The organism is Pseudomonas sp. LB-090624 (assembly GCF_003205205.1).
GTDB lineage: Bacteria > Pseudomonadota > Gammaproteobacteria > Pseudomonadales > Pseudomonadaceae > Aquipseudomonas.
In genome coordinates, this window is sequence record NZ_QJRL01000020.1 from 1 (window position 1) to 104,828 (window position 104,828).

The window sequence follows — 104,828 nt, forward strand, 5'->3', positions numbered from 1 at the left end:
GCTATCGTCAGTCAGGCGCACACAACAACAAAACGCTCCGGCGCCCGCGCAGCCGTGCCTGCCCTGTTGCATGCATGCCGTCGCAGGCCAAGCCCATGGGGCCGGACCAGACTGTCAGGGACCTACTTAATGACAAGCAGCACCTATGCCGAGGCGCCTGCCGCGCCGGTGAACTCACCTGCCCGGGTAGCCACTGCCAGCTTCATCGGCACCGCCATCGAGTTCTACGATTTCTACGTCTACGCCACCGCCGCCGCCCTGGTGATCGGCCCGGTGTTCTTCCCGTCCGGGTCGGGTACCGCACAGATGCTAGCGGCCTTCCTTACCTTTGGTATCGCCTTCCTCGCCCGGCCGCTGGGCTCGGCGTTGTTCGGCCACTTTGGCGACCGTATCGGTCGCAAGTCGACCCTTGTCGCTTCGCTGCTGCTGATGGGCGTGTCCACCACCGCCATTGGCGTACTGCCGGGCTATGACAGCATTGGCGTATGGGCCCCGATCATTCTTTGCCTGTTGCGCTTCGGCCAAGGCCTGGGCCTGGGCGGCGAGTGGGGCGGCGCGGCGCTGCTGGCCACCGAAAACGCGCCGGAAGGCAAGCGCGCCTGGTTCGGCATGTTCCCGCAGTTGGGCCCTTCGATTGGCTTTTTGGCGGCCAACGGCCTGTTCCTGACCCTGGCCATGACATTGAGCGACGAGCAGTTCCGCGACTGGGGCTGGCGTATTCCCTTCCTGCTCAGTGCTGCGCTGGTACTGGTGGGGCTGTATGTGCGCCTGAAACTTGAAGAAAGCCCGGTGTTCGCCAAGGCGGTCGCCCGCCAGGAACGAGTGAAAATGCCAGTGGTTGACCTGTTCGCCAAGCACTGGCGCCCTACCCTGCTGGGCGCTGCGGCGATGGTGGTGTGCTATGCGCTGTTCTACATCTCGACGGTATTCTCGCTGAGTTACGGCGTGACCACACTGGGCTACAGCCGCGAGACGTTCCTTGGCCTGCTGTGCTTCGCGGTGGTGTTCATGGCCTTGGCCACGCCGCTGTCGGCCTGGCTCAGCGACCGTTACGGGCGCAAACCGGTGCTGATCGTCGGTGGTCTGCTGGCGGTGGCTTCGGGCTTCGCCATGGAGCCGCTGCTGACCTCGGGCTCGACCGCTGGCGTGGCGCTGTTCTTGGCCATCGAGCTGTTCCTGATGGGCGTGACTTTTGCGCCGATGGGGGCATTGCTGCCAGAGCTGTTCCCGACTCACGTGCGTTACACCGGTGCCTCTGCGGCGTATAACCTGGGCGGCATCGTTGGCGCCTCGGCAGCACCGTTCTTTGCCCAGAAGCTGGTGAGCATGGGTGGGCTGAGCTGGGTGGGGGGTTATGTGTCGGCGGCGGCGGTGATCAGCCTGATTGCTGTGCTGTGCCTGAAAGAGACACGCAATACCACGCTGTAAACCACTGGGGCCGCTTTGCGGCCCCAGCACTATCGGATCAGAACTCGACCTTGACCGCCTGCGCTGCACGAGTCGCCTTGGCCCGCGCCAGTTCGACCGACTCGTCACGCGCCAGGCACACGCCCATGCGGCGGGTACCGTTGATTTCCGGCTTGCCGAACAGGCGGATGGCTGTATCCGGCTCGCTCAGCGCCGCACCGAGGTTGGCGAAGCGGGTCTGTTGCGACTGCCCTTCTGGCAGGATCACGGCCGAAGCGGACGGCCCGAACTGGCGCACCACCGGGATCGGCAGGCCAAGAATGGCGCGGGCATGCAGGGCAAACTGCGACAGGTCCTGGGAAATCAGGGTCACCAGACCTGTGTCATGCGGGCGCGGCGACACTTCGCTGAACCACACCTGGTCGCCCTTGACGAACAACTCTACGCCAAACAGGCCGCGACCGCCCAAGGCATCGGTGACCGCCTTGGCCACGCGCTGCGACTCGGCCAGCGCCTTCGGGCTCATGGCCTGTGGCTGCCACGACTCCTGATAGTCGCCCTTTTCCTGGCGGTGGCCAACCGGCTCGAGGAACGTGGTGCCGCCAACGTGACGCACAGTCAGCAGGGTGATTTCGTACTCGAAGTCGATGAAACCCTCGACGATCACCCGGCCCTTGCCGGCGCGGCCGCCTTCCTGGGCATAGTCCCACGCCTTCTGCAGGTCGGCATCGCTGCGCAGCAGGCTCTGGCCCTTGCCCGACGAGCTCATTACCGGCTTGACCACACACGGGTAGCCGACATCGGCCACGCCCTTGGCGAAGTCTTCGTAAGTGTCGGCAAAGTGGTAGGGCGAGGTTGGTAGCTCAAGCTCCTCGGCGGCCAGACGGCGGATGCCTTCGCGGTTCATGGTCAGCTGAGTGGCGCGGGCAGTCGGTACCACGTTGAAGCCTTCGTTTTCCAGCTCGACCAGGGTGGCCGTGGCGATGGCTTCGATTTCCGGAACGATATAGTGCGGCTTCTCGGCCTCGATCACGGCACGCAGGGCCACGCCATCGAGCATGTTGACCACATGGCTGCGGTGCGCAACCTGCATGGCCGGGGCATTGGCGTAGCGGTCGACGGCGATCACCTCGACGCCCAGGCGCTGCAGCTCGATCACCACTTCCTTGCCCAGCTCGCCACAGCCGCACAGCAGTACACGGGTCGCGCTGGGCGACAAGGGGGTTCCGATTCGGGTCATTTCAGGTCCTCGAAGGCATCCGGGGCCGCGCCAGGCTTGGCGCGGCCCGCTGAAAAAGGACCGCTATTCTACACCATCAACCGGCCACGGCGGCCCGCCGGGCGCGAAATGCCATGGCTAGCCACACGGCGGTGACGCCTGCAAACTTCGAGGCCATGGCGGTGCCGATCACCACTGGGGTCAGTGCGCCGATCATGCCAAAGAAGATGAAGGTATCCACCGGAATGCTCAGCGCCGAGCTCAGCCACAGGCGATCGCGCAGCGGCCGGCGGGTAATGCTGAACACCAGCCAGTCTATAAGCTCGGAAATGAAGAACGCGGTGGCACTGGCCAGGGCGATGGCCGGCTCCGAGGTGACATAGGACAGCACCAACGCCACCAGCATGGCAACCAGGGCACCATGGCCGAAACGGGTCTGGACCATGTCGCGCAGGATGAACACCAGGCCGCCCCAGGCGGACCAGATGATGTCCAGGTGCGGGGCGCTGGAAAAGGCGTAGTTGATCAGCACTACGCTGCTGATATAGGCAATCAGATAGAACATGGCGGGTAGTCTGTGGGCAAGCCGTACAGATTACCGCTGGGCCGTTCGCGGGTAAACCCGCTCCCACAGGGGACAACCCGGCCTAAAGGATCAGGCCGGCCTCTACTGCCCGTTCATGGCAACGCTTGAGCACCGCCCGGCGCTCATCGTTGTCCATCCGCCCCCAGCGGCCAATCTCGGCCACGGTACGCTGGCAGCCGGTGCAGATATCCTGCTCGTCCAGCGCGCAAATGCTCACGCATGGCGATGCCACCGGCCGCTCTGCTACATCACTCATCATCAACCACCAACTCTTGGGCATAACGCTGGGCATTGTGCACGTAATGTGCAGCGCTGGCTTCCAGCATGCGTTTCTGCTGCTCGGTCAGCTCGCGCACCACCTTGCCGGGCGAGCCCATCACTAGCGAACCGTCGGGGATTTCCTTGCCTTCGGCAATCAGCGCGTTGGCGCCGATGATGCAGTGCTTGCCGATACGCGCGCCATTGAGGATCACCGCATTGATACCAACCAGGCTGTAGTCGCCCACCTCGCAGCCATGCAACATGGCGTTGTGACCTACCGTTACCCCCTTGCCCAGGGTCAGCGGCGAGCCCATGTCGGTATGCATGACCGTGCCATCCTGCACGTTGCTGCCTTCGCCGATGTCGATCAGCTCATTGTCCCCGCGCAGCACCGCGCCAAACCACACGCTGGCATTGGCCTGCAGGCGCACATTGCCGATCAGTGTGGCGTTCGGTGCGGCCCAACTGGTGGGGTGGCTCTCGACCCGCAGGTCGCCCAGGCGGTATTTCATGCTTGCTCCTCAGGCTGCGACGCAGAAGGCGGGGTTGGCCCCGCTCATTTCTCGATGTAACGCTCAGGGGGTTGGTGCAGGCTGATGCCAGCATCGAACAGCAGGTTGACCAACTCAACGATCATGATCGCCGACAACCCCCAGATCTTGTATTCGCCATAGCGATAACTGGGCACATACCAACTGCGCCCCTGGTAATCGATACGATGGGTATGATCACGCGGGTCCTGGCGGAAGAATTCCAGCGGCACGGTGAATACTGCCGCGATTTCGGCGTCGTTGGCGCGGTATTCGACGAAGTCGGGGATAACCCCGACGAATGGCGTCACTTTCAGGCCATGCAGCGAAATGAGTGGGCTGAGCGGGCCGATCACCTCGACCAGGCCAGGCGGCAGGCCGATTTCCTCCTCGGCCTCGCGCAGGGCAGTGAATATCAGGTCCGGGTCTTCCGGGTCACGGCGACCACCGGGAAAAGCCACTTCGCCACCGTGGGTGGACAGCCCTTTGGCACGCAAGGTCAACACCAGTTCGGGCGCTTCGCTGCGGGTAATGGGCAAGAGGACCGCCGCTTCAGGGAACCGTCGGTCGGTTTCCAGTGACGCGGGTTGGTGATTGCTCATTCGGCGAAGTAGCTCGTCCAGCATTGCGCACGCTCGTATCCAAGGCCTGCCTTGCATGATGCACCAAAGCCGCCAAGCACCCAAGCCCCTGCGCTTGCGGCAACCCTGCGGCCGCGCCAAGATAGCCCTGAACAAAAGGAGCGCCACATGAAATTCTGCAGCGCGTGCGGCCAGCCGGTCACCCAGCGGATCCCCGAAGGCGACAGCCGCCTGCGGTATGTTTGCGAGTCTTGCCAGACCATTCACTACCAGAACCCCAACATCGTCGCCGGTGTGCTGCCTACCTGGGGTAGCCAGGTGCTGCTGTGCCGCCGCGCCATCGAGCCACGCCGCGGTTTCTGGACACTGCCCGCCGGGTTCATGGAGAACGGCGAAACGCTCGACCAGGCAGCCCGTCGCGAAACCGTCGAGGAAGCCTGCGCCCGTGTCGGGCAAGCCAGCCTGTACCAGCTGTTCGATCTGCCGCACATCAACCAGGTGCACGTGTTCTTCCGCGCCGAACTGGCGGACCTGGACTTCGCCGTGGGTATCGAAAGCCTGGAAGTGCGATTGTTCGAGGAACATGAGATACCGTGGGGCGAGCTGGCTTTCCGCACGGTCGCGCGCACACTAGAATGCTACTATCGCGACCGCATCGGGCAGCACTACCCCATAGGCCATGAATACCTGCCGCCGATGACCGTTTCGCCCAACACCTAAAAGCCTTCAGGGATACCGTTACATGCGCTGGTTGCTAGCCCTTTTCTGCCTTTGCGTTACCTCGGTGTCCCAGGCGGCCTTCACCGAGACCATCGTCCGCAAGCCCGTGCCGGCAGCGCAAACCCAGTCGCCTTCACAGCAGGCTATGCAGCCGTTGATCGACAAGGTACTGGTGATCAAGTCCGAGCGCCGCCTGCAGCTGATCAGCCGTGGCGAGCCACTGAAAACCTACCGTATCTCGCTGGGCAAGCAGCCCAAGGGCGCCAAGGAGCGCGAGGGCGACAAGAAGACCCCAGAGGGGTTGTACTGGCTCGACTGGCGCAAACAGAGCGACCGTTTCAACTTGGCCATGCACATCAACTACCCCAACATCAGCGATGCGGCCCGGGCTACCCGCGAAGGGGTGAGTGCCGGCAGCATGATCATGATCCACGGCACGCCGATCAACGATGAATACCCGGAGTGGTACTTCCATACCCTGGACTGGACGGACGGGTGCATTGCCATGCGCAACCGCGACATGCAGGAAGTGTGGGACCTGGTGCGGGACGGGACACTGATCGAGATTCGGCCTTGATATAGAGCGTTGCAACAGACTTTGTAGGAAACGTCCCTCACCATTGCGAGAACCCGCCTGACAGCCGCTTAAGCCGCATCCTGCATCCAGGGGAGTGCCTGTTTTTTTAGCATCCACGCAGACAAGTACGTAATCCGTACCTATTTGCGGGGTGCTTCATGCCGTACCCGATTCGCCACATCGCCGGTTGGCTGTTGGCCTGCTGCCTGCCGGGGATACAGCCCATTCTCCCGGCGCAGGCTGCCGACCCGGCCAGCCAGCAACTGCGCGATCAACAGCAAGACCTGCGGCAACTGGAGCAGCAGCAACGGCTGGAGCGCTGGCAGCGCGAACCCTCCCCAACCGAAAGCGTCGACACCGCCGCCCCGACTGCGCCCGACGCCCGCTGCTGGGGCATCGAAGGCGTGCGCGTGGCAGGCAACCACCAGCTTGCGACCCCACTGCTGGCGTCCACCCTGGGCAGGCTGCCCCCTACCTGCGTGGGCATCACCGACATCAACCAGCTGCTCAAGGCCATTACCCAGCGTTACGTGCAAGCGGGCTACCCCACGAGCCGGCCGTACCTGCGGCAACCGCCACAGGATGGTGCGCCGCTGGACATCATCGTGGTCGAAGGCTTCGTCGAATCCATCGAACTGGCGGGCCCCGACCTGCCTCTGTCACTGTCCGGCGCCTTTCCCGGCCTGCTCGGGCAACCGCTGTACCTGCCAGACCTGGAACAAGGCCTCGACCAGCTCAACCGCCTGCGCGCCTACGACCTGAGCGCCGACTTGTCGCCGGGCGAGCTGCAGGGCGGCACCCGGGTCGTGCTGCAGCCGCGTAAGGTGGCTTCACGCTGGCACCTCGACAGCCGCCTCGACAACCGCGGCAGCGACCTGACCGGTCGCCATCGCCTGACCCTGGGCCTCGGCCTGGACAGCCCACTGTCGCTAAACGATGACTTGCGCCTGTCGCTGACCAGCACCGTGTTCGACGCCCCCGGCCAAAGCCAAGGTCTCTCGCTGTACTACAGCATCCCCTACGGTGCCTGGACCTTCGCCCTCAGCGCCAGCCAGCTGCGCTACCAGGCCCCCCTGCCCCACAGCGACAAGGCCGCCGACGGCACCAGCAGCTACCAGGGCCTGAGCGTCGAGCGGGTACTCTGGCGCAACCAGCAAGGCATGCTCAGCGCCAGCGTGCGGCTGGACCGCAAGCAACTGATCAACCGCAGCGCGGGTGCCGTCGTGGTCCAGCAGAGCCCGACCCTGGCCTCGGTGGAAGCCGGTATCAACCTGCTGTGGCTCGACGGTGGCTTATGGAATGGCTACTTCGGCGTCGCCCAAGGCGTCGACGCTTTCGGCGCCGACCGCTCGCCACTGGGGGCAGAACGCCTGCGCCCGGACTTTCGCAAGTACCGCGCCAACCTGCTGCACCTGCGCCAGGGCCCAGCCCCTGACCCTTGGCGCTGGCAGAGCGAACTGGGCCTGCAGTACAGCAGCGACCCGCTGCCGGCCGTCGAGCAATTGCTGGTCAGTGACGATTCGACCGTGCGTGGTTTTCGCCTGCGCACCTACTCCGGCGCCAGCAGCGCCGTGTGGCGCAACACCCTTAGCCAGCCGCTACCTCCGACCTGGAATCAACCGTTGCAGGTACGCCCCTACGTCGGCCTTGACCTGGGCTGGACCCGTACTGCCCACGGCAAGCCATCGCAGCGCTTGGCCGGGGCCGCTGCCGGGGTCGAACTGAGCCTGCCCGGTAGCCGCCTGCGCCTCGATTACCAACGCGCCCTGTACACCAGTGACCTGCCCCGCCCGCAGCTGGAGCCCGGCTTCTGGGTGATGGAGTGGACCCTGAGCATTTGATTCACCCACAACAAAGAGAACGAGAACATGCAGACACTCTCGCAGTCACCGTCCATCCGCCCGGATACCTTGCGCTGGGCCATCTTCCTCGCCCTGCTGGGGTCCAGCACCGCAATCGCCCAAGGCGGCCTGGAAGCCACCAGCGGCCCAGGCGGCACGCCCATCATCAACAACGGCCACGGGGTACCCGTGATCGACATCGTGCCACCCAACGCCAGCGGGCTGTCGCACAACCAGTTCCTCGACTACAACGTCGGCAGGCCCGGCGTGGTGCTGAACAATGCCATCCAGGCCGGGCAGTCGGAGCTGGCTGGTGCCCTGGCGGCCAACCCGCAGTTCCAGGGCCAGGCCGCCTCGACCATCCTCAACGAGGTGATTAGCCGCAACGCCTCGCTGATCGAAGGGCCGCAAGAAATCTTCGGCCGACCGGCAGACTACATCCTGGCCAACCCCAACGGCATCACCCTCAACGGCGGCAGCTTCATCAACACCACCCGCGCCGGCTTCGTGGTGGGCACCCCAGAGTTGGAAGCGCAGCAACTCAAGTACCTCGACACGCTCAATGCCAGCGGCACTCTGCAGGTACTTGAGCGCGGCCAGAACAATTCCCAGGGAGCCCTTGAGCTGATCGCGCCGCGCGTGGACAGCAAAGGCCTGCTCATGGCCGGCAAGGCACTCGACATCACCGTCGGCCGCAACCGCATCGACCGCACCAGCGACGAAATTGTCGAACACTTGCCCGGCACTCCTTCGAGCATCGACGCGAGCCTGTTCGGCGCAATGCGCGCCGGGCGTATCCGTGTACTAAGCACTGGCGAAGGTGCCGGCGTGCGCGTCGGGGCTTCACAGGTGCTGGGCACCGAAGGCATCGACATCCAGTCTGCCGGGGCCCTGCATGTCAGCGGCAAGGTCGACAACCCCGCCGAATTGCGCAGCGAGAGCGGTGCACTGGCCCTCACAGCAGCCACTGAACTGACGCTCGGCACCGTCGATGGCAAGGCCTCAAGCATCACCGTGAAAGCCGGCAAGAAGCTGACCCTGGACGCCGATACCCGCGAGCACATCGCACAGGAGCGGGACAGCTGGAGCAAGAAGTTCCTGTTCATCACCAACGAAACCTACAGCCGCGACCGCACGACCACCGAGCGCCAACAACGCGGCACGCATTTGCAGGGCACCGGTGATATTCGGCTGCAAGCAGGTGCCGACATGCAGCTCAAGGCGGCCGAGATCAAGACCGAGGGTACGCTGACACTCGACAGCGGCGCCAACCTGGACATTGTCGCGGGCATAGACAACCAACGCATCGAAGAGCAGATACGCCACCGCAAGAACTTGTGGCGCGGGGACAGCGATAGCGAACAGTACAAGGAGACGGCACAAGGCAGCCGGCTCGACGCCCAGGAGATGGTCGTCAAGACCAATGCGACCCTCAACGTACAAGGCAGCACCCTGCACAGTCGCGGCGACCTGACCATCGATGCCAAGCAGGCAGACATCGGCACTACCGCCTTGCAAGAGAAGGCCACCCGGCGCAACTACCGTGGCGACCTGGTATCCGGCACCTTCTTCGGCGACCGCAAGGGCAACGACACCGATGGCCAAACTGTCTCCGGCAGCAGTGTCACCAGCGTTGGCAAGCTCACCGTCACAGCCGATCAGGTCGCCATCAAAGGCAGTACCTTGCACGGCCAGCGGGACGCGGTGCTCTACAGCACGAAAGGGTCGCTGGCCATCGAGGCAGACCACGGCAGCAGCACCTCCACCGAGCGCACGAGTGACAGCAAGTTGTTCGGCCTGATCGGCAAGCAACGCGAAAGTACGGACCGCGAACAGCAGGTGCTGGTCAGCGACGTCAGCTCGGCCACCAACCTGCGTTTGGCCAGCGCCGAAGAAATGCGCATCCACGGTGCCAAGGTCGCTGCTGGCGGGCATCTGCAGGTCGAGGCCAAGGGCGACCTGCAGATTGCCAGCACGCAAGTGGTCGAAGCACGCGAAACCCGCGAACAGCAGCGCGGCTTCACCGCCAGTGCCAGGCAAACCCAGGAAGCCGAGGATGGTAAGCCAGAGTCACGCCAGTATGCGGCCGGCGTTGCGTATGAGGTGGCCACCAGCACTGCCGAGCAACGGACCACCAGCCAGGTCGCCAGTGAGCTCAAGGGCGCATCGGTGGGCCTGAGCAGCGGGGCTCGGTTAGAGGTCAACGGCGCCTCGGTGAAGGCCAGCGCAGGCGACCTCGACGTGCAGGCGCAGCAGGTGACGCTGGGCGCTACCCGTAACGACCGCGACACCAGCACCAGTGCCACCCAGAGTGGTGGCGGGCTGACCGTGACGGGCGGCATCGACCGGCTCGGTAGCCTGTTCGAAGGCCACCACAACCGCGAGGTGACGCACGAACGCGACAGCAACGTGCAGCGCAGCGAATTACAGGCTAGCGGCGACCTCAAGCTGCACAGCGAACACCTGGTGACCGAAGCGGCGCGCGTAAATGCCGGCAACGCCCTGCAATTGACCGCCAAAAGCATCGACAACCGCGCCGTGCTGGATACCCGGGAACGTGAACAACAGCGTAACGACTGGGCTGGCAGCCTGGGCGCCAGTGTCGAGTACCGTGACCTGACCCGCCCGATCGAACGCCTGGTACTGGGCGAGGAAGCCCCACGCTTCCAGCAAGCCTCACCTGAAGACGCCATGGCGCCGCCCAGCGTGGGTGCCGACATGACCGTGGAGCATCTCAAGCGCCTGGAAAACCAGCGCCGTGGTTTTGCCCAGGTCAGTGAGTTGTCCGGGGCCTCGGTCGAGGTCAAGGCAGACACCATTGCCGACCAAGGTACGGCCTGGCGGGCCAGCGCCGGGACCTTGCAGGTCGCGGCGCAGCAACACCAGATGCAGGCCGCCGCGAATACCCAGGAAAGTACCGTGCAACGCCTGGCCTATGGTGGCGACGCGCGCCTGGATACCAGCACCGGCGAGGACCTGAATGTACGCGCTGCCGGCAAAGGCGGCTCGCTGAACAAACAGGACAACGCCAGCACCGCCGTACCCGGCAGCCTGTATGGGCAACAGGGCATCCAGGTACAGCTGGGCAGCGATGGGCGTTACGAAGGGGCACGCATCAATGGCGGCGACGGTAGCGTGGTCATGCACAGCGCCGGTTCGCTGGCGTTACCACAGGCAACCGATCATGCCGGACAGCAGTCGGGGCAGCTTGAGGGCAATGCCTGGGTTAAAGTCGGCAACCGCCCGGGCAGCACTGGGGTCGACGGCCGTGGCTACCTCGACCACGACCAGAAGCAGAGCAGGCAGAGCAACGCACAGGTGGCCCAGATCGACGCCAAGGGCCAGGTAGAATTGACCAGCGGAGGCGACCTGTCACTAGAAGGCACCCGCATTGGCAGCCTCCAGGAGAAAGTCGCCGAAATCCAGGTGCAAAGCGGCGGCCGGCTGCTGGTCAAGCCGGCCAGCAACACCCAGCAAGCCACGGGTGCGAGCCTGGGCGGCGGCCTGGAGCTGGCGGCCAAAGCCGGCAGTACCAAGGGCGGTGCCATTGGCGGCCACTTCAGCAAAGGCAAGCAGGACGAAGATACCCGCCAGTCGTTAGATACCCAGTTTGCCAGCACTGGCAAGCTCACCTTGAGCAGCAGCGCCCGCGAGGATATCGCCCTGCACCTCGAAGGCCTGCAGGCCTCCGCCGAACGGATAGCCCTGGACGCGACGAGCGGGGGGATGCTGGTGAAGGCTTCCTCCAACCAGGAACGTCGCGACAACCTCGACATCAGCGCCGGGGCCGGTTTCGACATGGCCAAGGGAGCGCTCGACACTCGCGGCCTGCATGGCCGCCTCAAGGTGGAGCTAGACAAACGCGACAACCTTACCTGGAACGCCAGCAACCTGCGCGCCGACAGCATCGACCTGCAAAGCCGCGGCGATACCCTCATTGAAGGTGCCACCCTCGAAGCCGGGCATATTGGCGGTACGATCGATGGCGACCTGCGCATCGCCAGCCTCAAAGACAGCGTCGACAGCCTGAGCGTGAAAGGCGATGCCCGGCTGAGCCAGGAGAAAAACCCACAGGGCTACATCAACGCGGCCACCGCAGTGGCCCGCCCCTTGGGGAGCAAGGTCGAGCAAAAGGCGGGCTCCGCCCTGGGCAAGGCAGACCCTGGGTTGTCGCCAACCTTCAGCCTCGACGTATCGCACGTACAGCGCGACAGCGTGGGCCGGCAAGCCACCTTGAAAGGCAGCGACGGAATCGACCTGCAAGTCGGTGGTAGCGCCCATCTGCTGGCCGCACGCTTGCAGTCTGCCAAGGGTAACGTGGCGCTCGACGCCCACTCGGTGGCCCAGGAAACCCTAAGCGGCAATGACTATCGTCGGGACGTGTCGCTCGATGCGTCCAATTCACCGGTAGACCTGGGCACCGCTATTGCCGAAATGGCCAAGGGCAAAGGTGCGGCAGACGGGGAAAATGCGCTGGACCTGGGGTTCTTGAGGACCAGCGGGCACAGCCGTAGCGAGCAGTGGGCGTCGAGTGTGAGTAAGAGAAAGGACTGATCCAGACGCCGCGTCCCAGCAGGAGCGCCCTTGCCTACCAGCGAAGGTCTCGCTGCCCGCTCAGCGCCTGCGGCCCTAGCCACTGCACCCCGCGCAGCAATGGTGTCAGCGCTGCCTCCGGCTGCAGCGCAAACGCCACCTGTGCCCGGTTCCCTGGCAGGTCGGCATCCAGGGCCAGTTGATGCTGGCCCTGCTGCACCAGTTGCCCGCGCAGGCGCCAGCCGCTGTGGCAGTCCATTTCCAGCCACCCCTGCCCCAGGCCAAGTGACCAGGGCTTGCTCAGGGCCAGGTCGGTAACCGTGACACGGCCTTCACTGGAGCGGCATTCACGCCCTGCCCCCTGTACCCGCAGTGTCCCTTGCCACTGCCCCGCCAGCCGGTAGTCCGTCAGTACTGTCGCCTGAGCGCCCACGGCTGAGGCCTCCAGTCGCCAACGCCATGGCCAGCCTTCGGCTCGCAACTGCCAGGCCTGGCCCTGAAAGCCCAGCTGCGCATTTGCCTGTAAGCGCCAAGGCTGCAGCGTCCAACGCAATGGCCCCACGGGACCCAACTGTTGCGCCTGGCCTTGCCAAAGGCTGCCAATGACATCGCGCGCTGGCAGGCCGAACGCACGTGCCACCCAATCGGCCGGAAGCTCGACCAGCAGCGTCAGCACGAATACCAGCACACTCCACGCCATCCCCCGGCGGCTCATGGCTGCACCACCAGATCGAAGCGCAAGCCCTTACCCCCCTGCTCCAGCCCCCATTCCAGCGGCTTCGCGCCTTCTGCACGCAGGCTCTGCAACCAACCTTGCAGCACGCGCTCATCAGCCACCTGTCCACCCAATTGCCAAGCCTTGCCCTGCGCATCGACTTCGTCCAGTTCGATCTGCCGCGCCTGGGCCGACTGGCGTAGCCGCTCCAGATTCAGCCCCGGGCCGCCTTGCAGGCTGGCGGCCTGTTCGGCAAGCACGCGCCACTGGCTGAGCTCGCGCCATTGGGTGAGGCCTGCGCGCAGGGCCAGGAAGGCCAGCAACAGGGCGATGATTGCCCAGGCGAGCGTCAGGCGGTGGCGCTGTAACCCATCGCGGTTCATGAAGCGGCCCCCAGGTCGAAGATCACTTGGCCCGCTTGAACCTGCACCGTGGTGCCTGCCGCGGTCGCCATGTCCTGCCATGGCGGCGTGCTGCCCTCGCCTTCAAGGCGCACATGCCAACGTTGGCCATCAAACCGCACCGCTCGCAGCTGCCAGCCGGGGTTGTCCCGCAGCCAGGCCTGCAGGCGGGTTTGCAGATCCTCCAGCTGACGCGTGCGCAACTGCTGTTGCAGTTCGCTTTCGCGCAAGCGCCTGAGAACCTGTGCGGCATGCCGTGGGCTGGCCTGCTCGCCGGTCACGGCAATGACCTGGCTACGCCACAGATGCGCCTGGCGCCATTGCTGGCTCAACCACACACCGCCCCATACCGTAGCCAGCACCAGGCAAACTGCGAGCAGGCGTTGATGCTGCCGGGAGACCACCGGCAACGTGCGCCTGTTGCGGGCGCGCTCGAACAGACCTGGCATTGAATCGAGCGCTGCCAAGGTACTTGGCCAGTCGCCGCTCAACGGCAGCTTTGTCAATGCTGCCAAGGGTTGCGGCAGTAAGCTACCCAGCGCCACCGGCCAGGCCAGCCAGTGCTCCTGCCCGTCCTCGAGCACGCCTTTGAACAGGGTCATGGCGGGCGGGCGCTGCCAATGCCAGGCACTACCCGCCGACGGCGCAGGCAGCAGCTGCAGCTGCGCCCAACAACGCTCGACCTGCACGCCCCATGCGGCACATTGCGCGTGCCATGCAGCCAGTTGCTCACGGGCCACCACCAATAGCCGAAGGTGGCCAGGTTCACGCGCCAGGCAGGCGCAAGCCACTTCGTTGATGGGCTGCAACAAACGGTCTTCGAGCAACAACGGCCACTCCTCGCGCTTGAGCCCGGGCGGGGCCTGGACACGGAAATGGCTGCAGGCTTCGGCAGGCAGGATCAATGCAGCACGCGCCAGCAGGTTGGCCGGCGGCTGGCCCTGGCCCTCGCCTTGCACGATGCCACCGTCGACCAGCGCCCACTGCCAGACCGGGCCCGGGCGCAGCAACAGCCACGGAAGTGCTGGCGTACGTCGCCGCCATTCAAACTTCATGAGCGCCCCCACGGGAGGGCGAAAGTGCAGACATAGGGTGCTCCATCACGCTGCAGCTCCAGGCGCACGCCACGCCCCGGGTGCGCTGGTTGGTCAGAAGGCCAGGCCAGCCAGCGGCCACCCTGGTAATACAGGACATTCATGGCGCTGACCCGGTCGAGCCGATCGCGCAGTACCCAACGGGGGGCAGCGGCGGCGTACAGGTCGGCCGAGCTTTCCAGCATCAGGCGCTGCTCGCGGGCCTCGAAACGCAGACGCTGGCGTTGCAGGCGCGCACCACCTTCGGCTTCTGGCAGGCCGGTGCTGGCGACCCACAGCAACTGGTTGCTGGCGGGTTGCCAGTCCAGCCAGTGGCTGGCCAGCGGCAGGCGCTGGTCGTAGATGCGGCGCAGTACCGGGCTGTCGAGGCGGCGCTCCAGGGCCAGGCAAAAGTCCAGGACCGAGGTGTGCTGTGGGGTGGCTTGCAGGCGCTCGCGGACCTTGAGCCAGCCATTGACCAGCGCGGCGAGCATGATGCCGAGTATGGCGGTCAGGGCCAGGGCGACCATCAGTTCGATCAGGGTCAGGCCGGTTTGGCGGTGTTTGGTGGGCTGGCCTCTGCGCTGCTGATGGAAATGGACCTCTGCGGAAGCGGGCGTGCCCGCGCCCACAGGGACGCTGAAGGCTTCATGATTTCTGTGAATCATGGGCGCTCCAGAAACACGGTGTACTGGCCCAGCGGCGAGCGCTGGTCGCGGTCGGCGAACAACAGTAGTTCGCCACGGCGCAAGTCGCGTACGCCGGTACGGCGCAGTTGCAGCTGCCAGTGGCACAACTGGCCGCCCTGGCTGAGCTCACCAGCTGTTTGGTTTTGAGCCGGCCAGTACTGCTCGACGGCAAAGCGGGTTTGCAGTTCGCGCGCGCACAGCAGGCCAAGGCGATGCTGTTGCACATTGCCCTGCACGGCCAAGCGCTGGCGCAGCACCTGGCTGGTGATCACCGCCAGCACGGCAGCGATGGCCAGGGCTACGGTCACCTCCAGCAGGGTGAAGCCACGCTGTGCTTGCTTCATGGCACCACCCGCATGCCATCGGCGCGATTCCAGGCCCATTGCTGGCTGCCATCGGCCCAGTGCCAGCGCACGCTACCCGCCTGCGCCCAGCCATGCGGCGTGAACAGCACGCGCGGTTGAGAGCTGGCCGGCCAGTCCGGGTGCAGGTCCTTTGGCCAATCGCCGAGCGAGACCGCTTCGACCACCCAGGCATTGCCCTCGCGGCGGACGAACTCCGGGCGTTGGCCATTCCAGCGCAGCCCGCGCAATTGCCCGGCATGCCGGGCCAGCGCGGCCTGCCCGCGGACCTCGGCCGCCAGCCGTTGCAGGGCCTGCTCGACACTGGCCTGGCCGTTGCCGAGGCCGGCCACCGCCAGCCCGGTCATCAGCCCGGCAATGGCCAGTACCACCAGCAGTTCGATCAGGCTGAAACCGCGCTGACGCTGCACCGTTACAGCTCCCAGTTACCCAGGTCGGCATCCTGGCCTTCACCACCCGGCAGGCCATCGGCACCCAGCGAGTACACATCGACCCGGCCATGCTCACCGGGCATGCGGTACTGGTACGGGGTACCCCACGGGTCTTGCGGCAGGCGGCGCACGTAGCCGTCGCTGCGCCAGGCCCGTGGCAGCGGCTCCTGCGCAGGCTTTTTCACCAGCGCGGCCAGGCCCTGTTCGCTGCTGGGGAAGCGCAGGTTGTCCAGACGGTACATGTCCAGCGCCTGCTCCAACGTGGCCAGGTCGGCCATCACCTTCTGCTTCATGGCCTTGTCCTGGTTGCCCAGCACGCTGGGCGCGACCACGGCGATCAGCAGGCCGATGATGAAGATCACCACCATGATTTCCATGAGGGTGAAACCGCGCTGGCGGTTGCGTCGATGCTGCATGGCAATACTCCTTGTCTTCACAGTTGCAGGCCCTGGTTGAGTTGCATGATGGGCAACAGCACCGCCAGCACGATGAACAGCACCACGGCGCCCATCACCAGGATCATCAGGGGTTCGAAAAGCGCCATGGCGGTATCCACCTGGCGGGCAAAGCCACGCTCCTGGTCGTCGGCCACGCGCTCGAGCATGTCGGCCAGGGTGCCGCTGGCCTCGCCACTGCCGACCATGTTCACCAGCAGCGGCGGGAATTGCTGGCTGGCATCCAGTGCACGGTGCAGGCTGGTACCGCCCTGCACCTGCTGACGCACCTGCTCCATGGCCTGACGGATACGCCGGTTACCCACGGTTTCAGTGGCCACCTGCAAGGCTTCGAGCAGCGCCACGCCGCTGCCGCTCAGAATCGCCAGGCTGCGCGCCAGGCGCGCGCTTTCAAGCACCTGCAGCAGGCTGCCAATGCGCGGCAGGCGCAGCAGCCACTGGTCGCGGCGCAGGCACCAGTGCGGCTTGCGCAGCAGCCAGCCGCCCAGTACGCCGAGCAACAACACCAACCCCAGCAACCAGGGCCCGGCGTGCACCAGCCCCTGGCTCAGGCCGATCAGCAACGAGGTGATCAGCGGCAGGCTTTGCCCGGCGTGGGCGAATTGCTCGGTGAGTTTGGGCACGACGAACGTCATCAGGCCAATCACCACTGCCAGCGATACGCCCATCAGCACAGTGGGGTAGATCAGCGCGGTGCGGGCCTTGTGTTGTTGGCGTTGCACCTGCTCCAGGTGATCGGCCAGGCGGGTCAACACCTGGGCGAGGCGCCCGGAACGCTCGCCGGCTTCGACCAGCGCGCAGTACAGGCCGCTGAACGGTGCGCCCTGGCGGGCCAGGCTGCGAGCCAGGCCGAGGCCTTCGCCCAGTGAGCCGCGCAGGGCCACCAGCACACTGTGCAAGGCAGGCTGACGCAGTTGTCGCTCAAGGGTGGCGAGGGCATCCACCAAGGGGATGCCGGCCCCGGTCAGGGTGGCCAGTTGGCGGGTCAGCTCGCACAGCTGGGCACGGCTCAGGCGCTGTCGCCGGGGCTGGCGGCTGCCAGCTTCGTGGCGCTGCAGCTGGCGGGCGAACAGGCCCTGTTCGCGCAACAGCTGGCGGGCATGGCGTTCGCTGTCGGCCTGCAGGCTGGCCTTGTGGGGCTTGCCGGCGAGGTCGACAGCCTGGTAGCGATAGGTCGGCATGGCTTAGCCCTGCACCACGCGCAGCACTTCGGCCAGGCTGGTCTCGCCACGCGCCAGGCAATCGCTGGCCATCGCCACCAGGCTCTGCCTGCGCCCGGCCAGGTGGTCTTGCATGGCCAACTCGCTGGCGCCGTCGTACAGCAGGCCGATCAAGCCGGCATCCAGTTCGATGAACTCGTAAAGGCCCAGGCGCCCGACGTAACCGCTGCCCTGGCACTGCTCGCAGCCGACGGCATGGTAGCTGCTACCCAGCGCCGCCAGTTCGGGCCACAGCTGCCGCTCGGCAGGTTGCAACGGCTGCGCCACGGCACACCTGCACAAGCGTCGTACCAGGCGCTGGGCCAGCACGCCGCGCAGGCACGAGGCGATCAGGAACGGTTCGATGCCCATGTCGCGCAGGCGGGTCACTGCGCCCACGGCGCTGTTGGTGTGCAAGGTAGACAGCACAAGGTGGCCGGTGAGGCTGGCCTGCACGGCAATCTGTGCAGTTTCCTGGTCGCGGATTTCACCGAGCATGATCACGTCCGGGTCCTGCCGCAGGATGGCGCGCAGGCCGCTGGCGAAGGTCAGCCCGGCGCGGGGGTTGATGGCGGTCTGGCCAATGCCAGCGATGGCGTACTCCACTGGGTCCTCGACAGTGAGGATGTTGCGGCTGCCATCGTTGAGGCTGTTGAGGCTGGCGTACAAGGTCGTGGTCTTGCCCGAACCGGTCGGGCCGGTGGACAGCACGATGCCGTTGGGGCGTGCCAGGCAACCGCGCAGGCCCTGCAATACCGCTGCCGGCATACCCAGGTTGGCCAGCGTCAGCAGGCTGGCCTGTTTGTCGAGCACGCGCATCACCACCCGCTCGCCATGAATGCCGGGCAGGGTCGAGACCCGCACGTCCACTTCACGGCCTGCCGCACGCAAGGTGATGCGGCCATCCTGCGGTTGGCGTTTTTCAGCGATATCCAGGCGCGCCATGACCTTGATCCGCGAAACCAGCATGGCTGACAGCGCCCGCGGCGGGCGCAACACTTCGCGCAGGTGGCCATCGACCCGCAGGCGCACCACCAGGCTCTGCTCGAAGGTTTCGATATGAATGTCCGAGGCGCGCAGGCGCAGGGCCTGGCCGAAAAGGCCGTTTATCAGGCGGATCACCGGGGCTTCGTCGTCGCTTTCAAGCAGGTCTTCGATGCGCGGCATCTCGCTCATCAGGCTATCCAGGTCGACCTGGTCGCCGATGCCTTCGATCAGCGCTTCGGTGGCGGCATCACCGGCCTGGTACAGCTGGCCGAGGCGCTCGTCGAACACCCCAGGTTCCAGGTATTCCAGGACACTCGGCTGGCCATGCACACGCAGCAGCTCCTGCAACTGGGCACTGTCGGCGTCGGGGCGCAGCCACAGCTGCCAGCCCTGCGCTGCCGGGGCCATGGCCACCCCGCTCTGGCGGGCCAAACGATAAGGCAGCATCACCAGTTACCGCCTTCCAGGCGCGCCCGGCTCGCAGGAAACACCTGCAGCAACCGCTTGCCGTCGGCCAGGTCCGGCAGTTGCAGCGGCGTGGTCTGCTGCAAGGTACGGTACTTGTCTTCGCTGAGCCCAGCCAGGCTTGGCCCATCGCGCAGGATGCGCGGGCGGATGAACACCATCAGGTTCTGCTTGGTGTTCTTGCTGGCGTCGGAGCGGAACAGCCGGCCCAGGTACGGAATATCCCCGAGCAACGGCACGCGCTGGTTGCTGGTGCTGAGCTCATCGCTGATGAGCCCCCCCAGGATGACCAGGCCGTTATCCTCGACCATGACTTTGGTCTTGATCTCGCGCTTGTTGGTAATCACGTCGCTGGCAGCGCTGGATTCGGCAATCGACGACACTTCCTGGACGATATCCAGGCGCACGCTGTTATCGACGTTGATCTGCGGCTTGATGCGCAACTTCACCCCGACTTCCTTGCGTTCGATGGTCTGGTACGGGTTGGCGTTGTTCTGCGTCACGGAACCGGTGACGAAGGGCACTTCCTGGCCAACCAGGATCGATGCCTCGGCATTGTCCAGGGTCAGCAAGGTGGGCGTGGACAGCAGGTTGAAGCCGCTTTTGCCCTTCAGCGCGTTCACCAGCATGGCGAAGTTGAAACCACCGCCGAAATGACCGATGCCTGCAGTAGCGCCTGCGGTGCTAGACAGCAGGTCGCCTAGCGCTTCGCTATCACCGCTGGCAGCCGCCCCGGCGATGTTGGCGATGTTCACCCCATTGCTGCCAAAGTTGACGATGCCGGCACCGAACTTCTCGTCAGCGAACAGCCACTGCACGCCCAGCTCCTGGGCGCTGCTGTCCGACACCTCGGCAATGATCGCCTCCACCACCACCTGGGCACGACGGATATCCAACTGCTCGACGATGGCGCGGTAGGCCGCCAGCTCGCTGTCGGGCCCGACCATGACTACCGCGTTGGTGCCTTCTTCGTACTCCAGGCGGATACCGGAATCACTGGCAACCGGCAGCGCCTGCTCTTTGCCCTGGCCTTCGGCACCCGCATTCGCCGCGCCGTCGCTGGGCACCGCACCCTCCTGACTGAGGCCGCGCAGCACTTTCACCACTTCGCCAGCATTGGCGTGACGCAAGTAGATGACCTGGGTACTGCTGCCGGCGGCCTCGCTGGGGCGCTCCAACTGGCGAAGCAGGCTGGCGATACGCTCAAGATTGCTTCGCCAGTCGGTGACGACCAGCTGGTGCGCTGCCGGATAGGGCGTGATCACGCCCACGCGCGGGTCGACCAGCGGCTTGAGTATGCTCAGGACCTGCTCGCTGGCAGCATTGCGCACATTGAATACCCGGGTGGCCACGCTGTCGCTGCCCTCGCCCCGCTGGCCGGTAGTTTCCACCGGCACCGGCTCCAGGCGCGCAGCCTGGTCGGGGACGATCTTCACACTGCCATTGGGCAGGTCTACAGCGGCATAGCCCTGGGCGCGTAGCTGGGCCAGGAAGATATCGTAGATGGCGTCGGCGTCGTGCAGGTCGACGGTGCGCACGGTGACCTTGCCCTTGACCCGCGGGTCGACGATGAAGCTGGTACCGGTGATGCGCGACACACTGTCGATGAACTCACCCAGTTCGGTGTCGACGAAATTCACCTCGTACATCGGCGTACCGTTGTCATCGAACACCGGCTCTTCGGCGCAGGCCATGGACAAGGCCAGGCTCAGCGCGGCCGCCACGCAATATCTAACAGGCATCGTTCATCCTTGGCGCTTGAAGCCGGTCACGACGGGGCGTGGCGGCCAGGGCAGGCGCTCACGCCGCCCCTGGTTGTTGAAAATCAGGCCATCGCTGTCGATGTCCTGCAGCACAATCCCGGGCGCCAGGCGCTGGCCACGGGCCAGGGTGCGCACCTGTTCGCCATAGCGCAGCACCACCACGCTGGAGGCCAGCGGCCGGGCCTTGAGGCCGCCAAGGTATTGCAGCGGCAGGCGCGTGATGACGATGGCGCCATCGTCGATGGGTGCGTGCCAGTGGCCGACCATCAGCCCAGGCAGAGGGCTTTCGGCAATCGCTGGCGCCGTGGCCGGTTGTGGCTGGCCGCTCGCCTGCAGCAGGCATTGGGCAGCCAGCCAGCCGATCAGGGTCAGACAAGCGCCAGTGAACAGGCGCGGGGCGATTGTCATGAAGCCAACTGCCGAGGGTGCCAGCCGGGATGCCCCTGCACATAGCGCACTTCGGGCAGTTGCAGCGGCGGCAGTTGCCAGTCGGCCCCTTGCCGGGCAAGCCAGGCTTCCACCCGCTGCCACAGCGGCTCATCCGCCTGGGTTTCGAATTGCAGGCCAAAGGTGCGGCACAGGCCCTGCACCGGCTCCAGGCCGGTGATCCGCTTGCCCTGCGGGCTATAGCTGACGCGCCAGACCTGGCCCTGCCAGCGCGGCAGGTCCTGGCTGTTGTCCAGCAACAGAGGGTCGCCGAACAGTTGCTCGGCAGCGTTCTCCAGCACTTGTTCGACCTGTCGGGCCGGGGCTTCGACCACCGGCGCCGGGTACCCTCCGGTCAGGCTGATCAGGTGCTCGCGAGTAATGGGCGCCCCTGCCGGTAGCGGGTAGTCATAGCGTAGGCCTGGCAACAGCACGGGCATGCCGCTGTCATCGGCCAAGGCTTGATGCAGCAGGCGGTCCCAGCTGCCGCCCCGGGTATCGCGGCGCCATAGAGCCTGGGGCGCGCGGGCCAGCGGCTGGTCCAGCCAGGCGGCGTGGCCGGCACGTTGCTGGCGCAGTTGCGCCTGCAGTGGCGCGACCCGCAGCTGTGCAGCAGGCGCCAGTTGCTGCTCGAAGGCCGGGAAGAAACGCCCGTCGAACCGCCACAGCCCGGCCACGCGCTGGCAGCGCAGGCGGAATGCACCACTGCCGCGGCAGCCGGCAAACAGTACCGGTACGCTGCGGCCGCTGGCCTGGGTGACCTCGACCGGGGCCGGCCACAGGTCCTGGCCACGGGCGCACAACAGCACATCGATTTGCGGCACCCGTTCCGCTAGCCACAGGCCGGGCCCCGTGCCGACATCGGCCATGGCTACCACAAGGTCGGCTTCGCGGCGGGCCTGTTCGAACACCGGCTGCAGCGACTGGTACCACTGTTTGAGGGAGGCTTTCTGATCTTGCGCATAGGGATCGGTCACACCGACGACCGCAATTCGCGCACCACCGCGCTCGTAGATGCGCATGGCTTCAAGGCCCAAAGCCTGGCGCTGTTGGTCCGCCAGACCGGCACCAAGGGTAATGGCGCTGGCCTGACGGTAGAGCCCCGGGCTGCGTTGCGGCCACAGCACACGCTCGTCGCTGCTGACCCGCGCTTCGGTGCCCAGCAGTTGGCTGCCCTGAACACCGCTTTCGCCCTGGGTCAGGTAGGCCAGGCCACTGCCGTTCCAGCCCTGGCCGTTTTCCAGGGTCAGGCTGTTACCGGCGCCGGCCTCGCTGCGCAGTTGTTCCAATAATGCAGCCAACACCGCGTAACCGCCCAGCTGGGCAGACGCTGCCTGACTGGCATCGAGCAGTGGCCCCAACTGCGGGTAGGCGGTACTGGCACTGCTACCGGTCATCCAGGGTGCGCGGCCCAGGTGGCTGACCGGCCCCAGGCGTGTAGCCGGCACTACAGCCAAGCCAGGTTGACGGGCATCCAGAGTGTCGGCCACGTACAGCAGGTCGAGGCTGGCATTGCCGCCTTGCTGGCCAGGGAATGCGGAGCAGGCGCCGAGCAACGGTGCCAAAGCCCCAACGCCCATCCAGCCAATCACTTCGCGCCTGTGCACACTGCTCGCCATCGCACCCGCCATCCTTATCTGCGTTCATTCAGGGCCCCGGATGTTGCGGCGTTGGCATTACAGTTTGATGGCAGAAATCCGACAGAAATTCCAAATCGATCTGTCGACCACAAATCTAAGAACCGGCAGTTTTAAAAGCTCGTTAACATTTCTGCCAATTAATCATCACACTTGCGCCTTAAAGTCGCGGTTTCCTCCAACTCAGCCAATACAAGGACACCCTGATGAGTCGAGATACCGGCGACAACCTGGACCGGAACCAAAGCGGTAACCTGCCGATGGCCACTGTCATGGACGCCTACCTGAGCCGTCGTAGCGTGATGCGCGGCAGCCTGGGCGCCGCCATTGCCATGATCGCCGGTACCGGCCTGACAGGCTGCTTCGACGGGGGCGGCTCAGATGACGATGATCCGGTTACCGAGCCGCCAGTCACCGAGCCGGAAGTGCCGAAACTGGCATTGGGCTTCCAGTCCATCCCGGGGTCGCGCACTGATGCCTGCGTGATCGCCGCCGGCTACAGCGCCTACGTGCTGGCCCCCTGGGGCACACCCCTGAACAGCAACGGCAACCCGTGGAAGTCCGACGGCAGCAACACCTCGACCGACCAGGCCAACGCCATGGGGATGCACCATGACGGCATGCACTTCTTCCCGATCAACGGCAGCTCGGAAGACGGCCTGCTGGCGATCAACTTCGAGTACATCGACACCGCCGCCCTTCACCCGGCCGGCCCAACCACCGATGTCAACGGCAAGCGCCCGGTCGAAGAAGTGCGCAAGGAAATCAACGCGCATGGCGCTGGCGTGGTGCGCCTGCAGAAAATCAACGGCCGCTGGCAGGTGGTCGACAACGACCCGCTGAACCGCCGTTTCACTACCGCTTCGCGCATGGAAATCACCGGACCACTGCGTGGCACCGACCACGTCAAGACCAAGTACTCCACCGCCGGCACCCACTGCCGCGGCACCAACAACAACTGCGGCAACGGCTACACGCCGTGGGGCACTTACCTGACCTGCGAAGAGAACTGGCCGGGCATCTTCGTCAACAAAGGCACCCGCCCCGAAGACCAGCGCCGCATCGGCGTGGGTACCTCCAGCGGCCAGTACAAGTGGGAAAGCGCTGCCGGTGACGCCAGCGAAGTAGCCGACGAGTTCGCCCGTTTCGACGTGACCGTGAAAGGCGCCAGCGCCACCGACGACTACCGCAACGAAGCCAGCACCTATGGCTACATCGTCGAGATCGACCCGTACAACAGCAGCACCCTGGCAACCAAGCGCACCGCACTGGGCCGCTTCCGCCACGAAGGCTGCGCCCCTGGCCTGCCGGTCGCTGGCAAGCCGCTGGTGTGGTACATGGGTGACGACTCGAACAATGAGTACCTGTACAAGTGGGTATCCACTGCCGTATGGGATGCCGCTGACGCCAACCCGGCCGACCGCCTGGCCACGGGTGCCAAGTACCTGGATCAGGGCAAACTGTACGTGGCCCGCTTCAACGCCGATGGCACCGGCGTCTGGCTGCTGCTGGACGTGGCCACCGCCACCACGGGTGGCAGCACGCTGGGCGCGCTGTACGGCGACCTGCCGGGCATCATCCTCAACACACGGGGTGCCGGCGATGCCGTGGGCGCAACGCCGATGGACCGGCCGGAATGGACCACGGTCAACCCGCTGAACGGCGATGTGTACCTGACCCTGACCAACAACAGTGCGCGCACCCCGGAAAAGGTCGATGCAGCCAACCCGCGCGGCCCGAACCGCCATGGCCACATCATTCGCTGGCACGACAGCGACGACCAGTTGAGCTTTACCTGGGACATCTTCGTGTTCGGCGCCAACGCTGCCGGCACCGCCGACATCAACCGCTCCGGCCTGACCGAGCTGAACCAGTTCGCCAGCCCCGACGGCATGAGCTTCGATAGCCGCGGCGTGCTGTGGTTCGAGACCGACAACGGCGAAAGCACCTTGACCGACTACACCAACGACCAGTTGCTGGCGGTGATCCCTACCGACCTGGTGGATGCCAGTGGCAAGCAGGTCCCGGTGAACGCACAGAACCAGGTCGACCTGCGACGCTTCTTCGTCGGGCCCAATGGTTGCGAGGTGACCGGGATTACCTTTACCCCGGACAACAAGACGCTGTTCGTCAACATTCAGCACCCGGAGAACTGGCCGTCTACCGACAACGCGACCGATGTTACTCCGGCGGGGACTACGGTACGGCCGCGGGCTTCCACCGTAGTGATCCAGCGTATTGATGGCGGCGAGATCGGGACCGTTTGATCCAGTGCCGGTCAGCCAACTTTTGCTGGCTGTACCGGCCCCTACGCGGGCAAGCCCGCCCCCACAGGCATCTCACTGGCTTCAAAGAAGCCAGTGAGCGTTACCAGGCTATCGGCTCCCGGCTACGCACTCGCACTTGCTGTGCTGGCACCCGGGCATGCCATTGCACCACCCCCAGCGCCTCCACCTGGAATTCGCTGCGCATCACCCGCCCCTCTTCCTCGAACGACAACTGCAGCAGAAAGTACCCGCTGTTGAGCAGCAGGCCTTCACTCAGCCGTTCGAACGTTTCGTCATCCACCGCCCCCAGCGCCTGGCGCAATGCGGCCGCATCCACGTACCCCGACGCCGGCCGACCGCTGATGATGCGGCTGAGCAGCGACCGCGGGTAACGCCCTTCATACAGCGCTTCCAGCAACGGAAGGTGCTCCAGCCCCAGCGCATTGGCGTTAAGACGCCAACCCGTGACCTGGGGCAAGGCGCACAGCATCGGGTAACGCGCCTGGCGGGTGGCGTCCGGCTCCAGCAACAGGTTCAGCTCACTGGTGTCGAGCATCGGCTGGTTGGCCGCCAACCGTGGCGGTTGCTGGCGCAGGTACTGGGCGCTCTCGGCGCCTTGCAGGCGGGCATCGCTGTCGGCATCGAGCCAGTCCGCCAGGGCATCGACCAGGCGTTCGGCCGCCATGTCATTGCCCAGTAAGTAGCGCAACTGGCGCTCGGCGCGCTCGCCATCGGTACCCAGTAACGCGTTGACATTGAAGCAGGTGTGCTGGTCGCGTACCCGCAACTGCGCCTGGCCAGCGCCAAAGTCGTAAGCCAGCGGCTGCCCGCGCAAGGCTTGCCAGAACAGCGGGCTTAGCCGCCAGGCAGGATCACGCAGGGCCTGCTCGGCATAGGCCAGGCCGGCTTGCTCCATGGCCCGGGTTTGCACCCGCTGGTGCAACAGGCGCACTTCATCAACCTGGCGCCGGCCATCTTCCACCAGCCAGGCCATACCCGCTGCCAGCATTGCCAGCACCACCATCACCATCAGCAGGGCCGCGCCCTGCTGTTGCTTGCCAACCATCCGGGCGTGCCTCGCTCGCGAAATGAAGACGCCAGTCAACACGCAGCATGTTGCAGGTAAATGGCAATGTCCCCGTCGTCATCTGCACGTCATCTGGGCGCGGCAGGATTGCCCTTCCTTTTCATGGCCTTACAGGAGTGGTCGCAATGGGTGGCATTGGAATCTGGCAACTGGTGATCGTACTGCTGATCGTATTCCTGCTGTTTGGTACCAAACGGCTCAAGGGCTTGGGTAGCGATGTGGGTGAGGCCATCCAGGGGTTTCGCAAGTCGATGGGTGGCGACAATGACGCCACTCCCCCAGGGCACTCGCAACTGCAGCAACCATGCCCACTGAATGGCCAGGCTGCACAGCAATCGCAGACGGACCGTCAGGCCTGATGTTCGAAATAGGCTTCAGCGAGCTGCTGGTGGTCGGCATCGTCGCCCTGCTGGTACTGGGCCCCGAACGCCTGCCCGTGGCTGCACGTACTCTCGGCCGCGGCCTGGGCCAGGCGCGCCGGGCCATGCACGCGCTGCGCACGCAGGTGGAGCGCGAAATCGAGCTACCCGACCTCGACAGTGCCCCGCTGCAGCGTCTGGAGCAGGAAATCCGCCAGGGCATCCGCCCGAAGGCGGAACCGGCCAATGATGCAGCCACGGTTGCAGTACCCAAGGAAAACGCTTCATGAGTATTGCCATGGACCCGGCAGCGCGCATGCCGCTGACCGAACACCTGCGCGACCTGCGCAAGCGCCTGGTGCGTTGCCTGGGGCTGGTGGCGCTGGTGTTCGCCGGCCTGTTCCCGTTTGCCCAGACGCTGTACACGCTCATCTCCGAGCCGCTGCGGCGCTTCTTGCCCGAAGGCGCGAGCATGATCGCCACCAGCGTCACCTCGCCGTTCCTGACACCGTTCAAGCTGACCGCGATGTGCGCCGTGTTCGTTGCCATGCCGTTGCTGCTGCACCAGGCCTGGGGCTTTCTGGCGCCGGGGCTGTACCGCCATGAACGGCGCATTGCCTTGCCGTTGCTGGTGTCGAGCATCGTGCTGTTCTATGCCGGCATGGCCTTCGCGTTCTTCCTGGTGTTCCCGATGATGTTCGGCTTCTTTGCCAGCGTGACGCCGGACGGCGTCGCGATGATGACCGATATCAGCCAGTACCTGGACTTTATCCTGGCGCTGTTTCTGGCGTTCGGGTTGGCCTTCGAGATCCCGGTGGCGACGTTCATCGTGGTCTGGGTGGGGTTGGCCGATGTGGCCACATTACGGCGCAGCAGGCCCTACGTGGTCGTCGGGTGCTTTGTGGTGGGGATGATCCTGACGCCGCCGGATGTGTTTTCGCAGACGATGCTGGCAGTGCCGATGTGGGTGCTGTTCGAGGTGGGGTTGCTGGCTTGCGCCTGGTTGAAGCGGCCTGGGCAGAACAGGGAGGTTGTAGCTAGACCATAGGGCCCTTTCGCAGGTGAACCCGCTCCCACAGGGAGCTCGCAAGGCTCAAGACCTGTCGAGTACCTGTCGGACCGGGTTCACCCGCGAATAGCCGTGATGCGTTCTAGAACTCGGCGAGCCGCCAGACTTCATAGGCTGGCGTCTCGTACGGGTGGCTCTGCTTGAGTGCAGCGACGACCTGGACAATCAGCTCGTCAGCCACCACCAGCTCCACCTTCCATTCCTCAACCACCTCGACCTGGCCCGCTTGCCCGAGGAACGGCTGGCTGCCGTCCAACGGGCGGAACTGGCCCTTGCCCAGGGTTTGCCAGGCGCAGTGGTCATAGTCACCGATGCGCCCGCCACCTGCGGCGAACACAGCGGCCTTGACCACTTCGACATGGCTGCCGGGAACGAAGAAGGCGAGCTTGTACACGCCTTAGTTCACCCACACACGCGCGTTGCGGAACATACGCATCAGCGCGGCATCTTCCTGCCACTCGTCCGGGCGCCAGGAGTTCTGCACAGCACGGAACATACGCTCTGGGTGCGGCATCATGATGGTCACTCGGCCGTCACGGCTGGTCAGGCCGGTGATGCCACGTGGCGAGCCGTTCGGGTTGGCCGGGTAGGCTTCGGTGACCTTGCCGTGGTTGTCGACGTAGCGCAGGGCCACGCAACCGGACACGTCAGCGGCCAGCAGTGCTTCTTCGCTGGCGAACTCGGCATGGCCTTCGCCGTGGGCGATAGCGATCGGCATGCGCGAACCGGCCATGCCCTGCAGGAAGATCGAGTTGGACTTCTGTACTTCGACCATGGCCACGCGCGCCTCGAATTGCTCCGAGCGGTTGCGCACGAAGTGCGGCCAGTGCTCGGTGCCGGGGATCAGCTCGTGCAGGTTGGACATCATCTGGCACCCGTTGCACACGCCCAGGGCGAAGCTGTCGGTACGCTCGAAGAAGGCCTGGAAAGCATCGCGTGCGCGGCTGTTGAACAGGGCCGACTTGGCCCAGCCCTCACCGGCACCCAACACGTCACCGTAGGAGAAACCACCGCAGGCGACCAAGCCCTTGAAGGCTTCGAAGTCGACACGGCCAGCGAGGATATCGCTCATGTGCACATCGATGGCGGCGAAGCCGGCGCGGTCGAAGGCAGCAGCCATCTCGACCTGGCCGTTGACGCCCTGCTCACGCAGGATGGCCACTTGCGGGCGCACGCCCTTCTTGATGTACGGTGCGGCGATGTCGTCGTTGACGTCGAAGCCCAGCTTGACCGACAGGCCCGGGTTGTCTTCCTCGAGCAGCAGGTCGAATTCCTGGTCAGCGCAGTCGGCGTTGTCACGCAGGCGCTGGATCTGGTAGCTGGTCTCGGCCCACTGGCGCTGCAGCATGCGACGGTCGTCGTCGAACAGCACTTCGCCGTTCAGGCTGACGGACACTTCAGCGTTGTTGACCGGTTTGCCGATCACCGCGACGCACTGCTCACCCAGGCCAGCAGCGCTGAACTGCGCCAGCACGTCCGGGGTGGCATCCTGACGCACCTGAATGACCGCGCCCAGCTCTTCGTTGAAGAGGATGGCTGCCACGTCGGCCTTGCTGTCGGTCAGCGGATCGAGTTGCAGGTCGAGGCCACAGTGGCCGGCGAAGGCCATTTCCAGCACGGTGGTCATCAGGCCGCCGTCAGAGCGGTCGTGGTAGGCCAGCAGGTGGCCGTCGGCGTTCAGGCCCTGAATCACGGCGAAGAATGCCTTGAGGTCTTCGGCGTCGTCGACGTCCGGTGCCTGTGCGGCGATCTTCCCGTAGGTCTGGGCCAGGATCGAGGCGCCCATGCGGTTCTTGCCGCGGCCCAGGTCGATCAGGATCAGGTCGGTCTCGCCCTTGTCCATGCGCAGTTGCGGGGTCAGGGTCTGGCGGATGTCGGTGACCGGGGCGAAGCCGGTGATGATCAGTGACATCGGCGAGGTAACGCTCTTCTCGACGCCCTCTTCGCTCCACTTGGTCTTCATGGACATGGAGTCTTTGCCGACCGGAATGGTAATGCCCAGTTCCGGGCACAGCTCCATGCCGACAGCCTTCACGGTGTCGTACAGGCGGGCGTCTTCACCCGGGTGGCCGGCAGCGGACATCCAGTTGGCCGACAATTTGATGTCGGAGAGCTTTTCGATGCGTGCGGCAGCCAGGTTGGTCAGGGTTTCGCCGATGGCCATGCGCCCGGATGCCGGGGCGTCCAGCAGTGCCAGCGGAGTACGTTCACCCATGGCCATCGCCTCACCGGTGTAGACGTCGAAGCTGGTGGCGGTAACGGCGCAGTCGGCTACCGGGACCTGCCACGGGCCGATCATCTGGTCGCGGGCAACCAGACCGGTGATGGTGCGGTCGCCGATGGTGATCAGGAAGCTCTTGCTGGCCACCGCGGGATGGTTCAGCACGCGCTGGACGGCGTTGTCCAGGTCCAGCTGGCTTGGGTCGAAATCATCGCCCAGCTCGGCTTCGCGGGTGACCGAACGGTGCATGCGCGGCGGCTTGCCGAGCAGCACGTCGAGCGGCATGTCTACCGGCGTGTTGGCGAAGTGGCTGTCGGTAACGGTCAGGTGCTGTTCTTCGGTCGCTTCACCGACCACGGCAAACGGGCAACGCTCGCGCTCGCAGATGGCCTTGAAGCGCTCGAAATCGACCGCGCTGACGGCCAGCACGTAACGCTCTTGCGATTCGTTGCTCCAGATTTCGTGCGGGGCCATGCCCGGCTCGTCGTTGGGCACGTTGCGCAGCTCGAAGCGGCCACCACGGCCACCGTCGTTGACCAGCTCAGGGAAGGCGTTGGAGATACCGCCGGCACCGACATCATGGATGAAGGCGATGGGGTTGGCGTCGCCCAGCTGCCAGCAACGGTCGATGACCTCCTGGCAACGGCGCTCCATTTCCGGGTTTTCGCGCTGTACCGAAGCGAAGTCCAGGTCTGCCGAGCTGGCACCGGTCGCCACCGACGAAGCGGCACCGCCGCCCAGGCCGATCAGCATGGCCGGGCCGCCGAGCACGATCAGCTTGGCGCCGACCGTGATCTCGCCTTTCTGCACGTGGTCTTCACGGATGTTGCCCATACCACCGGCGAGCATGATCGGCTTGTGGTAGCCGCGCACTTCTTCACCGTGCGGGGTGTCGATGGCCTGCTCGAAGGTACGGAAATAACCGGTCAGCGCCGGGCGACCGAATTCGTTGTTGAACGCCGCACCGCCCAGTGGGCCTTCGATCATGATATCGAGGGCGTCAACGATACGCTCTGGCTTGCCGTAAGCCTGCTCCCACGGCTGTTCGAAGCCCGGGATACGCAGGTTGGAAACGGTGAAGCCGGTCAGGCCAGCCTTGGGCTTGGCGCCACGGCCGGTAGCACCTTCGTCACGGATTTCGCCACCAGAGCCGGTGGAAGCGCCCGAGAACGGGGCGATGGCGGTCGGGTGGTTGTGCGTTTCGACCTTCATCAGGATGTGCACCGGCTCCTGCACCGCGCCGTACTGGCGGGTTTCAGGGTTCGGGAAGAAGCGCCCGGCAACATTGCCGACGATCACCGAGGCGTTGTCCTTGTACGCCGACAGCACACCTTCGTTGTGCATCTGGTAGGTGTTCTTGATCATGCCGAACAGGCTCTTTTCCTGAGCCTGGCCGTCGATGTCCCAACTGGCGTTGAAGATCTTGTGGCGGCAGTGCTCGGAGTTGGCCTGGGCGAACATCATCAGTTCGATGTCGTTCGGGTTGCGCTTGAGGCCCTGGAAAGCGTTGACCAGGTAGTCGATCTCGTCTTCGGCCAGGGCCAGGCCCAGGTCGATGTTGGCCTTGGCCAGGGCATCACGGCCGCCGGCCAGAATGTCGACCGAGGTCATTGGCTTGGGCTGCGCGTGGCTGAACAGGTCAGCGGCCTGCTCCAGCTGGCCGAGCACACGCTGGGTCATGCGGTCGTGCAGTTCGGCGGCGATCAGGGCGGCGTCAGCGTCGCTCAGGGTGCCGGCCACGTAGTAGGCGATACCGCGCTCCAGGCGCTGGATCGACTGCAGGCCGCAGTTGTGGGCGATGTCGCTGGCCTTGCTGGCCCAGGGCGAAATGGTGCCCAGGCGCGGGACGACCAGGAACAGGCGGCCGGTCGGCTCCTGTACCGGCACGCTCGGGCCGTACTTGAGCAGACGGCCCAGCACCTGCTGCTGGTCGGCGGTCAGCTCGCCTTCAACATCGGCGAAGTGGGCAAATTCGGCATACAAACCAGTAACAGCGGGGACTTTCTGGCTCAGTTGCTCGAGTAATTTACCGTGGCGAAAGGCAGAAAGGGCAGGAGCGCCGCGCAGGATCAACATCGTCGGGACAGCCTCAGGAAGGGGTGTGCTTAGAGGCCGTGCATTCTAGCCTAATTCGATGGCTTTCGGCACCCGCTCTAAGCCACGGCTGCCGGGCGGCGTAACCGGACTTTCGGGTCAGAATTTCGGATGCTCGCCTCAAGATGTTCGTCGCCGGGGAGATCGAGCGCCGCCCGCGCGGCGCATCGCGAGCTGCGCTCGCTCCTACGGTTGTTTCGGGCCAGTTATTTCTGCGGGATTGGCGCGCGAACGCCGGGGGTGCATGACTCGATATCGCGCCGTACGAACAAGGCGGTCGCGCGCGTCTGCCACAGGGATACTGGCCCGAAACAAGCGTAGGAGCGAGCGCAGCTCGCGATGCGCCGCGCGGGCGGCGCTCGATCGCCCGGACGCTGAACCTCTTAAGTCAAGCCACAGAGCACATCAAGCGCTACCAGACAAGCTAACAGTTGTCGAGATATGGTTGAGCCGGTCCTTTGCGTATACTGCAACCTATGTTCGCCCACACTGCTTTGCGCCAGCGTTGCGCCAAATGGCTCCTCGCAACCGGACTCTTTCTGCTGCTCGGTGCCTGCGTTGAAAAACCCAGCACCCTGGAGCGCGTGAAGGAGGACGGCGTGCTGCGCGTAATCACCCGCAACAGCCCAGCCACCTACTTCCAGGACCGCAACGGTGAAACCGGCTTCGAATACGAGCTGGTGCAGCATTTCGCCGACGATCTCGGCGTAAAGCTGCAGATCGAGACCGCCGACAACCTGGACGAACTCTACGATTCGCTCGGCAAGCCCTCTGGCCCGGTGCTGGCCGCCGCCGGCCTGGTCAGCAGCGAACGGCGCAAGGCCCAGGTAAAGTACTCACACCCGTATCTGGAAGTGACCCCGCAGGTCGTCTATCGCAACGGCCGACCGCGCCCTACCAACGCCAAGGGCCTAGTCGGCAAGAAGATCATGGTGCTCAAAGGCAGCAGTCATGCCGACCTGCTGGCCGAGCTGAAAAAGCAGACCCCGGGTCTGGAGTACGAAGAATCCGATGCCGTCGAGGTGGTCGACTTGCTGCGCATGGTCGACGAAGGGCAGATCGACCTGACCCTGGTCGACTCCAACGAACTGGCGATGAACCAGGTGTACTTCCCCAACGTGCGGGTTGCCTTCGACGTGGGCGATACCCGTGACCAGCGTTGGGCTGTAGCGGCAGGCGAAGACAACAGCCTGCTCAACGAGATCAACGAATTCCTCGACAAGGCGCAGAAGAACGGCACCCTGCAACGGCTGAAGGACCGCTACTACGGCCACGTCGACGTGCTCGGCTACGTCGGTGCCTATACCTTTGCCCAGCACCTGCAACAGCGCCTGCCCAAGTACGAGAAACACTTCAAGAGCTACGCCAAGGTTGAACAGGTCGACTGGCGCCTGTTGGCAGCGATCGGCTACCAGGAATCGATGTGGCAGCCGGAAGTCACCTCCAAGACCGGCGTGCGCGGCCTGATGATGCTGACCCAGCGCACCGCCCAGGCCATGGGCGTGTCGAACCGGCTGGACCCCAAGCAAAGCATCCAGGGCGGTGCCAAGTACTTCATGAAGATCAAGGCGGAGCTCGACGACAGCATTCAGGAACCGGACCGCACCTGGTTTGCCCTGGCGGCCTACAACGTCGGCAGCGGCCATCTGGAAGACGCCCGCACCCTGGCCAAGCGCGAAAAGCTCAACCCGAACAAGTGGTTGGACGTGAAGAAGATGCTGCCGCGGCTGTCACAGAAACAGTGGTATCGGCAGACCAAGTATGGTTATGCGCGTGGCGGCGAGCCGGTGCACTTCGTGGCCAACATTCGCCGCTACTACGACATCCTCACCTGGGTGACCCAGCCACAGCTCGAAGGCCAGGTGGCCGAGGGCAACCTGCATGTGCCCGGGGTCAACAAGGACAAGCCGGCGGATCAGCCCCCGCCGATGTAAGCCCGCAAAGATGCTTGTTTCAGGCTTTTGCCCGACGGGCCTTGAAAAAGTCGCTAAGGATCTGCCCGCACTCCTCCGCCAGCACGCCCCCCTCCACCATTACCCGGTGGTTGAGGAAACCCTGGGCGAAGAACTGCCCCTGGCTCTGCACGATCCCCGCCTTGGGTTCCAGTGCTCCGAACACCACACGCATCACCCGCGAATGTACGATCAGCCCCGCGCACATGCTGCAGGGTTCCAGGGTCACGTACAGGGTGCTGCCGGGCAGTCGATAATTACTGGCCGACCTGGCCGCCGCACGGATCGCCACCATCTCGGCATGTGCACTGGGGTCGCTGTCCAGGATCGGCCGGTTGAAACCCTGCCCGATCACCTGCCCATGCTGCACCAGTAACGCCCCCACCGGCACCTCGCCCAGCGCTGCGCCCTCGGCGGCCAGGGCCAGGGCCTGACGCATGAATTCCTGGTCGCGACTGCGATCGATGATTTGCGGGCGCATCAGACCACCGCAATCGCGGCCATCAGGCCGGTTTCCATGTGGTCGATGACGTGGCAGTGGAACATCCAGGTGCCGGGATTATCCGCCACCAGTGCCACCTGGGCGCGCTCGTTCTTGCCCAGCAGGTAGGTGTCGGTGAACCACGGCTCCTTGATGTCGTGGCGGTTCGAGGCGATCACCTTGAAGCTCATGCCATGCAGGTGGATCGGGTGCTGGTACTGGGTCATGTTCTTCAGCTCGAAGATGTAGCTGTTGCCCTTCTTCAGCGTGGCGATTGGCCGGTCGGCGCAGGTCTTGTCGGTGATGTCCCAGGCCTGGCCGTTGATTTGCCACATACTCGACGGTTTGTTTTGGTCGGTGGTGACCGAAACTGCTGCCGCCCATTCGAAATTGAAGTTGAGCTTTTCAGCATTCTCCAGGTCCGGCTCGGCGATCGGGTTGGGTGGCAGGGCCGGCGGCCACTCGCCCGGTGCTTCGGTGCTGGCCACCGAACGCAGGGTGCCCAGGCGCACGAAACCGTCGCGCAGGGAGATCTCTTCGCCGGCCTCGGGTATCCGGATAGCCAGACAGATGCGCATGCCAGGGCCCAGCCAGTACTCGTCTTCCAGTGTACGCGGGGTCACCGGGTTGCCATCGAGGGCATAGATTTTCGCCTCGCAGTTGCCCTTGAGGTTGATCCGGTAGGTCCAGGTGTTGTCCAGGTTCAGCAGGCGCACGCGCACCACTTGGCCGGCCGGGAGCTCGGTGACCGAGCCGGTGTGGCCATTGATGGTGATCAGCCGCCCGGCTGTGCCGTTGCGCGCAGCCTCTCGCGGGATGCTGAAAGGCAGCCAGGCGCCCTGCTCGTCCACGTGCCAGTTCTTCAGGCTCAGCGTGCGCTCATGCTGGAAGCCGGTCGGCTCGCGCTCCTCGACGATCAGCGGGCCGACCAGGCCGCGCCCCAGCTCCTCGGAGCTACTGACATGCGGGTGATACCAGTAGCTGCCAGCATCCGGCACGCGGAACTTGTAGTCGAAGTACTCACCCGGCTTGACCGGCAATTGCGACACATAAGGCACGCCGTCCATTTCCAGCGGCAGGCGGATGCCGTGCCAGTGGATGGTGGTTTCCACCGGCAGGTGGTTGATGAAGCGCACCCGCAACCAGGTGCCTTGGCGCACGCGCAGCTCGGTGCCCGGTGCCGAGGGCCCGAACGCCCAGGCCTCGGTCTTGAAGCCTGGCACCAGCTCGACATCCAGCGGCGCGGCGATCAGCTCGTAATCATGCCCAGCATTGTCATCTTCGACCTTGCCCAGCCAGTAACGGGCCGCGCCACCGGCGCCCAGGCCAACCACAACCAGGCCGGTCAGGCCCTTGAGCATTTGTCGACGGGTGAAGGACATCGCTGCGGGTACCTCATGTTCTGCGCAATCAAGCTGCCAGCAGTGGCTGGCGATGAAGGGCGAATACGATACACCTGCAAATGGGAAATATTAAGTGAAAACCCGGCGTCCCGAAGCAACCTGACAAGCAATAAGCACCACCTCCCTGGCTCACGGCGGTTTGAAACTGGCACCCTTTCACTTCAATTGGACCACCGTGATGCCTGCCGACACCCTCCCCGGCGACCAGCAAATGCTGATGACCCTCGCCGCACACCTCACTGAAGACTGCCCTGACATGCGCGAGATGGCGCGTGAAGTCGCGCAACAACTCCTCGAGCGCCATGATCTGAAGGCGCTGGAGCCCGACAATGTCTACCTGCACCGTTTTCACACCGCCGTCAGCAGCCCTCGAACCTTCAACGGTTGGCAACACCTGGATCAGCCCTATGAATCCCTCACTCTGCCCCAACTGGTGATGCACCGCTTCGATGCCCAGGCCCAGGACAACGCCGACGTGCTCAGTTATCTCGTTGGCTTCTACAGCGATGGGCCAGGCAAAGACGTGTATGACGAGCGCAATGAAGTTCGACTCGAAGCCAAGGAGGTTCTGGATTATTTCTGGAGCATTGATTTTGCCACGGCATTCAAAACGCGGATGACGTCTTTCTGGGCCGAGCATTCAGAAAACTTCCGCACGTTGGCCAAAGCCAACTTCATGAGCAAATTACTGGAAGTTTGCGCAGAACACCCCTCATCGGCGCTAGCCCGTCACGCGCAGGATATCGCTGATGCCCTGGTGGGCGAGACAACCTGGCCGCCGTCGCTGGAGGCCCTGCAAGAAAGAGTATTACCGGGTGGTGCTACGCGCGTCTGCGCGCTCGACATTGGCGGATATGTGGCGACGGACATCCTTCGCCTGCAATTGGCCAACGGCAGCCAGCTGATTTACCTGCCGGGTGATGTCGACGGTCTGCATTATTTCCCGAATAACCAGGCACTGTTCTGCTGGGTGCTCACAAATTGCACCTATGTCGAAAACCGAACCCGTTTCCTGGCACATTTTTCCCTCGACGACCGCGAGGAAGCTGACGGCAAAGTCGGGCTGAACAACCTGATCGACCTGCTGTTTCATGGCTGGGGCAACCATGATTACAGCGGCCTCAACACCCTCGACCTGGCCATTGAGGAGGATGCCTTCGACTGGCTGCGCAACAAAGCCCGCCAGCGGATGATCGATGATGCGCATTTCTCTCTCCGTTCCAACGCGGACCTGCGCAGACAATTGTGGATCGGCTACTTGAAGGCGGGCCTGCAGGTGTTCGGCCCTATGGCGGCAGTGAGTTGGCCAGTGGCGTTGGCGCTGGTGGGGGCTGGCATTGCTGAAATGGGTTTGAACATCTACCAGGCGATTCACGGGCACACGACGCGTGAACGCAAGGCAGGTGTTACCGGCGCGATTTTCGCCGCCATCGAGACACTGTTCAATGCGACCTTTCTGCTCAGTGCACCCGGCAAGCCCCTTACTGATTTCGCAGAAGCGGCGGAAGCAGGCGCTGCGACCGAGGAAGGGTCCCCCCCGGCACCGTCGGAAGAATCAGCGCAGGAACACAGCGGAGAGCCCGATGAGGCACGTGCTTCAGAGGTGGCAGACGCAATTGAAACCTGGGTACCCCAGCCCTTCCGGCCAACCGGCAGTTGGGACGCCCTGCGCCCATTCGAGACGAATGTAGTGCTTGGCAGCAAACCTGGCACTGGGTTTCTTGAAGGTATCCATATGCAGGATGGGCAGTTTTACGCACTGATCGACGACATGCCTTACCAAGTGCGTTTTGTACCCGAACTGAAATCCTGGACCATTGTCGCCCCTGACAACCCGTTCTCTTTTTACAAAAGCTTGCCGATCCGCCTGGATGCCGCAGGCCAGTGGCGCCCGGTGGAGCGCCTTGGCCTCAACGGGGGCATGCTTTCGAGCCTGAAAATCTGGGGCCGCCCGACAGCAAGCGCAAACGTGCCGCCCATGCCCGGCACCCCTTATGAAATACCAGCCGACCTGCGCGCCTCACTGAAGGATGTTTCCGACGATGAGATTACAGGTACGCGAGTATTCCTCGATGCCCCGGATCGACAGGCTGCCATCGGCCGATTCCGCCAGCTTCGAGATCAATTGGCGGCCGACGCCGATGCGTTCATGACCACGGTGCAAATACCGCCACGTCCGCAGATACCCGAAATACCCGCCAACGCTTCATCCAAAACCGTTTTCAAAACCCTGTACCAGAACAGTGACGGCCTAGTGGTTGGCGAAGCGCACAGTGGTCTTGGCAGCAAGCGATTGCTGATCGACAACATGCGCCTGCTACGCAAGTTGAAGGTAAAGACGCTGTACATGGAGCACTTCACCACCGACTTCCACCAAGCAGACCTGGATACATTCAACCGCACAGGCGTGATGCCCCAGGAGCTGGACCGCTATGTGGAGAGCCAGGATGTCGGCCACCGCACCGACGCCGAAGGCCGCTACACCTTTCGCCAAGTACTCGTCAGCGCACAGAAAAACGGCGTACGCATACAGTCCATCGACTGCATGGCCAGTTACCGCCAGGCGTGGGCGACACCCGTTTCCGATGTGGCACGCCAGCGCATGATGAACTTCCATGCACACTTGATTATCCAGGCAGACCAAGCTGCGCGCGGCTCGGGAAAATGGATTGCGCTGGTCGGCAGCACCCACGCCAACACCTTCCATGGCGTCACCGGCCTGGCTGAAACAGAAGGCGCGATCGGACTGCGTGTCGAAGACCGCCCGATCGACGAACCTGACGCTTACAGCACAGACCCCGGTGTGGATGCCCGGGACGAAGGTGGCACGGTAAGGCATGTGCAAAGCGACCTACGGCTACGCGCCGGAGTGTTGACCACCCGCCCGCCATCACCGGATTTCGAAAGCCTGCTGGTAAGGCCTGGCGATTACGCGATCGAACGTACCAATGGCCAGGAATACCTGATCAACCGCAGCCGGGATTCGACCTTGCGGCGCACGCTGATCAAGCGCGATGGGCGGTTTTACTACGTGGAGCGCCCCGACTGGCCGGCCATTCATGAACGTCGCTTTCAAAACCTTGCCGAGCTGCATGCCCGACTGAAATTACGCGGCATGCAACACATTGCCCCTTGAGCCAGGCAAGGCGCAGATACGACAAGGGCGCCTTGCGGCGCCCTTGTGGCTCAGCTTATTCCCACTCGATCGTGGCTGGCGGCTTGCTCGACACGTCGTAGGTAACGCGCGAGATACCGTCGATTTCGTTGATGATACGGCCGCTGACGGTTTCCAGCAGCTCGTACGGCAGGTGTGCCCAACGCGCAGTCATGAAGTCCACGGTCTCGACGGCACGCAGGGCGACAACCCAGGCGTAGCGACGGCCATCGCCGACGACGCCAACCGACTTGACCGGTTGGAACACCACGAATGCCTGGCTGGTCTTGTGGTACCAGTCGGCCTTGCGCAGTTCTTCGATGAAGATGTGGTCAGCGCGACGCAGGATGTCGGCGTATTCCTTCTTCACTTCACCCAGGATACGCACGCCCAGGCCAGGGCCCGGGAACGGGTGGCGGTAGACCATGTCGTACGGCAGGCCCAGCTCCAGGCCGATCTTGCGCACTTCGTCCTTGAACAGTTCACGCAGCGGCTCGACCAGCTTGAGGTTCATTTCCTCCGGCAGCCCACCGACGTTGTGGTGCGACTTGATCACGTGGGCCTTGCCGCTCTTCGCGCCAGCCGACTCGATCACGTCCGGGTAGATGGTGCCCTGGGCAAGGAACTGGATGTTCTCCAGCTTGCTGGCTTCGGCATCGAAGATGTCGATGAAGGTGCGGCCAATGATCTTGCGCTTCTTCTCCGGGTCGGCTTCGCCTTCCAGGTTGTCGAGGAATTGCTTTTCAGCATCGGCGCGGATGACCTTGACGCCCATGTTCTCCTTGAACATGGCCATTACCTGGTCGCCTTCGTGCAGGCGCAGCAGGCCGTTGTCGACGAATACGCAGGTCAGCTGGTCGCCAATGGCGCGGTGCAGCAGCGCGGCAACAACCGAGCTGTCCACGCCGCCGGACAGGCCCAGCAGGACGTTGGCCGAACCGACTTGCTCACGCACTTGGGCGATAGCGTCTTCGACGATGTTGGACGGGGTCCACAGGGCTTCACAGCCGCAGATGTCCTGCACGAAACGGGACAGGATGCGACCGCCCTGCTTGGTGTGGGTCACTTCCGGGTGGAACTGCACGCCATAGTAGCCGCGGCTGTCGTCGAACATGCCGGCGATCGGGCAGCTGGGGGTGCTGGCCAACACGTGGAAGTTGCCTGGCATCTGGGTAACCTTGTCGCCGTGGCTCATCCACACGTCCAGGCCCAGTACGCCGTCGTCATCAACATGGTCTTCGATGCCGTCGAGCAGGCGGCTCTTGCCGACCACGTCCACGCGGGCATAACCGAATTCACGCAGGTCGGAACCTTCGACCTTGCCGCCCATCTGCTCGGCCATGGTCTGCATGCCGTAGCAGATGCCCAGCACCGGCACGTTCAGGTCGAACACGGCCTGCGGGGCGCGCGGGCTATCGGCTTCGTGGACCGACTCGGGGCCGCCGGCGAGAATGATGCCGCGCGGGTTGAATTCGCGGATCGCTTCATCGGCCATGTCGAACGGGTGCAGTTCGCAGTAAACGCCGATTTCGCGCACGCGGCGGGCGATCAGCTGGGTGTACTGGGAACCGAAATCGAGGATCAGGATACGGTGAGCGTGAATATCGAGGGCCATGACTCAATCTCGTCAGTGGAAATCGGAAACGACGCGGGGCTGTCGTGACAGCCCCGCTTGCAAATGTTGCTGGAAGCCTCAGCCTACGCGGTAGTTAGGGGCTTCTTTGGTGATCTGCACGTCATGCACGTGGGACTCGGCCATGCCGGCGCCGGTGATGCGTACAAACTCCGGCTTGGTGCGCATTTCTTCGATGGTTGCGCTGCCGGTGTAGCCCATGGACGAACGCAGGCCGCCCATCAGCTGGTGGATGATCGCGGCCAGTGCGCCCTTGTAGGGAACGCGACCTTCGATACCTTCCGGTACCAGCTTCTCGGCACCGGCCGAGGAATCCTGGAAGTAACGGTCGGACGAGCCTTGCGCCTGTGCCATGGCACCCAGCGAGCCCATGCCACGATAGGCCTTGTAGGAACGGCCCTGGAACAGTTCGACTTCGCCCGGGGCCTCTTCGGTACCGGCGAACATCGAACCCATCATCACGCAGGAAGCACCGGCAACGATGGCCTTGGACAGGTCACCGGAGAAGCGGATGCCGCCGTCGGCGATCAGTGGCACGCCAGTGCCTTCCAGTGCTGCGGCGACGTTGGCGATGGCGCTGATTTGCGGCACGCCGACACCGGCAACGATCCGGGTGGTGCAAATAGAGCCTGGGCCGATACCGACCTTGACGGCGTCAGCGCCTGCTTCAGCCAGGGCCTTGGCGGCAGCGCCGGTGGCGATGTTGCCGCCGATCACCTGCACTTGCGGGTAGGTTTCTTTCACCCAGCGCACGCGGTCGATCACGCCTTTGGAGTGACCGTGGGCGGTGTCGACCACAACCACGTCAACGCCGGCAGCCACCAGGGCAGCAACGCGCTCGCCGGTGTCCTTGCCGGTGCCGACGGCAGCGCCAACGCGCAGGCGGCCCTGGTCGTCCTTGCTGGCCAGCGGGTAGGCCTTGGCCTTTTCGATGTCCTTGACGGTCATCATGCCCTTGAGGTTGAACTTGTCGTCAACGATCAGGACTTTTTCCAGGCGGTGCTTGTGCAGCAGTTCGCGGACTTCGTTCTTGTCGGCGCCTTCGCGGACGGTGACCAGGCGCTCTTTTGGCGTCATCACGTCGCGAACCTTGGCGTCCAGGCGGTTTTCGAAGCGCACGTCACGGGACGTGACGATACCGACCAGGTCGCCGTTGGCCAGCACCGGTACACCGGAGATGTTGTTCAGGCGGGTCAGCTCGAACAGGTCGCGCACGGTAGCGTCGGCGTCGATGGTGATCGGGTCCTTGACCACGCCAGCCTCGAACTTCTTGACCTTGCGTACTTCGCCGGCCTGCTGCTCGATGGTCATGTTCTTGTGGATGATGCCGATGCCGCCTTCCTGAGCCATCGCAATGGCCAGGCGCGCTTCGGTCACGGTATCCATGGCGGCGGAAACCAGCGGAATGTTCAGCTCGATGCCACGAGTCAAACGGGTCTTGAGACTGACTTCATTGGGCAGTACCTCGGAATAGCCAGGTACAAGGAGGATATCGTCGAAGGTCAGGGCTTCTTGGCTGATACGCAGCATCGCGGGGGCTCCCGGGCGGGAAAAATGGAAGCGCGCCATTATACTCATGCACGGCGCGCCGCTCAATGCAAAATAAGGGCCTTCGGTCAGCCTTGTGGCAGTTTTACCTGCACCACGGTCACCGGCTGGTCGAGCCAGTCGGCGAAGCTGTCGAGAAAAGCCTGGGTAAACCCGGCCTCGCCCCAGTTGTTGAAGATGAACCCCAGGTTGGAAAAGGCACATGGCTGCAGGTAAATGAAGCCATTGATGTCATCTTCGAAGCCGCACAGCGGGCAGGTGAAGTTGTCGCTCACCGCCGGCATCCACTCTTCCAGGCTTTCGAACAATGGCTCGCCCACCTCGCGCCGGCACTCCGGGCAACCGGCTTCTTCGAGAAAACCGTCGGTGGGTGTATAGATGCAGCGCTTGAGCATCACCTCCAGGCCGTTGACTGGCTCGCCGAAGGGCAGTTTTTCCGGGTGCAGGGCCACTTTGCGCGCCCCTGCCGCCAGGGCATGGCCCATGCGGTTGCCGGTGCGGCCACAGGTGGTCAGCTGTTCCTCGACGACCTTTTCGCGCACCAGCCAGCGCAGGATGGCGCGGGCCCGGGCTTCGTGCACCGGCACGGTAGACAGCTTGGGAACGATGATGCTCTGGGTGTTCATGAACGGGACTGGCCTGCAAAACTGCGGTAATGGCGCAATTCTACCGCTCAGGCGCTGAGGTAGCGACCGATCAGCGCCAGGCCGCTGGCCAGCACCAGCCAGGTGACCAGCCGTACGAAGGCTTCGCGGGATAACCGGTGGGTCAACCGACGCCCTACCCACAGGCCAATGAACATGACAGGCAGCAGGCAGGCGGCGAGCAGCAGCAGGCTTTGGTCGGCATAGACACCGGCGATCAGGAACAGCGACAGACGTACCAACGTGCTGCAGCTGATCAGCGCGCTCTGGGTGGCGCGAACTTCCTCCTTTACCTCCAGGCGCGCACTCAGGTACAGCGCATAGAGGAAGCCGCCGCTGCCAAACAACGCCCCGAACAGCCCGCCCACCGTGCCCATCGGCACCGCCCAGAACCCGGACAGGTTAGCCGGCCGCACCTTCAGCGCCAGGCCGTACAGCGCATAGGCGGTGACGAACAGGCCCATCAACAGCATCAACAAATCGGACTTCAACTGCAGCAGGAACACCACACCCAGCGTGCAGCCTATGGCCATGAACGGCAGTAGCCGCAGCAACTCGCTGCGCACTACATCACGGCGCGATGGCAGCAAGTTGCCAAAGGCCGCGACGAAATCCAGCAGAACCAGCAGCGGAATGATCCGCGACAGCGGCATGAAGTGGATCAGCACCGGGCCGGCCACCAGCGCAGTGCCGAAACCGGCGATGCCGAAGACGATGTAGGCGGCGGCGATGGCCATGAGGATGGGGAGCCAGTCTTGGGGGGTCAGGGAGAGCTGAGCGAGCATCGTGCCGGGTTCCTGGGTAGTCCTTTTATCCGTCGCGGGATTGCGGCGGGGCGAATGGGTGCATGCCTTGAAGGTTATAGTGCCTGTGAGATCGAGCGCCGCCCGCGCGGCGCATCGCGAGCTGCGCTCGCCAGATATTCCTGCGGTGTTTGCGCGCGAACGCCTTGGCGCCTGGCACGCTATCGCACTGCGGCAACAAGGCGGCCGCGCGCGCTTGGTACAGGTAATATTGGCCCGAAACAGACGTAGGAGCGAGCGCAGCTCGCGATGCGCCGCGCGGGCGGCGCTCGATCTCACAGGCACCACAAACCCCAAGACATGCACTCACCCAGCCCAGTATCATGCCCACCATGATCAGAGACCCCTTCGAACGACTCGGACTGGACCGCGAGGTCCTCACCGTCAGCCAACTCAACGGCCGCGCCCGCGTGCTGCTGGAAGACGTTTTCCGCAGCGTGTGGGTGGAAGGCGAAATCTCCAACCTCGCCCGCCCGGCGTCCGGCCACATGTACTTCACCCTCAAGGACAGCGGCGCCCAGGTGCGTTGCGCGTTGTTCCGGCAAAACGCCACGCGGGTGCGCCAGGCGCTGCGCGACGGCCTGGCGGTGCGGGTACGCGGCAAGGTTTCGCTGTTCGAAGGGCGGGGCGACTATCAGCTGATTCTCGACACCGTCGAGCCAGCCGGCGATGGCGCGCTGCGCCTGGCCTTCGAGGCCCTTAAGGAAAAGCTCGGTGCCGAGGGGCTGTTCAGCACCGAACGAAAGAAGCCACTGCCGGCTCACCCGCAGCGCATCGGCATCATCACCTCGCCCACCGGCGCGGTGATCCGCGACATCATCAGTGTGTTCGGCCGCCGTGCCCCGCAGGTGGAGCTGAACCTGATCCCGACGGCGGTACAGGGCCGCGAAGCCATCGCGCAGATCGTACGCGCCATCCGCCTGGCCGACAGCCTCGGCTTCGATGCGCTGATTCTGGCGCGTGGTGGTGGTTCGCTGGAAGACCTCTGGTGTTTCAACGAGGAAGCCGTGGCGCGTGCCGTGGCCGCCTGCGTCACGCCCATTGTCAGCGCCGTGGGCCATGAAACCGACGTGTCGATCAGCGACTTCGTGGCTGACGTGCGCGCGCCCACCCCGTCGGCTGCCGCCGAGCTGCTGGCCCCTGACAACAGCGGCCTTCGGCAACGCCTGGATGGCCTGCAACGGCGCCTGCTCTTGCGCATGCAGAACCGCCTGACCCACGACCGCCTGCGCCTGGAGTCACTCACCCGCCGCCTGCGTCACCCAGGCGAGCGTTTGCGCCAGCAGGCTCAACGCCTGGACGACCTGGACATGCGCCTGCGTCGCGCGTTCATGCTCAACCTCAACCAGCGCCGCGAACGCCTGGCACGCCTGGACGCCCGCCTGGCCGCGCAGCATCCGGGCCGTAACCTGAAACTGCTGAACCAGCGCCTGGACAGCCTGGCCGAGCGCCTGCCACGGGCCATGCGTGAGGTGCTCAAGGACCGCCGCCAGCGGTTCCAGGCCCAGTTGCAGACACTGCAAGTGGTCAGTCCGCTGGCCACCTTGGCCCGCGGGTACAGCATTTTGCTGGATGAACAAGGCCAGGCCATTCGCAGCGCCGAACAGACCCGCAATGGCCAACGCCTGACTGCCCGCCTGAACGAAGGCGAGCTGCTGGTGCGGGTCGAAGACAACCACCTGACCCCGGTCACCCTTTCACTACTGGACTGACACATGCCCCGCCTGCTCGCGCCCCTGCTCGCCCTTTCTCTGTTGCTGCTGGCCGGCGGTGCCCAGGCCAGCTACATCACCCGCGCGCTGAACAAACCAGTGCCGGGCGGCGTGGCGGTGATCGACCTCGGCCCCGCCGCCAGCGCGCCAAGCGCCCGCTTTGACGGCAAACCGGTGCTGGTGGTGAAGGAACAGGACAACTGGCTGGCCATCGTTGGCATCCCGCTGACCCAGAAACCCGGCACCGCCGTGCTGAGCCAAGGCGGGCGTACCCTGCCCTTTTCGGTCGGCAGCAAGAAATACCCTGAACAGCGCATCACCTTGAAGAACACCCGCCAGGTCAACCCGAACCCGGCCGACCTCAAGCGCATCGACCGTGAGTTGGCCGAGCAGATCAAGGCCTACCGCAGCTTCAGCCCGAACCTGCCGAGCAACCTGATCCTCGACAAACCGGTCAGCGGCCCGCTGTCGAGCAAGTTCGGCGTGCGCCGCTTCTTCAATGGCGAAGAGCGCAACCCGCATGCCGGGCTGGACTTCGCCGTGCCGGCGGGTACGCCGATCAAGACCCCGGCCAATGGCAAGGTGATTCTGGTGGGTGACTACTTTTTCAATGGCCGCACGGTGTTTGTCGACCATGGCCAGGGCTTCATCAGCATGTTCTGCCACATGTCGAAAATCGATGTGCAGGTCGGCCAGCAACTGCGCCGTGGCGAGGTGGTCGGCCGGGTGGGTTCGACCGGGCGGGCTACCGGACCGCACATGCACTGGAATGTCAGCCTGAACGATGCACGGGTGGATCCAGCGATTTTCATTGGTGCGTTCCAGCCCTGAAATTGCGCCGCCTGCTTCGCGGGCGCGCCCGCTCCTACAGGTATTGCGCCACGTCGCAGGGGCGTGCCAGCGAAGGTGGCCAGCGCAGTCGACAGCAGTTCAACTGTGTTGCGCCATCGAAAAATACTGCGCAAAAATCAATAAGCACCTAAATAATATGAGCCATAAAATCTCGTCTTATTGCTTTTTTTAAGCATTTATCTCAATTTTTCCCGAACGCTTGCCATCCCCCACCCCACTGGTTAAGTTTGAAGGCATGAAAACCTTCAGCACCCTCATCCTGCTCCGACAACATCGCAGCCTCTGCCTGGTCAGCGCCCGACTACCAGGCTGATTCGCGTCGCCTCGCCTCTTCATCTCGTTATTGCTCGGCAGGCCCGATCTCGGCCGCACACAAAAGGATTGCTTCCATGACCATGCTCAAAGACCCTTCGAAGAAGTACCGCGCCTTTCCGACCATCGACCTGCCCGACCGTACCTGGCCGTCGAAGACCATCACCGCAGCCCCTATCTGGTGCAGTTCCGACCTGCGTGATGGCAACCAGTCGCTGATCGAGCCGATGGACTCGGAGAAGAAGCTGCGCTTCTGGAAGACCTTGGTGCAGGTTGGCGTAAAGGAAATCGAAGCGTCGTTCCCGTCCGCCTCGCAAACCGACTTCGACTTCGTGCGCACCTTGATCCAGGACGGCCACATCCCGGACGACACCACCATCCAGGTGCTCACCCAGGCGCGTGAAGACCTGATCGCGCGTACCTTCGAGTCGCTGCGCGGGGCGAAAAAGGCCATCGTCCACCTGTACAACGCCACCAGCCCATCGTTCCGCCGCATTGTCTTCAACCAAGACAAGCAAGGCGTGAAGGACATCGCGGTGAACGCGGCCAAGCTGTTCGTCAAGTACGCTGCCCAGCAGCCGGAAACCCACTGGACCTTCCAGTACTCGCCAGAAACCTTCAGCGCTACCGAAATGGAATTCGCCAAGGAAGTCTGCGATGCGGTCATCGAGGTGTGGAACCCGACGCCTGAGCACAAGATCATCCTCAACCTGCCAGCCACCGTCGAAGTGTCGACGCCGAACATCTATGCCGACCAGATCGAGTGGTTCTGCCGCAATGTCAGCCGCCGCGACAGCGTGATCATCAGCCTGCACTGCCACAACGACCGTGGCACCGGCATCGCTGCCACCGAACTGGGCCTGATGGCCGGTGCCGACCGCGCTGAAGGCTGCCTGTTCGGCAACGGCGAGCGTACCGGTAACGTCGACCTGGTGACCCTGGCACTGAACCTCTACACCCAGGGCATCGACCCGCTGCTGGACTTCTCCGACATCGACGGAGTACGCAAGGTGGTCGAAGAGTGCAACCAGTTGCCGGTGCACCCGCGTCACCCGTACGTGGGCGACCTGGTCCACACCGCGTTCTCCGGCTCGCACCAGGACGCCATTCGCAAGGGCTTCGCCAAGCAGCAGGAAGGCGAGCTGTGGGAAGTGCCGTACTTGCCGATCGACCCGGCGGACATCGGCCGCAGCTACGAGGCAGTCATCCGCGTCAACAGCCAGTCGGGCAAAGGCGGCATCACCTACCTGCTCGAGCAGGAATACGGCATCAGCCTGCCACGTCGCATGCAGATTGAGTTCAGCCAGGTGGTACAGGGTGAAACCGACCGTCTGGGCCTGGAAATGACTGCCCAGCAAATCTACAGCCTGCTGCACAAGGAATACCTCCAGGCGAACGCGCCGTACGCGCTGGTGAGCCACCGCCTGCAGGAAGAAAACGGCCACAGTGCCGTGGAAGTGGAAGTTGCCGGTGAAGGTGAAACCACCCTGCACTGGCGCGGCAAGGGCAACGGCGCCCTGGAAGCCCTGGTAGCCGGCCTGCCGGTTGCGGTGGAGATCATGGACTACAACGAGCATGCGATTGGCGCTGGCACCAACGCCAAGGCAGCAGCCTACATCGAGTTGCGCGTGGCCGGCGGTCGCCCGATACATGGTGTGGGTATCGATGAAAACATCACCACGGCCAGCTTCAAGGCCCTGTTCAGTGCCCTGAACCGTTCGCTGAGCCAACAGGAAGCCCAAGCTGCCTGATAGTTCTACCCAACAAAAAAACCGCATCCTGGGATGCGGTTTTTTTTCGCCCGAGTCTCTCGGGAAGGCTTCATGCACCGGCTATCCACAGGCGCGGCCCATAAAAAAAGGGCGCCGACCAAGCGCCCCATAAGCCGTAAAGCACACAACAAATTCAGTTGGCGTCCAGCAGCGCCATCGCCTCGGCACTGCACGCTTCGATCCGCGCCCAGTCGCCGTTCTTGATCCAGCTGCTGTCGAGCATCCAGGTGCCGCCCACGCACATCACATTGGGCAACGCCATGTAGTTACGCACATTGGCCGGGTTCACGCCGCCAGTCGGGCAAAAGCGTATATCGCCGAACGGGCCGCCAAAGGCCTTGATCGCGGCCACGCCGCCGCTGATTTCTGCCGGGAACAGCTTGAAGCGGCGATAGCCCAGCGCGTAGCCCATCATGATTTCGGACGGTGTGCTGATGCCCGGCAGCAGAGGTATCTCGCTTTCTACACCGGCTTCGAGAATATCCTGAGTAATACCCGGGGTAACGACGAATTGCGCACCCGCAGCTTCAACGGCGGCGAACATGCCGCGATCAAGCACGGTACCTGCGCCGACGCATAGCTCCGGGCGCTGTTCGCGCAGCACCTGGATGGCCTTCAGGCCATGCTGTGAGCGCAACGTAACTTCCAGGGTGCGGATGCCGCCCGCGGCCAAGGCATCGGCCAGCGGTAGGATGTCTTCCTCACGGGCGATGGTGATCACCGGCAGGATGCGCGCCTTCTCGCAAATGGCGTCGATCCGCGCGGCTTTGTCGGCCATCGAGAGCTTGGACTGTGGGCGTTCGAGGGTGGTCATGACTGTGGATCCTTGGCTCATGGGCACCAGTAGATGTCCAGGGGGGCGTGAAGAAAAGCGCGAATCGGCATTTCGTTAAGGTCGTTGCCAGCCAGCGCGGCGCGCAGGGTAGCGAGTTTGCCCTGGCCTTGCACGGACAGCGCGGTAAAGGCAGCACTGGCCAGCAGCGAACGGGTCAGCGACAGGCGCTGGTGCGGCACGCTCGGCGCCAGCAACGGCAGGCAGCGGCGCGGGCTGGCCAGGTCCAGGCCGGCGACCAGATTGGGGCTGCCGGGGAACAGCGAGGCGGTATGACCATCGTCACCCATGCCCAGCACCAGCACGTCGATCGGCGGCAGGCCGGCCAAGGCCTGGTCAGCCTTGAGTGCAGCGGCATCCAGGTTATCTGCCTGCTGGTACAGGCCAACGAAGCGGGCCTTGGCCGCCGCGCCCTTGAGCAGGTGGCGGGCCAGCAGGCCGGCATTGCTGTCGGCGTGCTCCACCGGCACCCAGCGCTCATCGGCCAGGCTGACAGTGACGTTGGCCCAGTCCAGGTTTTCGCTGGCCAGTTTTTCCAGAAACGGTACCGGGCTGCGGCCACCGGAAAGCACCACGCAGGCCTGGCCCTTGGCCGCGATGGCCGCACGCAGGCGCTCGGCCACGTCGTGTGCCAATGTGGCAGCCAGTGACTTGGCATCCGGCAGGCTATGCGCCTTCGCAGCCGCCGGCAGTTTCAGTTCAGATATCCCCATACCACGCCCTCCCATCGCGCGTTATCAGTGCAATCGAGCTCATCGGCCCCCAGGAGCCGGCCGCGTAAGGCTTGGGCGCATCACCTGCGTTGCGCCAACCGGCAATCAACTGGTCGCACCACTTCCAGGCATACTCGATTTCGTCCTTGCGCACGAACAGGTTCTGGTTGCCGCGCATCACTTCGAGCAACAAGCGCTCGTAGGCATCCGGAATCCGCGCACTGCGCCAGGTGTCGGAAAAATTCAGCTGTAACGGGCCGCTGCGCAGTTGCATGCCCTTGTCCAGGCCCTGTTCCTTGGTCATCACCCGCAAAGAAATGCCTTCGTCCGGTTGCAGGCGGATGATCAGCTTGTTACCGATCTGCAAACGCTGTTCCGGGGCGAAGATGTAATGCGGGGTTTCCTTGAAGTGGATGACGATCTGCGACAGCTTTTGCGGCATGCGCTTGCCGGTCCGCAGGTAGAACGGTACACCTGACCAGCGCCAGTTGCGGATGTCGGCGCGCAAGGCGACGAAGGTTTCAGTGTCGCTCTGGGCGTTTGCGTTGTCTTCTTCCAGGTAACCCGGCACCGGCTTGCCGTCGCTGTAGCCGGCAATGTACTGGCCACGCACCACACGAGTGCTCAGGCCGTCGCCGGTGATCGGTGCCAGTGCCTTGAGCACCTTGACCTTCTCGTCGCGGATGGCATCGGCAGACAACTCGCTGGGCGGGTCCATGGCAATCAGGCACAGCAGCTGCAACAGGTGGTTCTGGATCATGTCGCGCAATTGGCCAGCCTTGTCGAAGTAGCCCCAACGGCCTTCGATACCGACCTTTTCGGCGACGGTGATCTCCACATGGGAGATGGAATTCTGGTTCCACTGGGTTTCGAACAGGCTGTTGGCGAAGCGCAGGGCAATCAGGTTCTGCACCGTTTCCTTGCCCAAATAGTGGTCGATGCGGTAGACGCGGCTTTCAGGGAAGAAGCGCGCCACAGCATCGTTGACCCGTCGCGACGACTCAAGGTCATGACCGATGGGCTTTTCCAGCACCACCCGGGTGCGCGCGGCCAGCCCGGCCTTTTCGAGGTTTTCACAGATGGCCCCGTACACCGCAGCCGCTGTGGCGAAATAGGCGATCAGCGGCAGTTCGTCTGGCAGCTGCTCGGCCAAGGCCTGGTATCCCTCGGGCTGCAGGAAGTCCAGGTGCTGGTAGCTCAGCCTGGCGAGGAATCGGCCCAGGGCGGCGGGTTCGATATCGGCTTCGGGCACATGACGGCGCAAGTGGGCTTCAATGTGGTCCAGATGCGCCTGCGCGCTGCCAGCTTCGCGGGCCAACGCCAGCAGGCGGGTGTCCGGGTGCAACAGATTGGCCCGGTCAAGCTGATAAAGCGCAGGAAACAACTTGCGCAATGCCAGATCGCCGAGGGCGCCAAACAGGGCAAAGGTGCAAGGTTCGACACTGATCGCAGCCATGATGTTGGTTCTTTCCTAAAGTTGGTCTAGGAATACCGCTTTCACATACGGTTTTCAAGGGATAATGTAGTAAAAACCACAACATTACACACAAGTGTTACAGACAAGTGGTACGTCAACCGCACCGACAGTACGATAGACGACCGTGCAAAAAGCCTGCTGCTCCCACAGCCGGCTGTCTTCCCGACCCAAGGACACACCCATGGACCGCGTGCGAAACCTCCTGGAACAGATCCAGGGACGCCTCGACGAGCTGAACAAGGCCGAACGCAAAGTCGCCGAAGTCATCCTGCTCAACCCGCAACAAGCCACCCGTTTCAGCATCGCCGCCCTGGCCCAGGCGGCCAAGGTCAGCGAGCCGACCGTCAACCGTTTCTGCCGCTCGTTCGGCGTCAGCGGCTACCCGGAACTCAAGCTGCAACTGGCGCAGAGCCTGGCCAGTGGCGCCGCCTATGTCAGCCGTGCGGTCGAGGCCGACGACGACCCGGCGGCCTACACCCAGAAGATCTTCGCCAGCGCCATCGCCTCGCTCGACGGGGCCTGCCAGCAACTCGACCCGGCGCAGGTCAGCCGTGCGGTGGACATGATGATCCAGGCCCGGCAGATCCACTTCTTCGGCCTCGGCGCCTCAGCCCCGGTGGCCCTCGACGCGCAGCACAAGTTCTTCCGCTTCAACCTGGCGGTATCGGCGCATGCCGACGTGCTGATGCAACGCATGCTGGCCTCGGTGGCCCACACCGGTGACCTGTTCGTGATCATTTCCTACACCGGGCGCACCCGCGAACTGGTCGAAGTGGCGCGCCTGGCCCGCGAAAACGGTGCCTCGGTGCTGGGCCTGACCGCCGCTGGATCGCCGCTGGCCAACGCCTGCAGCCTGAGCCTGCACATTCCCCTGCCGGAAGACACCGACATCTACATGCCAATGACCTCCCGGATCATCCAGTTGACCGTGCTTGATGTACTGGCCACCGGCATGACGTTGCGCCGCGGCGTGGACTTCCAGCCGCATCTGCGCAAGATCAAGGAAAGCCTCAACGCCAGCCGCTACCCGATCGAGGACGACGAACTCAACTGAGCCGGTGCGCCTGCAAGCGCAGGTGGGCACGCTGCCCCGGTGCCAGGCTCAGCCCCTCGCCACTGCCGCTGGCAGCCTCGACGCAGACAAAGCGCTGCGATTCACGCCCGGTCACGCCCATCAACGGGCGGTTGCCGGGGTGCCAGACCACCGTGTCGTCGCTGTCACCGGTATCGATGCACAGCTCGCGCTGCCAGGCCGGGTCCTGCAGCTGCACCCGGGGCGTACCCGGGTAGACCTTCTGGCAGCCACCCTTGAGCTTCAGCGCACCGTCTTCACGGCAGGCCTGGCGGCTGATGCGGTCGTAACCTTCGATATCCTCAAGCCCGGATAGCGCTATCTCGGACACGTCACTGATACGCCAGTAGGCCAGCAGCGCATGGCTCAGCTGGCAGGGTTCGCTGTCCTGGTGCTCGGTGCTCAGGCTCAGCTCCATGCGACTGCCCAGCCGGGCATGCAGGTCGACTTGCCAGTCGCACAGGTCCAGCCGCCACTTCAGGGTCACTCCCTCTTCGTCCTCGCGGCTGTCCACCAGCTTCCAGTCCAGTAGCCGCGCCCAGCCATGAGCCGGCCAAAGGTCTTCGCTAGGATGGCGGCCATACCACGGCCAGCACACCGGCACACCCCCACGGATCGCGCCCACTTGTGGCCACTGCTCGGCACACCACAGCCAGGGCCGCTCCCCGGCCGGTTGAAAGTGCAGCAACTGCGCGCCCTGGCGGCTGAATACCGCCTGGCAACGAGGGTGGTCGATGATCAGCACATCGCGCTGCTGGTAACGCTCCCACTCGAATGTCGGCCGGGGCCGCTGCGAGGAAAAGAAGCGATGGAGCGGATGTTCGGGCATGGTTCAGAGCTCTTGTTGTTTGAGATAGCGCTGTCTCGGCCTATCCCCGACAACCACTGCAGGCCAGTGGGTGCCGGGAACCGAAAATGGATTGGCGTAAATTTACAACAAATGCCCTCAGAATGACGACTGAATCTTCAACCCCGCGACCAGCGCGTTGTCCACCTGGTCCACCCCGCCGGGGCTCTTGATGTACTGCAGGTTGGGCCGCACGGTCAGCCAGTTGGTGACATGAAAGCCGTAGTAGAGCTCGGCGTTGTACTCGGTGCGCTGCAGTGGTACGAAGCCTGGGTTGTCGTAGTCATCGATGCCGCTCTGGGCATTGAGCAGCTCGGCACGTTTCTTCACGTCGTCATTCACATGAATACGCGCCACGCCGAAGCCGATGTCGTCCTTGGGCCGGGCGTCGAAGGCCCCTTTGTAGACCAACCCCACCTGCTGGTAGTTATCGACCACGTTGGTGGCCTTGTCGTGCACGGTGAAGTTGGCGAACAGGCTGAGGCCACGGTTGACGTCACCTGCATGCGCCGTGACTTGCTGCTGCGCCACCACCCACCAGCCGTGCTTGCTGGAGTGCGACTTGAAGGCTTCGCCGGTCAGCGCCTGCGGGTTGCCGTTGACGTCGTCAAACACATCATCGGCCTTGGCCGTGCTGTAGTAGTAGCCCAAGCGGTACTCGCCCGGCAGGCCGTTGACCTTGGGTGACCACACCGCCTCTACCGGCAGGATGGCGCCCTTGGTGCCACTGCCGCTGAGCTTGAAGCCGTTGCCGGTTTCCAGGTTGGACGGGTTCTGCTCGAAGGCGCCAACCTGGACGAAGAATTCCGGGGTAATGTTGTACTTCACCCGCAGCGCCCACTGGCTGACGGGCCAGTTGTACCAGATACCGCCCACCCAGTTGCCCACCTGCGAGCCGCAGAAGGCCAGGTTCTGGAAGTCGCAGGGGAAGCTGTTGAAGTCTTCGCCTTCGCCAAAACGGCCGAATTTCACGTCCAGCGCGCCGTCGAAGTACTTTTGCTTGATCCACATCTGGGTCAAGCGCCAGGTCTGGCCGCGACCCCACACCTCCTGGACCGAGCTGAACTGCCCGGCACGTGGGTCGCTGATACGGTCGTTGGACAGGTTGCGCCCACTGCGCTCGGTGATTGCCAGCTTGAACTCGGCATCGTGCCAGCCAAGGATCTTCTGCAGGTCCAGGTGGGCGCCAAGCGCGAACTGGTCACTGTAGCGGGCCGTCTTGTCGTCGTTGTAGCCGCCGTGCAGGTTCCCGGCCACCTCACCGACGTAATCAAGGGTGAAGTCGTAGCCCTTGTCCAGCAGCTCAGTGCGGGTGCCGCCCCAATCGCCCGTCATCCATTTCGACTCGCTGGAGAATGCCTCGGCAGCCTGCGCGCCGCTGCTGCCAACGATGGCAAGCAAGGCCAGCGAACCCAATGTCCTGATGCGTTTGCGTTGTTCCATCCCTTTGCGTCCTCTTTTTCTTATTTGATGGTGTAGACGAGTTAGCGGCCCTTGAAATGAGCCACGTTGTCCTTTGCGGTTGCGGCAGTGCTGGCCAGGTGCAGCCGCTCGCCGCTGTTTGCGTCGAACAGCAGCACCCGGGCCGGGTCAAGTTGCAGATTGAGGCTGTCACCGACCTGGCAGGCAACATCCGGCGCCAGGCGGCAGCAAACCTTGGTCTGGTTGAGGGTGACGAACACCAGCAGGTCCGGCCCGGTGGGTTCGGTGACCTGGACTTCGGCGCGAATGCCCGGCAAACCGTTGCCCTCGGGGGCGCCCAGGGCAATCTGCTCAGGGCGGATGCCAAGCGTGATCTCGCGCCCATCCAGCTCATCGCTGGCCAGCCCCAAGGGCAGCTCGCAGCGCGCTTGCCCGCTGTCGAGCAGTGCCAGCAAGCGGCCATCCTGCTGCTTGAGGCGTACCGGAATGAAGTTCATCGGCGGCGAACCGATGAAGCTGGCGACAAACTGGTTGGCCGGGTCGTTGTAGATCTGCTGCGGGGTACCAAACTGCTGGATGATGCCGTCTTTCATGACCGCCACCTTGTCACCCAGGGTCATCGCCTCGATCTGGTCGTGGGTGACGTACACAGTGGTGGTCTTCAGGCGCTGGTGCATCAGTTTCATTTCGGTGCGCATCTCGACCCGCAGCTTGGCGTCGAGGTTGGACAACGGCTCGTCGAACAGGTAGATCTTCGGCCGCCGCGCCAGTGCCCGGCCCATGGCCACGCGCTGTTGCTGGCCACCGGACAGCTGCGCCGGCTTGCGCGCCAGCAAGTGCTCGATCTGCAGCAGCTTGGCCACCCGCGCCACCTCTTCGTCGATGGCGGCCTGGGGCAGCTTGCGGATCTTCAGGCCAAACTCGATGTTCTCGCGCACGCTCATGGTCGGGTACAGCGCGTAGGACTGGAACACCATGGCGATGTCACGGTCCTTGGGGCTCATGCCGCTGACATCCTGTTCGTCGATCAGGATGGCCCCGCCAGTAATCTGTTCCAGGCCGGCAATGCAGTTCATCAAGGTCGATTTACCGCACCCCGATGGGCCGACCAGGATGAGGAACTCCCCGTCCCTGATCGACAGCTGGATGTCCTTGAGGGTGTCTGGCAGGCCGCTGCCGTAGGTCTTGTTCACATTGCGCAGTTCGAGCGTTGCCATGACTTACCCCTTGACCGCGCCGGCCGTCAGCCCGCGCACAAAATATTTACCTGCCACCACGTAGACCAGCAGGGTTGGCAGGCCGGCGATCATCGCCGCCGCCATGTCGACGTTGTATTCCTTGGCCCCGGTGCTGGTGTTGACCAGGTTGTTCAGGGCCACGGTGATCGGTTGTGAGTCGCCGCTGGAGAACACCACGCCGAACAGGAAGTCGTTCCAGATCTGGGTGAACTGCCAGATCAGGCAGACCATGATGATGGGTGTGGACATCGGCAGGATGATGCAGCGGAAGATGGTGAAGAACCCGGCACCATCCAGGCGTGCAGCCTTGACCAGCGCATCCGGGATGCTCACGTAGAAGTTGCGGAAAAACAGCGTGGTGAAGGCCAGCCCGTAGACAACGTGCACCAGCACCAGGCCGCTGGTGGTACTGGCCAGGCCGAGTTTGCCCAGGGTGAACGAGGCCGGCAGCAGTACGGTCTGGAACGGCAGGAAGCAGCCGAACAGCAGCAAGCCGAAGAACAGCTGTGAGCCACGGAAGCGCCACATCGAAAGCACATAGCCGTTCAGCGCGCCGATGGCGGTGGAGATCAGCACCGCTGGCACGGTGATCATGATCGAGTTCCAGAAGTAGCCGCTGACCGTACTCCAGGCCTTGACCCAGCCAATGCCGGTGATCACTGCGGGCCAGCTCAGCAGGTTGCCGCTGCTGATGTCTTCCGGGGTCTTGAAGCTGGTCAGCAGCATCACCACCAACGGCACCAGGTACACCAGTACGGCGATCAGCAATATGGCATGGATGACGATACGGCTGGGGCTGAGAGCCGGTTTGTCGACAGGGCTATGCATGGCGTTTGCTCCGCAGCTCCGAGTACAGGTAAGGCACGAGGATCGCCAGGATCGCCCCGAGCATGAGGATGGCACTGGCCGAACCCATGCCCATCTGGCCGCGGCTGAAGGTGAACGAGTACATGAACATGGCCGGCAGGTCAGACGAGTAGCCCGGGCCGCCAGCGGTCATCGCCGCGACCAGGTCGAAGCTCTTGATGGCGATGTGCGAAAGGATCATCAGCGCGCTGAAGAACACTGGGCGCAGGCTGGGCAGCACGACAGTCCAGTAGATGCGCGGCAAGCTGGCACCGTCGATCTGTGCGGCGCGGATGATCGACTGGTCAACGCCGCGCAGGCCGGCGAGGAACATCGCCATGATAAAGCCCGAGGCCTGCCACACGGCGGCGATCACCAGGCAGTACACGACCCGGTCAGGGTCGATCAGCCAATCCAGACGAAAACCCTCCCAGCCCCAGTCGCGCAGCAGCTTGTCCAGGCCCATGCCGGGGTTGAGCAGCCACTTCCAGGCCGTGCCGGTGACGATCATCGACAGTGCCATGGGGTACAGGTAGATAGTGCGGATGAAGCCCTCGCGACGGATGCGCTGGTCGAGCAACACTGCCAGCAGCACGCCAATGGCCAGGCTGATGGCGATGAACAGGCCGCCGAACACCAGCAGGTTCTTGCTGGCGACCCACCAGCGATCGTTATCGAACAACCGGGCGTACTGCGCCAGGCCGGCCCATTTGTAGGTGGGCAGGAAGGTCGACGTGGTGAAGGACAGCACGAAGGTCCAGAGGATGTAGCCGTAGAAGCCCACCAGCACGATGAACATGCTCGGGGCCAGCACCAGTTTGGGTAGCCAGCGCTGTAGCGCGTCCAGGGGTGAGGCCCGCAGTTGGGCTGTGGTCGTAGTCATGTATCGGATCCCGAGGTAGTGGCGGTGCCACGCACCGCTTCGCGGGCAAGCCCGCTCTCACAGGTCTGGCGTCATGACCAGGAACTGTGGTGAGCAGGGCCCATGTGGGAGCGGGCGTGCCCGCGAACAGCCGTTACTGGGCAGCCTTGATCGCCGCCGCCAGCTTTTTCGCAGCATCGGCCGGGTCGGCCTTGGGGTCGTTGATGTAGTTGGTTACCACATCGAAGAACGCACCTTGCACAGCCAGGGTGGTGGCCATGTTGTGCGCCATGCTCGGCTGCAGGCCGCCGGTCTTGGCATCGGCAAGGAAGTCCTTGGCGGAGGTTTGCGCGCAGGCATCGAAGCCGTGCTTGCCCATGTCGGCGAGCATGTCGTTACGCACCGGGATCGACCCTTTGTTGATGCTGAAAACCTTCTGGAAGTCCTCACCCAGCACTTTGCGCGCGATGTCCTGCTGCCCGGCAGAGGTGCCGGCGTCGTTCTGCTTGAACACCACCAGCGAGTCGATGTTGTACAGGAAGGCCTTGTCGGTACCGGGGAACGGTACGCACTGGTAGTCCTTGCCGGCGGTTTTCTTCGCCAGGGTCCATTCGCTCTTGGCCCAGTCGCCCATGATCTGCATGCCGGCCTTGCCGTTGATGACCTTGGCCGCTTCCAGATTCCAGTCCTGGCCCTTGCCGTCCGGGTCCATGTAGGTTGCGACCTTCTTCAACTCGGTCAGCGCCTTGACCATCTGCGGGCCGGTCAGCGTTGCGCTGTCGAGGTCGACCATGGCCTTTTTGTAGCCGTCGGCGCCCATCACCGCCAGCACCACGCTTTCAAACACGGTGCTGTCCTGCCACGGCTGGCCACCATGAGCCAGCGGGATGAAGCCAGCCGCCTTGAGCTTGTCTGCGGCGGCGTAGAATTCGTCGAGGGTGGTGGGCGCCTTGTCGATGCCGGCTTTCTTGAACACTTCGGGGTTGATCCACAGCCAGTTGATGCGGTGGATGTTCACCGGTACGGCAACATAGTCACCGTCGTACTTCACGGTGCCGGCCACTTTCTTGTCGAGCAGCGAGTCCCACTTTTCGTCCTTGGCCACATCCTTGAGCACATCGGCGTCGAGCAAGCCGGTGGCTGCCCAGTCCTGGATGTCGGGGCCTTTGATCTGCGCGACACCGGGCGGGTTGCCTGCGACAGCGCGGCTCTTCAGCACGGTCATGGCCGTGGCACCACCACCACCGGCAACAGCGCCGTCCTTCCAGGTGAAGCCGTCTTTCTCGACCTGCGCCTTGAGCACATCGACCGCCGCCTTTTCACCACCAGAGGTCCACCAGTGCACGACCTCGACACTGCCTTTGGACTCGGCGGCCGAAGCCCCCAAAGGCAGTAAAGAGGCCAGAGAGATTGCGGCAGCGAGACGGAGCGTGGAATTCATCGGAGCACCTTTCTTGTTGTTATGCCGTGCAAGTCGAACGCTTGCGTAGCATGGAGTCTAAACAGCGTGCCCGCCCCGTCAGGTAACGAAGCGATGCGTGAATGTCATCATCTGGTTACATAGCGGGAGCTGGCCAGATTGCTGGCCAGGCTGGGTGCCAGCGGCAAGCCTGGCAGCAGCAGTGCCTGGTAGGCGTGGTAGAGGTCGGGCTTGCCCGGCCAGATGGTCCCCGCTGGCCGGTTGCGGGCATCGAGTTCGTGGTGCCAGCTGCCCGCGACAGGGTCGATGAAATGGTTGGCGATAAAGCCCCAGCAGTTGCGGTACCACTGCTCGTACCGTGCTTCGCCGGTGCGCTGCATCAAGGCTGCTGCTGCGGCGCAAGCTTCGGCGTGCACCCAGTGCAGGCGTGCATGCACCACCGGGCGATTGGCCCAGTCCAGGGTATAGACGAAACCTGCAGCGCCATCGACGTTCCAGGCATGCTGGCAGGCGGCATCGAACAATCTGCAGGCACTGTCTGGAAGCCACTGCGGGGCGAGCAGCCCGGCCCGTTGCAGGCTGGCCTCCAGATGCAACAGTAGCCGCGCCCATTCCATGGCATGCCCGGGCGTAGTGCCATAGGGCCGGAAGTGGTCGGCGGGGTGCTCGCGGTTGTAATCCGGCAGGGGCTGCCAATGGGCGTCGAAATGTTCGATGACCCGATAACCGTTGGCGGCGGCATGGGTATGGATAATGCGCTCAGCAATACGCAAGGCGCGTTGCAGCCAAAGGCTGTTGCCGGTGACATCCGCCAGGGCCAGGAATGCCTCGGTCGCGTGCATGTTGCTGTTGGCGCCACGGTACGGTTCAGGCAGCTGCCATGCGCGCGAGAAGGTCTCTCGAAGGGCACCCTTGGCTTCGCTCCAGAAGTGCGTTTCGATCACTTCGGCTGCATCGGCCAGCAACAGGTCGGCATCGGCTACACCGGCCACCACTGCAGAGCTGGCGGCAAGGGCGACGAAGGCATGCAGGTAGGCGGCCTTGCCACTGTCTTCCTGGCCGCCGGGGCGGGCGAACCAGCCACCGTAGCTGGCGTCCTGCATGGCCCCACGCAGGGCGGCCACACCGTGTTCGGCGTAGGCCAGGCTGCCGGGAATGCCCTGCAGATGGGCCAGGGCGAAGCAGTGGGTCATTCGCGCGGTGTTCATGGTTTCGGCGCAGGCGCCGGGAGCGAGCTGGCCTTTGGCATCCAGGTTGCCAAAGCCGTCAGGCAGTTTCGCAGCTTTGGCGAATGCCAGCAGGCGCTGTGCTTCGGCCAGGCGCCAGGCGGTATGGGCCGGTGCGTTGAGCCAGCTGATGGGCGGCAGGTTGAGGGTGTTCATGGGCCAGCTTGATCCTTGCCAGGCTTTTGCGAATTCTAGCCAGCGGGCGTGCGCGGGGTGTCACGAAGGAAAACGGAATTGTCACCGGGCGGTGACATTGGTGTGCCCAGTGCTACCAACGCAAGACTCAGTCCACGCCACGCGGCAAATACAGAGTCACCCGCAACCCGCCCTCACGCAGGTTCAGCAAGCTCACCTCGCCCCCATGGCTGTGGGCGATGTTCCGTGCAATCCCCAACCCCAGCCCATAGCCCTGCTGCTGCCCGGCCAGACGGAAATGCGGCTCGAACACCTGCTCCAACTGTTGCTGCGGCACCCCCGGCCCCTGATCGTCCACTTGCAACACAAAGCCCTCTGTACCGTCGATGATGCGCAGCCGCGCCCGCTCGCCGTATTTGATGGCGTTATCGATCAGGTTGCCGATGCAACGACGCAGCGCCAGCGGCTTGCCGGGATATGGCGCCTGCGCACGGCCGTCGAGGGTGATGCGACCATCTCTGAGGTAAGGCTCGGCCAGAATTTCCAGCACCTGGTTGAGATCGACCGACTCGATGTTCTCGTGAATGTCAGTGTCTTTCACACACTGCAGCGCGCCTTTGACCAGCAGCTCCAGCTCGTCGAGGTCCTGGCTGAACTTGGCCTGCAATCGCTCGTCTTCCAGCAGCTCGACGCGCAGGCGCAGGCGGGTGATCGGCGTGCGCAGGTCATGGGAGATGGCGCTGAACAGCTGGCTGCGTTCGGTCAGGTAACGGCTGATACGCTCGCGCATGCTGTTGAATGCCCGGCTCACCTCGACCACTTCACTGCCGCCAGCTTCAGCCACCGGCGCCACATCGGCACCCAGCGACATCTCTCGGGCGGCCCGCGCCAGGCGCTTCAGGGGCCAGCTTTGCCAATGCACCAGCAAGCCGATGAACAGCAACAGCATGGCCGTGGTCAGCACGATGAAGCCGATCTGCTGGCGGGGCAGGCGTTCCGCTTCCAGCCCCGTGTACGGTTCGGGCAACAGCGAGGCGATGTACAACCACTCGCCCTCGCCCAAGCGGATCTGCGTGACCAGTACCGGGGGTTTCAACGGTTCCAGGGTCAGCGAGTAATGCGCCCATGAGCGCGGCAGTTCGTCGAGCTTGAGGCCGCTGTTGAAGATGCGCAGGTCGTCAGGCCCGACAAACTCCACGGAAATTTCCATCTGCGAACCCAGACGCTCATGCAGCACCTGCTGGAACACATCGATCACCGCCTGCTTGCGAGGGGTGACGGGCAGGGCCTGCATGTCCAGCGGCGTGGCGTTGAGCGACACGAAGAAACGCGTGCCGCCCATGCTGCGCAATTGGTCGAGCACCAGCGGCCGGTAAGCCACCGGCAACGAGCGGAAGTAACTGACGCTGGCACTCATGGAGTGGGCCAGGCTGCTGGCGCTGGCACGCAGCCCCTGAAGCTGGCTGGCTCGCAGCTGGGAAACCCAGATAATGCTGGACAACCCCTGGGCCAGCAGGACAACCAGCAAGGTCAGCAGCAGCATGCGCCCCAGCAAGGAGCGCGGCAGCAGGCGCCAGCGCCGCTCAGGGCGCACAGCAGACATGCGCCGCCAGCAGGTAGCCACTGCCGCGCACGGTGCGGATCAGCCGGGGAGGCTTGTCGGTATCGCGCAGGCGCTGGCGCAGACGGCTCACAGCCATGTCGACGATGCGGTCCAGGGGCATCGGCTCGCGACCACGGGTGGCGTTGCCGATGGTGTCGCGGTCGAGGATTTGCTGCGGGTGATCGAGGAACAGTTTGAGCAGGGCAAAGTCGGCACCGGAGAGGATCACCTCCTCGCCATCACGGTGGAACAGGCGGTGGCTGACCGTGTCCAGGCGCCAGTCGTCGAAGGCCAGGACGGCGCTGCCCGGCGCCGCCTGGCCAAACTCCGCGCGGCGCAACAAAGCCTTGATTCGCGCCTGCAGTTCGCGCGGGCTGAACGGTTTGCCCAGGTAGTCGTCGGCGCCCAGTTCCAGGCCAATGACCCGGTCGGCTTCGTCGGAACTGGCGGTGAGCATGATGATCGGCACGCGGGCCTGGCGTGGGTGTTGGCGCACCCAGCGGCACAGGCTGAAGCCGTCTTCGTCCGGCAGCATGACATCGAGGATGACCAAGTCGCAGGGGGTGCTTTGCAGGGCGCGGCGAAAGCCTGCTCCGTCGGCTTCGGCATGCACCTGGAAGCCGGCGCGACTCAGGTAGGTTTGCAGCAGTTCGCGTATTTCCTGGTCGTCGTCGACCATCAGGATCGATTTGCCGGCAGTGCTCAAGGTGGTCCTTCCTCTTGTTGAATGCAGGTCTTTGTTGCCTGCTATCGGGGCCGCGATGGAGCGCACAGCGCCCCCATTTCACTTACTCGTGATCCAGCGCCTGTTGCAGGGCCACCCCAGCCCCTAGCAACCCGGAAAACTCCGCCGTGACCAGCCACACCGGCACCCCGGCAAAATAACCACTCATGCAGCCCTTGTCGGCAAAGCTGGCGGCAAACCCGCTGCGCAGGAACAGCTCGGCAAACCGCGGGATTACCCCGCCGACAATATAGACCCCGCCTCGCGCGCCCAGGGTCAGCACATTGTTACCGGCCACTCTCCCAAGGAACCGGCAGAACTGCTCGATCACCGCCAGCGCCCGTGGCTCGCCGCCCAGCGCGGCATCGGTAATCTGCGCCGGAGACGTGTGCCGGGGTGTGTCGCCGTCCAGCGCGCAGAGTGCCTGGTACAACCGCACCAGGCCGCCGCCACTGAGCACGGTCTCGGCACTGACATGGCCTATTTGCCCGTGGATCTGCTGGTAGATCGCCGCTTCGCGGGCATTGCCCACCGGCAAGTCGACATGCCCGCCCTCCCCGGGCAAGGCCTGCCAGCGCTTGTCGCCCAGGCGCAGCAGCGAGCCCACACCCAGGCCGGTGCCCGGCCCGATCACCAGCGCCGGCCGCAACGGGTCAGCTTGCCCGGGGCACACCTCGCGGAATTCACCGTCACGCAGGCGGGTCATGCCCAGCGCCATGGCAGTGAAATCGTTGATCAGCAACAGCCGCTCGACCTGCAAGGTCTTGCAGAATGCGCTGCGGCTCAGGCGCCAGTGGTTGTTGGTGAAGCGGAATTCATCGCCATCGACCGGCCCGGCCACTGCCAGGCACACCGCCGCCAGGCCACCACGGGCGATGCCCTGGCCTTGCAGGTACGCCTCGATGGCCTGCTCCGGGCTGGTGTAGTCCGCGGTAGCGAAGACTTTTACCTCATGCAGCTGGTTGTCACGCCATAACGCAAAACGGGCATTGGTGCCGCCGATGTCGCCAACCAGCAGGTCCTTCATTTAAGGTTCTCCAAGGCCGAAGTAAAGGCACTGGCGCCCTGCTCTGCCGAGCTGAACGCCATGCGCATGAAGCCGAACAGCTCACGCCCGCAGCCCAGGTCATTGCCCAGGGGCGCGGGCGGCAGGTCGCGGCTGGCCAGTTCTTCGGCCGACACCATCACCCGCAGCGTGCCTTCGACACCATCGACCCGCACGATATCACCATCGCGTACCCGTGCCAGCGGGCCGCCGTCATACGCCTCCGGGCAAACGTGGATGGCGGCAGGGATCTTGCCCGAGGCGCCGGACATGCGCCCGTCGGTTACCAGCGCTACCTTGAAGCCACGGTCCTGCAGTACCCCCAGGAACGGCGTGAGCTTGTGCAGCTCAGGCATGCCGTTGCAGCGCGGCCCCTGGAAGCGCACCACAGCAACGAAGTCACATTCCAGCTCGCCGGCCTTGAACGCATCGGCCAGCGACTGCTGGTCGTGGAAAACCCGCGCCGGGGCCTCGACCACCTGGTGCTCGGCGGCGACAGCCGACACCTTCATCACGCCACGGCCGAGGTTACCCTCCATCACCCGCAGGCCGCCTTCGGCCGAGAATGGCCGCGCCACCGGGCGCAGGATGCTTTCGTCCAGGCTGTGCTGCGGGCCTTCGCGCCACACCAGCTTGCCGTTGTCCAGGAAGGGCTCCTGGGTGTAGCGACGCAGGCCGTGGCCGGCCACGGTGTTGACGTCTTCGTGCAGCAGCCCGGCATCGAGCAGTTCACGGATCAGGAAGGCCATGCCGCCAGCGGCCTGGAAGTGGTTGATGTCGGCCTTGCCATTGGGGTAGACGTGCGACAGGGTCGGCACCACTTCGGACAGGTCGGCCATGTCCTGCCAGGTCAGCTGGATACCCGCCGCCTGGGCAATCGCCGGGATGTGCAGGGTATGGTTGGTCGAACCGCCGGTGGCGTGCAGGGCAACGATGGAGTTGACCAGCGCTTTCTCGTCGACGATTTCGCCCAGCGGCATGAAGTTGCCGCTGGCTTTGGTCATGCGCGTGACCTGTTGCGCGGCCTCGGCGGTGAGCGCGTCGCGCAGCGGGGTGTATGGGTTGACGAACGAAGCGCCCGGCAAGTGCAGGCCCATGACTTCCATCACCAGCTGGTTGGTGTTGGCGGTGCCGTAGAAGGTGCAGGTGCCGGGGCTGTGGTAGGACTTCATCTCCGACTCCAGCAGCTCTTCGCGGCTGGCCTTGCCTTCGGCATAGCGCTGGCGCACGTCGGCCTTCTGCTTGTTGGAGATGCCCGAAACCATCGGCCCGCCCGGGACGAAGATGGTCGGCAGGTGGCCGAAGCGCAGCGCGCCCATCATCAGGCCCGGGACGATCTTGTCGCAGATGCCCAGCATCAGCGCGGCGTCGAACATGTTGTGCGACAGCGCGACCGCGGTGGACATGGCGATCACTTCACGGCTGGCAATGGCCAGCTCCATGCCCGGCTCGCCCTGGGTCACGCCGTCGCACATGGCCGGCACGCCACCGGCGAACTGGCCGACCGAGCCGACCTCGCGCAGGGCCTGCTTGATCTGCTCGGGGAAGTGCAGGTACGGCTGGTGGGCCGACAGCATGTCGTTGTAGGCCGAGACGATGGCCACGTTGGCAGCGTTCATCAGGCGCAAGGTCTGCTTGTCGTCGCTGCCGCAACCGGCCACGCCATGGGCGAAGTTGGCGCACTGCAGGCTGGCACGCATGGGGCCGTCACTGGCCGCGCCGCGAATCAGCTGCAGGTAGCGTTCGCGGGTGGCACGGCTGCGTTCGACCAGCCGTTGGGTGACCTCAAGGATGCGCGGATGCATGTACTGGACTCCAAGCTAATTGTAAGGGCGGTTTACCGGGCATTTCCCCTCCAAACGATTGCGGCCTAGGCTCAAGGTAAGGAGCCCGCTGCATCGGCGGAGGCACATCGCCCAACCACTCGTTGTATGTTTAAACAAAATACTGCCACTAAAAAGGCTTGTTTTCTATCCGCCAGTGAATAATCTTGTAATTCCAACAACAAAACCGTTTCAGTGAAGCTCCTTTGTGCCACAGGTTTCACTCGGACTGCCAGAGGTACTGCCATGACCCTACGCATCGCCATAAATGGATTCGGTCGCATCGGGCGCAACGTCCTGCGCGCACTGTATACCCAAGGCTACCGCCAAGACCTGCAGGTCGTCGCCATCAACGACCTGGGCGACAGCGCCATGAATGCCCACCTGCTCAAGTACGACAGCGTGCACGGCACCTTCGACGCCACGGTCGAGGCCGACCACGAAAGCCTGACGGTCAACGGTGACCGTATCGCGGTCAGCGCCATTCGCAACCCGGCCGAACTGCCGTGGAAGGCCGAATCGATCGACGTGGTGTTCGAATGCACCGGGCTGTTCACCGAGCGCGCCAAGGCCGCTGCCCACCTGGCTGCCGGCGCGGGCAAGGTGATTGTCTCGGCGCCGGGCAAAGGTGTTGATGCCACCGTGGTGTACGGGGTCAACCATGACATTCTGCGTGCCTCACACCAGGTCATTTCCAACGCTTCCTGCACGACCAACTGCCTTGCACCGATCGCCCAGGTGCTGCACCGCGAGTTCGGTATCGAGCAGGGGTTGATGACCACCATCCATGCCTACACCAACGACCAGGTGCTGACCGACGTGTACCACAGTGACCCGTACCGGGCTCGCTCGGCGACCCAGTCGATGATCCCGAGCAAGACCGGCGCTGCCGAGGCAGTAGGCCTGGTGCTGCCGGAGTTGGCCGGCAAGCTGACGGGCATGGCGGTGCGGGTGCCGGTGATCAACGTGTCGCTGGTGGACCTCACCGTCAACCTCAAGCGCGAGGCCACGGCCGAGCAGGTGAACCAGTTGTTCCTCGAAGCGAGCAAGCATTCCAGGGTATTGGGCTACAACGCTCTGCCATTGGTTTCCTGCGATTTCAACCACAACCCGCTGTCGTCGATCTTCGATGCCAACCATACCCGGGCCAATGGGCGCATGCTCAAGGTGCTGGCTTGGTATGACAACGAGTGGGGGTTCAGCAACCGGATGCTGGATAACTGCCTGGCGTTGTGCAGGGCAGGTTGAGCATGACAAGGCGTTTTCGGCACCTGTGAAATCGAGCGCCGCCCGGGCGGCGCTCGGTTTCAAAAGACACAGAAAATCCTCCGCCAAGCGCCTGCAGGCTCACAATCTTTACCTTTTCCTAACATTTCCACACTTGACCTTCGACATAGATGATAAGCATTATCATTAAACTTTCGTCGGCCAGGTCCCCCCGTGAGTCAGTCCCGGTTCCACTCCGTCTTCCTTGTCCAGCGCCTCACCCTGTTGCGCACATTGCAGCGCATGGTCGGCAACCCCAGCACGGCCGAGGACCTGTTGCAGGAAACCTATCTGCGCGTGTCTCGCGCCCTGGGCGAGCGGCCTATCGAGCATATCGAGCCATTCGTGTTCCAGACCGCACGCAACCTGGCGCTCGACCACTTGCGCGCGCGCCGGGTGCAGGCGCGGATGCTGGTCGACGACGTGCCCGATGAGGTCCTGCACAGCGTCGCAGCCCCCACCAGCAGCAGCGACGATGCTGCCCATGCCGAACAGTTGCTCAAGCACCTCAGCGTCAGCCTCAACCAGTTGAGCGAGCGCCAGCAGCGCATCTTCATCCTCAGCCGCCTGCATGGTGCCACCTACCTGGAAATCGCCGAACAACTGAACGTTTCGCCAAGCACGGTGCAAAAGGAGTTGAAACTGATCATGGCCATCTGCATGGGGGTCGCCGACCGCCTCAAGTGAGCCGACCGCCGGCCGGGGCGGTAACGCAAAGCCCTTGCCACACCCCGCCTTAGCCTTGATCATTCGCAAAAAACCACTCAAGGATTCACCGTGACCGACAGCCCTGCTCCTCGCCCGTCACCTGCCGGGCCCAGTGCCCGTGCGCGTGCCATGGACGAGGCGCTGGACTGGCTGGTACGCCTGCAATGCGCCGAGGCCGAGGACACCCTGGCGTTCGAGGCATGGTTGAGCGCAGCACCGGAAAATGCCGAGGCCTATGTAGAGGCAGAAGCGCTGTGGAACGGTAGTTCGCTGCACCAGGTGGCCACACAGATGCACCGCCAGCAGCGCCGCTCGTGGCGCGGGCGCCTGCGCAGCCACTGGAAACCTTTGGCCACGGCGGCCGTGCTGCTGGTCGGGCTGTTTACCGTCGGCAACCTGCCTACACGCCTGCAGGCCGACCACCTGACCATGGTCGGCGAACGCCAGCGCGTGCAGTTGGAAAACGGCGCAAAAGTGCTGCTCAACACCAATTCGGCGTTTGCCAGTGACCGCCGCGACGGCCGTCAGGTAGCCCGCCTGCTACAAGGCGAGGCGTACTTCCAGGTGCCCGAAGGCGCACTGTTGCCGTTGGAAGTCGAGGCCGGACCATTGCGCGCGCAAGTACGCGACACCGACTTTGCCGTGCGCTACCTCGACGGCGAGGCACAGCTGCGGGTGCAGCGCGGCGATGTCGACCTGCAGGGCGCGCGCGACCAGCGCATTCGCCTGAGTGCCGGCGACAGTATCAGCGTAGGCCCGCAGGGTTTTGGCCAGCGCCAGCGCCGCGACATGCACAAGGACCTGGCGTGGGTCGACGGCCGCCTGGTTTTCGAAAACTGCCCGTTGAGCCAGGTGCTGGCCGAGGTGCGGCGCTACTATCCAGGCTGGATCATCAACCGCAATGCGCAGCTGGAGGACGTTGCCGTCACCGGCAACTACCGCCTCGACCAGCCACTGGAAACCCTGCGCGCGCTGGCCCACATCACCTCGGCACAGCTGCATGAGTACCCGGCACTGGTCATTCTGAACTGACCCGGAAATTATTTTTACGCGGTCGTGCTACCCCGCCCGTCTCGTTATAGCCAATGCAACTGATTCTTGTTTGAAAACGAGAACAGACATCACCTATAACAGTCCGCGCGTCTGGGAGCGCTTCCGATGTCCACAGGTCCAACCCGCTCGTCCACCCTTCCCCGCCGTACAGGGCAACTGTCCCTCCTGACCTTGGCCCTGCTTGCCAGCGGCGCGTGCAGCCTGCCAGCCCTGGCAGCAGAGCCGGCCCAAGCCAGCAGCCCGCGCATGGGCGATTACCGCTTCAGCATCGGCCAGCAGCCGCTGGTTTCAGCGATCAACGCCTTCAGCCAGGTCACTGGCTGGCAAGTTGGCTTCAGTGCCGAGCTGGCCGACGGCGTGGCCTCGCCTGGGGTGCAAGGTTCGTTGCCACCAGATGCTGCGCTCAAGCGCCTGCTGCACGGTACCGGCTTGAGCTTTCGCAGAATCAGCAACGGGAATGTGGTGCTCGAGCGCCAGACCGGCAGCAACGTGATCGCCCTGCAACAGGTAACCGTCAGCGCCACCCGCAGCGCCCAGGACGTGAGCCAGGTGCCGAGCACCGTCAGCGTGCAGACCCGTGAGCAACTGGACCGGCAGAACGTCAACAACATCCAGGACCTGGTGCGCTACGAGCCGGGGGTATCGGTGGCCGGCACCGGCCAGCGCAGCGGCCTGAACGGTTACAACATCCGCGGTATCGACGGCGAGCGGATCCTCACTCAGGTCGATGGGGTATCCATTCCTGACAGCTTCTTCTACGGCCCTTACGCGCAAACCCAGCGCAACTATGTGGACCCGGAGATCATCAAGCGTGTGGAGATCCTCCGCGGGCCGGCCTCGGTGCTGTACGGCAGCAACGCCATCGGCGGCGCGGTGAGCTATTTCACACTCGACCCGGACGACATCATCAAGCCGGGCAAGGACGTTGGCGCACGCCTCAAGACCGGTTACAGCTCGGCTGACGAAAGCTGGCTGACCTCGGCCACCGTCGCCGGCCGCCAAGGTGATTTCGACGGCCTGGTGCACCTGAGCCAGCGCAACGGCCACGAAACCGAGACCCATGGCAGCCAGGGTGGTAGCGGCCTGTCTCGTACCGAAGCCAACCCGATGGACGCGCGTACCACCAACGTGCTGGCCAAGCTGGGCTGGAACTACGCAGACGATGCGCGCTTGGGGTTCACCTACGAGCGCTACAAGGATGACCGCGACCAGAACATCCTCAGTGCAGTAGGCGGGCCGTACATTTCCGGCTTTGGAGGCATGGGCTACTACAAGGCGCGCAGTGGCAACGACACCATTACGCGTGAGCGCTTTGGTCTCAACCATGAATTCGGCCTGGATTCGCTGGTAGCCGACCACGTGAAGTGGAGCCTGAACTACCAGATCGCCAAGACCGACCAGCACACCGAGGAAGTCTATGCGCCCCCTGGCCGGCAGGTGCTGCGCACCCGCGACACCACCTACAAGGACCGCCAATGGGTATTCGATGCCCAGTTGGACAAGGCTTTCAGCATCGGCGCCACCGACCACCTGCTGACCTACGGCACCACCATCAAGCATGAGAAGATCACCGGTTCGCGCAGCGGCACCGGCACCTGCCTGGCCGTGGGCTCGGGTTGCTCCGCTGTCGGCGCAGAACGCGCAGCAGACGGCCAGGCCTTGGTCAGCGATTTCCCGGACCCGACCGTGAACACCTACAGCTTGTTCATGCAGGATGAAATCCGCTGGAACAACTGGACCTTCATGCCCGGCGCCCGCTACGACTACACGCGCATGGAGCCGAAATTCACCGAAGAATTCCTGCGTGGCCTGGAATCCAGCGGCACCGCGCCCACCTCCCAGGACGACTCGGACAAGAAGTGGCACCGTGTCTCGCCCAAGTTCGGCCTGACCTATGCCTTCAACGACAACTACACCTGGTATGGCCAGTACGCCGAAGGCTTCCGCACCCCGACTGCAAAGTCCATGTACGGGAAATTCGTCAACCTCGAGGAAGGCTACCGCGTAGAAGGCAACCCAGGCCTGGAACCGGAAAAGAGCAAAACCTACGAAACCGGCCTGCGCGGCAACTTCGACGCCGGCAACTTCGACGTGACAGTGTTCTACAACAAGTACCGCGACTTCATCGACGAAGACGCCGTGCAAAGCGCCAACCTGGAACAGACCTTCCAGGCCAACAACATCAAGCACGCCACCATCAAGGGTGCCGAGGTCAAAGGCCGCCTGAACCTCGACCACTTCGGTGCACCTCAAGGCCTGTACACCCAAGGCTCGATTGCATACACCTATGGCCGCAACGATGACACCGGCGAGCCACTGAACACGATAAACCCGCTGAAAGGCGTATTCGGCCTGGGTTACGAACAGCAGAACTACGGCGGCCTGCTGAGCTGGACGCTGGTCAAGCGCAAGACCCGCGTTGACGACAGCACCTTCTACTCGCCAGACGGATCGACCAACAAGTTCCGCACCCCAGGCTATGGGGTCCTGGACCTGACCGGTTACTACAAGGTGACCGACGACGTGACGATCAACGCTGGCCTGTACAACCTCACCGACAAGAAATACTGGCAGTGGGACTCGGTACGCAGCTACGACGGCCAGGGTGAAGCCGCTGTGACCCAGCCGGCCAACATCGACCGCCTCAGCATGCCGGGGCGCAACTTCGGTATCAATGTGGTTTGGGATATCTGAGGCCTTACGTCTCTACCGGCCTTTTCGCGGGCGCGCCCGCGAAAAGGCCGGTAGAGACAACACCACGACCCACCTTTTTTTACTGTTCCGCCCCCGCTGTTTCGTCTTGTCTCTAGACGCCCCTCTTTCCAAGGACTGCCCCCCATGACCGAACGCCCAGCCCTGCGCTCCCAGCGCCTGAACCAGATCACCCACGCCCCTCACGCCGAGCTGGATGCCCTGGTCAAGTCACACGCACCGTTCGATAGCCGCGAAAGCTTCGCCCGCTTCGTCGTCGCCCAATACCTGTTCCAGTCCGAGCTGCAGGCGCTTTACAACGACCCGCAACTGATCGCCATCGTCCCCGACCTGGCCGAGCGCTGCAGGGCCGAACAGGCCCGCCTGGACCTCGCCGACCTGAACCCCGAAGTCCCGGCCGCCGTGCCCGGCGCAGTGGGCAATCCGAGCCTGGGCGAGGCAATGGGCTGGATCTTCGTCTCCGAAGGCTCCAAACTGGGCGCTGCGTTTCTGATCAAGCGTGCTGTAGCGTTGGAACTGTCCGACAGCTTCGGTGCCCGTCACCTGGGCGAGCCGGCCGGTGGCCGTGCCGAAGGCTGGAAGCAGTTCACCCGTATCCTGGATGGCCTGGAGTTGTCGGCCGAAGAAGAAGCGGCCGCCGAGCGCGGCGCAGTGGCCGCCTTCGAACGCTTCACCGACCTGCTCAAGCACGCCTATGCTGCGGATGCCGCGCTGGTTTGATACGCCATAGCCGGCCACCCCTCCGGTGGCCGCACCGTTTTATGCAGTGAGAACATGACCCGACCCGCCCGATCGAAACTCGCACGCCTGCTGTATGGAATACTGGCTTACGTGAGCCTGGGGGTGGGCCTGGTTGCAATCGTCATCCCTGGCCTGCCGACTACCGAGTTCATCCTGCTGGCCGCCTGGGCAGCCACGCGCAGTTCGCCCCGCCTTTCCGCCTGGCTGGAAAACCACCGGCTGTTCGGGCCGATCCTGTACAACTGGCGCAATGGCAAGGTGATCCAGCGCCGGGCCAAGGTCAGCGCCACCATCAGCATGCTGCTGTGTGCAGGCCTGATGCTGACCTTTCTGGAGCACCGCTGGCCGGTGTTCCTGGCGATTGCCGGCATGACCCTGGGCAACCTGTGGATCTGGTCGCGCCCGGAGCACGCCTGCCCGGCACCGTCACAAGCTCAGCAACCCTGAATACAGGGCATAGGCTGCCAGGGCCGCCCCCGCCAGCACCGCGGCGAAAATCAGCTTTTCCCAGGCCGTGAACAGGGTTTGCCCCTGCTCGCGCTTGGCCCTTGCGAACAGGATTACCCCTGGGGCATACAGCAATGCCGACAGCAGCAGGTACTTGAGCCCCCCGGCGTACAACAGCCAGATGGCGTACAGCAAGGCGACCAGCGCCACCAGCAGGTCCTTGCGTCGCAGCCCGGGCTGCCCAGCATAACTCTCGCCACGCACAGCCAGCAGCACCGCATAGGCCGCCGACCACAGGTAAGGCACCAGAATCATCGACGACGCCAGGTAGATCAGGCTGGTGTAGGTACCGGCCGAAAACAGCGTGATCAGCAGGAACCCCTGGATCATGCAGTTGGTCAGCCACAGGGCATTGGCCGGCACGTGGTTGGCATTTTCCCGGGCCAGAAAGCGCGGCATGGTCCTGTCGCGTGCGGTGGCATAGAGAATCTCGGCACATAGCAGCGCCCACGACAGCAGCGCACCCAGCAGTGAAACCGCCAGGCCAATGCTGATCAGCAAGGCGCCCCAAGGGCCAACGATATGCTCCAGCACCGAAGCCAGTGAAGGGTTCTGCAACCCGGCCAGCTCAGGCTGGGTCATCACCCCGAGCGACAGCACGTTGACCAGCACCAGCAACGCCAGCACACCGAGAAAACCGATGACCGTGGCCTTGCCGACGTCCGACCGCAGCTGGGCACGTCCGGAATAGACACTGGCGCCCTCGATGCCGATGAACACGAACACGGTCACCAGCATCATGTTGCGGACCTGCTCCAGCACGCTGCCGAACTGAGGGTTGCTCAAACCCCAGATATCGCGGGTGAAGATATCGGTGCGGAAAGCGAACGCGGCAATGACCACGAAAATCAGCAACGGTACCACCTTGGCCACCGTCGTGACCTGGTTGATGAACGCCGCTTCCTTGATGCCACGCAGCACCAGGAAATGCACCGCCCACAGTAGCAATGAGGCACAGCCGATGGCGATTGGCGTGTTGCCTTCGCCGAATACCGGGAAGTAGAACCCGAGGGTGCTGAACAGCAGCACGAAGTAACCCACGTTGCCCAGCCAGGCGCTGATCCAGTAACCCCAGGCCGAGGAGAAGCCCATGTACTCGCCAAAGCCGGCCTTGGCGTAGGCATACACCCCCGAGTCCAGCTCGGGTTTGCGGTTGGCCAGGGTCTGGAACACGAACGCCAGCGCCAGCATGCCCACTGCTGTGATACCCCAACCGATCAGCACTGCACCCACATCGGCACGCGCCGCCATGTTCTGCGGCAACGAGAAGATCCCGCCGCCGATCATCGAGCCGACCACCAATGCGATCAGCGCGCCCAGACGCAGCTTCTGTCCCGGTTCGCTCATGCATCCCCCATTGTTGTGCGTGCTGTCATGCGATTGAAACACCTCAGCAGGCCATATAAGTAATGTTACTTATATTGAAGCTGAACACCTGGATCAGCTCGGTAATAGCAGCTTTGTCTATGCAATGCCTTCGTAAAAACTAGCAGCTACCCAGCAACTAGAAAAGAAATTGATAAAACTCGAAATTCTTGTGAAAAATTTGCGAAAGCGGCAAAAGCGACTAGCTTCAAGCATCGCAGGCTGAACAGAGCGTTTGCTCTAGAAAGACATGGAGGTGCCAGAGCGCAAGGCCTGCAGCTTGAGCTGTCGGCACTCTCCGGGAGCCCCGTGAAGGATTTTTCCTACTTCACGTAGCCATAAACTGACATAAGTCAGTGGCTGGCAAAGGCGTCAGATTTATTCTGTCGTCAACTTTCTCCTGGCAGGAGTTGTTAAATGTCTGATTCTTCCGGAAAACTTAAGCTCGGCGCTTTAGTTGCACTCGTAGTCGGCTCGATGATTGGTGGCGGGATTTTCTCGCTGCCTCAAAACATGGCGGCCAGCGCGGGGGTTGGCGCGGTGCTGATTGGCTGGGCCATCACTGCAGTCGGCATGCTGACCCTGGCCTTCGTGTTCCAGACCCTGGCCAACCGCAAGCCTGACCTGGACGGCGGGGTGTACGCCTACGCCAAGGCCGGCTTTGGCGACTACATGGGCTTCTCCTCGGCCTGGGGCTACTGGATCAGCGCCTGGCTGGGCAACGTCGGCTACTTCGTGTTGCTGTTCAGTACCCTGGGGTACTTCTTCCCGATCTTCGGCGAGGGCAACACCCCCGCCGCCATCATTGGGGCATCAATCCTGCTGTGGGCAGTGCACTTTCTGGTACTGCGCGGCATCAAGGAAGCGGCGTTCATCAACCTGGTCACCACCGTGGCCAAGGTCGTACCGCTGGTGCTGTTCGCCCTGATCTGCCTGTTCGCCTTCAAGCTCGACATCTTCACCGCTGACATCTGGGCCTTAGGTACCCCGGAGCTTGGCAGCGTGATGAACCAGGTGCGCAACATGATGCTGGTGACCGTGTGGGTGTTCATCGGTATCGAGGGCGCGAGCATCTTCTCGTCACGGGCGGAGAAACGCTCGGACGTGGGCAAGGCCACCGTGATCGGCTTCGTTACCGTGCTGCTGTTCCTGGTACTGGTCAACGTACTGTCGCTGGGCATCATGACCCAACCGGAACTGGCCAAGCTGCAGAACCCGTCGATGGCCGCCGTACTGGAGCATGTGGTCGGTCACTGGGGGGCGGTGCTGATCAGCGTCGGCCTGATCATCTCGCTGCTGGGTGCCTTGCTGTCGTGGGTGCTGTTGTGCGCCGAGATCATGTTCGCCGCCGCCAAGGACCACACCATGCCGGAGTTCCTGCGCCGCGAGAACGCCAACCAGGTGCCGGCCAACGCGCTGTGGCTGACCAACGCCATGGTGCAGATCTTCCTGGTGATCACGCTGTTCTCCAGCAGCACCTACCTGTCGCTGATCTACCTCGCCACCTCGATGATTCTGGTGCCCTACCTGTGGTCGGCGGCCTACGCCTTCCTGCTGGCATGGCGCAACGAAACCTACGAACAGGCCCTGGCCGAACGCAAGAAAGACCTGGTCATCGGTGGCATCGCACTGTTGTACGCCATCTGGCTGCTATACGCCGGCGGCGTGAAATACCTGCTGCTCTCGGCACTGCTCTACGCACCTGGGGCGATTCTGTTCGCCAAGGCCAAGCGTGAAGTCGGCCAACCCATCTTCACCAACGTGGAAAAACTGATCTTCGCAGCCGTGGTCATTGGCGCCCTGGTGGCAGCTTATGGCCTCTACGACGGCTTCCTGACCCTTTGACCCACGTCTTCGTTCAATTGGAGGAATGAAACCATGTCCGCTGAAAAACAGAAGTACGGTGTCCACTCCGAAGCCGGCAAACTGCGCAAAGTGATGGTGTGCGCCCCGGGCCTGGCGCACAAGCGCCTGACACCAAGCAACTGTGACGAACTGCTGTTCGACGACGTGATCTGGGTCGACCAGGCCAAGCGTGACCACTTCGACTTCGTCACCAAGATGCGCGAGCGCGGCGTGGATGTGCTGGAAATGCACAACCTCCTGACCGACATCGTGCAACAACCCGAAGCGCTGAAGTGGATCCTCGACCGCAAGATTACCCCCGACACCGTCGGCGTGGGCCTGACCAACGAAGTGCGCAGCTGGCTCGAAGGCCTCGAACCACGCCACCTGGCCGAATTCCTGATCGGCGGTGTGGCTGGCCAGGACCTGCCACAGAGCGAAGGTGCCGATGTGGTCAAGATGTACAACGACTACCTGGGCCACTCCAGCTTCATCCTGCCACCACTGCCCAACACCCAGTTCACCCGCGACACCACCTGCTGGATCTACGGCGGCGTCACGCTGAACCCGATGTACTGGCCGGCGCGCCGCCAGGAAACCCTGCTGACCACCGCCATCTACAAGTTCCACAAGGAGTTCACCGGCGCCGACTTCCAGGTGTGGTACGGCGACCCGGACAAGGACCACGGCAATGCCACCCTCGAAGGGGGTGACGTGATGCCGATCGGCAATGGCATCGTGCTGATCGGTATGGGCGAGCGTACCTCGCGCCAGGCCATCGGCCAGCTGGCGCAGAACCTGTTCGCCAAGGGCGCGGTCAAGGAGGTGATCGTTGCCGGCCTGCCGAAGTCCCGCGCCGCCATGCACCTGGACACCGTGTTCAGCTTCTGCGACCGCGACCTGGTCACGGTCTTCCCGGAAGTGGTGAAAGAGATCGTGCCGTTCATCATCCGCCCGGACGAAAGCAAGCCGTACGGCATGGATGTGCGCCGCATCGACAAGTCGTTCATCGACGTGGTGGGCGAACAGCTTGGCGTCAAGCTGCGCGTGGTCGAGACCGGCGGCAACAGCTTCGCCGCCGAACGCGAACAGTGGGATGACGGGAACAACGTGGTGGCCATCGAGCCGGGCGTGGTCATCGGCTACGACCGCAACACCTACACCAATACGTTGCTGCGCAAGGCTGGCATCGAGGTCATCACCATCAGCGCCGGCGAACTGGGCCGGGGCCGTGGCGGCGGCCACTGCATGACCTGCCCCATTGTGCGTGACCCGATCGATTACTAACGACCATTGCACCCGGCCGCGCCCACAAAGCGCGGGCCGGGCCACTACCGAACTCAAGGAGAAGCAATCATGGCGTTCAACATTCACAACCGCAACCTGCTCAGCCTGGAACACCACACCACCCGCGAGCTGCGCTACCTGCTGGACCTGTCCCGCGACCTCAAGCGTGCCAAGTACACCGGTACCGAGCAGCAGCACCTGAAGGGCAACAACATTGCGCTGATCTTCGAAAAAACCTCTACCCGTACCCGCTGCGCCTTCGAAGTGGCTGCCTACGACCAAGGCGCCAACGTCACCTACATCGATCCCAATTCCTCACAGATCGGCCATAAAGAAAGCATGAAGGACACCGCCCGCGTGCTCGGGCGCATGTACGACGCCATCGAGTACCGTGGCTTCAAGCAGGAAATCGTCGAAGAACTGGCCAAGTTCGCCGGGGTACCGGTGTTCAACGGCCTGACCGACGAATACCACCCCACCCAGATGATCGCCGACGTGCTGACCATGCGTGAGCACAGCGACAAACCGCTGCATGACATCAGCTACGCCTACCTGGGCGACGCCCGCAACAACATGGGCAACTCACTGCTGCTGATTGGCGCCAAGCTGGGCATGGACGTGCGCATTGCGGCGCCCAAGGCGCTGTGGCCACATGACGATCTGGTTGAGCGCTGCAAGCAGTACGCTGAAGAAAGCGGTGCGCGCATTACCCTCACCGAAGACCCGAAAGCTGCGGTCAAGGGTGTGGACTTCGTCCATACCGACGTGTGGGTATCGATGGGTGAGCCGATCGATGCCTGGGGTGAGCGCATCAAGCAGCTCAAGCCTTATCAGGTGAATGCCGAACTGATGAAGTCCACCGGTAACCCGCGGACCAAGTTCATGCACTGCCTGCCGGCGTTCCACAACTCTGAAACCAAGGTCGGTAAGCAGATCGCCGAACAGTATCCAGACCTGGCCAACGGTATCGAAGTGACCGACGACGTGTTCGAGTCGCCGGCCTGCATCGCCTTCGAGCAGGCGGAAAACCGCATGCACACGATCAAGGCGATCCTGGTGTCGACCCTGGCTGACCTGTAAAGGCCGAATCGACAGGCCGGGCAACCCGCTCCCACCGGGGGCGGGCGAGCCCAGTCAAGAGCAGCGCCTCCCTTCTTTGCTAAAGGACATTCTCCATGCGTATCGTTGTTGCATTGGGCGGCAACGCCCTGCTGCGTCGCGGCGAGCCCATGACCGCTGACAACCAGCGTGCCAATATCCGCACAGCCACTGAACAGATCGCCAAGATTCACCCGGGCAATGAACTGGTCATCGCCCACGGCAATGGCCCGCAAGTCGGCCTGCTGTCACTTCAGGCGCTGTCCTACAAGCCCGACGAGGCCTACCCGCTGGATGTGCTGGGTGCCGAAACCGAAGGCATGATCGGCTACATGATCGAACAGGAACTGGGCAACCTGCTGGACTTCGAAGTGCCGTTCGCCACCCTGCTGACCCAGGTGGAAGTGGACGCCAATGACCCCGCCTTCAAGGACCCGACCAAGTTCATCGGCCCGGTTTACAGCAAGGATGAGGCCGAGCGCCTGGCCAAAGAGAAAGGCTGGGTGGTAAAGGCCGATGGCGACAAATACCGCCGCGTGGTGGCTAGCCCGAAACCCAAGCGCATCTTTGAAATCCGCCCGATCAAGTGGCTGCTGGAGAAGCAAAGCATCGTGATTTGCGCAGGCGGTGGCGGCATCCCCACCCTGTACGATGAAAACCGCAAGCTCAAAGGTGTCGAGGCGGTGATCGACAAGGATTTGTGCTCGGCGTTGCTGGCCGAACAGCTGGAAGCCGACCTTCTGATAATCGCCACCGACGTCGATGCGGCGTACATTGACTGGGGCAAGCCCACGCAAAAAGCTATTGCCCAGGGCCATCCGGACGAACTCGAGCGGCTTGGCTTCGCCGCAGGGTCCATGGGGCCGAAGGTGCAAGCCGCCAGTGAATTCGCCCGCAAGACCGGCAAGGTAGCGGTGATCAGTTCGCTGGAAAACATTGAAGACATTGTCAAAGGTGCAGCCGGCACGCGGGTTTCTACCGCCAAGTCTGGGATCAGCTACCGTTGAATGCAGTTGGCGGGTGCCTGGCGCCCGCCGTTTAGCCCTCCGGGAGGATTACGCCATGGCTCAGTTTCAACCCGGTTTCGTGCACATCGAGCGCACTGCGCTGAACAGCGCGGACCATAGCTACAACCTTAAAATCGAGTACGAGGCGACGACGAAGGACCCCAAGGAAGGCCGAGGAATTCAGTTCCGCATGCATGGCACCATCGAGGCCAAGCCGGTCGATGAAACGTTCTTTCTGCCCAAGGATCAGGTACTGCCCAGCTTTTTGATGGTGCTGAGCCGCAAGGCCCAGGCTCATCTTCCCCCCCCCAAGAAGTTCGAAACCCTCGGCTCGCCACACAAGATCTACGACGCGATGTTCGAAGATATCCGCGCCAAACTGGATGTGAAGTCGGGCGACTCGATCAAGCCTGAACATCTGGAGTGAGTTCAGCGTTTCGGGGCCGCAAAGCGGCCCCGGCAATGTTGAGGCATACTACCGCCCTCCCCGGCCACAACCTCGCCCCTCTCCATGCGCATCCACGTCAGCTTTATCGACCGCGTCGGCATCACCCAGGAAGTCCTCGCCCTGCTGGGTGCCCGCAACCTCAACCTGGACGCCGTGGAGATGGTCCCGCCGAACGTCTATATCGACGCCCCCACCCTCAGCCCCGCAGTCCTGGAAGAACTGCACGACGCGCTGTTCGAGGTGCATGGCGTGCAGTCGGTGGACGTGGTCGACATCCTTCCCGGTCAACGCCGTCACCTGCAGCTCGATGCCCTGCTGGCCGCCATGAGCGACCCGGTACTGGCGGTGGACAGCGCTGGCAAGGTACTGCTCGCCAACCCGGCGCTGATCGAGCTATGCGGTCGCGAGTCAGCCGGGCGCTCGGTGGGGGAGCTGTTCGACGACCCGGTATTGCTGCAGGCGCTGCTGGACAACAACTTCCACCTGCCGATGCGCGAGATGCAGCTGAACGGCCAGAGCCTGCTGCTGGACGCCATGCCGATCACCAATGCCGGTGGCCTGCTGACGCTGTACCCACCCTCGCGCATGGGTGAGCGCCTGTCGGCACTGCACCACGACCACGCCGAGGGCTTCGATGCGTTACTCGGCGAGTCGCCGGCCATCCGCACGCTCAAGGCCCGCGCCCTGCGCGTGGCAGCACTGGATGCGCCGTTGCTGGTGCACGGTGAAACCGGCACCGGCAAAGAACTGGTGGCCCGCGCCTGTCACGCCATCAGCAGCCGCCACTCGGCACCGTTCCTGGCCCTGAACTGCGCCGCACTGCCCGAGAGCCTGGCCGAGAGCGAGCTGTTCGGCTATGCCCCCGGTGCCTTCACCGGTGCGCAACGCGGTGGCAAACCCGGCTTGATGGAGCTGGCCAACCAGGGCACGGTGTTCCTCGATGAAATTGGCGAGATGTCGCCATACCTGCAGGCCAAGCTGCTGCGTTTTCTCAGTGACGGCAGCTTCCGCCGGGTAGGCGGCGACCGCGAGGTGAAGGTGGATGTGCGCATCATCAGCGCCACCCATCGCGACCTGGAGCGCATGGTAGCCGAAGGCAGTTTCCGTGAAGACCTGTTCTACCGCCTCAACGTGCTCAACCTGCAGGTACCGCCCCTGCGCGACCGTGGCCAGGACATCCTGATGCTGGCGCACTTCTTCATGCAGCAGGCCTGCACACAAATCCAGCGCCCAGCCTGCCGCCTGACCCCGGCCACCCATTCGGCACTGCTGGCCAACCCGTGGCCGGGCAATGTGCGCCAACTGCAGAACGTGATTTTCCGCGCAGCGGCCATCTGCGAGGGCAACCTGGTGGACATCGGCGACCTGGACATCGCCGGCACCTCGGTGGCACGCGGGCAAGACGGCGAAGTGGCCAGCCTGGAGCAAGCCGTTGGCGATTTTGAACGTGAGCTGCTGCAACGGTTATATGCCAGTTACCCCTCGACCCGGCAACTGGCCGGGCGCCTGCAAACTTCACATACCGCTATTGCCCAGCGACTGCGTAAATATGGAATTCCCGGCAAAGCCTGATAGAAGTGGAAACAACCCAGTTGCTATTCAGGTTTTTCCTACGCCAGTGAAAGATACTCTCCCACCTATGCCTCGTAGAATGGTGACCATGTAATTCCACCTGTCATCCCACTTGTCCGCCCCACGGCGGGGAGTGGTTCGCTACTGGATATAACGAGAGCACCTGATGTTTGAACTCGATTTTTACGGGACACTTGTAGCCGCCTCTTTAGTCCTGTTACTGGGACGCAGCCTGGTCGCGCGCATTGGTTTCTTGCGCGCCTACAATATTCCGGAACCTGTTGCCGGTGGACTGGTAGTCGCCCTTGCACTGCTGGCGTTGCGCAGTTTCGATGTCCACGTGCAGTTTGATACTTCGCTGCAAACCCCTTTGATGCTGGCATTTTTTGCCACCATCGGTCTGAGCGCCGATTTTGCCAGCCTGAAAAAGGGTGGGCGCGTAGTGACCGTGTTCTTGCTGGTAGTGACCAGCCTGCTGCTGGTGCAGAACGGCATGGGTATCGGGCTGGCCACGGCATTGGGGCTCGACCCGCTCATGGGCCTGCTGGCAGGGTCCATCACCTTGTCGGGTGGCCACGGTACCGGTGCAGCCTGGGGCGCAACGTTCAGCGAAAAATTCGGCCTGGCCTCGGCCTCCGAACTGGCGATGGCCTCGGCCACCTTCGGGCTGGTGCTCGGAGGCTTGATCGGTGGCCCAGTGGCCCGGCTGTTGATCAAACGGGTAAAAACCCCAGGCCCCGAAGAAGAAATACCGCAACTACCCAAAGGCTTCGAGCGCCCAGACAAAGAGCGGCTGATTACCTCGTTTTCATTTGTTGAAACCCTTGCGCTGATTGCAGTCAGTTTGCTTGCCGGGTCGTTACTCAATAGCGCGCTCAAAGGCACTGCATTCGAGCTGCCTACCTTTGTTTGTGTGTTGTTCGTGGGCGTAGTGCTGCGCAATGGCCTGTCAGCGTTCGGCGTTTACCGAGTGTTCGAACGGGAAGTCTCGGTACTGGGCAACGTCAGTTTGTCGTTGTTCCTGGCCATTGCCCTGATGTCGCTAAAACTGTGGGACCTGGCAGCACTGGCGTTGCCGTTCTTTGTGTTGCTGGCCGCGCAAACGCTGGTCATGGCATTGTTTGCCATCTTCGTCACATTCAGGGTGATGGGTCGCAACTATGATGCGGCGGTGTTGGCTGCCGGGCACTGTGGTTTCGGCCTGGGTGCAACGCCCACGGCGATTGCCAACATGCAAGCAGTGACCCAGCGCTACGGCGCATCGCACATCGCCTTCCTGGTGGTGCCGATGGTAGGAGCGTTCTTCATCGATATCATCAATGTCATCGTGATCAAGCTGTACCTGGCGTTGCCATTGTTCATCACAGGCTAGGCCATTCGGCGGCGCTGTCGACACGGCCTTGCGTCACGAAGGATCAGCCAGCCCCGGGCATGGCTAGCCTGGGGCTGACGTTCCCCTGGTTCAGGGACGCACCGCTGTCACTTCGATCTCGACGCGCCAGGCAGGGTCGGCCAGGCCGGCAACCTGGAACGCCGAGCGCGCAGGAAGGACTGGCTGCTTGGCAGCTGGCCCAAAGAACTGGGTATAGCCGGCCATGAAACCGTCAAAATCCATCTTCCCGCCGTTCTCCGGCCCACCCACCAAAAACACCTGCATCTTCACCACGTCGGTGAGGCCAAGGCCCAGCGCTTTCAACTGCTGCTGAATGTTCTGCAGCACACTGATGGTTTGGGCCTGGGTGTCCCCGTAAGCTTCGAGCGAGTGCTGGGGCGCGTCAGGATGGATCACCGACGGGACGGAACCGCTCAGGTAGACGACCGTCTTCCCTGCGGGCACCTCTACCGCCGATGAGATAGGGAAACTGCCCGCGCCATGGCGCACGATCTCTTGTGCCTGTGCACTTGCGGCACCTGCAAGTGCCATAGCCATTGCTGCTGCGGTGTTGAACGCGACTTTCATGCTGTTCTCCTGATGATTGCCAAAAATATGCACGCATCGTCGATACGCGCACGGGTCATTCCATTGCGCCAGGCGGCCTAGAATCGGTACAGGCTGAAGGGTTTAGGGTCCAGCACCGGTGCCTCGCCAAGCAGCAGATCGGCCGACACTTCGGCTGACACCGGGCTTTCCGTCATCCCCCACCCGGTCGCGGTGTTGAGGACCAGCCCTGGGTAATCCTTGACCTGCGAAATGATAGGGTTCTCATCCGGAGCAATGGCCATGGCTCCGCTCCACTGATCGATCAGCTTCGCATCGCTGAAGGCTGGGAACTCGAGCTTGAGTTTTTCCAGAGATGCATTCAGCTCCGGAAGGTCCGGGGCCGCCGTCATCAGCCGGTTTTTCTCGAAAGGCGAAACTTCGTCCAGCTTCCAGTGCGTTGGCTGGATGAACGAATCGATCAGCTGCTTGTTGAGCGAGATGTGCACCGGGAAGTCCGGTATGGCCAGCAGAGGCAGGTACTTGTAGCCGTACATGAACGACTCTTTCACCACCGGCGCAACCACGACACGCGGCGATGTGGCATAGGTGCCGTCGGCCTGCTCACGGAAGTAGATATTGCCTGGCAATGCAACGTTGCCGCCGGGCGCACGGGGTGCCGCACTGATGATTTGCTGGGACTGGTAAGCGGGCAAGGTGGGTATATCGACGCCCAGGTTCTGCATGAACAATCTGGACCAAGCGCCGCCCGCCACGATCACCCGCGACGTGCGGATCGCGCCTTTCTCGGTCACCACATCAGAGATGGCACCAGCCTGGGTCTCCAGGCCCCTTGCGGCACAGTGGGTATAGATACGCACGCCCATTTGCTTGGCGTACTCCGCCATGACGAACGACGCGCGCTCGGCATCCAGGCTGCCGGAATCTTCTTCGAAACCCGCGACCGTCCATTTTGACGATGCTCCGCGCAGGCGCTGTTCAAGTTCATGGCCCTGGATGATTCGCGTCTTGAACGGTATAGCCGCTGATACTTCGCGGCTTTTGCTATCGATCCATGTTCTGACGCCTTCCAGGTCTTCTTCATCGAACGGTACTTCCACCCGGCCCTGCGTGCGATAGCTGGTATCTGCCCCCACTTTGGCATTCATTTCGCGCCAACGTTGCTTGGCAAGATGGTGCAACTGGAAAGTTGCGTCTGGCATCTTGTAGGTCATGACCTGGCCATAGAACCTGCAAGACTGCTCACCGGCAATTTCACCTTTTTCAACAACAACTACCGAAAGGCCGCGCTCGACAAGGTTGATTGCAGTCATGAGCCCCAGAATACCAGCCCCCACGACGACGGCGTCCGCCTGTTCGGGAAGCGCACCCGCGGTGCCTTCGACATAGCCAAACCGCGGTTTGCCGGGGATCAACCGGCCTTCGCGGGTCAGCAAAGGGGTCAGCACCCCGGCGCCGCCCGCAACAGCCAACACACCGCCCCCGATCAAAAAATTACGCCTCGTCATTCCCATGACAGTTCCCTTTCCTGGTGTTCGATGTTGTTTTTTCTGAGTCCAGACAGCAAGGCACATGCGTGTGCCGACAGCCGTTGAAGGCGGCTATTCTGGTAAGCCTCAGTTCCAGAACACATCGCTGAGGGCAAATACTTAGTTCAGCTATTTGAAAACTATCGCGCAGGGGACATGCACAGTTAGTTTGGCGACATTGAATGCGAAAATAAGAAATTATTACCCACGCCGACAGGGAAACAGCGTTTGCGCTGGGTTGAAACATAAGGCGCTTGGTGGCTTCGAAGTTTGTAGATTTGAATGAGGCCCAGCTGAGCCAGCCAGTGGCTCAGCGAAGGATTTCGGTGCTGTGAACCTCCTGGTGCCAAGAGTCGCCACGCAAATGTATCGATTTGAATACACCGTACCGAAATCAATACGCGACCGCTCAAGCGCCGCTACGCAAGGGTTTGATCGCCAACCGCTTTTTGAGCGAGTCAGCCGTGTAGCGTTTTCGTTCCATCGAAGCTGCGAAGCCTTTGGATAAAAACGATAACCTATTGTTTTATATACAAAATTATAGATTGGCCGTGTTTTTGCTTAGGGAAACCCAACCAAGAGCGCGGAGCCACCGCGCCCACCGCCCTGCTTCCTGAGGATTCCCCATGAGCGAGTTGCGTTTCACTGAAGATCACGAATGGCTGCGCGTCGAAGCCGATGGCAGCGTCACCGTGGGCATCACCGCCTACGCCCAGAATGCCCTGGGCGATGTGGTTTTCGTGCAATTGCCAGAGTTGCAGCATTACGAGAAGGGCAGCGAAGCGTCTACCGTCGAGTCGGTAAAAGCCGCCAGCGGCGTCTACATGCCGCTGACCGGTGAAGTGGTCGAGGTCAACGCCCAGCTCGAAGACAGCCCTGAACTGGTCAACGAAGACCCGATGGGCGACGGCTGGTTCTTCCGCTTCAAGCCTGTGGATGCCGCCGCCGTCACCGCCCTGCTCGACCAGGATGCCTACGACCGCCTGCTCAAAGCCAACGACGACGCCTGAGGAACCCCGCCATGACCATCAACCTCGGCACCGCCAACGAATTCATCGCCCGCCACATCGGCCCGCGCGCCGCTGATGAGCAGGCCATGCTCGACGCCCTCGGCTTCGACTCGCTGGAGGCCATGACCGCCGCGGTCATTCCCGACAGTATCAAGGGCACCAGCGTGCTCGGCTCGCACGACGGCCAGAGCGAGGCCGACGCACTGGCCGCACTGAAGGCCATCGCCGGCAAGAACCAGCTGTTCAAAAGCTACATCGGCCAGGGCTACTACAACACCCACACTCCGGCGCCGATCCTGCGCAACCTGCTGGAAAACCCGGCCTGGTACACCGCCTACACCCCGTACCAACCAGAAATCTCCCAAGGCCGCCTGGAAGCGCTGCTGAACTTCCAGACCCTGATCAGCGACCTGACCGGCCTGCCGATCGCCAACGCCTCCCTGCTCGACGAAGCCACTGCTGCTGCCGAGGCCATGACCTTCTGCAAGCGCCTGTCGAAGAACAAGGCCAGCCACGCCTTCTTCGCCTCGGTGCACTGCCACCCGCAAACCCTCGACGTGCTGCGCACCCGTGCCGAGCCGCTGGGTATCGAGGTGGTGGTGGGCGACGAGCGCGAGCTGGGTGATGTGAGCGCCTTCTTCGGCGCCCTGCTGCAATATCCGGCCAGCAACGGTGAAGTGTTCGACTACCGGGACGTGGTGCAGCGCTTCCATGCCGCCAACGCCTTGGTCGCCGTCGCTGCCGATCTGCTGGCCCTGACCCTGCTGACCCCGCCGGGCGAGTTTGACGCCGACGTGGCCATCGGCAGCGCCCAGCGTTTTGGCGTACCACTGGGCTTCGGTGGCCCGCACGCTGCCTACTTCGCCACCCGTGACGCGTTCAAGCGCGACATGCCGGGCCGCCTGGTTGGCGTGTCGATCGACCGCTTCGGCAAGACCGCCCTGCGCCTGGCCATGCAGACCCGCGAGCAGCACATCCGCCGCGAGAAGGCCACCAGCAACATCTGCACCGCTCAGGTGCTGCTGGCAAACATCGCCAGCATGTTCGCCGTTTACCACGGCCCGGCCGGCCTCAAGCGCATCGCCGAGCGCACTCACGCACTGACCGCGATTCTGGCCGCCGGCCTGAAGGTGCTGGGCGTTCAGGTAGTGGGCAGCAGTGCGTTCGACACCCTGACCCTGGCTACCGGCACGGCTACCGCCAGCCTGCATGACCAGGCGCGCGCCCAGGGCATCAACCTGCGCCAGGTCGACGCTGCCCACCTGGGCCTTTCGCTGGACGAAACCAGCAGCCAGGCGGACGTCGAGTCGCTGTGGCAGCTGTTCGCTGGCGACCAGGCGCAACCTGACTTCGCCGCGTTGGCCGCCAGCACCGGTTCGCTGCTGCCCGCCGCCCTGCTGCGCCAGTCGGCCATCCTCGAACACCCAGTGTTCAACCGCTACCACAGCGAAACCGAGCTGATGCGCTACCTGCGCCGCCTGGCCGACAAGGACCTGGCGCTGGACCGCAGCATGATCCCGCTGGGCTCGTGCACCATGAAGCTGAACGCTGCCAGCGAGATGATCCCGGTGACCTGGGCCGAGTTCGGCAACCTGCACCCGTTCGCCCCGGCCGAACAGAGCCAGGGCTACCTGCAGATGACCACCGAGCTCGAAGCCATGCTGTGCGCTGCCACCGGTTACGACGCCGTGTCGCTCCAGCCCAACGCCGGTTCGCAGGGCGAGTACGCAGGCCTGCTGGCCATCCGCGCCTACCACCGCAGCCGTGGCGAAGCCCACCGTGACATCTGCCTGATCCCTTCGTCGGCCCATGGCACCAACCCTGCCACCGCCCACATGGCGGGCATGCGCGTGGTGGTGACCGCCTGTGACGCCCGTGGCAACGTCGATGTCGAGGACCTGCGCGCCAAGGCCATCGAACACCGCGAGCGCCTGGCGGCGATCATGATCACCTACCCGTCGACCCACGGCGTGTTCGAGGAAGCGATCGGCGAAATTTGCGCGATCATCCACGACAACGGTGGCCAGGTGTACATCGACGGCGCCAACATGAACGCCATGGTCGGCCTGTGCGCCCCAGGCAAGTTCGGCGGCGATGTTTCGCACCTGAACCTGCACAAGACCTTCTGCATCCCGCATGGCGGTGGCGGCCCGGGCGTCGGCCCGATTGGCGTCAAGTCGCACCTGGCGCCGTTCCTGCCGGGCCATGGGCAGCTGGAAAACACCCAGGGCGCGGTATGCGCCGCGCCGTTCGGCAGTGCCAGCATCCTGCCGATCACCTGGATGTACATCCGCATGATGGGCGGTGCCGGCCTGAAGCGTGCCTCGCAGATGGCCATCCTCAACGCCAACTACATCGCCCGCCGCCTGGAAGAGCACTATCCTGTGTTGTATACCGGCGGCAATGGCCTGGTGGCACACGAGTGCATCCTCGACCTGCGCCCGCTGAAAGACACCAGCGGCATCAGCGTCGACGACGTGGCCAAGCGCCTGATCGACTTCGGCTTCCACGCCCCGACCATGTCCTTCCCGGTGGCCGGCACGCTGATGATCGAACCGACCGAAAGCGAGTCCAAGGAAGAACTGGACCGCTTCTGCAACGCGATGATCCAGATCCGCGAGGAAATCCGCGCGGTCGAGAACGGTAGCCTGGACAAGGACGACAACCCGCTGAAAAACGCCCCGCACACTGCGGCCGAGCTGGTTGGCGAATGGGCCCACGGCTACAGCCGCGAGCAGGCGGTATATCCGCTGGCGAGCCTGGTGGAAAGCAAGTACTGGCCGCCGGTCGGCCGGGTCGACAACGTGTTCGGCGACCGCAACCTGGTGTGTGCCTGCCCGTCGATCGAGAGCTATCAGGACGCCTGATAGCCCCTCCCCGCCACCTGGCTTGGGTGGCGGGCTCTGTGGGGCGGGTTTACCCGCGAATGCGGCGGTGCATTCGCAGGTAGACACGCTTCCACAAGGCTCACCGCCCATCCACCGAACTTGGCAGGAGGTCACCATGTCACTGAGCGTCTTCGACCTGTTCAAGATCGGCATCGGTCCCTCCAGCTCCCACACGGTCGGCCCGATGCGTGCCGCTGCGCGGTTTGCCGAAGGGCTGCGCCGTGACGGCCTGCTGGCGAATACCGCAAGCGTCAGGGCCGAGCTGTACGGTTCACTGGGTGCCACCGGCAAGGGCCACGGCAGTGACAAGGCCGTGCTGCTGGGCCTTGAGGGTGAACACCCCGACGTCATCGATACCGACAGCATTCCCGCCCGGCTACAGGCCATCCGCGACAGCGGTCGCATCAACCTGCTTGGTGAGCACAGCATCGCCTTCACCGAAAAGCAGCATCTGGCGATGATCCGCAAGCCATTGGACTACCACCCCAATGGCATGATCTTCCGCGCGTTCGACGATGCCGGCCTGCAAATCCGCAGCCGCGAGTACTACTCGGTAGGTGGCGGTTTCGTGGTCGACGAGGACGCCGCCGGCCACGACCGCATCGTCGAGGACAGCACTGTACTGGCCTACCCGTTCAAGACCGCCAAGGAGTTGCTTGGCCACTGCACCACACAAAACCTGTCGGTAAGCCAGGTAATGCTGGCGAACGAGGCCGCCTGGCGCCCAGAGCCGGAAACCCGTGCCGGGCTGCTGCGCATCTGGCAGGTGATGCAGGATTGCGTCGAAGCCGGCTGCCAGCATGAGGGCATTCTGCCAGGCGGGCTCAAGGTCAAACGGCGGGCCCCAGCACTGTATCGTCAACTGAGCCAGCACCCGGAGGCCAACCTGCGCGATGCGCTGTCAGTGCTCGACTGGGTCAACCTCTACGCCTTAGCGGTGAACGAGGAAAACGCCAATGGCGGCCGCGTCGTTACCGCCCCCACCAACGGCGCCGCTGGCATCGTCCCGGCTGTACTGCACTACTACATGCGCTTCGTGCCAGGGGCGAGCGAGGACGGGGTGGTGCGCTTTCTGCTCACCGCTGCAGCCATCGGCATCCTGTACAAGGAAAACGCCTCGATATCCGGCGCCGAGGTGGGTTGCCAGGGCGAGGTCGGCGTGGCCTGTTCGATGGCCGCAGGCGCGCTGTGCGAAGTGATGGGCGGTAGCGTGCAGCAGGTAGAGAACGCCGCTGAAATCGGCATGGAACATAACCTGGGCCTGACCTGCGACCCGATTGGCGGGCTGGTCCAGGTGCCCTGCATCGAACGCAATGCCATGGGCTCGGTGAAGGCAATCAACGCGGTCCGCATGGCCTTGCGCGGCGACGGGCAACACTTCGTTTCGCTCGACAAGGTCATCCGCACCATGCGCCAGACCGGCGCCGACATGAAAAGCAAATACAAAGAGACCGCCCGTGGCGGCCTGGCCGTCAACATCATCGAATGTTGACCCGACAACAACACCAAGGAGTCACCGATGTCCGAAACACTGCTCAAGACCCCACTGCATGCCCTGCACCTGGAACTGGGTGCGCGGATGGTGCCGTTCGCCGGGTACGACATGCCCGTGCAATACCCGCTGGGCGTGCTCAAGGAACACCTGCACACTCGCGATCAGGCCGGCCTGTTCGATGTCTCGCACATGGGCCAGATCATCCTGCGCGGTAGCGACGCCGCCAAGGCCCTGGAAACCCTGGTGCCGGTGGACATCATCGACCTGCCGGTGGGCATGCAGCGCTATGCCATGTTCACCAATGAGCAAGGCGGCATACTCGATGACCTGATGGTGGCCAACCTGGGCGACGACACCCTGTTCCTGGTGGTCAATGCTGCCTGCAAGGACCAGGACCTGGCCCACCTGCAAAAACACATTGGCGACCGTTGCCAGGTACAGCCGCTGTTCGAGGAACGTGCCCTGCTTGCCCTGCAGGGGCCGGCAGCAGTCAAGGTACTGGAGCGCCTGGCCCCGGAAGTGGCAGGCATGACCTTCATGCAGTTCCGCCCGCTAAAACTGCTGGGTGAAGACTGCTTCGTCAGCCGCTCGGGCTACACCGGTGAAGACGGCTACGAAATTTCGGTACCGGGCCACGCAGCCGAGGCCCTTGCTCGTCGCCTGCTGGCCGAGCCGGAAGTACAGCCGATCGGCCTGGGCGCTCGTGACTCGCTGCGCCTGGAAGCCGGCCTGTGCCTGTATGGCCACGACATGAACGGCGAGACCACACCGATCGAAGCCAGCCTGCTGTGGGCGATTTCCAAAGTGCGCCGTGCCGATGGCGCACGTGCTGCCGGTTTCCCGGGGGCCGAGGCGATCTTCGCCCACCAGCGCGATGGCGTGGCGCGCAAACGTGTCGGCCTGTTGCCACAAGAACGCACGCCAGTACGCGAAGGCGCGGATATAGTAGATGCCAACGACAAACCGGTGGGCAAAGTGTGCAGCGGCGGATTTGGCCCGACACTCGGCGCACCGGTTGCAATGGGTTATATCGATAGTGAACATAGCGCTCTCGACACACCACTGTTTGCTGTCGTGCGCGGCAAGAAGGTTGCCTTGAAAGTCAGTAAAATGCCTTTCGTAGCACAACGTTACTACCGTGGCTGAAACTGCTTTGTGAGGGTTGGGGGCGGGTTCGAGATATTCGTTTTCGAACCTCCCCAATAACTTTTGAACATACCGCCAGGCCAGGCACCATGCCGTTTCCGGGCAAACGGCCGGTTGTCGGCAGACGGTCAATTTTCCCTACGACCAAGGGCTTGTTTTTCGCTCGGCAGTTGGCGTAGAGTCACAGCACTGTGTTTGCATGGGTCGCAACAGTTCGTGACCTGGGCCAGTAGCCGAGATTTGCTACAACCCGTTCGACGTCTCTTACTTTCCTGCAACCCAGCCCAGTAATCTTTCGCTTACAAAAAAGTGCGAAAGAACTGTCATCAAAATTTAAGCTTCATAGGAAATAAGACAATGGCTGAGCGTCAGAACGGTACCGTCAAGTGGTTCAATGACGAAAAAGGTTACGGCTTCATCACCCCAGAAAGCGGTCCGGATCTGTTCGTGCACTTCCGCGCTATCGAAGGCAATGGCTTCAAGAGCCTGAAAGAAGGCCAGAAGGTCACCTTCGAAGCCGTTCAAGGCCAGAAAGGCATGCAGGCTGACAAAGTTCAGGTCCTGGGCTAAGCCGAACCCGACTTCAAAAAGCCCCTGCCAAGTGCAGGGGCTTTTTTTTGCCCGTAGAATAGTGGCTTCGATTTCTGGAGCTGTTCTGCATGACCAAGCCTCTGCTCACACCCCAGGGTGATTTTCCGCCGGTCGGCCTGGGCCGGCGCCTGGCGGCGATGTTCTATGACTTTCTGTTGTGCACGGCGCTACTGATCGTGACCGCAGGCGCCTACAAAATGATCCAGATGGCGATCATCGGCGAAGCACGCATGCGCGAGCTGACCGAGGCCGGTGCACTGGATGGCGACCCGCTGCTGTCGACGTTGCTGCTGTTTGCCTTGTTCGGCTTCTTTGCCAAGTTCTGGACCCATGGCGGGCAAACCTTGGGCATGCAGGTGTGGGGCGTACGGGTGCAGAATGCGGATGGCTCGGCGATCAGCCTGTGGCAAGCGCTGCTGCGTTTCGTGGTATCGATCGCGTCGTGGTTGTGCCTTGGGCTGGGTTTCTTCTGGGTGCTGATCGACAAGCGCAAGCGCGGCTGGCATGACATCTATTCAGAAAGCCAGCTGGTGCGGGTGCCAAAGCAGAAGAGATGACTTGAGCTTTGCTGGCGTCGGGCGATCAGCCACAAAAAAGCCGACCCAGAGGTCGGCTTGTTCATGCAGTTCAGGCCATCAACCCGCCCGGCGCAACAACCAGACACCGGCCAAGGCACAGATGCCCGCGGGTATCACTACCGCCAGCAACGGCGGGAAGCCGAACACCTGGCTGGAGGGCCCAAGCAAATCCTGGCCGATGCGGAACACGAAGCCCACCAGCACGCCGGTGAACACGCGCTGGCCAAGGGTCACCGACCGCAGCGGGCCGAAGATGAACGAGATCGCCATCAGCACCAGCGCCGCCGTTACCATCGGCTGCAGCACCTTGGTCCAGAACGCCAGCCAGTAACGGGCGTTGTTCAGGCCCTGGTCGGACAGGTAGTGAATGTAGTCCCACAGCCCGGTGATCGACAGCGACTCGGGCGCCAGGATGACGGTATTGAGCAGCTCCGGCGTGAGGGACACATCCCAGCGCTCTTCGGGCGCGGTTACCACCTCAGTGTGGTCGCCCCGGAAGTAGGTGGTGCGCACATCGGCGAGCAGCCAGTGGTCTTGCTGATACTGCGCACGACGGGCAAAGCTCGAAGTGACAATCTTGCGCTCGCTGTCGAAGCGATAGCGGGTCACCCCGAGCAGCAGGCCGCTGGGCTGCACGGCGTTGATGTGCACATACTCCTCGCCCTGGCGGTGCCACATGCCGCGCTTGGAACTTTGTGCTTCACCACCGCCCTGGGCCAGGGAACGGTCGGCCTGGGCCTTGTTCTCGGTCACCGGGGCCACGTACTCGCCAATCAGCAGGCCGACCAGCATCAGCACCAGCATGGGCTTCATCACCGCCCAGACGATACGGCCGATCGAAACCCCAGCCGCGCGCATGATGGTCAGTTCGCTGCTGCTGGCCAGGCTGCCCAGGCCGATCAAGCAGCCGATCAGCGCGGCCATCGGCAGCATTTCGTACAGCCGGCGCGGTGCGGTCAGCAGGACGAAGTTGCCTGCTTCCATCACTGTATAGGTGTCGCTCAGGTCGCTCATTTCATCAATGAACGCAAACAGCGAAGCCAGGCCGAGGATGATCCCCAGCACAGCCAGGATGGCCAGCAGCACGCTCTGGCCAATGTAGCGATCGAGCTTAGCCATGGGCCACCTCCGCACGGCGGGCGGCGCGCTTGAGGCGCAACGGCTCCCAGTACATCAGGCCCAGGCCGATCAGCAGGAACAGGCCGTGGACCCACCACATGCCCAGGCCAATCGGCAATTTGCCCTTCTCGAGGGCGCCGCGTACGGAAATCAGCATTGTCAGGTAGGCCATGTACAGGAGAATTGCCGGCAACAGCTTGAGGAAGCGGCCTTGGCGCGGGTTGACCCGCGACAGCGGCACTGCCAGCAGGGTGACGACGAAGACCAGGATCGGCAGCGACAGCCGCCATTGCAGCTCGGCACGCTCACGCAGGCCCTTCTTGCCGAACAGTTCGGAAGTCGGAATCGCTTCGCGATCAGTCACTTCTTCAGCAACTTCCGGCTTGGGCAGCAACACACCGTAGGTGTCGTACTTGATTGCACGGTAATCGGCCTGGCCCGGGTTGCCGTCGTAGCGGTAGCCGTTCTCCAGCACCAGGTAGCGGTTGCCGTCCGCCTGGATTTCCTGGTGGCCTTTTTCCGCGACCAGCACCGATGGCGCGCGGTCTTTGGTCTTGTCCTGGTTGAAGCGCTTCTCGGAGATGAACACCCCGGCCAGGTTGATGCGGTCGTCCGACAGCTGCTCGGTATAGGTCACCCGCGAGCCGTCACGCAAGGTCTGGAAGCGCCCCGGTACCAAGGTATCGAACTCGGTCAGGGCGTCCTGCTGGGCAATGATCTGCTGCACCTGGGCCACGCCCAAGGGTGCCAGGCTCAGGCTCAGCCAGGCCACCAGCAGGGCAACCAGGGCGGCCGGCGCCATGGTCAGGCCCAGCAGGCGCTGTTGGCTCATGCCGGTGGCCGACAGCACGGTCATCTCGCTTTCCAGATACAGCCGCCCATAGGCCAGCAGGATGCCAAGGAACAGCCCCAGCGGCAGGATCAGCTGCAGGAAGCCAGGCATGCGGAAACCCATGATCAGGAACAGCACGCTCGGGTCGAGCACGCCCTGGGCAGCCTGGGCCAGGTACTTGATGAAGCGCCCGCTCATGATGATCACCAGCAGCACGGCGCTGACGGCGCTCAAGGTCACCAGGACCTCGCGGGACAAATAACGAAAGACGATCAAACCAGACACTCCTGGGTTGTCAGGGCAGACGGCCATGCAATGGCGCCAGACAATGACTTAGTACATCCAAGACCAATGCCGGTTCGCCAAAGGCGAACCTCCATGTAAAGTGCGCGCATTATCCTGTGATTGACCGCCCCTGTCACTTGGCCGCGCATGAAGCTGCACAACGGGGTTGTCAGCATGCTTGCCGCAGGCTCAAACTGGCTGCTTTTGCGCTGGCACGCGACGACGCGGCCAGGCCCGTCCAGAGCGCTGCAACGCACAGCGCCATTCGTATCGATCATTCGGGGATCCTGACATGGAACTGGTTGTAAAAAGCGTAGCTGCTGCATCTGTAAAAACCGCCACCCTGGTGATTCCGGTTGGTGAAAACCGCAAACTCGGCGCTGTTGCCAAGGCGGTCGACGAGGCCAGCGCAGGCGCCATCAGCGCCGTGCTCAAGCGCGGCGACCTGGCCGGCAAGCCGGGCCAGACCCTGCTGCTGCACAACCTTGCGGGCCTGAAAGCCGAGCGTGTGCTGCTGGTGGGCAGCGGCAAGGAAGAAGCCCTGGGCGACCGCGCCTGGCGCAAGCTGGTCACCAGTGTCGCTGGCGTGCTCAAGGGCCTGAACGGCGCAGATGCGGTGCTGGCACTGGACGATATCGCTGTCAGTAACCGCGACGCCCATTACGGCAAGTATCGCCTGCTGGCCGAAACCCTGCAGGACGGCGAATACGTGTTCGACCGTTTCAAGAGCCAGAAAGCCGAGCCGCGCGCCCTGAAAAAGGTCACCCTGCTGGCCGACAAGGCCGGGCTGGCCGAGGTTGAGCGCGCAGTCCGGCACGCCACAGCCATCGCCACCGGCATGGCCTATACCCGCGACCTCGGCAACCTGCCGCCAAACCTGTGCCACCCAAGCTTCCTCGCCGAGCAGGCCAAGGACCTGGGCAAAGCGCACAAGGCGCTGAAGGTTGAAGTGCTGGACGAGAAGAAGATCAAGGACCTGGGCATGGGTGCGTTCTACGCCGTGGGCCAGGGCAGCGACCAGCCGCCACGCCTGATCGTGCTCAACTACCAGGGCGCCAAGAAGGCCGACAAGCCGTTCGTGCTGGTCGGTAAAGGCATTACCTTCGACACCGGTGGCATCAGCCTCAAGCCTGGCGCCGGCATGGACGAAATGAAGTACGACATGTGTGGTGCCGCCAGCGTGCTGGGCACCCTGCGCGCCGTGCTGGAACTGCAACTGCCGATCAACCTCGTCTGCCTGCTGGCCTGCGCCGAGAACATGCCAAGCGGCGGCGCTACCCGCCCAGGTGACATCGTCACCACCATGAGCGGGCAGACCGTGGAAATCCTCAACACCGACGCCGAAGGCCGCCTGGTGCTGTGCGACACCCTGACCTACGCCGAGCGTTTCAAACCACAGGCCGTGATCGATATCGCCACCCTGACCGGCGCCTGCATCGTCGCCCTGGGCAGCCACACCACCGGCCTCATGGGCAACAACGACGACCTGGTCGGCCAGTTGCTCGACGCCGGCAAGCGCGCCGACGATCGTGCCTGGCAGCTGCCGCTGTTCGATGAGTACCAGGAGCAACTGGACAGCCCGTTCGCCGACATGGGCAACATCGGTGGGCCGAAGGCCGGCACCATCACCGCCGGCTGCTTCCTGTCACGCTTTGCCAAAGCCTACAACTGGGCGCACATGGACATCGCCGGCACCGCCTGGGTCAGTGGTGGCAAGGACAAGGGCGCCACTGGCCGCCCGGTGCCTCTGCTGACCCAGTACCTGCTGGACCGCGCTGGCGCCTGATGCCGTGAAACCGGTGGCGCCTGGCGCGCCGCCGGCCGGCGATAACGACCATGAGCAAAGTCGACTTCTACATCCTGCCCACCGACTCGCTGTCGGCGCGGCTCGATTTCGCCTGCAAGCTGTGCGAGAAGGCCTGGCGCCTTGGCCACCGGGTTTATCTGCACTGCCAGGACGCCGAGCAGCGCGCCGAGCTGGATCAGCGGCTCTGGCGCTTCAAGGGCGAAGCGTTCGTACCTCACGACATGGCCGAGGTGCATGCCGATGCCGGCGTGGCCCTGGGCCTGGCTGACAATGCCGGTGACCACCGCGACCTGCTGATCAACCTGGGCGCCAGCGTGCCGGCCTTTGTCGGGGAGTTCGAGCGGGTGGCGGAAATCGTCGTCGAGGACCCCGGCATTCGCCAATCGGCACGTGAGCGATTCCGTTTCTACCGTGAACAGGGCTATGCTCTGCAAGACCACCGCTTACAGCGACTTTGACGACGATGGACAAGCACTCCCCCCTGCCCGATTCCGCCCATCTGCTCGACGACCTCGAGTCGATCCGCCAGCTGCTGGGCGACGCCGACCTGCAACCGCCGCTGCTGACCGAAACGGTAGAGCAGATACCACTGCTGCTGGAAGAACCTGCAGGCAACCCGGTGCCGGTTGCCGAACCCACCGCTGTCGAACCTGAGGAAGACCCGCAGACGCGCCGCCAGGACACCCTGTTGCACCTGGAAAGCGAGCTGCGCGCTGCGGCGCAGATGATCATGCAGGACGTGATCAACGACTTCACCCCGCATATCGAGAACGAGATCAAGCGCCGGCTGGATGCGCGGATCGAGCGTTTGATCAAGCGTTCCGAGTAGAGCCGGGTATCGGTGTCGCCTGCGGCCTCCAGCTTGGTTATACTTCCCGGCTTTCCCGAATAAATGCACAGGGTCCCGCCGCGCATGGATAAGACCTACCAGCCGCACGCCATCGAAACTTCCTGGTACAACACCTGGGAGTCCGAGAACTATTTCGCTCCACAAGGTGCAGGCGAGTCCTACACCATCATGATCCCGCCGCCGAACGTAACCGGCAGCCTGCACATGGGCCACGGGTTCAACAATGCGATCATGGACGCCCTGATCCGTTTCCGCCGCATGCAAGGCCGCGACACCCTGTGGCAGCCCGGCACCGACCACGCAGGTATCGCCACGCAGATGCTGGTCGAGCGTCAGCTTGAAGCCAAAGGCCAGAACCGGCACGACCTGGGCCGCGAAAAGTTCCTGGAAAAGGTCTGGGAATGGAAGGACCAGTCCGGCGGCAACATCAGCCGCCAGATCCGCCGTCTGGGCTCGTCGGTCGACTGGAGCCGCGAGCGCTTCACCATGGATGACGGCCTGTCCGAAGCGGTCAAGGAAGCCTTTGTGCGCCTGCATGAAGACGGCCTGATCTACCGCGGCAAGCGCCTGGTCAACTGGGACACCAAGCTGCACACGGCCATCTCCGACCTCGAAGTGGAAAACCACGACGAGAAAGGCCACTTGTGGAACCTGCGCTACCCGCTGGCCGACGGTGCCAAGACTGCCGAAGGCCAGGATTACCTGGTGGTCGCCACCACCCGTCCGGAAACCCTGCTGGGCGACGCCGCCGTTGCGGTCAACCCGAACGACGAGCGCTACCAGGCCCTGATCGGCAAGTTCGTCGAGCTGCCGCTGGTCGGCCGCCGCATCCCGATCATCGCCGACGACTACTGCGACCCGGCTTTCGGTACCGGTTGCGTGAAGATCACCCCGGCACACGACTTCAACGACTACGAAGTCGGCAAGCGCCATAACCTGCCGCTGCTGAACATCTTCGACAAGAACGCCTTCGTGCTGGCCAGCGCCCAGGCGTTCAACCTCGACGGCAGCGTCAACGAGCAAATCGACACCCAGCTGCCGGCCCAGTACGCCAACCTCGACCGCTTTGTTGCGCGCAAGCAGATCGTCGCTGACCTGGACGCCCAAGGCCTGCTGGTCAGCATCGACGACCACGCCCTGAAAGTGCCAAAAGGCGACCGCTCGGGCACCGTGATCGAGCCGTGGCTGACCGACCAGTGGTACGTATCCACCAAACCGCTGGCAGAACCTGCCATCGCCGCCGTGGAAGACGGCCGCATCCAGTTCGTGCCCAAGCAGTACGAAAACATGTACTTCTCGTGGATGCGTGACATTCAGGATTGGTGCATCAGCCGCCAGCTCTGGTGGGGCCACCGCATCCCGGCGTGGTACGACGAGGCCGGCCAGGTCTACGTTGGCCGCAACGAGGAAGAAGTGCGCGCCAAGCACGATCTGGGTGCCGATGTGGTCCTGCGCCAGGACGACGACGTGCTCGACACCTGGTTCAGTTCGGGCCTGTGGACCTTCTCTACCCTGGGCTGGCCGGAGCAGACGGAATTCCTCAAGAAGTTCCACTCCACCGACGTCCTGGTGACCGGCTTCGACATCATCTTCTTCTGGGTTGCGCGCATGATCATGCTGACCATGCACCTGATCAAGAACGAGGACGGCACCCCGCAGGTACCGTTCAAGACCGTGTACGTGCACGGCCTGGTGCGTGATGGCCAGGGCCAGAAGATGTCCAAGTCCAAGGGCAACGTGCTGGACCCGCTGGACATCGTCGACGGCATTACCCTCGACGCCCTGCTGGAAAAGCGCACCAGCGGCATGATGCAGCCCAAGCTGGCCGAGAAAATCGCCAAGCAGACCAAGGCCGAGTTCCCCGAAGGTATCGCCAGCTACGGCACCGACGCCCTGCGCTTCACCTTCTGCTCGCTGGCCTCGACCGGCCGCGACATCAAGTTCGACATGGGCCGCGTCGAAGGCTATCGCAACTTCTGCAACAAGATCTGGAACGCTGCCCGCTACGTGCTCGACAAGGGCGAGGACTGCGGCCAGAACGGCGAAGCCTACGAGCTGTCGCTGGCGGACCGCTGGATCATCTCGCAGCTGCAGCGCACCGAGGCCGAAGTGACCCGCCAGCTCGAGCAGTTCCGCTTCGACCTGGCCAGCCAGGCGCTGTACGAGTTCATCTGGAACCAGTACTGCGACTGGTACCTGGAACTGTCCAAGCCCGTACTGTGGGACGAAAACGCTCCGGTCGAGCGCGCGCGCGGCACCCGCCGCACCCTGGTGCGCGTGCTGGAAGTGGCGCTGCGCCTGGCGCACCCGTTCATGCCGTTCATCACCGAAGAAATCTGGCAGCGCATTGCGCCGCTGGCCGGCATCGAAGGCAAGACCATCATGCTGCAACCGTGGCCTGAGGCTAACGAGAGCCGCATCGATGGCGCTGCCGAAGGCGACATCGAGTGGCTGAAAGAGCTGATGGTTGGCCTGCGCAACATCCGCGCCGAGATGAACATCGGCCCAGGCAAGCCGCTGCCGCTGTTCCTGAAGAACGCCAACGCTGACGACCAGCGTCGCCTGCAGGAAAACGAAGCGCTGCTGAAGAAGCTGGCCAAGGTCGAGTCGTTCACCGTGCTGGGTGATGCCGACGAAGCGCCACTGTCCGCTACTGCCCTGGTCGGTGACCTGCAAGTACTGGTGCCAATGGCCGGGCTGATCGACAAGGATGCCGAGCTGGCGCGCCTGAACAAGGAAATCCAGCGCCTGCAGGGCGAAGTGGCACGCGTGGGTGGCAAGCTGTCCAACGCCGCCTTCGTCGACAAAGCCCCGCCCGCTGTGATCGAGAAGGAACGCGCCAAGCTGGCCGAGTCCGAGCAGGCCTTGGCCAACTTTACCGAGCAGCATGCGCGGATTGCTGCGCTGTAATCACTAGAGAGACCGTTGGGGCTGCTGCACGGCCCTTTCGCGACACAAGGCCGCTCCCACAGGACGGCGCCAACCTTCAAGGCGCCACCCTTCTGTGGGAGCGGCCTTGTGTCGCAAAAGGGCTGCACCGCAGCCCCAGGTTCTTCAAACCACCGCTCGTATAGGGCTGGACACTGCCATGACCCCGAACAAACCCACCCTGCACCCGCGCAACCGCCACCAAGGCCGCTACGACTTCCCCAGCCTGATCAAGGCCCACCCTGACCTGGCACGCTTCACCATCACCAACCCCCACGGCAAACCCAGCATCGACTTCGCCAACCCTGAAGCCGTGCGGGTGTTCAACCGTGCCCTGCTCAAGGCCCAGTACGGCATCCAGCACTGGGACATTCCCGCCGACTACCTGTGCCCGCCAATTCCCGGCCGCGCCGACTACATCCATGTAGCCGCCGACCTGCTGGCCACGGACAACGTTGGCGAAATCCCCAAAGGCGCTCAGGTACGTGCGCTGGACATCGGTGTAGGCGCCAACTGCATCTACCCGCTGCTGGGCCACAGCGACTACCGCTGGCGCTTCCTCGGCTCGGACATCGACCCGGTAGCCCTGGCCTCGGCCAAGGCCATCGTCCAGGCCAACAACCTCGGCAAGGCTATCAGCCTACGCCAGCAGACCAACCGCGGGAGCATCCTCAGCGGGCTGTTGCAAGCGGACGAACGCTTCGACCTCACCCTGTGCAACCCGCCCTTCCATGCCTCGCGCGACGAAGCTACGCGCGGTAGCCAGCGCAAGTGGAAGAACCTTGGCAAGCAGGACCCCAAGCGCAAGCTGCCGGTACTGAACTTTGGGGGCCAGAACAATGAACTGTGGTGTGAGGGCGGCGAAATCCGCTTTGTCACCCAACTGGTCGGCGAAAGCGTGCAGTACGCCGGGCAGGTGCTGTGGTTCACCAGCCTGGTATCCAAGGCCAGCAACCTGCCAGGGATCGAAGCCGCGCTGAAGAAAGCCGGGACCAAGGCCGTGCGCATCATCGAAATGGGCCAGGGTCAAAAACAGAGCCGCATGGTCGCCTGGAGTTTCCACGACGATGCAACGCGCCAGGCCTGGCACGCCATGCGTAAATCACAGGCATGAAAAAACCGCGCCCGGGCAAGCCGGGCGCGGTTTCGTCAAAGCTTCAACAATTACTTGTTGATGGCGTCGGTCAGCACTTTGGCTGGAACGAACTTGACGACTTTCTTGGCAGCGATTTCGATGGCAGCGCCAGTCGAAGGGTTGCGGCCGGTACGGGCAGGACGCTCGGAGACTTTCAGCTTGCCGATGCCTGGCAGAGTGATTTCAGCGCCGTTTTCCAGCTGGTCGGCAACGATCTGGCCCAGTTGCTCCAGAGCGTTCTTGGCGGTGGCTTTTGGCGCGGCGATCGATTCGGCGATGTCGGCAATCAGTTGGTCTTTGGTCAATGCCATGGTGGTGTTCCTTCCCTATCAAATTCGATGGTTATGCAGCGAACTACGACGTTATCGGGCCAGCCCCTTGAAATGGAGGGCCGCGCCAATCGCGTATGTAGATACGTAAATCGGCGTTTGGTTCGACACGCCGACAGCAAGCTGCCAGCAATGCGCCACACAAGGGGCGCAAGACCGCGCAAAGCTACCACAGGAACGGATAAATATCCGCTGCGCACTTCGATTTAATGCAGGTTTTTCGGGGGTTTCAGCCTAAAACGCACAAAATTGAACAAAAAACGAACAACCGGCATTTCTGCCAACATCCGGCCACTGCATCACCTGATGTCTGGGTTAAACTTGACGACTTTTGCAGCTCGCCGAGAATCCCATGCCAATCCGTCATTGCATCGTTCACCTGATCGACAAAAAGCCCGATGGCAGCCCCGCCGTACTGCATGCCCGCGACTCCGAACTGGCCGCTTCCGACGCCATCGAAAACCTGCTCGCCGACCTCAACGACAGCTATAACGCCAAGCAAGGCAAGGCCTGGGGCTTTTTCCACGGCGAGTCTGGCGCCTACCCGCTGAGTGGCTGGCTGAAGCAATACCTGGATGAAGAAAAAGACTTCACGGCCTTTAGCCGGGTGGCCGTCGAACATCTGCAAAAGTTGATGGAAGAGTCCAACCTGTCCACCGGGGGCCACATCCTGTTTGCCCACTACCAGCAAGGCATGACCGAATACCTGGCGATCGCCCTGCTGCACCACAGCGAAGGCGTGGCGGTGAACGCCGAGCTCGACGTGACCCCTTCCCGCCACCTTGACCTTGGCCAACTGCACCTGGCGGCGCGCATCAACTTGTCCGAGTGGAAGAACAACCAGAACTCCAAGCAATACATTTCGTTCATCAAAGGCAAAAATGGCAAGAAGGTTTCGGACTACTTCCGCGACTTCATCGGCTGCCAGGAAGGCGTCGACGGCCCGGGCGAAACCCGCACCCTGCTCAAGGCCTTCAGCGATTTCGTCGAGAGCGAAGACCTGCCGGAAGAATCAGCCCGCGAAAAAACCCAGACCTTGGTCGAGTACGCCACCACCCAGACCAAGCTGGGCGAGCCGGTGACGCTGGAAGAACTGTCCAGCCTGATTGACGAGGACCGGCCCAAGGCGTTCTACGACCACATTCGCAACAAGGACTACGGGCTGTCGCCAGAGATCCCGGCAGATAAGCGCACCCTCAACCAGTTCCGCCGCTTCACCGGGCGGGCCGAGGGGCTGTCGATCAGCTTCGAGGCGCATTTGCTGGGGGACAAGGTGGAGTATGACGAAGAAGCAGGGACTTTGATTATCAAAGGGCTGCCGACCACTCTGGTGGACCAGCTCAAGCGGCGTAAAGACTGATAAGTACCGGGGCTGCTTAGCAGCCCAGGCCATCTCAAGCCGAGCCGATGAGATAAGACGCCACCAGCGCCTCCTTCGCCGACTTGCGCAGCCGCTTTACCAGCCGCTCCTGGCGCAATGCCTCGCCCTTGTCCGGCCATTGCTCCACATAGACCAGCGCCTGCGCCGGGCTGGTCTTGAAGTAACGGGCGCCTTGCCCTTTCTGATGCGCCAGGAAACGCCGCTGCGGGTCATCGCTGATACCGCAGTACAACGAGCCATTGGCTGCCCGAACCAGGTAGACATACCAGGGTTTCATTGCCTGATCCGGAACTTGTTCACTCACGACGCCTGCTCTTTCCATCATTAGTTTGGTGAGCCCACTCATTGAGGGCTTCATCATGCTCGACTCATATACCCGCACCGGTCTGGGTGCAGCGCTGCTTGCGGCTGCGTTCAGCGCCCAGGCCTCGATTGGCGCACGAACCGCCGAACAGATGCAGAACAACTACAACGCCACCCCGGCGCAATGCGCGGGCAATGCCGTACCGGCCCACGCCTGTTCGGGTGTGCTGCTCAGATCAACCAAGCCTTCGCCGCATTACCACACCTGGCATCATAGCCAGAACAGCAAGGACAAGGGCGGCGTTTCATTCTCGTACTTGCGTCGCGATATTCCCACAACGCGGTTGGCTGCCGACGGCCGCAGCGGCTTCACCCTGTACCCTCTGTTGCAGCGCCCAAAGGGCTCGCTGTGGTATGAAATGCTCTGCGCCTGGCCAACTGACGGCGACTCGTGGGAGCGCGATACACGGGGCTGCGGCGACAATCGGCAATCCGCTGAAGTGGAAGCCGCCTGTCACGAGCAAGGCGTGCTCACCGCCGAAGACTGGATGGCCCGGTTCAGCGAAAGCGGTGACTACAAACGCCAGTGTGCGTTTGATGTCCGGCGGGCCCGAGTGCCGGAACGGGCCGACGCCTTCTATCAAAGCGTACGCGCCAAACAGCTGTATGCCCAGCGCATGCCATTCCCGTGGAACGAGATTGTGATCGGCACCTGGGATGAAGCAAACGCCGAGAAGCTGCCGATTCAATCGTTCTTCCATATCGAAGGGGAGCATGGCGCATTGCAGCAGGCACAGGCAGACCAGCAGGACTGGCACAACACCAATGGCACTTTCATTCCGGTAATCCGCATTCGACTACCGGACAACCTGCAGGAAAATGCCCGGTTCAGTTACCACGAGGGGGATCAGGCAGTGCCTGCGCCTTGAGCATGCTGGTACGCCCGCAGGCCGTTGAACGCTTGCTTGCGTACCTTGTTCTGCAGCATTGGCGACCAGCCTAGCAGTACGCCAGGCACACCCAACGCCTGCCGCGACCAGCGCCACAGGTCGAAAGTGTCGTCATGCTGGCAGATCAGCCCATCGCGAATCACAAAGCGCGCCTGAATGTCATTGACCACCACTCGGCCAGTCTGGCTGAACAGGTAAGTCGCCACCCAGTGCGCGCCCCCACCACGCTCATCGGCACGGACACTGTCGTAGGCCAGGGTGAAGTTCTTGGCTCTGCTGGTGAGCATCCGCCACATGTCGCCAGCGTCCCGGCCACGCAGGGTGCCGAAGACCGGGTCGCTGAAGACGATATCGTCGCTGTAGCAGGCAATCATCGCCTCGGCATCCAGGCGCTGGAAGGCTTGGTAGAAGCGTGTGATCAGGTCGCGGTTGGCGTCGCTCATGTGGGGATAGTCCGTCCTGGGGTCGAAAGCAGCACGATAAGCTGCACCGCAGGCTTACGCCAGTGCCGGCCTGTTCGCGGCGATTCGGTGCTTCGATGCAACCGCGAACAAGCTGGTACAGGCAACGTCTTTCTCAGACTTTTTCGCTGCTGACCTGCACATGCAGCGCCCGCCC

At 63.2% G+C, this 104,828-nt stretch carries 89 protein-coding genes; 41 read left to right on the top strand and 48 right to left on the bottom strand.

Annotated elements, in window-relative coordinates; genetic code table 11:
- Positions 1–129: 129 nt before the first annotated feature.
- Positions 130–1,428: an MFS transporter gene (locus DMX11_RS17765; protein WP_110745690.1), complete on the top strand. Its 1,299-nt coding sequence runs from the start codon at positions 130–132 to the stop codon at positions 1,426–1,428.
- 37 nt (positions 1,429–1,465) lie between these two features.
- Here the strand turns inward: DMX11_RS17765 and purT are convergent, their stop codons facing one another.
- From purT to DMX11_RS17790, 5 genes are all read right to left on the bottom strand, one after another.
- Positions 1,466–2,647: a formate-dependent phosphoribosylglycinamide formyltransferase gene (gene purT, locus DMX11_RS17770; protein ID WP_110745691.1), complete on the bottom strand. Its 1,182-nt coding sequence runs from the start codon at positions 2,645–2,647 to the stop codon at positions 1,466–1,468.
- Between the two features lie 76 nt (positions 2,648–2,723).
- Positions 2,724–3,191: a VUT family protein gene (locus tag DMX11_RS17775; RefSeq protein ID WP_085624172.1), complete on the bottom strand. Its 468-nt coding sequence runs from the start codon at positions 3,189–3,191 to the stop codon at positions 2,724–2,726.
- Positions 3,192–3,273: 82 nt separating this feature from the next.
- Positions 3,274–3,471: a DUF1289 domain-containing protein gene (locus DMX11_RS17780; protein WP_110745692.1), complete on the bottom strand. Its 198-nt coding sequence runs from the start codon at positions 3,469–3,471 to the stop codon at positions 3,274–3,276.
- A complete protein-coding gene (locus DMX11_RS17785; RefSeq protein ID WP_110745693.1) occupies positions 3,461–3,985 on the bottom strand; it encodes a gamma carbonic anhydrase family protein in 525 nt (174 codons plus the stop codon). The genes DMX11_RS17780 and DMX11_RS17785 overlap by 11 nt, the downstream gene beginning before the upstream one ends.
- Before the next feature lie 44 nt (positions 3,986–4,029).
- Positions 4,030–4,629: a CoA pyrophosphatase gene (locus DMX11_RS17790; protein ID WP_110745694.1), complete on the bottom strand. Its 600-nt coding sequence runs from the start codon at positions 4,627–4,629 to the stop codon at positions 4,030–4,032.
- Positions 4,630–4,752: 123 nt separating this feature from the next.
- Between DMX11_RS17790 and DMX11_RS17795 the strand changes: the two genes are divergently transcribed.
- The 4 genes from DMX11_RS17795 (at position 4,753) to DMX11_RS17810 (ending at position 12,276) form a co-directional block, all read left to right on the top strand.
- Positions 4,753–5,304, top strand: coding sequence for an NUDIX hydrolase (locus DMX11_RS17795; protein WP_110745695.1), 552 nt, complete (start codon positions 4,753–4,755; stop codon positions 5,302–5,304).
- 22 nt (positions 5,305–5,326) lie between these two features.
- On the top strand, positions 5,327–5,881 hold the full coding sequence (locus tag DMX11_RS17800) for a murein L,D-transpeptidase family protein (protein WP_110745696.1): 555 nt from the start codon (positions 5,327–5,329) through the stop codon (positions 5,879–5,881).
- Positions 5,882–6,039: 158 nt separating this feature from the next.
- Complete coding sequence (locus DMX11_RS17805) at positions 6,040–7,722, top strand: ShlB/FhaC/HecB family hemolysin secretion/activation protein (RefSeq protein ID WP_110745697.1); 1,683 nt, start codon at positions 6,040–6,042, stop codon at positions 7,720–7,722.
- Between the two features lie 27 nt (positions 7,723–7,749).
- Positions 7,750–12,276, top strand: a complete 4,527-nt coding sequence (locus DMX11_RS17810; protein ID WP_110745698.1) for a hemagglutinin repeat-containing protein — start codon at positions 7,750–7,752, stop codon at positions 12,274–12,276.
- Positions 12,277–12,310: 34 nt separating this feature from the next.
- Here the strand turns inward: DMX11_RS17810 and DMX11_RS17815 are convergent, their stop codons facing one another.
- Genes DMX11_RS17815 through DMX11_RS17870 form a run of 12 tightly spaced genes read right to left on the bottom strand, consistent with a single transcriptional unit; the run spans position 12,311 to position 22,840 of the window.
- Positions 12,311–12,970, bottom strand: a complete 660-nt coding sequence (locus DMX11_RS17815) for a general secretion pathway protein GspN (RefSeq protein WP_110745699.1) — start codon at positions 12,968–12,970, stop codon at positions 12,311–12,313.
- On the bottom strand, positions 12,967–13,353 hold the full coding sequence (gene gspM / locus DMX11_RS17820) for a type II secretion system protein GspM (RefSeq protein ID WP_110745700.1): 387 nt from the start codon (positions 13,351–13,353) through the stop codon (positions 12,967–12,969). The genes DMX11_RS17815 and gspM overlap by 4 nt, the downstream gene beginning before the upstream one ends.
- On the bottom strand, positions 13,350–14,426 hold the full coding sequence (locus tag DMX11_RS17825; protein WP_110745773.1) for a GspL/Epsl periplasmic domain-containing protein: 1,077 nt from the start codon (positions 14,424–14,426) through the stop codon (positions 13,350–13,352). The genes gspM and DMX11_RS17825 overlap by 4 nt, the downstream gene beginning before the upstream one ends.
- A complete protein-coding gene (locus DMX11_RS17830) occupies positions 14,423–15,112 on the bottom strand; it encodes a prepilin-type N-terminal cleavage/methylation domain-containing protein (RefSeq protein ID WP_158286179.1) in 690 nt (229 codons plus the stop codon). Before DMX11_RS17830 ends, DMX11_RS17825 begins: the two co-directional genes overlap by 4 nt.
- Positions 15,109–15,477, bottom strand: coding sequence for a type II secretion system protein GspI (locus tag DMX11_RS17835; RefSeq protein ID WP_110745701.1), 369 nt, complete (start codon positions 15,475–15,477; stop codon positions 15,109–15,111). The genes DMX11_RS17830 and DMX11_RS17835 overlap by 4 nt, the downstream gene beginning before the upstream one ends.
- Entirely contained in the window at positions 15,474–15,905 is a 432-nt protein-coding gene (gspH, locus tag DMX11_RS17840; RefSeq protein WP_110745702.1) for a type II secretion system minor pseudopilin GspH, read from the bottom strand. The genes DMX11_RS17835 and gspH overlap by 4 nt, the downstream gene beginning before the upstream one ends.
- 2 nt (positions 15,906–15,907) lie before the next feature.
- Positions 15,908–16,342 (bottom strand): type II secretion system major pseudopilin GspG, encoded by a 435-nt coding sequence (gene gspG, locus DMX11_RS17845; RefSeq protein WP_110745703.1) that lies wholly within the window; start codon positions 16,340–16,342, stop codon positions 15,908–15,910.
- 17 nt (positions 16,343–16,359) lie between these two features.
- On the bottom strand, positions 16,360–17,562 hold the full coding sequence (gene gspF / locus DMX11_RS17850) for a type II secretion system inner membrane protein GspF (RefSeq protein ID WP_110745704.1): 1,203 nt from the start codon (positions 17,560–17,562) through the stop codon (positions 16,360–16,362).
- Positions 17,563–17,565: 3 nt separating this feature from the next.
- On the bottom strand, positions 17,566–19,014 hold the full coding sequence (locus tag DMX11_RS17855; protein WP_110745705.1) for a GspE/PulE family protein: 1,449 nt from the start codon (positions 19,012–19,014) through the stop codon (positions 17,566–17,568).
- Positions 19,014–20,774: a type II secretion system secretin GspD gene (gspD, locus tag DMX11_RS17860; protein WP_177410760.1), complete on the bottom strand. Its 1,761-nt coding sequence runs from the start codon at positions 20,772–20,774 to the stop codon at positions 19,014–19,016. Before gspD ends, DMX11_RS17855 begins: the two co-directional genes overlap by 1 nt.
- A 3-nt stretch (positions 20,775–20,777) precedes the next feature.
- The gene (locus tag DMX11_RS17865; RefSeq protein WP_110745707.1) at positions 20,778–21,203 is read right to left on the bottom strand and encodes a pilus assembly protein PilZ; all 426 of its coding nucleotides are present in this window, start codon (positions 21,201–21,203) and stop codon (positions 20,778–20,780) included.
- Positions 21,200–22,840, bottom strand: coding sequence for a lipoprotein UxpA (locus DMX11_RS17870; RefSeq protein WP_110745708.1), 1,641 nt, complete (start codon positions 22,838–22,840; stop codon positions 21,200–21,202). Before DMX11_RS17870 ends, DMX11_RS17865 begins: the two co-directional genes overlap by 4 nt.
- Positions 22,841–23,064: 224 nt before the next feature.
- Between DMX11_RS17870 and DMX11_RS17875 the strand changes: the two genes are divergently transcribed.
- Positions 23,065–25,125, top strand: coding sequence for a PhoX family phosphatase (locus DMX11_RS17875; protein WP_110745709.1), 2,061 nt, complete (start codon positions 23,065–23,067; stop codon positions 25,123–25,125).
- A 100-nt stretch (positions 25,126–25,225) separates the two neighbouring features.
- On the opposite strand, the gene gspK is transcribed toward DMX11_RS17875, so the two are convergent.
- A complete protein-coding gene (gene gspK / locus DMX11_RS17880; RefSeq protein WP_110745710.1) occupies positions 25,226–26,191 on the bottom strand; it encodes a type II secretion system minor pseudopilin GspK in 966 nt (321 codons plus the stop codon).
- Between the two features lie 146 nt (positions 26,192–26,337).
- Between gspK and tatA the strand changes: the two genes are divergently transcribed.
- The 3 genes from tatA to tatC are packed head-to-tail and all read left to right on the top strand — an operon-like array spanning position 26,338 to position 27,619.
- The gene (gene tatA, locus DMX11_RS17885) at positions 26,338–26,571 is read left to right on the top strand and encodes a twin-arginine translocase TatA/TatE family subunit (RefSeq protein ID WP_110745711.1); all 234 of its coding nucleotides are present in this window, start codon (positions 26,338–26,340) and stop codon (positions 26,569–26,571) included.
- A complete protein-coding gene (gene tatB / locus DMX11_RS17890; protein WP_110745712.1) occupies positions 26,571–26,861 on the top strand; it encodes a Sec-independent protein translocase protein TatB in 291 nt (96 codons plus the stop codon). The genes tatA and tatB overlap by 1 nt, the downstream gene beginning before the upstream one ends.
- A complete protein-coding gene (gene tatC / locus DMX11_RS17895; protein ID WP_110745713.1) occupies positions 26,858–27,619 on the top strand; it encodes a twin-arginine translocase subunit TatC in 762 nt (253 codons plus the stop codon). The genes tatB and tatC overlap by 4 nt, the downstream gene beginning before the upstream one ends.
- A 103-nt stretch (positions 27,620–27,722) precedes the next feature.
- Here the strand turns inward: tatC and DMX11_RS17900 are convergent, their stop codons facing one another.
- Together DMX11_RS17900 and purL are read right to left on the bottom strand one after the other, a co-directional pair.
- Positions 27,723–28,034, bottom strand: a complete 312-nt coding sequence (locus DMX11_RS17900; protein WP_110745714.1) for an NGG1p interacting factor NIF3 — start codon at positions 28,032–28,034, stop codon at positions 27,723–27,725.
- A 3-nt stretch (positions 28,035–28,037) separates the two neighbouring features.
- The gene (gene purL / locus DMX11_RS17905; RefSeq protein WP_110745715.1) at positions 28,038–31,937 is read right to left on the bottom strand and encodes a phosphoribosylformylglycinamidine synthase; all 3,900 of its coding nucleotides are present in this window, start codon (positions 31,935–31,937) and stop codon (positions 28,038–28,040) included.
- 494 nt (positions 31,938–32,431) lie between these two features.
- On the opposite strand from purL, the gene mltF reads away from it, so the two are divergent.
- The gene (gene mltF, locus DMX11_RS17910; RefSeq protein WP_110745716.1) at positions 32,432–33,889 is read left to right on the top strand and encodes a membrane-bound lytic murein transglycosylase MltF; all 1,458 of its coding nucleotides are present in this window, start codon (positions 32,432–32,434) and stop codon (positions 33,887–33,889) included.
- Positions 33,890–33,908: 19 nt separating this feature from the next.
- Here mltF and tadA read toward each other — a convergent pair whose 3' ends face one another.
- Positions 33,909–34,388 (bottom strand): tRNA adenosine(34) deaminase TadA, encoded by a 480-nt coding sequence (gene tadA, locus DMX11_RS17915; RefSeq protein ID WP_110745717.1) that lies wholly within the window; start codon positions 34,386–34,388, stop codon positions 33,909–33,911.
- Positions 34,388–35,770: a multicopper oxidase family protein gene (locus DMX11_RS17920; RefSeq protein ID WP_110745718.1), complete on the bottom strand. Its 1,383-nt coding sequence runs from the start codon at positions 35,768–35,770 to the stop codon at positions 34,388–34,390. The genes tadA and DMX11_RS17920 overlap by 1 nt, the downstream gene beginning before the upstream one ends.
- Positions 35,771–36,047: 277 nt before the next feature.
- Between DMX11_RS17920 and DMX11_RS17925 the strand changes: the two genes are divergently transcribed.
- Complete coding sequence (locus DMX11_RS17925) at positions 36,048–38,927, top strand: membrane-targeted effector domain-containing toxin (protein WP_256590632.1); 2,880 nt, start codon at positions 36,048–36,050, stop codon at positions 38,925–38,927.
- A gap of 55 nt (positions 38,928–38,982) precedes the next feature.
- Here the strand turns inward: DMX11_RS17925 and guaA are convergent, their stop codons facing one another.
- From guaA to DMX11_RS17945, 4 genes are all read right to left on the bottom strand, one after another.
- On the bottom strand, positions 38,983–40,560 hold the full coding sequence (gene guaA, locus DMX11_RS17930) for a glutamine-hydrolyzing GMP synthase (RefSeq protein ID WP_110745720.1): 1,578 nt from the start codon (positions 40,558–40,560) through the stop codon (positions 38,983–38,985).
- Between the two features lie 78 nt (positions 40,561–40,638).
- Positions 40,639–42,108, bottom strand: coding sequence for an IMP dehydrogenase (gene guaB, locus DMX11_RS17935; RefSeq protein WP_003255025.1), 1,470 nt, complete (start codon positions 42,106–42,108; stop codon positions 40,639–40,641).
- Positions 42,109–42,194: 86 nt separating this feature from the next.
- Positions 42,195–42,752, bottom strand: coding sequence for a sugar ABC transporter ATPase (locus tag DMX11_RS17940; protein WP_110745721.1), 558 nt, complete (start codon positions 42,750–42,752; stop codon positions 42,195–42,197).
- A 47-nt stretch (positions 42,753–42,799) separates the two neighbouring features.
- Positions 42,800–43,555: a sulfite exporter TauE/SafE family protein gene (locus DMX11_RS17945; RefSeq protein ID WP_110745722.1), complete on the bottom strand. Its 756-nt coding sequence runs from the start codon at positions 43,553–43,555 to the stop codon at positions 42,800–42,802.
- A 350-nt stretch (positions 43,556–43,905) separates the two neighbouring features.
- Here DMX11_RS17945 and xseA point away from each other — a divergent pair, with 350 nt between their 5' ends.
- From xseA to leuA, 3 genes are all read left to right on the top strand, one after another.
- Positions 43,906–45,285, top strand: a complete 1,380-nt coding sequence (gene xseA, locus DMX11_RS17950) for an exodeoxyribonuclease VII large subunit (protein ID WP_028698084.1) — start codon at positions 43,906–43,908, stop codon at positions 45,283–45,285.
- Positions 45,286–45,288: 3 nt separating this feature from the next.
- A complete protein-coding gene (locus DMX11_RS17955; RefSeq protein ID WP_110745723.1) occupies positions 45,289–46,116 on the top strand; it encodes a M23 family metallopeptidase in 828 nt (275 codons plus the stop codon).
- 410 nt (positions 46,117–46,526) lie between these two features.
- Positions 46,527–48,200, top strand: a complete 1,674-nt coding sequence (gene leuA, locus DMX11_RS17960; protein ID WP_110745724.1) for a 2-isopropylmalate synthase — start codon at positions 46,527–46,529, stop codon at positions 48,198–48,200.
- A 154-nt stretch (positions 48,201–48,354) separates the two neighbouring features.
- On the opposite strand, the gene DMX11_RS17965 is transcribed toward leuA, so the two are convergent.
- Genes DMX11_RS17965 through zwf form a run of 3 tightly spaced genes read right to left on the bottom strand, consistent with a single transcriptional unit; the run spans position 48,355 to position 51,222 of the window.
- On the bottom strand, positions 48,355–49,035 hold the full coding sequence (locus DMX11_RS17965) for a bifunctional 4-hydroxy-2-oxoglutarate aldolase/2-dehydro-3-deoxy-phosphogluconate aldolase (protein ID WP_110745725.1): 681 nt from the start codon (positions 49,033–49,035) through the stop codon (positions 48,355–48,357).
- 17 nt (positions 49,036–49,052) lie between these two features.
- The gene (pgl, locus tag DMX11_RS17970; protein ID WP_110745726.1) at positions 49,053–49,766 is read right to left on the bottom strand and encodes a 6-phosphogluconolactonase; all 714 of its coding nucleotides are present in this window, start codon (positions 49,764–49,766) and stop codon (positions 49,053–49,055) included.
- A complete protein-coding gene (zwf, locus tag DMX11_RS17975) occupies positions 49,753–51,222 on the bottom strand; it encodes a glucose-6-phosphate dehydrogenase (RefSeq protein WP_110745727.1) in 1,470 nt (489 codons plus the stop codon). The genes pgl and zwf overlap by 14 nt, the downstream gene beginning before the upstream one ends.
- Before the next feature lie 211 nt (positions 51,223–51,433).
- Between zwf and hexR the strand changes: the two genes are divergently transcribed.
- Complete coding sequence (hexR, locus tag DMX11_RS17980; RefSeq protein WP_177410761.1) at positions 51,434–52,297, top strand: DNA-binding transcriptional regulator HexR; 864 nt, start codon at positions 51,434–51,436, stop codon at positions 52,295–52,297.
- Here hexR and DMX11_RS17985 read toward each other — a convergent pair.
- From DMX11_RS17985 to edd, 11 genes are all read right to left on the bottom strand, one after another.
- Complete coding sequence (locus DMX11_RS17985; protein ID WP_110745729.1) at positions 52,290–53,144, bottom strand: D-hexose-6-phosphate mutarotase; 855 nt, start codon at positions 53,142–53,144, stop codon at positions 52,290–52,292. The two genes, hexR and DMX11_RS17985, sit on opposite strands and share 8 nt — an antisense overlap.
- Positions 53,145–53,261: 117 nt before the next feature.
- Positions 53,262–54,605 carry a carbohydrate porin gene (locus tag DMX11_RS17990; RefSeq protein WP_110745730.1) on the bottom strand — a complete coding sequence of 448 codons (1,344 nt, stop codon included), beginning with the start codon at positions 54,603–54,605 and terminating at the stop codon, positions 53,262–53,264.
- Positions 54,606–54,646: 41 nt separating this feature from the next.
- Positions 54,647–55,801, bottom strand: coding sequence for an ABC transporter ATP-binding protein (locus DMX11_RS17995; protein ID WP_110745731.1), 1,155 nt, complete (start codon positions 55,799–55,801; stop codon positions 54,647–54,649).
- Positions 55,802–55,804: 3 nt separating this feature from the next.
- Positions 55,805–56,650 carry a carbohydrate ABC transporter permease gene (locus DMX11_RS18000; RefSeq protein ID WP_110745732.1) on the bottom strand — a complete coding sequence of 282 codons (846 nt, stop codon included), beginning with the start codon at positions 56,648–56,650 and terminating at the stop codon, positions 55,805–55,807.
- Entirely contained in the window at positions 56,643–57,551 is a 909-nt protein-coding gene (locus DMX11_RS18005; RefSeq protein WP_110745733.1) for a carbohydrate ABC transporter permease, read from the bottom strand. The genes DMX11_RS18000 and DMX11_RS18005 overlap by 8 nt, the downstream gene beginning before the upstream one ends.
- A gap of 133 nt (positions 57,552–57,684) precedes the next feature.
- On the bottom strand, positions 57,685–58,971 hold the full coding sequence (locus DMX11_RS18010) for an ABC transporter substrate-binding protein (RefSeq protein ID WP_110745734.1): 1,287 nt from the start codon (positions 58,969–58,971) through the stop codon (positions 57,685–57,687).
- A 107-nt stretch (positions 58,972–59,078) separates the two neighbouring features.
- A complete protein-coding gene (locus DMX11_RS18015) occupies positions 59,079–60,332 on the bottom strand; it encodes an AGE family epimerase/isomerase (protein ID WP_110745735.1) in 1,254 nt (417 codons plus the stop codon).
- 127 nt (positions 60,333–60,459) lie between these two features.
- A complete protein-coding gene (locus DMX11_RS18020; protein ID WP_110745736.1) occupies positions 60,460–61,914 on the bottom strand; it encodes an ATP-binding protein in 1,455 nt (484 codons plus the stop codon).
- The gene (gene gltR, locus DMX11_RS18025) at positions 61,895–62,620 is read right to left on the bottom strand and encodes a two-component system response regulator GltR (RefSeq protein ID WP_110745737.1); all 726 of its coding nucleotides are present in this window, start codon (positions 62,618–62,620) and stop codon (positions 61,895–61,897) included. Before gltR ends, DMX11_RS18020 begins: the two co-directional genes overlap by 20 nt.
- 82 nt (positions 62,621–62,702) lie before the next feature.
- Positions 62,703–63,665 carry a glucokinase gene (locus DMX11_RS18030; protein ID WP_110745738.1) on the bottom strand — a complete coding sequence of 321 codons (963 nt, stop codon included), beginning with the start codon at positions 63,663–63,665 and terminating at the stop codon, positions 62,703–62,705.
- Complete coding sequence (gene edd / locus DMX11_RS18035) at positions 63,662–65,488, bottom strand: phosphogluconate dehydratase (protein WP_110745739.1); 1,827 nt, start codon at positions 65,486–65,488, stop codon at positions 63,662–63,664. Before edd ends, DMX11_RS18030 begins: the two co-directional genes overlap by 4 nt.
- Positions 65,489–65,752: 264 nt before the next feature.
- Here edd and gap point away from each other — a divergent pair, with 264 nt between their 5' ends.
- The 6 genes from gap to DMX11_RS18065 all read left to right on the top strand — a co-directional run bounded on the left by gap (position 65,753) and on the right by DMX11_RS18065 (position 72,433).
- The gene (gene gap / locus DMX11_RS18040) at positions 65,753–66,754 is read left to right on the top strand and encodes a type I glyceraldehyde-3-phosphate dehydrogenase (protein ID WP_110745740.1); all 1,002 of its coding nucleotides are present in this window, start codon (positions 65,753–65,755) and stop codon (positions 66,752–66,754) included.
- Positions 66,755–66,946: 192 nt separating this feature from the next.
- Positions 66,947–67,459 carry an RNA polymerase sigma factor gene (locus DMX11_RS18045; protein ID WP_110745741.1) on the top strand — a complete coding sequence of 171 codons (513 nt, stop codon included), beginning with the start codon at positions 66,947–66,949 and terminating at the stop codon, positions 67,457–67,459.
- 90 nt (positions 67,460–67,549) lie between these two features.
- Positions 67,550–68,512 carry a FecR domain-containing protein gene (locus tag DMX11_RS18050; protein WP_110745742.1) on the top strand — a complete coding sequence of 321 codons (963 nt, stop codon included), beginning with the start codon at positions 67,550–67,552 and terminating at the stop codon, positions 68,510–68,512.
- Positions 68,513–68,638: 126 nt separating this feature from the next.
- Positions 68,639–71,227, top strand: a complete 2,589-nt coding sequence (locus DMX11_RS18055; protein ID WP_110745743.1) for a TonB-dependent receptor — start codon at positions 68,639–68,641, stop codon at positions 71,225–71,227.
- A gap of 144 nt (positions 71,228–71,371) precedes the next feature.
- A complete protein-coding gene (locus tag DMX11_RS18060; RefSeq protein ID WP_110745744.1) occupies positions 71,372–71,965 on the top strand; it encodes a biliverdin-producing heme oxygenase in 594 nt (197 codons plus the stop codon).
- Positions 71,966–72,019: 54 nt separating this feature from the next.
- Positions 72,020–72,433: a YbaN family protein gene (locus tag DMX11_RS18065; protein WP_110745745.1), complete on the top strand. Its 414-nt coding sequence runs from the start codon at positions 72,020–72,022 to the stop codon at positions 72,431–72,433.
- Here the strand turns inward: DMX11_RS18065 and arcD (DMX11_RS18070) are convergent.
- Positions 72,413–73,840, bottom strand: coding sequence for an arginine-ornithine antiporter (gene arcD, locus DMX11_RS18070; RefSeq protein WP_110745746.1), 1,428 nt, complete (start codon positions 73,838–73,840; stop codon positions 72,413–72,415). The two genes, DMX11_RS18065 and arcD (DMX11_RS18070), sit on opposite strands and share 21 nt — an antisense overlap.
- A 435-nt stretch (positions 73,841–74,275) precedes the next feature.
- On the opposite strand from arcD (DMX11_RS18070), the gene arcD (DMX11_RS18075) reads away from it, so the two are divergent.
- From arcD (DMX11_RS18075) to gltS, 7 genes are all read left to right on the top strand, one after another.
- The gene (gene arcD / locus DMX11_RS18075; protein ID WP_110745747.1) at positions 74,276–75,703 is read left to right on the top strand and encodes an arginine-ornithine antiporter; all 1,428 of its coding nucleotides are present in this window, start codon (positions 74,276–74,278) and stop codon (positions 75,701–75,703) included.
- Positions 75,704–75,736: 33 nt separating this feature from the next.
- Positions 75,737–76,990 carry an arginine deiminase gene (gene arcA / locus DMX11_RS18080; protein WP_110745748.1) on the top strand — a complete coding sequence of 418 codons (1,254 nt, stop codon included), beginning with the start codon at positions 75,737–75,739 and terminating at the stop codon, positions 76,988–76,990.
- 69 nt (positions 76,991–77,059) lie between these two features.
- Entirely contained in the window at positions 77,060–78,070 is a 1,011-nt protein-coding gene (locus DMX11_RS18085) for an ornithine carbamoyltransferase (RefSeq protein ID WP_110745749.1), read from the top strand.
- Positions 78,071–78,165: 95 nt separating this feature from the next.
- On the top strand, positions 78,166–79,095 hold the full coding sequence (arcC, locus tag DMX11_RS18090) for a carbamate kinase (protein ID WP_110745750.1): 930 nt from the start codon (positions 78,166–78,168) through the stop codon (positions 79,093–79,095).
- 55 nt (positions 79,096–79,150) lie between these two features.
- The gene (locus DMX11_RS18095; protein ID WP_110745751.1) at positions 79,151–79,522 is read left to right on the top strand and encodes a DUF5064 family protein; all 372 of its coding nucleotides are present in this window, start codon (positions 79,151–79,153) and stop codon (positions 79,520–79,522) included.
- An 84-nt stretch (positions 79,523–79,606) separates the two neighbouring features.
- Positions 79,607–81,115: a sigma-54-dependent transcriptional regulator gene (locus tag DMX11_RS18100; protein ID WP_110745752.1), complete on the top strand. Its 1,509-nt coding sequence runs from the start codon at positions 79,607–79,609 to the stop codon at positions 81,113–81,115.
- Between the two features lie 166 nt (positions 81,116–81,281).
- Complete coding sequence (gene gltS / locus DMX11_RS18105) at positions 81,282–82,487, top strand: sodium/glutamate symporter (protein ID WP_110745753.1); 1,206 nt, start codon at positions 81,282–81,284, stop codon at positions 82,485–82,487.
- 90 nt (positions 82,488–82,577) lie between these two features.
- On the opposite strand, the gene DMX11_RS18110 is transcribed toward gltS, so the two are convergent.
- Together DMX11_RS18110 and DMX11_RS18115 are read right to left on the bottom strand one after the other, a co-directional pair.
- On the bottom strand, positions 82,578–83,075 hold the full coding sequence (locus DMX11_RS18110) for a RidA family protein (protein WP_110745754.1): 498 nt from the start codon (positions 83,073–83,075) through the stop codon (positions 82,578–82,580).
- 77 nt (positions 83,076–83,152) lie between these two features.
- Positions 83,153–84,544, bottom strand: coding sequence for an FAD-binding oxidoreductase (locus tag DMX11_RS18115; RefSeq protein WP_218278964.1), 1,392 nt, complete (start codon positions 84,542–84,544; stop codon positions 83,153–83,155).
- Positions 84,545–85,209: 665 nt separating this feature from the next.
- Between DMX11_RS18115 and gcvH the strand changes: the two genes are divergently transcribed.
- The 6 genes from gcvH (at position 85,210) to DMX11_RS18145 (ending at position 92,270) form a co-directional block, all read left to right on the top strand.
- A complete protein-coding gene (gcvH, locus tag DMX11_RS18120) occupies positions 85,210–85,593 on the top strand; it encodes a glycine cleavage system protein GcvH (protein WP_110745756.1) in 384 nt (127 codons plus the stop codon).
- Between the two features lie 11 nt (positions 85,594–85,604).
- Positions 85,605–88,460 (top strand): aminomethyl-transferring glycine dehydrogenase, encoded by a 2,856-nt coding sequence (gene gcvP, locus DMX11_RS18125; protein ID WP_110745757.1) that lies wholly within the window; start codon positions 85,605–85,607, stop codon positions 88,458–88,460.
- 136 nt (positions 88,461–88,596) lie between these two features.
- The gene (locus tag DMX11_RS18130; protein ID WP_110745758.1) at positions 88,597–89,973 is read left to right on the top strand and encodes an L-serine ammonia-lyase; all 1,377 of its coding nucleotides are present in this window, start codon (positions 88,597–88,599) and stop codon (positions 89,971–89,973) included.
- A 27-nt stretch (positions 89,974–90,000) separates the two neighbouring features.
- Positions 90,001–91,122 carry a glycine cleavage system aminomethyltransferase GcvT gene (gcvT, locus tag DMX11_RS18135; protein ID WP_110745759.1) on the top strand — a complete coding sequence of 374 codons (1,122 nt, stop codon included), beginning with the start codon at positions 90,001–90,003 and terminating at the stop codon, positions 91,120–91,122.
- A 357-nt stretch (positions 91,123–91,479) separates the two neighbouring features.
- The gene (locus DMX11_RS18140) at positions 91,480–91,692 is read left to right on the top strand and encodes a cold-shock protein (protein ID WP_110745760.1); all 213 of its coding nucleotides are present in this window, start codon (positions 91,480–91,482) and stop codon (positions 91,690–91,692) included.
- Between the two features lie 89 nt (positions 91,693–91,781).
- The gene (locus DMX11_RS18145; protein WP_110745761.1) at positions 91,782–92,270 is read left to right on the top strand and encodes an RDD family protein; all 489 of its coding nucleotides are present in this window, start codon (positions 91,782–91,784) and stop codon (positions 92,268–92,270) included.
- Positions 92,271–92,348: 78 nt separating this feature from the next.
- Here the strand turns inward: DMX11_RS18145 and lptG are convergent, their stop codons facing one another.
- Together lptG and lptF are read right to left on the bottom strand one after the other, a co-directional pair.
- On the bottom strand, positions 92,349–93,410 hold the full coding sequence (gene lptG / locus DMX11_RS18150) for an LPS export ABC transporter permease LptG (protein WP_110745762.1): 1,062 nt from the start codon (positions 93,408–93,410) through the stop codon (positions 92,349–92,351).
- Positions 93,403–94,518: an LPS export ABC transporter permease LptF gene (gene lptF / locus DMX11_RS18155; RefSeq protein WP_110745763.1), complete on the bottom strand. Its 1,116-nt coding sequence runs from the start codon at positions 94,516–94,518 to the stop codon at positions 93,403–93,405. Before lptF ends, lptG begins: the two co-directional genes overlap by 8 nt.
- 301 nt (positions 94,519–94,819) lie before the next feature.
- On the opposite strand from lptF, the gene DMX11_RS18165 reads away from it, so the two are divergent.
- The 5 genes from DMX11_RS18165 (at position 94,820) to rlmF (ending at position 101,226) form a co-directional block, all read left to right on the top strand.
- A complete protein-coding gene (locus DMX11_RS18165) occupies positions 94,820–96,313 on the top strand; it encodes a leucyl aminopeptidase (protein WP_110745765.1) in 1,494 nt (497 codons plus the stop codon).
- Positions 96,314–96,363: 50 nt separating this feature from the next.
- The gene (locus tag DMX11_RS18170) at positions 96,364–96,792 is read left to right on the top strand and encodes a DNA polymerase III subunit chi (RefSeq protein WP_110745766.1); all 429 of its coding nucleotides are present in this window, start codon (positions 96,364–96,366) and stop codon (positions 96,790–96,792) included.
- Positions 96,793–96,797: 5 nt separating this feature from the next.
- Positions 96,798–97,163 carry a DNA polymerase III subunit chi gene (locus DMX11_RS18175; protein WP_110745767.1) on the top strand — a complete coding sequence of 122 codons (366 nt, stop codon included), beginning with the start codon at positions 96,798–96,800 and terminating at the stop codon, positions 97,161–97,163.
- An 84-nt stretch (positions 97,164–97,247) separates the two neighbouring features.
- Entirely contained in the window at positions 97,248–100,094 is a 2,847-nt protein-coding gene (locus DMX11_RS18180) for a valine--tRNA ligase (protein ID WP_110745768.1), read from the top strand.
- A gap of 178 nt (positions 100,095–100,272) precedes the next feature.
- Complete coding sequence (gene rlmF / locus DMX11_RS18185) at positions 100,273–101,226, top strand: 23S rRNA (adenine(1618)-N(6))-methyltransferase RlmF (RefSeq protein ID WP_110745769.1); 954 nt, start codon at positions 100,273–100,275, stop codon at positions 101,224–101,226.
- 50 nt (positions 101,227–101,276) lie between these two features.
- On the opposite strand, the gene DMX11_RS18190 is transcribed toward rlmF, so the two are convergent.
- Complete coding sequence (locus tag DMX11_RS18190) at positions 101,277–101,558, bottom strand: HU family DNA-binding protein (protein WP_003255106.1); 282 nt, start codon at positions 101,556–101,558, stop codon at positions 101,277–101,279.
- 370 nt (positions 101,559–101,928) lie between these two features.
- Here DMX11_RS18190 and yejK point away from each other — a divergent pair, with 370 nt between their 5' ends.
- Entirely contained in the window at positions 101,929–102,936 is a 1,008-nt protein-coding gene (gene yejK, locus DMX11_RS18195; RefSeq protein ID WP_110745770.1) for a nucleoid-associated protein YejK, read from the top strand.
- A 34-nt stretch (positions 102,937–102,970) separates the two neighbouring features.
- On the opposite strand, the gene DMX11_RS18200 is transcribed toward yejK, so the two are convergent.
- Entirely contained in the window at positions 102,971–103,234 is a 264-nt protein-coding gene (locus tag DMX11_RS18200; protein ID WP_256590634.1) for a GIY-YIG nuclease family protein, read from the bottom strand.
- A gap of 82 nt (positions 103,235–103,316) precedes the next feature.
- Between DMX11_RS18200 and DMX11_RS18205 the strand changes: the two genes are divergently transcribed.
- Entirely contained in the window at positions 103,317–104,189 is an 873-nt protein-coding gene (locus DMX11_RS18205; protein ID WP_110745771.1) for a hypothetical protein, read from the top strand.
- On the opposite strand, the gene DMX11_RS18210 is transcribed toward DMX11_RS18205, so the two are convergent.
- The gene (locus DMX11_RS18210) at positions 104,168–104,653 is read right to left on the bottom strand and encodes a nuclear transport factor 2 family protein (RefSeq protein WP_110745772.1); all 486 of its coding nucleotides are present in this window, start codon (positions 104,651–104,653) and stop codon (positions 104,168–104,170) included. The two genes, DMX11_RS18205 and DMX11_RS18210, sit on opposite strands and share 22 nt — an antisense overlap.
- Positions 104,654–104,828 lie beyond the last annotated feature (175 nt).

Bases quoted from the DNA above. Each gene is read 5' to 3' on its own strand.
- DMX11_RS17765 (WP_110745690.1), top strand. From the start codon at position 130: ATGACAAGCAGCACCTATGCCGAGGCGCCTGCCGCGCCGGTGAACTCA.
- purT (WP_110745691.1), bottom strand. From the start codon at position 2,647: ATGACCCGAATCGGAACCCCCTTGTCGCCCAGCGCGACCCGTGTACTG.
- DMX11_RS17775 (WP_085624172.1), bottom strand. From the start codon at position 3,191: ATGTTCTATCTGATTGCCTATATCAGCAGCGTAGTGCTGATCAACTAC.
- DMX11_RS17780 (WP_110745692.1), bottom strand. From the start codon at position 3,471: ATGATGAGTGATGTAGCAGAGCGGCCGGTGGCATCGCCATGCGTGAGC.
- DMX11_RS17785 (WP_110745693.1), bottom strand. From the start codon at position 3,985: ATGAAATACCGCCTGGGCGACCTGCGGGTCGAGAGCCACCCCACCAGT.
- DMX11_RS17790 (WP_110745694.1), bottom strand. From the start codon at position 4,629: ATGCTGGACGAGCTACTTCGCCGAATGAGCAATCACCAACCCGCGTCA.
- DMX11_RS17795 (WP_110745695.1), top strand. From the start codon at position 4,753: ATGAAATTCTGCAGCGCGTGCGGCCAGCCGGTCACCCAGCGGATCCCC.
- DMX11_RS17800 (WP_110745696.1), top strand. From the start codon at position 5,327: ATGCGCTGGTTGCTAGCCCTTTTCTGCCTTTGCGTTACCTCGGTGTCC.
- DMX11_RS17805 (WP_110745697.1), top strand. From the start codon at position 6,040: ATGCCGTACCCGATTCGCCACATCGCCGGTTGGCTGTTGGCCTGCTGC.
- DMX11_RS17810 (WP_110745698.1), top strand. From the start codon at position 7,750: ATGCAGACACTCTCGCAGTCACCGTCCATCCGCCCGGATACCTTGCGC.
- DMX11_RS17815 (WP_110745699.1), bottom strand. From the start codon at position 12,970: ATGAGCCGCCGGGGGATGGCGTGGAGTGTGCTGGTATTCGTGCTGACG.
- gspM (WP_110745700.1), bottom strand. From the start codon at position 13,353: ATGAACCGCGATGGGTTACAGCGCCACCGCCTGACGCTCGCCTGGGCA.
- DMX11_RS17825 (WP_110745773.1), bottom strand. From the start codon at position 14,426: ATGAAGTTTGAATGGCGGCGACGTACGCCAGCACTTCCGTGGCTGTTG.
- DMX11_RS17830 (WP_158286179.1), bottom strand. From the start codon at position 15,112: ATGATTCACAGAAATCATGAAGCCTTCAGCGTCCCTGTGGGCGCGGGC.
- DMX11_RS17835 (WP_110745701.1), bottom strand. From the start codon at position 15,477: ATGAAGCAAGCACAGCGTGGCTTCACCCTGCTGGAGGTGACCGTAGCC.
- gspG (WP_110745703.1), bottom strand. From the start codon at position 16,342: ATGCAGCATCGACGCAACCGCCAGCGCGGTTTCACCCTCATGGAAATC.
- gspF (WP_110745704.1), bottom strand. From the start codon at position 17,562: ATGCCGACCTATCGCTACCAGGCTGTCGACCTCGCCGGCAAGCCCCAC.
- DMX11_RS17855 (WP_110745705.1), bottom strand. From the start codon at position 19,014: ATGCTGCCTTATCGTTTGGCCCGCCAGAGCGGGGTGGCCATGGCCCCG.
- gspD (WP_177410760.1), bottom strand. From the start codon at position 20,774: ATGCCTGTTAGATATTGCGTGGCGGCCGCGCTGAGCCTGGCCTTGTCC.
- DMX11_RS17865 (WP_110745707.1), bottom strand. From the start codon at position 21,203: ATGACAATCGCCCCGCGCCTGTTCACTGGCGCTTGTCTGACCCTGATC.
- DMX11_RS17870 (WP_110745708.1), bottom strand. From the start codon at position 22,840: ATGGCGAGCAGTGTGCACAGGCGCGAAGTGATTGGCTGGATGGGCGTT.
- DMX11_RS17875 (WP_110745709.1), top strand. From the start codon at position 23,065: ATGAGTCGAGATACCGGCGACAACCTGGACCGGAACCAAAGCGGTAAC.
- gspK (WP_110745710.1), bottom strand. From the start codon at position 26,191: ATGGTTGGCAAGCAACAGCAGGGCGCGGCCCTGCTGATGGTGATGGTG.
- tatA (WP_110745711.1), top strand. From the start codon at position 26,338: ATGGGTGGCATTGGAATCTGGCAACTGGTGATCGTACTGCTGATCGTA.
- tatB (WP_110745712.1), top strand. From the start codon at position 26,571: ATGTTCGAAATAGGCTTCAGCGAGCTGCTGGTGGTCGGCATCGTCGCC.
- tatC (WP_110745713.1), top strand. From the start codon at position 26,858: ATGAGTATTGCCATGGACCCGGCAGCGCGCATGCCGCTGACCGAACAC.
- purL (WP_110745715.1), bottom strand. From the start codon at position 31,937: ATGTTGATCCTGCGCGGCGCTCCTGCCCTTTCTGCCTTTCGCCACGGT.
- mltF (WP_110745716.1), top strand. From the start codon at position 32,432: ATGTTCGCCCACACTGCTTTGCGCCAGCGTTGCGCCAAATGGCTCCTC.
- tadA (WP_110745717.1), bottom strand. From the start codon at position 34,388: ATGCGCCCGCAAATCATCGATCGCAGTCGCGACCAGGAATTCATGCGT.
- DMX11_RS17920 (WP_110745718.1), bottom strand. From the start codon at position 35,770: ATGTCCTTCACCCGTCGACAAATGCTCAAGGGCCTGACCGGCCTGGTT.
- DMX11_RS17925 (WP_256590632.1), top strand. From the start codon at position 36,048: ATGCGCGAGATGGCGCGTGAAGTCGCGCAACAACTCCTCGAGCGCCAT.
- guaA (WP_110745720.1), bottom strand. From the start codon at position 40,560: ATGGCCCTCGATATTCACGCTCACCGTATCCTGATCCTCGATTTCGGT.
- guaB (WP_003255025.1), bottom strand. From the start codon at position 42,108: ATGCTGCGTATCAGCCAAGAAGCCCTGACCTTCGACGATATCCTCCTT.
- DMX11_RS17940 (WP_110745721.1), bottom strand. From the start codon at position 42,752: ATGAACACCCAGAGCATCATCGTTCCCAAGCTGTCTACCGTGCCGGTG.
- DMX11_RS17945 (WP_110745722.1), bottom strand. From the start codon at position 43,555: ATGCTCGCTCAGCTCTCCCTGACCCCCCAAGACTGGCTCCCCATCCTC.
- xseA (WP_028698084.1), top strand. From the start codon at position 43,906: ATGATCAGAGACCCCTTCGAACGACTCGGACTGGACCGCGAGGTCCTC.
- DMX11_RS17955 (WP_110745723.1), top strand. From the start codon at position 45,289: ATGCCCCGCCTGCTCGCGCCCCTGCTCGCCCTTTCTCTGTTGCTGCTG.
- leuA (WP_110745724.1), top strand. From the start codon at position 46,527: ATGACCATGCTCAAAGACCCTTCGAAGAAGTACCGCGCCTTTCCGACC.
- DMX11_RS17965 (WP_110745725.1), bottom strand. From the start codon at position 49,035: ATGACCACCCTCGAACGCCCACAGTCCAAGCTCTCGATGGCCGACAAA.
- pgl (WP_110745726.1), bottom strand. From the start codon at position 49,766: ATGGGGATATCTGAACTGAAACTGCCGGCGGCTGCGAAGGCGCATAGC.
- zwf (WP_110745727.1), bottom strand. From the start codon at position 51,222: ATGGCTGCGATCAGTGTCGAACCTTGCACCTTTGCCCTGTTTGGCGCC.
- DMX11_RS17985 (WP_110745729.1), bottom strand. From the start codon at position 53,144: ATGCCCGAACATCCGCTCCATCGCTTCTTTTCCTCGCAGCGGCCCCGG.
- DMX11_RS17990 (WP_110745730.1), bottom strand. From the start codon at position 54,605: ATGGAACAACGCAAACGCATCAGGACATTGGGTTCGCTGGCCTTGCTT.
- DMX11_RS17995 (WP_110745731.1), bottom strand. From the start codon at position 55,801: ATGGCAACGCTCGAACTGCGCAATGTGAACAAGACCTACGGCAGCGGC.
- DMX11_RS18000 (WP_110745732.1), bottom strand. From the start codon at position 56,650: ATGCATAGCCCTGTCGACAAACCGGCTCTCAGCCCCAGCCGTATCGTC.
- DMX11_RS18005 (WP_110745733.1), bottom strand. From the start codon at position 57,551: ATGACTACGACCACAGCCCAACTGCGGGCCTCACCCCTGGACGCGCTA.
- DMX11_RS18010 (WP_110745734.1), bottom strand. From the start codon at position 58,971: ATGAATTCCACGCTCCGTCTCGCTGCCGCAATCTCTCTGGCCTCTTTA.
- DMX11_RS18015 (WP_110745735.1), bottom strand. From the start codon at position 60,332: ATGAACACCCTCAACCTGCCGCCCATCAGCTGGCTCAACGCACCGGCC.
- DMX11_RS18020 (WP_110745736.1), bottom strand. From the start codon at position 61,914: ATGTCTGCTGTGCGCCCTGAGCGGCGCTGGCGCCTGCTGCCGCGCTCC.
- DMX11_RS18030 (WP_110745738.1), bottom strand. From the start codon at position 63,665: ATGAAGGACCTGCTGGTTGGCGACATCGGCGGCACCAATGCCCGTTTT.
- edd (WP_110745739.1), bottom strand. From the start codon at position 65,488: ATGCATCCGCGCATCCTTGAGGTCACCCAACGGCTGGTCGAACGCAGC.
- gap (WP_110745740.1), top strand. From the start codon at position 65,753: ATGACCCTACGCATCGCCATAAATGGATTCGGTCGCATCGGGCGCAAC.
- DMX11_RS18055 (WP_110745743.1), top strand. From the start codon at position 68,639: ATGTCCACAGGTCCAACCCGCTCGTCCACCCTTCCCCGCCGTACAGGG.
- DMX11_RS18060 (WP_110745744.1), top strand. From the start codon at position 71,372: ATGACCGAACGCCCAGCCCTGCGCTCCCAGCGCCTGAACCAGATCACC.
- DMX11_RS18065 (WP_110745745.1), top strand. From the start codon at position 72,020: ATGACCCGACCCGCCCGATCGAAACTCGCACGCCTGCTGTATGGAATA.
- arcD (WP_110745746.1), bottom strand. From the start codon at position 73,840: ATGAGCGAACCGGGACAGAAGCTGCGTCTGGGCGCGCTGATCGCATTG.
- arcD (WP_110745747.1), top strand. From the start codon at position 74,276: ATGTCTGATTCTTCCGGAAAACTTAAGCTCGGCGCTTTAGTTGCACTC.
- arcA (WP_110745748.1), top strand. From the start codon at position 75,737: ATGTCCGCTGAAAAACAGAAGTACGGTGTCCACTCCGAAGCCGGCAAA.
- DMX11_RS18085 (WP_110745749.1), top strand. From the start codon at position 77,060: ATGGCGTTCAACATTCACAACCGCAACCTGCTCAGCCTGGAACACCAC.
- arcC (WP_110745750.1), top strand. From the start codon at position 78,166: ATGCGTATCGTTGTTGCATTGGGCGGCAACGCCCTGCTGCGTCGCGGC.
- DMX11_RS18095 (WP_110745751.1), top strand. From the start codon at position 79,151: ATGGCTCAGTTTCAACCCGGTTTCGTGCACATCGAGCGCACTGCGCTG.
- DMX11_RS18100 (WP_110745752.1), top strand. From the start codon at position 79,607: ATGCGCATCCACGTCAGCTTTATCGACCGCGTCGGCATCACCCAGGAA.
- gltS (WP_110745753.1), top strand. From the start codon at position 81,282: ATGTTTGAACTCGATTTTTACGGGACACTTGTAGCCGCCTCTTTAGTC.
- DMX11_RS18110 (WP_110745754.1), bottom strand. From the start codon at position 83,075: ATGAAAGTCGCGTTCAACACCGCAGCAGCAATGGCTATGGCACTTGCA.
- gcvH (WP_110745756.1), top strand. From the start codon at position 85,210: ATGAGCGAGTTGCGTTTCACTGAAGATCACGAATGGCTGCGCGTCGAA.
- gcvP (WP_110745757.1), top strand. From the start codon at position 85,605: ATGACCATCAACCTCGGCACCGCCAACGAATTCATCGCCCGCCACATC.
- DMX11_RS18130 (WP_110745758.1), top strand. From the start codon at position 88,597: ATGTCACTGAGCGTCTTCGACCTGTTCAAGATCGGCATCGGTCCCTCC.
- gcvT (WP_110745759.1), top strand. From the start codon at position 90,001: ATGTCCGAAACACTGCTCAAGACCCCACTGCATGCCCTGCACCTGGAA.
- DMX11_RS18140 (WP_110745760.1), top strand. From the start codon at position 91,480: ATGGCTGAGCGTCAGAACGGTACCGTCAAGTGGTTCAATGACGAAAAA.
- DMX11_RS18145 (WP_110745761.1), top strand. From the start codon at position 91,782: ATGACCAAGCCTCTGCTCACACCCCAGGGTGATTTTCCGCCGGTCGGC.
- lptG (WP_110745762.1), bottom strand. From the start codon at position 93,410: ATGGCTAAGCTCGATCGCTACATTGGCCAGAGCGTGCTGCTGGCCATC.
- DMX11_RS18165 (WP_110745765.1), top strand. From the start codon at position 94,820: ATGGAACTGGTTGTAAAAAGCGTAGCTGCTGCATCTGTAAAAACCGCC.
- DMX11_RS18170 (WP_110745766.1), top strand. From the start codon at position 96,364: ATGAGCAAAGTCGACTTCTACATCCTGCCCACCGACTCGCTGTCGGCG.
- DMX11_RS18175 (WP_110745767.1), top strand. From the start codon at position 96,798: ATGGACAAGCACTCCCCCCTGCCCGATTCCGCCCATCTGCTCGACGAC.
- DMX11_RS18180 (WP_110745768.1), top strand. From the start codon at position 97,248: ATGGATAAGACCTACCAGCCGCACGCCATCGAAACTTCCTGGTACAAC.
- rlmF (WP_110745769.1), top strand. From the start codon at position 100,273: ATGACCCCGAACAAACCCACCCTGCACCCGCGCAACCGCCACCAAGGC.
- DMX11_RS18190 (WP_003255106.1), bottom strand. From the start codon at position 101,558: ATGGCATTGACCAAAGACCAACTGATTGCCGACATCGCCGAATCGATC.
- yejK (WP_110745770.1), top strand. From the start codon at position 101,929: ATGCCAATCCGTCATTGCATCGTTCACCTGATCGACAAAAAGCCCGAT.
- DMX11_RS18200 (WP_256590634.1), bottom strand. From the start codon at position 103,234: ATGAAACCCTGGTATGTCTACCTGGTTCGGGCAGCCAATGGCTCGTTG.
- DMX11_RS18205 (WP_110745771.1), top strand. From the start codon at position 103,317: ATGCTCGACTCATATACCCGCACCGGTCTGGGTGCAGCGCTGCTTGCG.
- DMX11_RS18210 (WP_110745772.1), bottom strand. From the start codon at position 104,653: ATGAGCGACGCCAACCGCGACCTGATCACACGCTTCTACCAAGCCTTC.